The organism is Phosphitispora fastidiosa, from assembly GCF_019008365.1.
Lineage (GTDB): Bacteria > Bacillota > Thermincolia > Thermincolales > UBA2595 > Phosphitispora > Phosphitispora fastidiosa.
Window position 1 is genome coordinate 57,672 of sequence record NZ_JAHHUL010000005.1, and the last position, 115,343, is coordinate 173,014.

The following is a 115,343-nucleotide window of genomic DNA, read 5'->3' on the forward strand; positions in this document are numbered from 1 at the left end:
AATATCAGCAGTCACGTGTTTCCATCCCTTCCAGTCGACACGGGTAAAATCAAGAAGTTTCTCAGTTCCTGCAGAATCAGTGACCCGGGCTCTTAACCAGTGTCCGTTACCAACGTCTCCCTTTACCCATACACCCATACCGAAGGGCTGTCCGGGTAGTTCCAGACCACCGTCAAAACTGCCATATGCTGCCCTAGTCTTGTCTGAAGAGGTAAAATCATAATCCAGCCTGGCGGCCCCGGCGCCCCGGAAAATATCTGAATCCGCACCGGTCAGCCGGAAACTGCCCCGGACCCCTTCGGGATAACCACGAAAACTGATTTTTTTGGCCGCTTCAAAGCCATAAAACTGTTTTTCCGCCCTGCCCACATTTACCCTGACATTTGTTGTGGTGGAATCGACCTTGATTACCAATTCGCCTGATGACATTTTGTCAACTGCGGTGAACTTTGACCCGCTTACAGTCCCGACATCCCCTTTTACCTGGACTTCATATTCACCCGGCTGAAGCGTAAATGACTGACCTTGTCTGGTAATTACTTTAACACCCAGGTCGACACTCTCTCCGGGAGCTGCGGCAATCGCAGCCGGAGTGACCTCAACTTTGGAAATATCAGCGCTACCCAATATCTGAACCGGGAAATCCTGGGTTATATTCAGATAAGAAGCCGTTACAGTAGCCTTACCACTTTGGGCTGCTGTCAGTTCGTTATTATTAAAAGTCCCCAAACCGGGGGATATTGTCCACTGAATTTCCTCCGGGGCTACAGCATACGGATTAATATGCACATCATAACCCTTTGCGGTAAATGTCTTCTTGGTTCCCACCAAGATATGGGAAGGTCCGGTTACCCGCATACCGCCAAAAGCTCCGGCAGGTGCTGTTGAAAATATTCCAATTGCCGTAGGCAGAGACCTTTCAGAACCATAGACAGGCTTATTCACCAGTGATGCCGCCTCATCACCCGGTATCCTGGCGGCCATTGTAGAAGACCCCCCGCCATCCAGGTTCACGGCTGTCCAGGCCCCTATGGAGATCATAAAATCAGCAAGTTCCTCTTGGGTCATGCCCCGGCTGGAATTTTCGGCATCAACAACAACCAGGTATAAAGTGCTGCCATCTTCAGAAGCGCCAATTGATGTTCGGGCCCTTTTGCCGGTAATGTTCTGGGAAAACCAATGCCTTTTCCCATCCTGGACTAGGAGGGCCTGTCCCCCTACCGCAGCATAAAGGTTGTCCGGAAGGGCCTTATAAGCCACCTGAACAGAGTCTCCGGCTTTAAAATTTGCAGTCAGGAACTGCCCGGCTGTACCGTGTCCTGCCAGCACATATCCCCCAGGGGGAATCGGCGTTTTAGGCTGGTCAATTCTGATATCCTTAACCGTATTATTTTCCACAACCATTTCTACCATGCCGGTCAACCCGGAAACCGGTCCCCGGCTCTGATACGACCATTTAGGGGTATACATATTCAGCCTGTTGAGGTCACTGCTCTTACCTTCCAGGGCCAGGTATGCAGGCTTATTTATACCAAATAACTCGTGCTGCAAACCGGTGGGAGCAGTAACCGTCCCGTTGAAGCCAAATATATCAAATACCGGAACCTTGTCATTGGTTATCCCAAACCCATACATATCATTTCTCCGTGCAGGTGAAGCAACCAAATCTCCGCCTTGCACCGCTATGCCAATTGGGGCCTTTTCCGCCATCTGGAAGAAATCGCCGTTGATAGCGGCAACTGCGCCTGCTTCCCGGGCCAGGTTTGTTGTGCTTTTATTTGAAGTAATTACCCCCTGGCTCCCGGCAATGGTATCTACTTTTACGTACTCATTGGTCAGGTCAACTGTCATCACATAGACTCTCAGAGCGCCGTCAGTTGTCTGGATATTCAGCCTCTCAATCTTGACCCCCTCGGCGACAGGTTCACTTGCTGAAGTCCTGGATACCTCGGTATAACCCCAGGCAAAGCCTGAAGGGAGCAGCACTGTCATTACCATTGCCAGAAAAGTTGTCCATGCTGTCATTCTTCTGAATAATCTCTTGCTTCTCAAACTGAATCCTCTCCCCCAATAAAAATTATTTGGACCACTCCACAAACCTAATATTATTTAGACTCTCAGGATACTGTCCGGGTTCCCCCTGCATCCCGAGTTTTTTTCACTTCTTTCATTTTAGCTAAAAGATTATAGCCAACTGCCAATCCCCCCAATCCCCTGCCTAGTTTTATCTCCGGTTTATTGGCACCGTGAAAGTCGCTCCCCCCTGTAACCAACAGACCATTTGTTTTTGCAAGAGCGCAGAAATAGGCGGTTTCTGTTGCCGAATGAGTGCTGTAATAGGCCTCTATGCCCATGAGCCCGCTTCCACAGAGTGCTCTGAGAAGTTCTTCAAACTCCTCCCTGCCGCCTGCCCGCAGGTAATGCGGATGTGCCAGGACCGGAATTCCTCCGGCACCTGTGATCATTTCTATTCCCTGCGCCGGGCTGATCTTGTCCTTCTTCACATATGCAGGCCTGCCGGCTCCCAGGTATCGGTCAAAGGCTTCCTCAACACTGTTGATATACCCCTTCTTTTTTAAAACAGCGGCAAAATGGGGCCGTCCCACTACAGTTCCTCCCGCAGCCCTGGCCACCTCATCCATCGTAATGTCAAAACCAAGTTCCCGCAGTTTGGCGGCCATCCGGGGATTTCTGCGGTCTCTGCTTTCCCGCAGCTGGGCCAGATCCCTGGATAACCGGCTGCTCCGATGGTCCATATAATAACCCAGGATGTGCATCTCACCGGGATAATCGACACCTATTTCCACCCCGGGAACCACTTCTATTCCGGCTTTTTCCCCTGCCTGCAGGGCTTCCGCCAGTCCCTCCACCGTATCATGATCGGTAATGGCAACCGCCTTTAACCCGCACCGGGCAGCAAGAAAAACAATTCTCTCAGGTGTCATTGTCCCATCTGAAGCCGTTGTATGTACATGCAAATCAATGAAATCGGAATCCATGTTAATCTCCTTTTTATTACATTATATCCTGATTCATAGTGGTTTAAAAAGCCGTTATTTTTCTCATCCACTTCCCGGGTGCAGCACATTTTGGGTGAAATAGCTGTTCTGCAGTATATTGCGGCATTACTAATAAGCTGGTGTATTAAAACTAACAAGCTGTGCCCTTTCGGCACAGCTTGTATTCGTTATACCTGTTTCATTGTATTCTCCAATTGATTCAGTACTTCCTGCGGGCTCATGCCTTTGGCAGAAATTACCGGTGAACCTGTTTTGATTGTCGTCATCCCCATCATGTTATCATCCATCCCGGAAATAACAACAGCATCACAGTTCTTCAGTTCAATTCCGGTCTGGGTATGGGGGTCCAGCTGAACAACCTCATAACCATTTTGGTCAAGCAGCTGTTTTACACTTCCCAGTGTATTCTCAATCGCCACCCGCTTTTTGGCCATATAAAACACCTCCCGTAATTTAATTGCCACAAATATTACCCAAATCCTATGGTATTTTTCACAGGTTATTATTAGTAAGTTCCACAGTCTTTATACAGGATTGGGATTGGAAGATCAGCAATATTTTCTTAAATTTTATGACAGGCATAATAGTTTCCCGTAGTGAGAAACTAACACAAAGGAGGGAATTTAGATGCGGGAAGAACTCAAAAGAAATACTGACTACGCCAAAGAAGATGACCGGAGATGGGAAGCCAATACTTATGAAAACGATAAGGGAAGATGGAACGTTTATACCGGACTCTGCAAGGGATGCGGTTTATGTATTGAAAAATGTCCCGTGAAAGTCATAGAATGGTCTAAGGAACTGGGGTTTATGGGAACTCCTGCCGTTAAACCCCGGATTGAAGGCTGTATCGTCTGCGGTATCTGCCAGACAGTCTGTCCCGACGCCGCTATCCATATCGAAAAAAAGGGGAAAGGAGCGCCTCCGGAAGCAGTCCCTGTACAATAGCGCATTAAATTTTGCCGCAGTACTTTATTATAATGACTTCAAGCTATATAATTGTCCCAGAGGTGATAAAAATGAACAGACCAATCAAATTTCTGGGACTGGCAGCAAGCCCCCGGCGTAACGGCAACAGCACTATTCTCCTGAAGGAGGCGCTGCGTGGCGCGGCTGATGCCGGAGCTGATACCGAGCTGCTGCTCCTTAACAGTTACAGGTTTTCCGGCTGTTTGGCCTGTGACGGGTGCTTTAAAGACGGAGAATGTGTCGTAAATGATGATATGCAGGTGATATATAAAAAGATACTGGAAGCAGACCGCTTGGCGCTGGCTGCCCCGATTTTCTCCATGGGTCTGTGTTCTCAGGCAAAAGCTATGATTGACAGGACACAGCGTTTCTGGTCCACCAGGTTCATCCTGAAAAGGGATGTGATTCCCGACAAGGACCGGCGCCCGCCAAGGAAGGGAATCTTTATATCCGTTGCTGGTTCAGGACATAAAAAAGTATTTGACGGAGCTCTTCAGGTCGCCAAATACTTTTTTCTGATGCTTGAAGCTCAATTTGCAGGAGAATATTGTTACCATGAGATTGACAGAAAAGGAGATATTCTGAATCACCCTGCTATACTCAAGGAAGTTTACCAGGCAGGCTATAACCTGGCAGGTTCCACAGCTTCCCTTTCATGATGCTCATATGACGGTAAATATTCCGGAACATCATCCACTTTTACCGCCCGTCCTTCCCGGATGGACCTGATAATATCCAGCACCATCTTGGTATCACCATATTCCATTTCCGGTGGGACCGAAATGGGTTCTTTGCCTACAGCCGCATTGTAGAAATTCAACAGTTCATTATAATAGCCCCGCTGAGGGCGGTAAGGGACCTGTTCCGACCTCCCATCGTCATAAGCCACATTTATAGTGCCACAGTCACGTTCCTCAAGAAATATCATTCCATTGGAGCAGAAAATCCTAAGCCCGGTTAACGGTCTCTGCATTTCCCTGCCTGCACAGTAAAAGGTAAACTGACCGGTAACCCCGCTCCGGAATTTTATATTGGAATTAATCACAGCATAGGGAGCCCACTGGTCATCCTGGGGTACTCCATAGGCATGGACCTCATCGACAGCGCCGAAAAAATGCCTTAGTGCTGCAATATCATGAACCGCAGTGTCTAAAATGATGCCCCCGGGAAATTCCGGATGCTGCCGCCACTCTTTGGCGGCAAATTTATTTTTCAGCATATCCCGGGGGAAATTCATCACCCTGTTCTGAAGGAAATATACCGGACGACCTGCCTTCTCTGTCCTGACCATGTCCCTGATCAAATCAACCTCTTCATTATAGCGATAATTTTCTGCAATCATAATGGGAACCCCATACTTTTTGGGCAGTTCGGCACACGCCCGGGCCTGTGCCATATTGGGCGCCAGGGGCTTTTCACATATAAGGGGCTTTCCTGCCCTGGCAGCTTCCTCTGTTACAACAAAGTTCTGCCCTATTGGCACCATGATATCAAACATATCTACATCAGCGTTTTTAATCATCTCATTGTAATCATTGAAAACCTCCTGCTCAGGGATATTGAGCCTCCTGGCCCATTGCGCCGCCTTGCCGCTGTCAGCATCACAGAGAGCCTTTATTTCATACCTGTCCTGCAATTCCATAAATGCAGGGTAATGGAGCCTTTCAAAGGCCATCCCTGTGCCAATAATTCCAACCCGCAACTTTCGCAAAAAAATTCCTCCTTATTATCATTTCAGAATTATCATTGCAGAAGTTTTTTGGCAACCAACCTGAGCCCCCCCAGAGAAAAAAGGTACTTCCACTGGATAGCTTCCTTAAGCAGCCCCGCTACCCGTCCAGTTGTCCGGTATTCCCTGCCAATTTTCCCCACGGCCACTTTCCGTCCCAGGGAGACAACCCTGCCCATCTCTCTTGGATTAAATTCCCGCAGCCCTTCTCCCCTGATGTCTGCAAGAACATTCAAGGCAGCCAGACGCCCGCTTTGAATAGCAACTTGCGCTGTTGGTCCCATAACCTCACCTGTAGCCTGATTGACTATAAAGGCATTGTCTCCCACCATAAAAACATTAGGATATTCCACCGACTGGAGATAGCTGTTTACTTTGGCCCTTCCCCTGGCGGCAGTGGTAAAGCCTGACAGGGCAATCAGCCTGTTTGCCCTGATCCCGCCTGTCCAGATAAAATTGCGCGTTTTGATGACCTCACCACTACTGAGCTTTACTTCACTTTCACTAACGCCCTCTATGGCTGTTCCGGTAATAATCCGGATTCCCTTTTGCCGGAGTATTTCGTAAGCATTTTCAATCAGCTTCCTGTCATAACCCTTAAGAATTGTATCTGCGGCTTCTATATTAACGATTGAAACCAGTTTTTTCTGGATATCATATTCTTTTGCCAGTTTAGGGAGCCAGTCCGCCATTTCACCGGCCAGCTCTATACCCGTAAACCCGGCGCCCCCGACTACTATAGTAAGCAGTTCACGCCTCAGAGGATTACTTTTAAATGATGCGAAACTGTTTTCAATATGGGCCCTGATCAGTTTTGCGCTATTCAGGCTCCTCAGGGTCAGACTGTGCACCTCGAGACCCGGAATATTAAAGTACTCCGGCTCACTTCCCAAGCCTACAATAAGGTAGTCATAATCAATTGTGCCATCCCCCAGGATTACTCTGTTATCCTTGGGCAGGATACGAAGAATCTCGTCCTTAATCTGTTTAACCCTTGTCTCATTAAAAATATCCTTGAGGGAAATCCTCATATCTTCATTACCGGTGACCCCGGCAGCGGATTCATGGAGCTGGGCCATAAAGTGATGGTAATTATGTTTATTGACAAGAACTATCTCTGGTTCATCCCTATGACCTGCCGTTTCCAGCGTAAGGGCGCTTCTGACCCCGGCATAACCGGCGCCCAGGATAACAACCCGTTTGACCATGACATTTCCTCCTTCTACATATATCTCCCCATTATCTCCGCAAATAACCATGACATATGGTGAGTCGTTGTACAACAACTTACCATATATCTTTTCCAAAAAGGCTGAAAAAATATTACTTCAGGCAAAGTCGAAACTCCACCTGAAGTTAGAAACTTTTGCTTATATATGGCGGACCTCAGGCCCGTTCGGGCCTGCCAGGTGAGTAAGGGTCTCATCCCATACCTGCAGCAGCCTTTGATAGTCTTCGGAGGTAATCCTGGCATCGGTGGTCATCCGGTAATCGGTGATTGCCTTTTCGACAGGAATTACCCTGGATTTAGTCCGGCCGCTTTCTCTGTACCTGTGTACCCATACTGGCACGTATTCTGCGCTGTCCAACTGAATGCCGCCGGTTTCAATTTCTTTTTCTAAGGTAAGGGTTACAATTATACCGGTATCCCTGTATCTGCCCTTTTGCCCTGAGACAAAGTTCCCCAGGGAATAAGCTGCAAACAGGCCTCCCTCCCGTTCTGTATCCCGTACAGCCATAGGCTGGATAACATGGGTATGGCTTCCGGCAACTATGTCAGCACCGGCAGCGAATAATTCCTCAACCATCTGCCTCTCCGTCTCACCGGGAGTGCGGCGGTACTCTACCCCATGATGGGGGCTGATAATTATAACTTCTGCTCCCTTTTCCCGCAGGACTTCGATATCCTGCCTCACCTGCCGCATATCCAGCAGATTCACCAGATATTCCTTGCCCTTCGGAACCGGAAGCCCATTAGTGCCATATGTGTATGACAGGATGCCCAGTTTTACACCCTTAATATCCACTATCAGTGGCGTCTGGCGGCTCTCGGCAGACACACTGGTTCCGGTGTGCAAAATTCCGGCCTCATCCAGGTGTTCAATTGTTTTCAGAACACCATACTCTCCTCTGTCCAGGGAATGGTTGTTAGCCGTTGTCAGCACATCAATACCTGCTTCCCTCAGGGATAAGAGGATTTCTTCCGGACTGTTGAACTTAGGGTAGCCGGTATATCCCTGCTCCCGCCCTGCCAGTGTCGTTTCCAGGTTTGCAATGGTAATGTCTGCTGCCCCCAGATAATCGGCCACTTCATCAAACACACCAGTAAAGGAATACGTTCCTGTTTGCCGGTCATAGGCATAAGCTAATTGGTCAGAATGTACCATGATATCTCCCGCCAGTGCAATACTGATTTTAATTGTTTCAGGCGGCAGATACACTGTTTCGGATACAGCCGAACCGGCAGCCGGAACAGCCTGGTCTGCACCAAGGTTTATTAGTCCACAGCCTGTCGGTATCAAGGCGCTTAGAACCAGCGCTGCTGACAGCAGCAAACAGAAGGCTGAACATGGTCTGATTTTTAAGTATAATGCACGGAAGTAAATTTTTGGCATCCCCTCTCGGAATCGCTGCAAAACGGCGTTAGTTATCAATCAATAATATAATACCATATATTGCCACAAATATGTTTGGTAATGCTGTAAAATACTAGACTTGAAAGTGGCTTTTTACTTACTATAAATTTAAGGAGGTGATAAAATGACTTTTCACCAGCAAATTCAGAGTCAAATGCAGCAACTGCAGCAGGTTGAACGTAATGCAAGCCAGCAGGCCCAGCAAATTCAGCAAATGGCATCACAGCTAAGCCAGCAAATGTCCCAGATGAACAGCCTGATGTCCCAGATGTCAAACCAGGTTAGTTCCCTTTCCATGACTCAGGCCGGGTTTAGCGGTGGAATCCAGGGCTCTTATCAGCCGGCAACTGACTGGTCTCAAAGGACCATTTCCACTCCAAGCTATGGTCAAACCGGTCAGTTCAGTTCAGGCGGACAGTACGGTATGCCCGCACAAACAGGGCAATTCGGCTTTTCGGGACAATCAGGGAACCCTGGGGACATCCCTACAGGCCGTTCCGCATTTAATACTAACAAAGACCTTAATCAATAGCAGGCATTAACTAAAAAGGTATGAAATGAGCCGGGATGAGTTTATTTCTAAGGAAATACTCATCCCTCTTTAATTTGGGGAACAGATTTTCTGAAAAGAACCGGACATTGGTGAGGCTTTTTGGCGTAATTTCTGGTATAATTAAACACAAGATATTAAGCAGATAAATATATTGAGATGAGGAGGTTAATTAATGTCCAAAAAGCATATTGAGTTTGAAGCAAAAATAAAGATCAAAGATAAAGTGGATGCTAAAACCCTGCTGGGACTGCTGAAACAACTTACCAAGGACCTTGGCTTTGCTATTAAAAAAATCGAATCAGATGAAATAACGCTGTTTAGAGCAGGAAAAACTCCGCCGCCAAAGGGTAATAAAACAGAGCCGGCCGCCGAAGTTACCGAAGAGGCCGGAGCTGAAATTGAAATAGAGGTTTCATCTGATGAACTGGAAATTGAAATTGAATCAGAAAATATTGAGACAGTAAAAGACCTGGCGTCCAAAATAGCAGCGCTCTTATAACTGCGCCTCCGGGCTTAGATACATATATTGTTATTACTTCATGGTCTCAAACTGAAAACCCTGGTTCTGCAGCATACCAATAACGGTGGGCAGGGCTCTGGCTGTTGCCATGTGTCCCGTTCCATCATGCATAATTATTATCATTTCCGGCCACAGGTCTTCTTTCAGGCTCTGCTGCCGGATTTTTTCAATTATCTCCGGAGCAGTCAGGTATGGTTTTCTGGAGTCATATGACTCTACGTTCCAGTCCACAAGCCGGTAACCCTCTTCAGCGAGAAATTTCTTCGCAGATCCGCTTTTACGGACTGCTCCTCCGGGGTCTCTTACAATTTGAGGTCTCTTCCCGGTAATCCGAAAAATGGTTTCTTCATTTTTTCTTAAGGATTCCATCAAACTGTTCTTTCCGGAATAAATCCCCTGATACCGGTGATTAAAAGTATGATTTCCTATAGAATGGCCTCTTTCGGCCATATCCCGCAATATCTCAGGATGCTTCTCGATTTCGGTCCCTACAACAAAGAAAGTCGCTCTTATACCGTAACTGTCCAGGGTGTCAAGTATCAATGGCGTAACAACACTGTCAGGACCATCGTCAAAAGTAAGGTACACCTTTTTCGTCCCGCCTGCTGCTTCATCTGAGTTAGGTTCTATTTTTACAGTCATTTCACTGCCGGTTGATTTTGCACTGTCTCCGGATTCTTTCGCACCTGCACTGTAAAAAGTCTGGTCCATTAAAATTTTTGACTCCCTCAGAATATATGGAAATCCTGTGACCCCAACTTGTTTGGATACCACACACCCTTGATTCACAAATGCCAGAAAAAGTATGAAAAAGATTATCAGAGTTTTTTTACCCAACTTCAGGTCCCCCTGGTCTTAATTAATTTTGTTATCTAGATTATTTCGACATTTTTCGCGCATCGCCTTCCTTCAATCAACAATTCACTGTAAAAAAATAACTTCAAATTGAAATTTAGGTAAGAATATATTAAAATAGATGGGAATGATAACCTAAAACCTTTTCATATTTGATTACACTAAGGAGGTTCTACAATTGGCGACAATAATTCCATTCAGGGGTATCAGATATAACTCCGAAAGAGTTGATATTAATGATGTAATCACCCCTCCCTATGACGTCATAGATGCGTCAGGGCAGGATTATTTCTACGAAAAAAATCCCTATAATGTCATCAGACTCGAATTAGGCAAAAACTTTCCCGGGGATTCAGATGATGATAACAGGTATACCAGAGCAGCCAAACACCTGGAGGAATGGCTTAAATCAGGGGTTCTCAAACACGAAGAGAAACCCTCTGTTTATCTGTATGAACAGGAGTTTGATGTTAAGGGAGAGAAGAAAATCCGCAGCGGTTTTATTGCCGGTGTACAAGCCAACGACTATAGTAAAGGCGAGGTCCTGCCTCATGAGGAAACACTGCCAAAACACAAGGCTGACCGCCTTAATCTGATGAAGGCAACAATGGCTAACTTCAGTCCTATTTTCGGTCTCTATGCCGATAGAGATCATGTTATCGAAAATACCCTGGAAAATGCCAGAGGAACCCGTCAGCCGGATGCTGAGGTTACCGACAGCCAGGGTGTAATTAACAGACTCTGGGTCATCTCAGACGAAATAGCTCTGGGATTGATAAAAGAAAAGATGTCTGGTGAAAAAATATTTATTGCCGACGGTCATCACAGATACGAAACTGCCGTTAATTTTGGCAGGGAAATGGCAGCCCAGGGTAAAGAAGGTTATGACTACCTGATGGTCTGCCTGGTGAACCTGTATAATAAAGGACTGGTAGTCTTCCCCACCCACCGGGTAGTTAAAAATATTGCCGACCTTGATGTCACCGGCCTCCTCAACAGACTGAGTACAGATTTTTCGGTTACTGAACTCCCTGCCGGAACATCACCCGAAAAATTTACAGAGCTGCTGGAAGCCAACGGTACGGCTGGGCCTTCCTTTGGTGTTTATGCAGGTGACAGCAAATACTATATTTTAACCCTGACGGAACCCGGGAAAGTAAACCCACTGACTGATAATGAACACTCAGCCGGATGGAAACGGCTTGATGTTACTATACTGCATACACTGATTCTGGAAAAATACCTTGGCATAGGAAGTAAGCAGAGGGCAGATGAAAGCAATCTTGTTTATGTCAGGGATGAAGCAGCAGCCAGGAACTTTGTGGATAGCGGTGAAGCCCAGCTAGTGTTTTACATGAATGCAACCAAGGTGCAGGAAGTTACCGACATTGCCACCGGCGGAGAAAAAATGCCTCAGAAATCAACCTTCTTTTACCCCAAGGTGATCACCGGGCTGGTTATGAACGATTACGAGAGATAGGCAGTATCCCACAAGTTAACGGCAGGTATTCTTTTTAGCTATGAAATATAGGAAGTGGCAGACACATTCCTCCAGAACGGCTACGACTCAGTTTGTTACCGGTTCCCGCATAGCGGGAACCGACAAACGGACGTCAGACTCGTTCTTCCGGAACATATCTGCCACTTCCCTAATTTATGCTCAAAATTAAACCTGCCACTTTTAACTTGTGGAATACTCCTCCTACTCCAGAAACTAATCCGCCTCACATTCATCCACGTGGCAGTCTGCCATACTGTAGACAAAAGTGAACCTGGTGGCATGCTCCATCTCATCTGTCATGGCCACAAACATGATATCCCTTACCTTCATACTTGTTGTTGCCAGAAGCATTTCCCTATACATCTCGGCTGCCTCCAGTTCATCTTTTACAGATTCCATCACCCCGGTGCAAAATGCCGGTGTTTTAATATGTGGTTCTGCAACCACAGGCTGTCTTCCTGTCAGTTCCAGGTAAAGCCGGCAAAACATGCTGTAATGCTTCTTCTCATCATCCCTGGCATGGATGATAAAATCCCTGGCCTCCTCACAGGGCGCAATAGCAGCCAGTTCCGTGTAGAATTTAGCCGCTTCATACTCGTCATTTATAGCAGTTGCCAAGTCGCAGATAAATTTATTGAAATCTGAAAACATCATGTGCCCGCTCCCAGGATAAGCGCCTGCGGGATAACCACCCATTGGGTAACCACCGGAGCCGCCGACCGGCCCGTAAGGATTATTCGCTGCATATGGATTTATTGGCAGTCCTCTGTAAAACATATCAAGCATACCTCCTAATTAACTTCTACTCTTTAATCATTTTATGCACCAAATAAGTGATATGCTAAATACTAAATTTGATGTATCCTAAGCAAAAATCTTAGGCAAAATGAATTGAAACAATACAAAAACAACTTCCTCTTTGTCAAAAGGAGCTGCTTTATGAATATTTCACCATTCAAAAACTCAGTATGGGTTTACCGCATTTTTGACATTACCGATGAAATCGACCTGAGGGGTGTGGAACGAATCCTATCACCGGAAAAGCCCACCTCCCGTATGCGGTTGAGCCGTGTCAGGCCAAAATCCATCCATATAGGCAACCCTCCGGTAACAGTTGAATTAGGGTCCAGTGATATTCACCTAAACGGGGACTCATACGAAGTGATTGTATCGGCCAGGATATATGACCTAGGGGTCGTGAGTCTTGTGCTGAAAATAGGGCTGCCTGAGGATATCAGTTACCAAGAGCTCCGGGGTTTTTCAGTTCCAGCATAAGGTGAAGTTGATACAGGGTAATTATGCCATGCTCAGTGATGAGGTCATCAACCACCGTTCAATGCTGCTGGAAGTCGCTATTGTTGCTCTTTTTGTCTTTGAAGTCCTTCTCACTCTGGGTGAGAAGTTGTTCTGAAAGCAGCTCCATTGGTATAATTGAATTTTTTACCCTGCCAGGTATCCCTTTCTGCCATCACTTCCTCTATCCTTCTTCTGATTTTCCACCAGCTGGTACTCCAGTTGCAGAAATAAAGGCTGCCCTGGGGGCCCTTGCCGACAAGTCTCTGGATAACAATACGGGGATCGAGGTACTCCAGAAAAAGAACTACCCTGTTAATATACTCGTCAAGGGAAATCACCTCAAACTCACCATTCTTGTACATCTGGCCCAATAAGGTATCCCTGATAATATACAGGGAATGAAGCTTGACATAATCGACTCCCAGCGCAGAACACACCTTGGCAGATTCGATAACATCTATTTCATCATCCCAGGGTAGATTCAGGATTAGGTGGATAACTGTGTCGATCGACCTTTTTTTAGTCCTGAGAACCGCATCAATAAACTCTGCCAGCGAATGGCCCCGGTTTATCCTTTGCAGGGTATGATAATTAACCGTCTGCAGCCCGAGCTCGATATTGATATCAAGGCCTTTCTCCTCCTGAATGTCTTGCAGGAAATCAAGATAAGGGTCACTAATGCAGTCCGGTCGTGTGGATATTGAAATTCCGATAATATCAGGGACAGCGGCGGCTGCCAGGACATTTTGCCTGAAGGTTTCCAAATCACAATATGTATTGGTAAATGCCTGAAAATAGGCAAAAAAGCGTCTCGCATTAAACCTTTTTCTAAAAAAAGCCTTGTTTTGCTCAAGCTGGCGGGGAATATCCATACTGCTGGGCAGACATTCAAAACCAGCCCCTTCTTCGTCACAGAAAATACAGCCCCCGGTGCCAAGTGTTCCGTCCCTGTTAGGACAGGTGCCGGGAAGGTTGACAGGCAGCTTGTAGACCTTTTCACCATACTTATTTTTCAGGTAAGATGAATATTCGTTATACCTGATTCTTTCTTCTGACACAGTTTACACCTCCGTTACACCTAGTTTGCAGTCCGGCTTAGTATTGCCAGTTGGACAGGTTCACCATTCCATCTACAACTTACCTCCTATTGTAACACACTTAAAAAGCCATACTATAAAAGGACAATAAGGAGGTGGTCCTTTGTTAGCATGTCTCCCTGAACTGCCTTTCGAACCACATGATTACCAGGTACAGACAGCCAAAAGAGTTCTCCGGGATATGGACTGCCGGGCCCTGATTGCCGATGAGGTCGGACTTGGCAAAACCATTGAAGCAGGGCTCATTATTAAAGAAATGATTGCCACCGGGCAGGCAAAAAAAGTCCTCATTCTGACCCCGGCCTCGCTGGTCCAGCAGTGGTGGTCAGAATTAAACGAAAAATTTGGGCTTAACTTTTGGGTCAGCCGCAAAGGCCCCTGGGCCTGGTCCGGAAACTTTGTCATCGGGTCTCTGGACAAGGCAAAAAGAGAAGAACACAGCACGCTTATCCTGGAAAATAAATACGATCTGGTAGTCATAGATGAGGCCCATAAACTGAAAAACCGAAAAACCGGGAACTGGACCTTTGTATCCAAACTCAACACCAGTGGGCTTGTCCTGCTTACGGCAACACCTCTGCATAACAAGCTTGAGGAAGTATATAACCTGGTGTGCCTTCTGAAACCGGAGCTGTTCCCTGATTACACCAGCTTTCTCAACCACTACCAGTTGAATCCCAAATCACTGATAAGTGAAATGCGGGAGAAACTTCAGGATGTTATGATTCGAAACCTGACCCGGGAACTGGGAGTTAAAAACATCTCCCGCAAAGTGAGCCTGATTCCGGTGGATACGACTGAACTCGACAAACAAATCTACGCCAAAATCAAATTATACCCGGGCACATTCCTTTCACTGCTGCTGCGTAAGGAATTCTGTAGCAGCTACTCAGCACTCTATGATACCCTGCAAAAAAAGGGGGATACCGAGATCCTGGCTCTTTTAGAAGAATGCGACATCTCCGCAAAGCTGAAAAACCTGGAAATGATTCTCAGAAACCACAAGGGAAAAATTTTGGTATTTACAGAATATATTCAGACACAGCACTATATCGCCCGTTACCTAATGATGCATAATATCAGGTTTATTCTCTTCAATGGGAAACTGGGGAGGAACCAAAAAGAATGGGTAAAACACCTCTTTGAAAAAAGGGATATCCCGGTGATGATTTGTACTGATTCCGGTTCCCAGGGTCTAAACTTCCAGTACTGTGATGTTATTGTCAATTTTGACCTGCCCTGGAACCCCATGAAGGTTGAACAGCGAATTGGCCGGATTGACAGGATCGGACAAAAATCCAGCAATGTATATATATATAACTTTATCATGAAGGATACTATTGAAGAAAAAATATTTTCCGTCCTTGGAGAAAAAATCACCCTATTTAATGAGTGTATTGGAGAACTTGACAAGATTCTGGTTGATAATGAAGCAGAGCTTTACAGCATGATGAGCAAAATGTGACCCTTATTTTTCACTTTCCTCCTGACCGAAAAAAGCAGCTCAGCCATACTGGCAAGCTGCTTTTTGTTAATTAAACGCAATTTTTAGCCGGTGTTCTTTTGGATATTCACTCCCGGTCCGCGGGGACCAAAGCAGACAACTCTGTTGCGGCCGCTGCCTTTAGCCATGTAAAGGGCATCATCAGCGATTTGAACAATCTCCTTGACTCCCATGGATGGTTTCCACGCCGCCAGGCCGATACTCAAGGTCATCTTACAGGAATTTCCCTTATATTGAAAAACATGTGCTTCCACAGTACTGCGCAGCCTCTCCATAAGTTGATACGCGCCGGTAAGCTCGGTATGTGGCATAATAACCGCAAATTCCTCTCCACCATACCTGGCTACCAGGTCTGAAGCCCGCACCTTATCCCTGACCAGGACGGCCAGTTCTTTCAGAACCATATCTCCAAAAACATGCCCATACCTGTCATTAACTTTTTTGAAGTAATCCAGGTCCATCATGGCAACAACAAACTTAAGATGATATCTCTCTGTCTTTTTCACCATCTCCCCCAGACGCTGGTAAAAATATGCATTATTAAACAACCCGGTTAACCCGTCAGATGCAGACTGCATCTCCAGTCTTTTGAGGTGGGCAACATTCCGGAAACCTGCGGCAGCGATTTCAGCAACCGTTTTGAGGTATCTTTCGTAATAATCTGCCTGCAGGTAATCCCGCTGCCCGCGGATAATAATGATACCCGATTCCGCCTTGTTACCCAGTGGTAAAATAAAGAACCCGAAATCATAGCCGAGGTTTTTTAGAATTTCAGGTCTGAGTTCTTCCCCGGTCTCAAATCCCAGTTCGACACCCCAGTCAACCTGTTCAGATTCGTAAGAATATATTTCTGAACATATTCCGTTATCACCGGGGCCGAAAAACACTTTTATCCCCTTAACTGGTATAACCGGATCTATTGTCTCAAAGAGCAGGTCACATATTGTCTGAAAGTCCCGGGCCTGATTCAGTTCCTTACTAAACCTGTAGAGGAGTTTACTCTTCCGGTATTCCTGGTCAAGTATGTTTTTTTCCCTTTGGGTATCGCTCTCTGTCTGGATCATAATACCAACATAATGTGAAAAGGCAAAATACAGGGGTAATATAACTGCCGCAAAATTAAACGGTTTCAGCGGGTGGTAGCCTGGGGACGCCATAACAGTGCCGAGATATGTTCCCAAACATATCACTGTCACAATGACCCCATATTTTGCGCCATATACAATCCGGCAGTTAACCAGAGCTAACAGGTACAGCAGCAAAAAGGGACTGACAATGCCACCCGACAGGTAAACACCTGCAGAGCTAAAAACCACATCTGCCACTGCAAAAAACAACACCACCTGGCCATCAAATCGCAAAGCCCTGGAATAAACTGAAAACATGATCCATTCTGCAGCCAGGAGATATACAAAACCCGCTATAATCAATGCACTAAAGGCAGATAAAGAAAAGTCCCGTTCAAAGGACTTCCAAATAAACATCAGTTTGGTCCAGATAACGGCAACAACAAATGAAAGGTATCTGAAATTCTGCAGATACCGCATTAAAATACCGTGAGGACTTCTGTTGTAAGGATAACCGGCCTTAAACAGGCTCAGAACAATCATAAGATACCCTTCTCCCCCCAAAAAGACTACCTTATATAATAAATTCACCCGATAAACCAAATTTCCTTCTTTTTTGATGGATTTACCCTTTTCTGTTGATGGTTACAGGATTTTAGCCGAAAGGTCTATTACAAGCAAAGCAAAACCCATACTCAAAAGAGTAATGACAAAATTAACGGCCAATTGTTTGGGCCCTGTTTCCTTAAACAGTTTTTTCAGAATTATATTTGTTACCACGAGATAAATCGTTGGAGCCAAAATGGCAAAGATGATTGAATTGGCGGTTTTATTTATAGGCATAAATGCATATACCATAAAAACCATAAAGGCAAAAAACCAGAAAACCAGCCCGGCAGTCAGGGACAACAAGACTTTGAGCATAATTGTAAACACCATAATACCACCTCAGTGCCTATTATCCCACAAGAGACCTTGGAAGTATGTGATTTGGCTCACTTTCCGGTCCTAAAAGCAGGGTTTTCCAGGACTTCTTCCCCTTCTGTTATTCCACCTACAATTTCAATATACTCATCACCCTTAAGTCCGATATCCACAGTTCTGGTCTTTGCCTCCTCAGGCCCGGGTATCATTACTACAGACTTGCGACCTTCGAAAATAACCGCCGAAACCGGTAACCTCAGCACTCCTTCTTTTTTTGCGATAATAACATCTGCATCCCCGGTCATTCCTACCTTCAGAGGGCCGGGAGCCTCGATTTGAATCTTCGTTTCAAATACCACACTACTGCCCTCAGCTTCACCCTGGCTGGCGATATATACCACCTGCCCGGGAAAAGACCGGTTACCAAAGGCTCCTGCATAAACCGCTGCCTCCTGCCCTAACCGGAGTACCGGCATATCGACTTCTTCCACCGTTGCTTTTAGTTCCATGCCCCGGGCTGCCGAGATAACTATAGCCGGTCGGTCCTGAAGAGGTTCCTGGCCGGAACTGATGTTAAGTTCAGTGACAATGCCTTCCTGTCCTGCATAAACACGGTATTTCTCGATTTCATTCTGTTTTATCTCCCACGCCAGTTCAGCCTGCCTCAGAGCAAGCCTGCACCGGCCAATTTCCGCCCTGCTTTCACTGGTATCAATTCTGGCAATAACATCATTTTTCACGATATTCTGCCCCTCCCTGACCTCCAGCTGCAGCACAGCCCCGGGAGCAGCAGCTCTGGCGATACCCACATCAGGCTCCTCAACCTCAGCGCTGCTGAAAGAATTGACCGCTCCACCCCCGGCAAGGGCAACCGCGACTGAAGCCTGACTGCCTGCAGCCACTGCACCCGGATTCCTGAAGCGCACGGTAACATCATAGATTTTTCCCCCACCGGAAGCAGCCCTGCCGGCCCTGTCAACATCAACAACAATACCCTCCAGGTAAGACATGAACTCCGAAAGACATACCGTTGCTTTTAATCCATTACTAATTTTTTCAATACCCATAGGCCCAAAGGGCGCCGTTACCTCCAGAAAACCCGGATCGGTAATTTTGGCCACCGGTGTATTCTTTTCAACCCTGTCACCTTCTTTAACGAGTAGCTGTGTTACTCTCCCGGAAGCCTGAGCCGTTACCAAATCAGAAGCGGCGGCCAAGGATGCCTCTTCCAGATCCCGTTTCCTGCTCTCACACTCCAGTTCCGCCTGCTCCAGGGCAAGCCTGGCATCTTCATCTTCCATGGTGAAAAGCAGGTCCCCGGCCTTTACCGTTTGCCCTTCCTGAACCAGAATCCCGGTAACTCTGGCTTTGACCTCCGGGGTTAACTCCTCCCTGGAGGAATCGGAGATGACCCCCTGAGCAAACACCGATTTAATCACACTGCCCCTGGTGACCTTTACAGTTGGAACATTAACGGCTGCCGGCGCGGATTTGGCGGCGGAGTACTTCCACATAGCGATACCGCAAACTATTGCACCTACTAATATAGTTATACCTGTGACCACATACTTCTTTTTCATATGTACCTCCAAAAAAACACGTTAAACTACTCCTGAAACACGTTAAACTATTCCTGCCTGATTGCATTCAGGGGGCTCAACCTGGCTGCCCTGACCGCAGGGTATATCCCTGCCAGCACTCCCACCAGGGTGGCAAAGGAGAGCGCAAACAAAGCCAGCCAAACCGGGATAACTGCAATATTTCCCACCGCTTCCTCAGGAATTTGCAGGAAATTGGTGCTCCTGTATATTAGATTAATGATTCCGGCAATTGCATAAGAAATGGCTAAACCGGCCATACCTCCGAGAAATCCAATCGTACCTGCCTCAATAAGAAACATTTGGCGAATGTTGGGAATTGTCGCCCCCAGAACCTTGAGGATACCGATTTCCCTGGTGCGTTCCAGGATAGACATGACCATTGTGTTAATGATGCCTATTGTAGCTACCATCAGGGAAATGGCGCCGATACCACCCAGAATCATCTGAATTATAATAAAGGCCTTGTTAATTTCCTTCAGTTCAGTAATCGGTGAAAACGCCCGAAACCCCATTTCCCGGATGCGGTCAACCACATACTCAACCCTCTCTCTTTCGGGTACTCTGACAACCAGGTTCATGTAGCTTTCCCGGCCTTCTCTCGGGGAGGTCCCGCCTTGTAATTCTCCGGCCCAGTTACTGAGTTCCCTTACCGTATCCAAAGGTACATAAACCACGCTGGAACCCGGAGAACTCCGGGTCTCTGAAAGCATACCCACCACCTTCACCTTTATGGTCTTAGAAACACTTGCGCCCCCCGGACCTGTTTTGGCTGCGGTCAGGGTTACTGTGCGGTTAACCAGCGGAGTCCTGGGAACATCATCTGACAACCGATCCGCTGGGACTACCGCAGCCGGGGCAGCGGCTGACATTTCCTGCTCCTCCCCGGAGTCCCTGCGGGGACGCCTCTTCTCCCGGAGCATTTCAGGCACATAATAGCCTATTACCGCTTCATTACTGCCTCCTGTGAGGTATTTCCCTTCTGCCATATCATAGTCAAAATTAATGCCTGCCAGGGCATCAACCCCGATCACCTCCGTATCACACGTCTTCCGGTCAACCTGCAGTTCCACCTGACCCGAATTGTACCTTGACTTGGGCATCACTGCCTTGACTCCCGGGATGGACCTTATCTTTTCGGCAGCGCCTTCATCAAGTTCGCTCACCTGCCTGTGGGTATTCACATCATAGTTGGGATATACCTCTATCTCTGTAAGACTGCCAAACATACTGATACTGCGCACTGCATTTTCCTTGAGTCCGATAGCCAGAGACATCATGGCAACTATGGCTGCAGTTCCAATGGTAACTCCTATAGCCGTAAGCAGGGTCCGCCCTTTACGGCGCTTCAGGTTGCGGGTAACAATTTTCAATGTATCACTAAACGTCATTACAAGCCTCCACTACTCTCTTCTTCTCTGTCTATCAGGCCATCTCTCAGATAAATCACCCGGTCGGCGCGCCCAGCAACTGCATGGTCATGGGTTACCACCACAAAGGTCTGGCCCTTATCCCTGTTCATTTCCTGCATCAGGTCCATGATTTCCTGTTCAGTACGGCTGTCAAGGTTTCCGGTTGGTTCATCGGCCAGCACCAGCCGGGGACTGTTTACCAGTGCGCGGGCAATACTGACTCGCTGCTGCTGTCCTCCACTCAGTTCACTTGGTTTATGGTCAGCCCGTCCCGAGAGGCCTACCATTTCGAGGACTTGCCGCGCCATATCTCTTCTCCTGGCTGTCGGGACCTCGGCAAAAATAAGGGGAATTTCTACATTTTCTAATGCCGTGAGGTCAGGCAGCAGATTGTAGGACTGAAAAATAAAGCCTATCTGCTCCCGCCGAAACAGGCTTAACTGGTCTTCACTCATTTCTGTGATCTCACTGCCGCAGCACATTATTTTACCACCGGTCGGTCTGATCAGGCCTCCAACCAGATTAAGCAGAGTTGACTTTCCCGACCCCGAGGTGCCGCAAAGGGCTATAAATTCACCATCCTGGACTTTCATGTCAATTCCGAACAAAACAGGAATTCCAATTTTGCCCAAGTTGAAGGAGTGCTTTAAACCCTTAGTTATAATAAGTTCAGGCATAGTCTCTCTCCCGTTTATTTGTCATTACAGCGCTTACCGGCAAAATACTATTACAAACCCTTTCACAAGCCTTAGACGCACAAAAGAGCAAAAATTCTTCACCTGAATCAAAAAATATTTTGTGCGGTTCTGCCACGACCCAATTTTGACAGGAATCGCCCGGATGCGCCAAGCTGCGTTGTAGGCTGCTGCATCATATGATATAATACTCAGGATAACATATACTACTGGACGGAGGATTCAGAATGCTCTGGTGGAAAGAACGCTCACTGACAGACAGGTTTGTGGTTACCCTGCTTTCCCTGCTGATGCTTTACCCCGGTATAGACTATATACTGCGCAGTGTTTTGCCCATCCCGGTTTTTGGCTCACTATGGGACGAGCTTACCCTGATTACCCTGTTGACACTACTTGGTCTTAAGCTTATTTTCAGTCCCCCGGAAAGGTCAACCGGGACTACCAGAGTGATGGGTCTCGTCATGGCAGCCGGCCTGGCTCTTTTAGCGCTAAATCTGACTGACCTGAAAATCAATATCGAAGGCTACCGGGCTATGTTCCAGTATATGCTGGTGTTTTTCACCGCCTTTTACCTGATACATAAAAACGAAGATGCCAAACTGCTGCTGACAGTTGCTGTCATTTTAGGGACGGTACTCGCTGTCCACGGCATCTGGCAGTACATTGTCGGCGTCCCCATGCCCGGTCGCTGGGTGGATGCCGGTGAAGCCGTGCGTACCAGGGCTTTTTCCATCATCAACAGCCCTAATGCCCTGGCAGGCCAAATGGCATTTCTGGCCCCAATCGCTCTGGGACTGGCAGCATCGGAAAAAACCTGGCCGAAAAGACTGTTGTGGCTGGCTGCTGCCGGTTTACTGGTGCTGTGCCTGCTGTTTACCGGGACCCGGGGGGCTTGGCTGGCTTTTGCCTTTGCACTGGCAGTAATCGGGGTTATTTTCGACCGGCGTCTGCTGGCTGCCGGGGTTGTAGCTGTAATTCTGATAGTTCTGTTCGTACCGGCTGTCAGTAACCGGATTTCTTACCTTTTTACTCCTGAATATATGTCCAAAAGCGCTGCCAGCGGCCGTATCAAAAGGTGGCTGGACGCTTATGACCAGATGACCCTTGAGCCCCTGTTCGGCACAGGCCTGGGACATTACGGCGGCGCTGTGGCTGACCGGGCTTTTGGGACCCCTTCGGTTGACAATTACTATATGAAAACCCTTGCCGAAACAGGGTTGGTCGGCCTGGGGCTGTTTCTCTGGCTGGTAGGCACAGTCCTGCACCAGGGTTATCGCGCCTGGCAGGCACTGGCTGATCCACGCTGGCGTTATGCCGCCGCTGGAATTTTTACCGGTCTCCTGGCAGTACTGTTTCACAGCGGGGTTGAGAACATATTTGAAATACCCTATTTGAGTACATATTTCTGGCTGGCGGCAGGCCTCCTGGCAGGAATGCCTTATAATGATGCCGAGGCAGGAGGTGCCGCCAATGAATAGACCGGCAAAATTTGCAGTCAATACCCTTATATACATAGTCTTTGCCGGTTACCTGTTTCTACTGTATGAATTATTGATTGTCCCGGCCATTCTTGACTGGTCTCTTTATGGTATCCTTCTCTCTCTCAGTATTGCCGGGCTGCTGGTCTACGCCCTGCCCCCTGCGCACCGCAGGAACCTGAGCGTTCTGGGCCTGACATTCCTGCTGATGGTCAGAGCCCTGGACAACATCTCATTCCTGGAATGGTATTTGAGGATACCGGGAGTGCTGGCCGTTTTTATCATCCTGGGTTTTACCAGCCGGGTCCTCGGCAGGATTGCACCCACCCGTTTTCTTATAGTGTTCCTGGTAGCCCTGGTTATCAATTTCAGCATCACCCTGGACGAGGTGCCTCTCTGGAGCGAATTCAGCATCAAGTGGCGCAGCCCTGTACTCTACCTGCAGGGCGGCACTGTCGACTACTTCCCGCTGCAGTCTGCTGACCTGAATGAAGATGGGATGGCAGAAATTATCACCCAGGGAAACCTAAAGGCTGTGGAAAAAGCACGCGAGAACCCCCTGGACAGAGATAAAGAAAACAAACTGCTGTGGAATGAGAATAATGAATATATGGTATTTGGCTGGAACGGGCGGACCTTTGACCAGTTGGAAAGCACCGGTTATTCACCAAAGCTTTTGGTCGGTGCCCTGCAGAGGGACTATATTAATTTCCCTTATTATACCACAGACTGGAGCCGGTCAGAAGAAACCCTGAAACAGAATCTCAATCCCCTCGCTGACCTGGACGACATTGTCAGCAAAACTATGCGTTTTGGAGATGCTCCTTTTTATAACCTGGCCCTCAGTCTGGATAGTACCCGAATGAGACAGGAAAGCTGGAACCGCCTGATAAACGGCATGGTTCAACAGCAGGAGGCGTCCCCAGCGAAGGATGTTCCAGTGTCATCAGTAAAGATCTCGGAACCTTTCGAACTCTCTGCTGAAATCACAAATTCACAATTGCAGGGAACTTTTGCCGGAGAACAATTCTCTGAGACCACAGAAGCTACCGCCATTCTCGGCGCCGGACGCCTGCTAAGTGGCATCTCCGCCCAGTTGGCAGTCCTGGGGACCAAACTCCAGATACTGAATGTCAGCCCTTCAGGTGAAATTAAACTAATTAACGAAATCACCGGGGAACAGATACCTGACATTAGCAGCGCTGAAGCGCTGCTGGCTGATGTGGATGCCGACGGTACAGATGAGCTGATGCTGAATACTGAACAGGCCAGGATCCTGAAACTGGATGATGCAGGCAGCTGGAAAGTACTCTGGGCCAGCACGGATGATAGTTTCCGTTTTGAGGGGTTCGCCTCACTGGGCCCGGATCAGAAGCCACACATTATCGCACTCTCCAAGAGTAATGTCCGCAACAACAGGACCCGTTTCATGACGGGTTATGAATATACTTCACAGGGGCTGCAGCAAAAGTGGCGGGTGTTCTCGGGAATGATTAACCTGACTGCGGCAGATTTTGACGGTGATCAGGAAAATGAGTTGGCAGGTTCCGTCTATAAAAAGCATGTGGTCATGGTGCTGGAGAAACACCGCCTGCCGGTAGTTCCGGCCTTATACGGCCTAACCCTGCTGCTGATACTCACAGGAATTGGCATCAGGCTAAGACAACCTCACACCAGGGAAAGGGGTGGTGCAGATGTATAAGAAAACCATGCTGCCGTTCTTTCTAGTCCTGGTAATACTTATTTTTTCCGGTGGGTGTACCTATAAGTCTGGGCCTAAAACTATGCCCCAGGGTGCAGTAACGGAAAAGGTGAAAACGCTTTTGCCTGACCCTGAAAATACGGCGGAACTCCTGAAAGAGGCTGCCGCCAAAACCGACCGCGAAGGCCGCAGGTTCTGGTTTCAGGGCTGGACTTCCTCAAAAATACAAAAAAGAAAGACCACCAGTATGTTCAACCAGGGTACAGTCGACCGGGATAAAGGCTTTATCATTGATTCCAGTATCCTGCAAAAGAAATACACCTATTACCGGTGGAACGATAAGCTCTATGTAAATAAATACGGAAAGTGGCGGCGTGCCGGATCTGACCAGGTTCCCCCCGACCCCTTTGCCGGATTCGAAAAGCTTACCGCAGCCGCAGAAAAAATGCGCCAGCTTCCCAATGAAATAATAATGGGCCAACAGTGTCTGGTCCTTCAGGCTGAGCTCAAGGATTCCGAAATAGCCCAACTGGCGCCTACAGGTATTGAACTGCCTGAAGACAGCTACTCCCAGGGCCTGTTGGACAGGGCTGCAATGGTCTTAACGGTGTGGATAGGAACAGAGGATAATTTTATCTATCAATATAAAACCAGTCTGGAAATGCCTGTTCCGGGAGCCGGAAGCCTGACCCAGGAGACCTTTTATAAGTTCTGGGACTACAACAGCCCCAGTGTCCAGCTAACCACCCCGGATCGTGTGGAGCGGTATCTGGATGAAGAATCATAAGACAGGCTCGGAAATGGCCGGAATGCATATGGTGAGCCATTGTACCGATTTTCCGCAGTGGCGCCGGAGAAATTTAACCTTATTCCTGGCGAAGTACGGGAACACCGCCAATTCGCCATCCGTGGCTCAATGGCGGCGCGGGCCGTCCGTGGCCCGCGTCCCGTATTTCGCTTAGCGCAATTGCGGTAAAATTTCTCACGGCGTCACTGCCAGGAAAATCTTGTACAACACCTCACCATATTCCACGGTCATTTCCGAAACCAATGATTGAAATTTTTTTTCCTTTAATCGTATGGATTCATCGACCGCACCAAACATTGAAGTTAAAGCCTTTGCAAGATAGTCGCAAAGGCTTTTTTGTAGAAAAACAGAAACCTATGACACAGCGCACTGTTCAAGAAACACATCAGCCACTCCCTCACCTCTTAAATAAAATGAAAGGGTGCCCCATTTACTTAAGGCAAATTCTATTTCCGGGATATCTATTATCAAGATAGGGGTAGATGTGTTCTGAAAGGCGGTGTCTGTCGTCCGCCCGGCCCACGACCCGCGAAGCGGGAGTGGATGCCGGCGGAGACGTTGCCCGCCGGAAGAACATATCTACCCCTTTTTAGATTGTAATTCTCTCAAAATAGAATTTCTCCCGCCCCCTGCGCGTCAGCCTCAAATCCTAAATCCACCGCATTACTCACTACCTGCTCTTTCACCTCATCAGGCATCCAGTCAGGATTCTGTTCCAAAAGCAAGGCAGCGGTTCCTGATACCACCGGAGTTGCCATAGATGTCCCCGAAGCGGTAATATAGTATTCAGATATAGCAGCTTGCGCAGGTTTTACCGGCGTTTTTGCCATTGAGGCGGCTTTGGGTTTACCGCCAGAATTAATATTCTTTTTGGGTAAATATGACGTATCTGCAGCCAGAGACGTGATCCCAACTCCCGGAGCAGCCAAATCAGGTTTGCTTAATCCATCAATGGTTGGCCCGCGGCTGGAAAACTCGGCGATAACATCATCCCCCATATCGATCGTTCCCAGGTCATCTGCTGCTCCCACAGTAATTATCCTTGGGTTGATTCCCGGTGTGCCTATGGTCCCCGGTTCCGGTCCGCTGTTTCCGGCAGCTGCCACTACCACCAGTCCGGCATCCCAGGCTGCTTCAACGGCCTGACTCATTGGGTCTGTAGTGTAAGATTCTTTAGCCACAGCGCCAAGGGACAGGTTAACAACCTTGATATTGTATACCGCCTTGTTCTGTACTACCCACTGAACTCCGGCAATTACGTTGCTAATCGGGCCGCTGCCTTTCGCGTTCAGTACCTTGACACCTACCAAATCAGCTTCCGGCGCCACTCCCTTATATTGCCCGCCAGATTCTGTCCCATTTCCCGCTATAATGCCTGCCACATGAGTACCATGGCCGCAATCATCATAAGGAGAGGTCTTTTTCTTCACAAAATCTTTGAATCCTATTATCCGGTTATTGGGCTCAACCAGGTCCGGATGCGGATAAATCCCGGTGTCGATAACAGCTACGGTAACCCCTTGACCCGTTAACCCTGCTTCCCAGGCAGCAGGTGCATTAATTGCGGGGACTGCAGTATCCAGACAGGTTTGGACTTCAGCGTCATAGGTGATTTTGATGACGTCATTATCCTGAGCCATTTTTTCGATGGCTGCAGCAGGTAAATCAGCAGAGAAACCCTTGATTATGGAGAGGTTATGCCTTATTTGGCCGCCCCTCTGCTGCACCCAGGTTTTATGCTTTTGCTGCAAACCCTGCTGTGTCTGAATTATTACGGGGATTACGGAATCAGGACTTTCGTCAATTTTGCCGGCCAATTCAGCAGAGATTTTTTCATGAGAGTTCTTTTCAGGGGCAGCAAACGATGATGTGGAAATAGAGAAAATTGACAGGAGCAGAAGTATAGTTAGGAGCAATGTTATTGCCTTGGTAAATCGCTTGTTCACTTTTCCACCTCCTTTCACGTTACTTTGCATGCCAATATTTTACTACATAACCCATATGTTTCCATACATTTTGGTTTAAAATACCGCTTTCAGGGCTCAAAAAGCGGCTTTCAAGGGACAACCGGTATTATATGATAAAGCGGTATTTTAAATAGTTCTGCCGCCTTGTCTTTTTTTCCAAAAAAAATCGGGGCAGCTGTAGTTCCGAAAGAAGGAACTAAGCTACCCCTATCTCTGATGTTATTAAATACCAAGGTATTCCAAAGCCCCTTGAGCTGCCTTTTTCCCCACATTGATACAATCCGGGACACCTACTCCCCGGTAGGAGCCGCCGGCCACAAAAAACCCGGGATTGGCTGCAGCCCTGGCTTCAATAGCAGCCACCCTGTCCAGATGGCCTATTGTATATTGAGGCATACCCTTGACCCACCGGAAAATTTTGTGCATTACAGGGGCAGCAGTAAGACCGATAATATCCTTCAATTCATCAAGCACCATCTTTAGCAAGGTTTCATCATCCTGAAACACCAATTCCTGGTTCATGGCCCCGCCAACAAAAGCCCTGATGAGTACATGCTCCTTATCCGGGGTACGGTAGTCCCACTTTGTTGAGCTATAAGTTCCGGCCTTGATTTTCCTTTTCTCCGAGATAGGCACGATAAATCCAAAGGCTTCCAGGGATGAACCTACATCAGAACGCCTAAAGGCTAGGTTCACAGTAGCCGATGTAGCCTGAGGGATTCCTGCCAGATTATCTGACATGGCTTTATCCATATCTTCTACCACTTTGGCTGCCTCATGAGCCGGTGCGGTTACGATTACGGCATCGGCAGCAACCGGTTCCATGCCGTCTATATGAATCATGTACCCACCGCCGGTTTTCTGCTCAATGTGGGTGACGGTTTTTCCGGTAAGAATCTTGTTAGGCTCCAGTTTTGCCGCCATTGTATCGGTCAGCTCCCCCATGCCTCCGACAAAAGTCATGAAAAAGGTTTTTTTCGGCTTTCCGGGCTCCGGCGGCTTGGGTTTTGGCATCTTTCCACGAGCTGCCAGCATTGCCCTGAGAAGGCTTCCGTAGTTCTGTTCCATCTGAATAAACCTGGGGAAGGTTGCCTTGAGGCTCATCTTGTCAGGATCCCCGGCATGAATCCCCCCGATTAGAGGCTCTGCTATTTTATCCAGCGCCTCTTTACCCAGCCGGCGGTTAACAAAACTGCCCAGGGTCTCATCCCCATCTGTCTGTTTTTTGGGGATAAAGAAGTCAAAGGCCATACGTATTTTACCTGGCCAGGAAATTAACGGACTCAGGGCAAAAGGTACCAGTTTGGTGGGGACCAGACCCATCAGCCCATCGGGAAGCCTATTCAGCCTTTTATTGGCAAAAACATAAGTCCGCTTGCTGGCCTCATTACTGCCCATGATGCGGTCTTCTATCCCTGTCTCCCTGGCCATATCGAAACAGCCGGGTTTATCTGCCAGGAAACAGTCCGGCCCGCCTTCCACTGTATATCCGTCAATCTGCTCGGTCCAGATTTTACCGCCCAGGCGATTATCTTTTTCAACAAGGAGATAATCCACCTTTTCTCCGGACTCCAGCGCCTTCTGCAGCATATATGCAGCTGACAGTCCGGTGATTCCGCCACCGATTACAACTACCTTTTTCATGCTCAACCACCCCGTTTTCTTAGTGATGTTCTTTGCTGTCCAACTCCCTCAACACTATATCTGCCATAGCCCTGATGAAGAGTTCTGCGGTGTTCAACGCAGCTGACCTGTGGAAATTAAGCCCAATTGATTGGGCGTGTTTTTTTTGGGCTATGTCAATATCATAAAGGGTCTCAATGTGGTCGGAAACAAACCCGATTGGTACTACCATGACATCTCTGGCCCCATTTTCCCGGAGGCGTTCCATGACATCTTCCACCATGGGGCCCAGCCATTCCCCGCGGCCGCCTCCCTTGCTTTGGTATGCAGTTTGCCAATTGCTGAGATGAAGCTTCTCCACAACCTGCTTCACTGCGGAATCAAACTGAGCGACATAGGGATCGCCGCCTCTGATATATTCTACAGGCAGTGAATGGGCGCTGAAGATGACCGGAATATCTGCCCTTTGCTCTTCGGGGAAGTGTTCCAGACCCTGAATAACCCTCTCGGCAGCTGCATCTATAAACAGCCTGTTGGCGTACAGCGGCCCTGCCACCACGGTCTCCGGAAACCTTGCTCCCTCCGGCAGGCTGCTTTTGATTTCGGAAATTGCCTTGTCCAGTTCATCTTGGTAGGCGCCGGTACTAACTTTTGAGAAAAAAGGTGCAAGGCTGACCGCAATAATCTTCTCTACCCCGCTGTCAATCAATTCTGCAAGGCCTTCCCTGATAAAGGGATGCCAATGACACATACCAACTGTCACCCGGTAATTTCTGTTGCCGGCACAGAGGTATTTCTCCAGTCCCCTGGCCTGTTCCCGGGTTATTTCAGGTAGTGGAGAATGACCACCAATCAACCGGTAACGGGCTTTGACCTTTTCCACCAGCTCAGGCGGAGGCGTCCTGCCTCCCATTAAGTTTTTCATAAACGGCTCGATAGCTTCAGGGGCATCCGGGCCCCCGAAGGCCATGAGCAGCACACCTATGGGACTGACACTCAACCTAATCCCTCCTCATCTGCGTTCCTTAACGGCGGCTGTACTTATGAACTGCCTCCACAAGGGCAATAGCATGTTCAACAGGAGTTTCCTTATTTATTCCATGGCCCAGGTTAAATATATGTCCGGGTCTGTTACCGGCCATATCAAGTATCTTCCTGACCTTTTCTTCAATTACGCTGGGAGGAGCAAACAGTGTAAAGGGGTCAAGATTCCCCTGTACTCCCCGGTCATAACCCACCCGTTTCCAGGCATCATCAAGGTTTATTCTCCAGTCAAGGCCAATCACATCCCCTCCCGCCGCAGCAACCAGCTCCAGCATTGAGGAGGCATTGTTGGCAAAATGAATTACCGGAACTCCCTCATCCCGCAGTCCGTCCAGGACATATTTTGAATGTGGCAGCACATACTGCTCATAATCGTCCGGTGAAAGCGCTCCTACCCATGAATCAAACATTTGTACAGCCTGGGCCCCTGCCTTTATCTGGGCTTTGAGATACTTCAGCAAGACTTCCGAGATTTTTTTCATCAGGGAATCCCATACATCAGGGGCCTGCCACATCATTGACTTGCAATTTTTGTAGTCCTTGGAACCGCCGCCCTCGATGATGTAGCTGGCTATAGTAAACGGCGCCCCCGAAAAACCAATCAGGGGGACCCTTCCCTCAAGTTCCTTACGAATTAAGCGTATGGCATCCAAAACGTATGGAGTCGCCTCTTCAGCTTCAAGAATACGAATCTTATCAACATCGTCTTTGGTCCTGACAGGATTGGAAATCACCGGTCCTTCATTTTTGGCAAAAGCCAGTTCAATTCCCATCCCCTCAAGGGGCAGCAAAATATCCGCAAATAGTATTGCGGCATCTACACCCAGCCTGTTTACCGGCTGCAGGGTAACTTCAGCGGCCAGGTCCGGTGTCTTACACATCGTCAGAAAGTCATATTTCTGTCTGATTTCCATATATTCAGGCAGATAGCGCCCAGCCTGCCTCATCAGCCAAACCGGAGTACAATCAACCTCTTCTCTCCTGCATGCCTTTAAAAATCGGTCATTCTGCATTACTGTGCCTCCTCGTCATTTGTTTGTAAAATTAACTTTATTTTGTCCCAAAAGCAGGGCTTAAACCCCGTTATTCCTCAGCCAGGGATTTAAGCAGCAGTTTTATTCCCCTGACAATGGTTTCCTGTTCTTCCGGAGACAATCTCTCAAACATCTCTTCAATAACCCTGTCCCTGCGCCTGCCAAGTGTTTCCATAAATTTTCTGCCTTCGGAAGTCAGCTCCAGCCAAAAAACCCGCCGGTCTTGTTCATCCTGTCTCTTTACTATCCAGCCTTTAATCTCCATCCTCCGGAGAAGTCTGGCAGCAGCTGACAGCTTACTGTTGATATGGTTTGATATTTCCCCTACAGTCACCGACCCGCGGCCAATTATGCGCAGGACCCGAAACTGCTGTGCGGTAATATCAGCATCCCCGTAAATCTTAGGTCCCATATAAACCATTACCTGGGGGAAGAGTTCGCTGAATTCCTGATATGGATACATTTATTTCACCTGCTTCATCATTTTGGTGACTAAAAAAACCTACCCATGTTAATATGTTACTAATGTAAACACATTACCAATGTAAATATATTACTAATGTAAACATGTTACTAATGTAAACTGTTTACGTCTGTAAATAATTATACCAATCAAACCTGCAGAAATCAATAATAATGTTTTACATATGTAAAGATTTTTTCTGCCATGCATTTTGAGCCTTCTTCATTTCCAGATGCATGCCAATTTCCTTCATAAAACTGAGCAAATGGGTTGACGGGAAACCTTTCAGAGGTATCCTGGAAATTCTCTTAACCACTCTTCTCAAGCTGTAGAGCTCGCGGCGCAGCCGGTGGTATTCCTCTTCCCGTCTGAACGCCGTCATTTTGGGATCAGGATGCTCAAATACAGCATTGATACCGGTGAAAGACTCCCATCCCTGTCCCGGCAGCAGATAATCCCGGTATTCTTCAAAAAGTTCGGTCCCGGGAAGAGGCATCAGCAGAATCGGATGGATGCCCACATTCAGGGAGTCGGCAATCTCCAGAGTTCTTCTAAAGCTTTCAATGTCATCATACCTGCCGCCCACTACTACAAAAAGGACAACATATATGCCATGGCTTTGGATGCGCTTAATAGCTTCGACCCTGTCCGAGCCCTGCTTACCCGCCGCCCCGAAGTATCTCAACCCGGCCTCAGAATTGCTCTCCCACCCGGCCATTACTGAAAAAAGCCCGCTTCTCCCTGCCGCAGCAAGTAAGCGGTCACCATAATCCTGCTGAACGGTTTTCAAATCCCCAAATCCGTACCAGCGCTTCTTCGTACCCTGTGACAATTCCTCAAACAGGTTTAAATTTCTCTTAATGTCCCCACCCCAGATATTGTCATCACCGTTAAACCATATTTTACCCGCACGTGATTCTATCTCTGCAGCAGCTTCATAAACCGGGCGATAGCGCATTGATTTACCGTAAACGCCGGGTACGCTGCAGAACCTGCAGCTATATGGGCAGCCCCTCATGGTAAAAAAAGCCCGGAACCGGTAGTCCCTTTTCAGATCACTGTCATAGGGAATAGGAATACCCTCCAGCGCCATCTTCCGGCCCCGGTAAATGCCTTTGAGTTTTCCTGCTTTGGCATCGCCCAGCAACTCCGGCCAAACAGACTCGGCCTCTCCGATAACCACAGCATCGGCATGACTCGCTGCCTCTCCGGGAAGAATTGTGGGGTGAATCCCTCCCATTACCACGCGAAGCCCCCTCAGGCGGCATTCATCAGCAAAGCGGTATGCCCAGGGGGCGGTGACTGTCATCGTGCTGACAGCTACAAGGTCGGTGTTCAGTTGTGCCGGATTAACCGGGGTCTTATTGGCATCAATCAGCTCAACTTCAGCCGACGGGTCAGCCTGAAGGGTAAGCGCCGCCAGATATTCCAGTATTGGCGGGAGTACCGGAGACCGTTCCGAAAACGGATACCTGGCAAAAATTATAGTTATTTTCATTGCTCTTTCATCCTTATCATCCCGTCTGCCACTGTGGAACAGGGGTGCCCGCCGCCAGTGCCCAGGATCCAGTCTTTCAGGGTTCCTCCGGGCAGCTGGAGATCATAACCCGGGACGTTTACGGAACGCCCCAGTATTTCAAAGCCCCGTTCTGTTTCGTAACCTATATTGTCGGTCTGCACAGCCAAAACGGTTGCCCTGTTGGTCAGGTCATAATGCCTGATAAGGCCCAGTTCCCCTTTGGGCATGCGCTGACCGGTCCTAATTCCCACAACTATCGTCCTGGTCCAGGGCAGGTCACATTTATAGCGCTCCCCTGCGGTTATCCCATCCAGGTAGTCCCGAAGTACATTGTCAAAATAATTTGTCCCACTCTCACCCATGCCCAGAGTATTTACACAGAAGTGTGCAGGGATTCCCAGCAGATCATTGACCACCTGGTAAAACCGTTCCCGGGAACAATCGCCAAAAGTGCCCTGATAGCCGCCGCCGTCACATACCCGGCTTCCGGGTGGCAGTGCAAAACGAATTCCCTGTTCAGAGCATTGGTTGTAAAAAAACACAAATCCTGAAGTAGCCCCCATCACACATATAGGATCGCCCTTTTCCTCTGCCTCCCTGAGGTCTGATATCAGTTCAGATACTTCCAGACCATTTGGCGTTATATAGTACTTACTGTCTGCCGTCCCAAATTCATTCTTTGCCTGTTCCAGACCATAAGCCATGGGCATACCCGGAGCTGCCTTAGGAGACGGCACTAAAAGCATTATTCGCATCCGCTCAACATCAGGAAAAACGAACTCCTTGGTAAGCATATAATTACAGCGTTTAATCATCTCAAGGCTGTTTTTATCCCTGTATATCTTACCTCTGGCATGTGGATCAGTAGTACCGCTGGTCAAAAGGGAAAGCTCGGTCTCAGACAGAGGAAATGATGCAATCACGGCCTCCTTGAATGCATTTGTGGGCAGTGGTGGTATCTCTGACCAGTGAATAACGGCCCCAGGGCTAACCCCCTTGGACCGGCACAGGTTTTGATATATTTGGTTTCCATAATACTGATGATTAAACTCCTTTAATGCCAGATTATTAAACATCTCTTCATCATGATAGCCGATACCCTTTTCTATAAAATCGAGAATCTCTCTGTCCAGATCTTCTCTGGCCACAGGATTTTCTCCCATGCTGCAATCCCCCTTTTAGTCTGACCCCTGCAGGTATATGCTATTGGCATCAACAAACCTGTCGTGAATAGTTGGGTACAGATACGGCGCACCATAAAATGAAAACACCACAACAGCAATTACAGCTATATGCAGCCAGGAAGCCAGCTTCCCTTTGATGCCGGTTAATCTTAAATGCAGGTAAAGTCCATAAACCAGCCAGCTGATCAGAGACCACGTTTCGATAGGATCCCAGCCCCAGTAACGGCCCCATGACTTATAAGCCCATACCGCTCCTGAGGCAATCATAATGCCAATCATCAGAAACGCAAAAAGGGTAATCCGGTGGCCCATGTAGTCCAGCCTGTCCAAATCCGGCAGTTTTTCCAGTAAAGGATTGACTCTGCCTCCTGCTTCCTGCCGCCCCTTAATCAGGTAGGCAATACTCAAACCAGCGGCTACCAGGACTCCGCCAAGAGCCAGAGTGGCAAACAGCATGTGAATTCCCAGCCAGTAGGTGAAATAAGTCTTGGGCAGTTCAGTAAGCTCAGTTGAACTCATCACACCGATCCCGGTCATCAGGGTCACCACAGGCAGGACTACAGTCCCGGCAATGGTAACCTTTGGTTTCCAAAATTGAATAACATTATAAAATAAAAGGACCCCTCCGGCATATATGGTGTACACTTCATAAGCCCCAATACTGGGGACATGTCCGGTTTGTATCCAGCGCAGGACCAAGGCTGCCGCCATCGGCAAAATAGCAATATGGGCACAGGTAACCCCGTAGTTCTGCAGCTGTTCCTTTTTAAAACTCAGGGCGCTGAAAAAACAAACTGTGGCCAAAAAACAAAAGCTGACTGCTAACCATAACAATACCAACTGAGTCTCTACACTACTCATAATATTTCTCCTTTTCCGGTCTTACATACTTCGGCTCTTCACAGCGGGAAATGGCCGGCTTAACATGACGATTGAGAGTCCGGAAATGGCCATAATAATTCCGGCAAATACCGGGTTAGCTCCCGGGTCATAAACCGCCAGCAATTCCGTCCAGGGTTTTACCTGCTCAAAAGTCAGGGTGTAACCGCCAAGTTGGACAGTTCCTCCCAGAGGCACGATTTCCTGTGCCATAATCTCATTATTATTGCTCGCCGTAATAAACAGTCCGGGGTTTTCCAACCGGTTTGACCTGTTAATCGATTTTGCGGCTTTTCCGTCAACAGCTATATCAGTGTAGAAGTTCACGGACAAAAGGTTGGGTAAAGAAGCTATCTGCAGGTTTTTTGCGGAATAAGACCTGATACCATCTGAAAACTCTTTGGTCTGTAATGGTATAGTAATCTTCTCTGTTTTCCCCTCACTGCTCCTGGCGCTAATTATTACCGCATAGCCATAGGCATTGGGAAACATATACAGGCCCCGGTAGGAAAACTGTTCCAAATCAGCCACACCGTAACCCCTGTCAGGACCGGTTTTATCAGATATGGTCAGGTGTGATAATATCTCTTTGATTCCCCCTGAATTATTAAATGTCATCTCTTGTTTGTCCAGAGTAAAGCTGATATCCGGTTCGCCGGCGCGAATGTTGATATCCGCTGCCAGGCCGCGGGTAGACTGCTCCTCAGCAATCAATGCCCGGTAAGGTATCTGTTTGGTGTCACCTTCAATCAGTTTAATCGTACAATATGTCCGGTAAGAACCGCTAACCAGGGTCCCAACAATTATCACTGCCAAGCCGGCGTGAAATACCACCGAACCCCAACGGCTCAAAACTCTGCCTTTTGATCTAAGCTGCCTGATGAACCTGTCTGCTGTACATACTGCAAGATTAACCAACAGGACAGCCGCTAATGCCTTAAACCACCAATAGCGGAATACGTTTCCGGTCTGGGGAACAGTTGAAGGGTCCCAGCGGCCCATCAGTTCAAAGGCATCCACAGTAACTGCAGCAGAGATGATGAAAATTAACACTATTGCCAGAACCTTGGATTTGGCTAAAGTCCATACTTTTACCAGATGCCGCTTTACAGCCATATTCCCCTCCAGTCCACTATTTCTGCAGCCACAGACTACTCCTGTCCCGAACCGGCATAAACATCTTCTGTAACTTCTCCAATAGCCTCGATATCATATCTCGGGGTGTTTTTCGGACCTTTCCTGGCATTGTTTATTTTGACCCACTTATCAAGGACCAGCTCTTTTTTTAGCTGGGTAGCATTACCCAGGTAGTCTACAGGAAAGGAATTTTCCAAAGAGATGAATTCTTTGTGTTTTTTCAGTACTTTTTCATCGGAAGGACGGAAGCCGAACTTGGCAAAGCTATTCTGGGAATCTGCGGTAAACAGAAAATCAATAAACTCGTTGATCAGCGCTTCATATTCCTCATTCTTGATTTTTTTCATCTTATACACTGTCAGGTCTGCCATCACCGTATTTGGCGGGATAACCATTTCCACTGAATCATCTTTTCTGGCTGTAGTAAGGGCCCTGCTCTCAAACCAGAGGAGAACATCACCGACTTCATGTTCCAGAAACTGAATTCCGGCTCCGAGTGAAGTACTCGAATTATATACAGTATTTTGCTCCACCTTCCGGAGTAATTCCAGGGCAGCCTGCTTGTCCCTGCGACCGGTTTCCACCTCAGAACCCTTGAGCGCTGAACCATAGATACCGTAAACAGGCCAGAAACCTGCTGCATTTATTGGATTGGGGTGAACGACCATTACCTCCGGTCGCGTCAGATCCTCATAAGTATAAATTCCCTTGGGATTTCCCTGGCGCACCAGAAAAACAACAGGGGTACTGTATACAACGCCACGGTTGGCTTCCTTCTGCCACCTGGTGGTTTCATAACCTCTTCTGATAGAGTCATGAGCTGAAGTCGAAATAAGTACATGAGCCGATTCCCCATTAACCTTGGTGGCAATCTTATCAAAGTCCAGTGTGGAATAACCGGCCTCAAACCTTACCTGCTCTCCTGTTTTCTGATACCAGTATTCTTTAAAAGCAGGTATGATTTCATTAAAGAGTGGTTTATTGCTGACACAGGTAAAGGCCAGATAAATGGTTTTGACACCGCCGCCTTTAGAGGTGGGGTCAACATAGTCCCCGGCAATTGTATTGCCATCGTCCCCGATGATAATATCCCTCTGTCCAACCCTGTACTTCTCTTTTCCGGGAGAGGCTGCCTGGCCCTCATGCTGCCACGCGTAAACCGCCATTGCGGTCAGCAGGGTGGTTACAAGAATCATTCTAATGATAACAGACCTTTTTTTCATGGATATACCTCCTCACGGAGTTTTTAAAAGGCTTTAACCGGCTGGCCAAGGTAACAGTGGTCACATCCGGAAGTATGTGCCGGATAGGTAGCGCCATGATAATGGCAGCTGGCACACGCCCTGCCAAAATCATCTGCCATCGGCGGATTGCTGTCCCCATGGTCCTCCCGGTGACACCCCAGGCATCCCTGATGGAAATTGTACAGAGTTCCGGCATGGCAGCTCTGGCAAAAACCAAGAAACTCAGTGTTATTGGCCAAGCCGGTACCGGAAATTTTCCCCGGTGTCTGCCCATTGGGATTATCCTTCAGGTGATAGAGACTTTCTGAACCGTGCAGGTCGTGGCAGTCATAGCACTGCAAGGTCGTATTGCCCCGGGTATATGGGTTCTTAATAGTCCCGTTAACACGCCCAATGCCATAATCCGCCTGGTAGGTCTGATAACCGCCGGCGCCGCCATGGATATCACCGGTATAGGTAGAACCAATGTTCCTGGTTATCGGACCCAGGTCCACACCCTGGGGCGCCGCACCATCGTGGCACTTATTACAGTATGGCTTCATATCAACCGTCTTTGGGATACTGATACTGGTTTCTGAACCCATTTTCTGGTTAACAACATCATCCCACCTTGAGTAAACAAAGTTCCATACTCCTAAGTTAACATTGTAGCCATCAGAGTTTTCCCCATAGCCCTTCCAGAAAATGTTGAAGCTATACAGGTTTGCCGGGTCTTCATTGATGGCAAACCTAAACATCTGGTAATTGTATTCCCCATCATCCTGATTGGGGGTCAGATAATAGTCAGTGGTGAAATACTCACTATCATCACTTAGGACTGCAGAGAATTCATCAGATGCCGGGCTGCCAGGCGCTGACGGCGTAGGTTCAGCGCTGCTCTGCCACATGCCAAACCCTGCAGAATTCGCATCATACACGCTGATCGCAGTACCTTTGTCTGCCTGTAACTTAATATAGTTTGTATTTAATGAATAATGGCCTTCAGGAGGCTGCTCCAGGAAATCTTCCGGATAATAATGGGGTTGATATGGTATTTCCTGATATACCGATTCAGCTATCCTGACATCTGACCCGCCGAATAACCTGGCCCACAACCCCTGCAGCCCATCCAGTATCCCGCCCAGGAATCCCTTAAGCCTGGTAAGGATGCCGGATTTGTCCTCATTTGAACGGTATTCAGCGATATCATTGGCATCACCATGAATTCGGGTGTTCCATTCTGCCACGTATTCCTGCAGCTCCCTGGGATATTCCCCTAACGAATCAGGCCATTTAGACATATCCATATCCCGGAAAGGCATAGGATAAGTTTTGGCATACTGATATTCCTTATAATACTGCCACGGCTTTAAGACGAAAGTCCTGGTCATGCCCGGCGCGGGAGGCGGCAGAGCCTTAAAAGTCACGGTAAGCTCATCACCTGTATCCATTGCTACCATCTTGTCATCTATTTTCTTAACCAGTGGTAGCACATCTCCGTAACGGGTGAACCTACCTTCATGAACCAGGGTTTTGTCTGTTACTATATCATAATCGTGATATGGCGATGGAAACTTGGTATACTTTGCCATTCCGCGAAACTGCAGCTGTGCTGTCAATGGTTTCAGGCTGGTTTTTTTGGCAATGGAATCAGGGGTCGTATCGACACCAATAAAATCAAAGTGTGGTCTGTACATGCCTCTGAGCCTGACTATATATTTTGTCGTCCCTTTGGGAAATTTCCCTGTCAGGTCAATAGCTACCGGCTTGGTATAACCGGAAAAGTGCTTAATTTTTTCAGATTTCCAGGTGCCATCAGGCTGCAGAATTTCTAATAATCTCGCGGCTGGTTTAATCCCCTTTTTAATGTTTTCCACCCGCTGCGCCCGTTCCCGGGCATCGGCATACTCAGTCCAGCCAATGGCTACCAACTTAATGTTCCTGGCGCCACTTAAATCTCCCAGGTCAAAGATAAACTCATTATCATCAAGCAGTGTCCCACTGGCGTGCCGGTTGTCAATTTTACTTACCTCTGCAGTAATATCAATAGGTTTGGACCTTGGGCCGCCATTATATGTGGGATTGTTAATATAGGTGGCTCTTTTAACAGGTTTAATATCCTTGGCATAACTATGAATAACCGGCGGGTTGTCCTCCCGCTGAAAATCATTTAAAGCTAATCTGGTATCCTCCGGATGGTCTACAGCCTGCAGGACCAGGTTGTCTATAAAATCGACTTCGTCCCGTTCTGTTTTGATTTTAATTGTATATAGACCGTCTTTTTCCTGCAATTTACCCCACGGAACAATCACCGGCAGGTCCGGAATCGGCACCGAATACTGGCCCGGGGCCTTCTCCAGTCCCACATTGGAACTGGCGAGGTCAGTAATAAACTCAAACCCTTCCCCATTCCAGGTATACAGGACAGGACATGAACTGGGCGGCCCGTAATGAGTAATTGATTTTGCCGTTGACCAGGCAGATTCAGTTCCCCAGTTATCCCGGGATTTTACCCTGAAATAATAAGTAATCACCGCATCATAATCACATGATTGGGCAATATCCCAGCTGGTGGTACTTATCCAGCCGGAATTGCCAATCGTATTGGTAAAGTTACTGGTGGTGCTCACCTGCATATAATACTCAACTGTATCACCCGGATCAGGGTCATAAACCGTACTCCAGACAGAGCCTAATGTAAAATTAAATTCATCAGGTGCCGAATCAGTGACAGTCGAGATAGTCGGTACTCCGGGAGATCTGCTTGTCATTATGGTGAAATTATCACTGGTAGTTGTGTTGCCGCGCAGATCCTGTGATGTCAGCCGGTAAGTATATTCCGTTCCCGCAACCAGTCCGCTCAGGTGAACACTGTGAGAAGTGCCCGGCGTGCTGTTGGTTCCTTCCGAATATGCAAAACCATAAACAGCATAATTAACAGTATCATTATACTCTACCCACCGGGAAGCCTTTTCATTGGTTGTCCAGGTGACATCGAACGAAGCGCCTGTTGAATTAACAATTGACGGCCCGGAATTTATCACCGGAGGGGTGCTGTCGAGTACCCGGTCATCTGAAAGCACATAGTTTCCTGACGGGTCAACAGCATAAACCCGGTAATGATAGTTGGTATATAGCTGCAGTCCCGACATGGCTCCGGTAAAGGAAGTAGCCAGATAATTTTTGTTAACCTTGGTCCCGTAAGCAGTGGTAGGACCATATTCCAAATAACCCGATACCTTTTCATTGGTAGCCCAGATAATGCTGGCAGTGGTTTCATCCATAGCAGATACATAGGGATTTGTGGTAAATGCCGGTTCTTGTCCATCATGCTTGGCTCTAACCCGCAGGTAGACCTTCCCGGAATCATCCACATATTCAGGTATGTTGCTGGTAAGAGAGTAAAGGCTGTACCTGTTATCGGGGTCTACCAGCCGTTCTGTGGCTGTATTCAAATGTGGTTCATGGCAGTTAAAACAATCCAGCTTGGTTCCCTGAGCCGTTTGTTCCGCGGCATCAACACTGTGATGTGACAGCGGATCGGAACTGGCGGTGAACTTTTCATAGATGTTTACGCCATGGACGGAATTATCCGGGTCACTGTGACATCCCAGCCCCCCGCCAAAGCATGTAGTGCTCTGCCCCATCTGGAGCTGCTTGGGGAAGGGAATTCCGGAGGCATCAGCTTTACCGTGAGGAGTATGGCAGTTGCCGCAATAGCCCTCCGAAACCCACGGGTCAACAGCCCGCACTTCCAGTTCCACATAATCGGTATTCAGTGAATAATGATTAACCGGATTAGCAGTAAGTCTCTTTGAATTGGAAGAGATGGCAGAACTCTTATTTGCCGGACGGTCAGTTGTAAAACCGCCTGCAAGGTTGTCCAGCTTGACTGCCACCCAGTCAAATACCCTCGTACCCAGTAACTTAAACCTTTGCAGGATACCGGACTGGCCCCGGTCGTAAGTCCGGATTTCTTTGTTATTTTGAACGGAATTGTCCCCAGCTTTATGGACTCTGGTATTCCACTCTTTAACGTATTCCTTCAGTTCCTGGGGATATTCCCCCAGCGAAACAGGGTACAGTGACATGTCCATGTCCCTGAAAGGCATAGGCTCAACCTTGGCCTCCGATAATTCCTTATAATATCCCCAGGGCTTTAAGACAAAGGACCTGGTCATCCCGGCAGCCGGAGGGGGAAGGGCCTTAAACGATACTGTAAGTTCATCACCTGTGTCCATAACTACCAGCTTATCATCAATCTGCCGGACCAGGGGTAGAACGTCACCATACCTGGTGAAGCTGCCCTCATGAGTCCAGAGGTTGAAGCTCCTGCCATCATAATAATCAAAGTATGGAGACGGAAATTTTATGTAGGATGCAGGGGTGGCATAATTGAGCTCAGCGCTATCCAATCTAAGAGGTGTTACAGTTGTATCTGCCTGCGGGGTAGTGTCAACCCCGATAAAATCCAGATGGGGCCGGTATAATCCCCTGAGCCTGACCACATATTCTTTGGTACCCTCTGCAAATTTTCCGGTAAGATCGATTACAGCGGTCTTGGTATACCCTGGGATGTGCTTTATTTCCTGAGACTTCCATGTACCGTCCGGCTGGAATACTTCAACGTAGCTCTTCGCCGTTTGCAGTCCCTCTCCGGCCGTCTGCACCCTTAGCTCCCTGTCAGCAGCGGTGGCAAACTCGGTCCAGCCAACCACCACAAGCTTGACTTCCTGAGCATCACTCAGGTCCCCAAGTTCGAGAGTAAATTGGTTATCATCAAATAACTTGCCGACAGCGTGTCTATTGTCAATCCTGCTGACAAGCTCTGTCACATCTATGGGAGCGCCGGCGTCGCTGCCGCTCCAGGTAGGATTATTGACATAAGTGACCCTTTTAACCGGCTTAAGATTTTCACTGTAGGTATACAGCTTATATGGTTCCGCTCTCCGGACAAAGTCATTGAGGCCGATACGGGTGTCTACAGGATGGTCTACTGCTTCCAGGACCAGGTTGTCAATAAAGTCTACTTCATTTTGTTCGTTCTTAATTTTAAGGACATAATACCCGTCTTTTTCTTTAAGAAGGTCATCCGAAATTGTGACCTGTTCATCCGGATAAGGGGTCTTGTATTTGCCCGGGGACATCTCAAGCCCAACATCTGACCCTGCCACAATATCAGTAACATATTCAAATTTCTCACCATTCCAGGTATATAAAATTGGGCAGGAGTTGACCCAAGTCGTGAAGCTGTCGGTTGACCAGTCTGATACCGAGCCGTAGCTGTCTTTGGCCCTCACTCTCCAGTACCAGGTATTGGAAGTATTGACCCCCCCCGAATGGGTTACGGTAGTGGACCAGCTGGTGGAACTGAGATTAGGCTCTTCTGAATAAGAACTGAAATCTGCAGACTTGCTGATTTGAATGTCATAGGTTAATGGCTGACTGTCAAGGTCAGGAACACCGTTCCAGTTAAAGGTCACACTGAAATTAAAGACACCGTCCTGTTCCAGATCCCCCTCCGGCGTAAGCACCGGAGAACCACACCGGGCATCAAAAGAACTCGTTTCAACTGTCTCATTGCCCAGCCTGTCCACAGTAGTAATCTTATAATAATATGTTTGGCCGGCCACAAGGTCTGACAGCCTCACTGAATGGGAGGTCCTGTACCCGGCAACAGTAAGCTGTGTCCCATAAGCAGTTGTTGTGCCGTAATCTACTGTGGTTGTAGCCTCCTCATCTGTAGTCCAGACTATATCAGCCCATTTCGATGTCGTATTGAACCGGGGCCCCCAGCTCGATACCGCCGGGCCTGTCCCGTCGTGCTTGGCCCGGGCCAGAATATATATATCATTATCTTCATCAAGATATCTGTCGAAGTCTGATGTCCTCTGCCATGTAAATGTCCCGGGGGAACCAAGTTGCTGTGATGCCAGGGCCTCCCAGCCGGGTGTGTTTTCATTCCAGACAAACAGTTCAGTGGGGTAGCCTGTCGTGGGTTCACCGTAACCCACCCATTTCCCGCTAAGCTGCCTGATGTCATCAATTTCCTGGGTGACATGAAATTTGTAAACCTGATAGTTGTACTCATCCTGAGCCGCAGCAAGGTCAGTAACCCAGAATGCCGAATCTATAACAGAGATGCTGTTTTTGGAACCGACACCGGCCGGAGTACCCGGCTCTTCTGGAACCGGCTGCTCTTCAACAGATCCGGAGGCCTGCCAAATTTCGGTGCCATCTGTACCGGTTGTATAAAGATACTGCATCGCCATGGGGTCAATATTGCCATGAGGAGTATTATTATATATTTCTATCCCACGATAAGAATAATTATCAGGACGAACAACTGACTCGTCATCATGACATGTGGTACAAAGCGCATTTCCCTCAGCTCTTCGATAGTACGAGACACCTGTTTTCCCATGGGGTTCGTGGCAGTTCATGCAGAGTGTGGCCTCATATTCGGTTCCGCTGTATGTAGTCGTGGCCACAGTCGAGGAGGTCTTAGAACCATGGTAGGTCGCATTAAACACCGCACTCCCCGCATAGCCGCCGATACCATCAGTATGGCAGCCAAAACAAACGGAATTGTTATTCCCGGTTACCTGGTACACCACTCCACTGGGACCGGTTATCGTATTCCGTAAAAGCATATCATAAGGCGAACCGTGGGGCTGGTGGCAGCGGGCACATTTAATCCCGGTCCCCGAGGCCGGCGGGTCCATATTTATATCATGTGGAGTATAGACAAAATCTGCCAGAATATCCCCGCCAGGCAGACTGCTCCCGCCGCCGTGACATGCGCCACATACGGAATTCCCTGAGGAATAAGCGGCCTCACCTACCGCTAACAGCCCCGCAGTCCCGCCAGCTGACTTTTCGTTTGCCAGGTGAGGATCATGGCAGTTGCTGCATTTTTGGGTGCCTGTAGGTACAGGGTGCAAAGAACCGGTACCTGAGTATACCGAGGACCCGATGGTTTCCTCACCAAACTCCCCCCTGATATTGGGGCTTGAGTTGCTTCCATCATGGCAGGAATAACAGGTCTCTTTCTGGCTGGACTGAAGCACCAGATACGACCCAAAAGAGCTGTGAGTGGAATGGCATTTATGACACAGTGAGTTAACCTCATAGTTGCCATGTGGATTTACAGCAGGCTCCGCCGCAGCTTCAAACCCGCCTGCTAAAATATAAATCAAACCACATGCTATCAGGGAAAATACGGTTATAATGAGTATCGTTTTTCTTGAAATGCCCATTAGTCTGCACCACCTGTGGTCTCCATTGAGACAGTGTTCTAAACGATTTTTGAGAAGGAATATTTTGGTTATTTAACGCGGGGGTTTTAGCGCCAGTAAGTACTATAGTGCTTAGTATGAAATATTCTACAATATCGCAATAATTCCTCCTGCCATTGGATGAACCGGTAATTTTTTTACAAATTGTTAACTTTTTTGCTAAATTTCGCAGACCAGCAGCAAATCAGGATTGCGGCCTGCCCTGCAGCCCAACTTACACAGCCCTGCTCAAAACCGTCAGCATACCCCTGAAGTATACCCTTTTCAACAAGGGGACGGATAGAACTCTCAGCCCAAAAACCGGCAGGTACGTCAACTGTTTTCAGCTTTTCCTGTTCTGTCCATTGGGGGTGATAACTTAAAATCTCGATTCCATTAGGCCCGGTATAAGTGGCAAGTAAAGGATCACTAAACGGTTCCGCCAAGACATGTTATTTTTTCTACTTTTTGCTGCTTTTTCCTCCAAAGAAACTACTTATTTTACTTTAGCTGTTATGGTAAATAAAGTTAATAGAAAATTGAAACTATCTTTTCCCAAAAAGGAGGAGTCAGCGGCATCAAAGAAGAATTTATATAGACTTTAGATAATTGAGCAGTAAGCATTACGGAGGTATGGTATGATAGATAATAATAATTCTGAATTTATTGACCAGCTCACAGCACTGGCCAAAAAGAACAATAAAATAAGAAGCGAAAATTATGCCCGGTATGATGTCAAAAAAGGGCTCAGGAACAGCAATGGGACAGGTGTGCTGGTTGGCCTGACAGGAATCGGTGAGGTTCACGGCTACATTATAGATGAAGGTGAAAAAATCCCGGTTGAGGGTCGGCTTAATTACCGGGGTATCAACGTAAGTGACCTGGTCAGCGGGTTTCAAAACGAAGCCCGCCACGGTTTCGAAGAGGTGTGTTACCTGCTGCTTTTCGGTGAGCTTCCCAGTGCAGAGCAGCTGGAGAAATTCAGTGATCTTGTTGGCCAGTTCAGGATACTGCCTGAAGGTTTTCTCAGGGATATGATTCTCAAGGCGCCCAGTAAGGACATTATGAATAAACTGGCCCGAAGTATCCTGGCCAGCTATTCTTATGATCCCAACCCCGATGATACCAGGATGAAAAATGTCCTCAGGCAGAGTATTGAGTTAATCGGACAATTCCCGACCATGACGGCATATGGGTATCAGGCAATGGCTCACTACCACAAGAATGAGAGTATGTTTATTCACAAGCCTAACCCGAAGCTGGGGACGGCAGAGAATTTCCTGCTGATGATTCGCCAGGATGGTAAATACAGCAAGACAGAAGCCGACACTCTGGACCTGTCTCTTGTTCTCCACGCCGAACATGGCGGAGGAAATAATTCCGCTTTTACAACACGTGTAGTCTCTTCCTCTGGAACAGACACATACTCGGCCATAGCCGCAGCCGTCGGCTCCCTTAAAGGTCCCCGGCACGGCGGGGCAAATATAAAAGTAATGCAAATGATGACAAATATTAAGGAAAATATCTCGGATTGGAAAGACATGAATGAAATAGAATGGTATCTTGAAAAAATTCTGGCCCGGGAAGCCTTTGATAAATCAGGGCTCATTTATGGTCTGGGACATGCCATCTATACAGTTTCTGATCCAAGGGCTGAACTGCTTAAACAGAAGGCCTTTGAACTGGCCGAAGAGAAAAACAAGGTGGATGAGTACAATCTCTACTTGGCAATTGAAGATTTAGCCCCAAAGGTATTTTCAAGGGTCAGAAAATCAAACAAAAATCTCTGTATTAATGTTGATTTTTACTCAGGTTTCGTATACAGCATGCTAAACATTCCCCTGGAGCTGTGCACACCACTGTTTGCGGTTGCCCGGGTACCGGGGTGGTGTTCTCACAGAATAGAGGAAATGGTAACAGTTAAGACGATAATGCGTCCTGCTTATAAAAGTGTAGTTAACCAAAAAGATTATGTGCCTTTGCACGACAGGTAACATGCAGGGATGCCAGATGGCATCCCTTTTATAATCACTGAATAATACCACCTGCCAATTAGTATAATATCTCATGTGGGGTCCAAATAAAATTTAGGGAAAGGGGTATTATACAATGGTGCAGATTGGTAATATTCATTTTGGAAAAGCCCAGACTGCGGTTGAGCCTACCATCAGTATCATGGAAGCAGGCATGCTGTGGGATTTGACCACAGCCAGATATAAGTGTCTTGAGGAAACAAGGATCTATCACAGTTTCGCCCACGATGAGGAACTAAAGGCAATGTTGGCCTATGGAATCAGATTCCTGGAAGACCAGGTGAATGTACTGGAAAAACAGATGTCCCTATACAGAATTCCGATGCCCTACCAGCCACCTAAAAGTGTCAATAGGGCCGAAAACGACATGGTATTCAATGACAGTTTTATTTTTGCCCAAGTCTTTGACGGCTGTCAGATTTTTATTGACCAAATTGCGCGGGTCAGTCGATGCATTTTGACAAATGACCCACTGCGCCACATAATGGTAGATTTCCTCACCAGTGAACTTTCCCTTTTTGATAAGCTGGTCAAGTTTGCCAAAGTTAAAGGCTGGCTCCAGGTAACTCCGGTATTTAAACCGGAATAAACAAAATGACAATGAACGTCAAAAAAGACGTTCATTGTATCCGCTATCCAATTATTTAATTTTTTAAAACCGGGTTATTGGGCTGCCTTAGTATATGTAACAGTGCCCTCTTTTGCTGTAATATTATAAATAAAGCTTACACTTGAACCATCATCCTTGGTCCCTGCCAGCATTAGGCTTTCCTGGTCAGCTATATTCATGCCGTCCTTATAGCCGAGTTCGGTGAGTGCCGCGATGTATTCCTTGGCATCGTCAGAAACCATCTCAGTAAAGGTAACCGTGCAGGACTCCGCACCGGCTTTGATAACTCCGGTCACCGCGGCCTTCGGTTCAGGCAGGTCTCCCATAGCATCCTGCGGCCAATCCATATCCTGGCCAGCTTCAAATGAACCACCTTCACCTTCCACCTTGACGCTGCCTTTGTCGACATCTACCTGGGCTCCGGTTGCCCCTTCCACAATTTTTTCCGTAGCCTTTTCAGCAATCTTGTCTTCAATGCTGCTACAGCCCAGAAGGCCAAACATGAGAAATGCAAAGAGTAAAAGCGCCAAAATCCTGTTTTCCTTCTTCATCTCGCCCCTCCTTAAACGTTTATTCCCGCCTGCGATGATATCATTGCATCATAATGCAATTATACTGCCGTACCCATATTTTTTCAACAATATATTATTATGGATATTGTTATGGATATTATCACCGCAGAATTTTAAACCGAAGCAATAAAAGCAGCGATTCTCGCAAACCGCTGCCTTAACTGCATTTACCTATGAAATCTTCTTAGATCTTTTGGGCCTCTTATTATTAGACCTGAAGCTTTTATTTCTTTCACCTCTGCCCTGAGGAGCTGTACGACTGCGCTTATCGTAGGACTGCTTCTTTTGCCGCATCGCAACCGGTTCGGTCAAGGTTACCGGTGTGGTGTCGGTTTCTTTAGCCAAAAGTTTCAGCGCCGCTGATAATAAAGAAACCGAATCATTGGTCTCAAGCAGACTTTCCGCCATTTCCTTATATTGGTGAGTACCACCCTCATCAAGTGTTTGCATCAGCTTATTAACTGCTAACTGCTGTTGGCTCTCTATGGCTTCATTCACGGTCGGGATTGGTTTCCGCATAATTTTTCGCTTGGTGATTTGCTCAATTAACCTTAGCTGATTGAGTTCTCTGGGAGTAACTAAGGTTACAGCCATTCCGCTTTTACCTGCCCGCCCTGTTCGTCCAATCCGGTGGACATAACCCTCCGGGTCCTGAGGAATATCGAAATTATAAACATGGGTAACATCAGTGATGTCCAGACCGCGGGCAGCGACATCAGTAGCCACCAATATTTCGGTAACACTTTTCTTGAAATTACGAATGACACTGTCCCGCTTGCTCTGGGTAAGATCCCCATGTATCCCTTCAGCAGAGTATCCCCGTTTGTTGAGCCCTTCAGCAATCTCATCCACCCTCTTTTTAGTCCGGCCAAATATAATGGCCCGGTCGGGTGACTGAATATCAAGTAAACGGCAGAGCACATCGAACTTCTGCTTTTCCTGTACCTCAATGTAAGTCTGCTCTGTATTTGGGACCGTAACCTCTTTAGTCCCCACACTGACAGATTTCGGGTCAATCATAAACCGCCGCGCCAAATTTTGGATGGCCTTGGGCATTGTGGCCGAAAAAAGCAAGGTCTGCCGCTCTGTGGGGACTTCCTCAAGAATTGTTTCAATATCCTCTATAAACCCCATATTCAGCATCTCATCTGCTTCATCAAGGACCACTACAGATACCTGCTGCAGTCTGACAGTTTTCCTTCTCATGTGGTCCATCAAACGCCCCGGTGTCCCCACAATTATCTGAGGCCGGTTTTTCAGCGCCCTGATCTGGCGGGTAATATCCTGCCCTCCGTAAATAGGCAGCGCCCGAACACCCTTATGCTGACCAATCTTGTTTATTTCCTCAGCTACCTGAATAGCCAGTTCCCTGGTTGGTGTAACCACTAATCCGTCGATTTTGTCATTTCCGGTATCCGCCTTTTCCACCAGTGGAATCCCAAAGGCCGCTGTTTTACCGGTCCCGGTTTGAGCCTGACCGATAATATCCCTGCCGCTTAGTGCAGGTATAATTGTTTGTTCCTGAATGGGAGTTGTTGCTTCAAACCCCATATCTGTTATAGCCCGGGCAACCGGTTGGCTTAACCCAAGCTCGTTAAATGTTTGCAATATTTAAAACCCCTTTCTTTTTCTTACTATAATTTGCAATTTTACTTAAAGTTATTTATTCTGCCAAAAAAACAAGGACATTTCCCCTCAACCAGGAAAATGCCCTTCTTTGTTTAATTTGATTTAATCTTACAGACCGATTACATTGGCTGCTTGTAAGCCGCGGTTGCCTTCGACAACATCAAATTCTACATCCTGGCCTTCGTTCAGAGTCTTGAAACCTTCGCTCTGAATCGCTGAGAAGTGAACAAAGATGTCGCCACCCTCATTACTTTCAATAAAGCCAAAACCTTTTTCTGCATTGAACCATTTTACTTTACCTTGCATATTGTATAGCCTCCTTCTAAATAAATTTGAATCAAAAAGCAGATACCCAAACACTTTTTGTCAAACCATTACAGGAGACTCAAAGCTCGTTCAAGTTTTTCACTACTTCTTAACACCAATTGATAGTGTATCATGAATATTTTGGAATTGCAAGTATTTTTTTTAATTTTTTTCTGAATATCACGACAAATGCCTGCTGTAAGTGCAAAAACAGCACAATTAGTCATCCAAAGGTCGTACTTCTTCTGTCAAACTATAAGGAATAAGCTCATTAGGTCTTGTCTTTATATAAGCTGCTTCACTATGCATATACGCCACAACCTCGTCTGTGTTTTTGGTTCTAAAAAAGTTGGCAACTCGTTGTAGAATATTTAACTCATCAAGTGAAAATGACGAAATATTAATTTCCTGATTAGGGTGAATTTTGTAACCAACGTAATCGTTAATATATTCTTCCTCTACTTTAATTGACGGCAATGAGAGAATTTCATTATATCCCAATGGAACGGCTCCCATTGGCAAATGTTGATACACTAGTCCTGTCATAGATTTACCGTGCCCTTTAAAATTCAGGACATCAGAATACCATTCCAATTACCTGCATCTTCGACACAAAATTATATATTATCTTCCACCTTCACTCTACAAACGGTCTACGGCGCTCATCAGCCCATGTATCAGCGCCTGAGGCCTGGGCGGGCAGCCGGGAATATAAACGTCTACCGGCAAAATATTATTCACTCCGCCTGAACTGGCGTAACTCTTGCCGCAAATCCCCCCGCTGCAGGCACACGTACCTACAGCCACCACCAACTTAGGGGCAGGCGCTGCCTTAAAGGTTTTCCGCACAGCAATTTCAAGATTTCTGGTGACCACACCGGTAACCATTAAAATATCGGCATGCCTGGGTGAGGCCGCGAAATTGAAACCAAGGCGCTGGATATCGTAAACAGGTCCGGTCAAAGCCCCCATTTCCCAATCACAGGCGTTGCATGAACCTGAATCAAGGTGGCGGATATGTACAGAGCCGCCAAATATTTTGCTGATTTTTTCCCTGCATACTTTTTCTGTCAGTTCATAGGTTGTTCCTAAGGAGACAGCGCCACCGGCACAGGCATCCTGGCAGTAGCCACAGAAAATACATTTTTTAGGATCAATTGACCAGTAACCTGCCAAGTCGTTTAGCTTAGTTTCGCCGGTGTCATTTAGCTTAATAGCTCCGGTTGGGCACTTTTCAGCACATTTACCACATTTAAGACAGCTGTTCTCCTGCCATTCCGGAAGCCCTCTAAAGCCCTGTGGAGCAAAATCCTTTTCTTCAGGGTATCCGGTGGTGATCACCCCGGTCTGAAAACTTTTTCGAAAAATCCTTAGCATGTATTTCCCCCCTACCTGTCAAAACACGAATAACACAGCTCGAAACTTTTATTAATCAGCGGGAAATCAGGTACAATATTTCCCGGCACTGTAGTGGGTAGAACTGCCCAGTTGCAGTATGATGCCGACCTGACCATATGCCTGAATATAGTGCCGTCCTCGCCCGACATTACAAAATGGACATTTTCGCCCCGGGCAGATTCGGTGATTCCGACGGCACAGCAGAAGGGGCTCATCTCCCCTAATGATTCTCTGATGACGCCCGCCGGCATAGATTCCAGAGCCTGCCTGATAATTCCCATCGAGGCAGCGGTTTCATCGATCCTGATTTTAAACCTGGCTAACACATCCCCCTGTTTATATACCGGGACTCTAAACGATACTCTGTCATAAGCAGCATAAGGGTGATCCCTTCTGACATCCCGGTCTGCTCCCACTGACCTGGCAGCAGGTCCGACAGCATGCAAATCAACAGCAGTCTGCAAGCGAAGAATACCCGTTCCTTCAACACGGTCAAGATAAGACTGCGTACTCAGCAATATATCTGTCAGTTCGATAAAATCCTTTTCAACAGCCTCTAATGTATTAAGTATGACCCCACAGTGATTTTCGTTAATATCCCGCCGAACTCCCCCAGGTATGTTTACACCCCGCAGGAACCTGCTGCCAAAAACCTTCTCATTCAGCCTCATGATTTCTTCCTTGAGCCTGGCGCCGTGCATGGTGCCAAAGGCGAATCCAACCCCGGCACAAATATTTCCGATATCTCCGATATGATTATAGAGCCGCTCTAGTTCCAAACCAATGGTTCTGATAAAATTGGCTCTGTGCGGTACTTTCGTCTGTGTCAGCTTTTCAACAGCCATACAAAAGGCTGTGGAGTGGGACAGAGAGCACGCGCCGCAAATCCGTTCGGCAATTAAAAGCCCCTTGTCCGGGGTGGTTCCTTCGGATAGCTTTTCAACCCCCCTGTGGGTATAGAAAAGCCTGGCTTCCAGGTTAATAACGTTTTCACCGACGGCGCTGAACCTAAAGTGACCTGGTTCAATTATGCCGGCATGGATAGGTCCCACAGGGATCTCAATGACCCCTTCGCCCTCTACCTTATCAAAGAAAAAGTGCCCCTCCTGTCTTGGAACCTCACTCTCCAATTTAAAGTCACGCCGCATCGGGAAAAGATTTTGGGGCCAATCCTTATGCAGGGCCAGCCGGCGGTCATCAGGGTGATCCTTAGGCTTTAGCCCGAATAAATCCTGTATTTCCCGTTCATACCAGTGTGCAGCCGGCACATGTTTTGTAATCGAAGGAAATACCGGGTCATTTTCGGCTATAGCTGATCTGATTACCGCAATAAACTTATCACGGTCACAGGCAAAAGTATAATACAACATAAAATTACCGTTGATTTCTCTCTCATCATTGGCAGTCATTTGAATTAGTGAAAACCCCAAATTATTGGTTAATTTAACCGCCGTAGATCTGATAAAAGTCTTCTGAATTTCAAGATGAACTTCATCCGGATAAGGAATTGAGGCATTTGTTATAATCTGCTCTCCAAGTAATTCCATAAGGGAGGTCACAAATTGTTTGGGTCCGGTAAAATGAGGGATGCCCAATGCTGCCATGATTAAATTCCCCCTGCCATTACTGAGACAACCTGTCCCAGGATGTTATCGAAAAATGAAGGTACATAGATTCCCATTACGGTTACTATAATCAGTGGCAGCAGAACCATTGCCGCTGACCATTTGCCCATTTCTCCCGGCGCTATTCTCTCTGGCGGGGACCCCAGGGCCATGCCGCTGACAGCGTAAACAATTCCGGCAAATACTAAAGTAATGAGGACTAACATTAACCCTGTAACCATGTATCTTCCCTGAGCAAAACCCGAGCTTAAAATACTGAATTCACTTAAGAAGATGCTAAAGGGCGGCGCCCCGGCAATAGCAAGACCCCCAAGAAGCATTGCCGGCCCAGTTATAGGCATTGTCTTGATTACACCTTTGATTTTGCCTATCTTTTTTGAATTATATTTCTGGGTTACATTGCCGGCCACAAAAAACAGCGATGTCTTTGTTAACGCATGGTTAAACATATGGAAGAAGGCCCCGTACAGTCCGATTTTGCCTCCTAACCCTATAGCCGCTGTGATGATTCCTATATGCTCTATGCTGGAATAGGCCAGGAGCCGTTTCAAATCATGCTGCACAATAATAAACGGCAAGGACACAGCGATGGAAAGCAGGCCAAAAATAAGCATTAAATTCGACGAAAAATCCGGCCCCAAGGAACCTGAAACAATTAAATGGAACCTGATTATTCCATACAAAGCACAGTTTAACAATACCCCTGACAGTACCGCACTAACGGGAGAAGGCGCCTGGCTATGGGCATCGGGCAGCCAGGTATGCATGGGGGCCAGACCTGCTTTGGTCCCATACCCGACCAGAATAAAAATAAAGGCAAGTTTGACTATTTTGGGGTTCAATTGGTCTGCTATAAGGATCAGGGATTCCCAATTTAAAGCGCGGCTCCCTTCTCCGAGTACAGGTATCGCGGCGTAGTATAAGAGAATTGTCCCGAACAGAGCAAATACAATACCGACTGTACAAATTATAATGTATTTCCACGCCGCCTCCAGGGAACTCTTTTTATCGTAATATCCTACCAGAAGCGCTGAAGCCAAAGTTGTCCCTTCAATAGCTACCCACATAACACCTAGATTATTCACAACCACTACGAGAAACATTGTAAAGATAAATTCATAAAACCAGAAATAGTACCATCTCAAACGGCTTTCAGGGACTTCTCCATGATCTGTTTCGCGAGAAGTATACCCAAGAGAATATAAGCTTGCAGCCAGTCCTACGATAGCTACAATGCCGATAATGAAAGCCCCTAAAGCATCAATATAAATAAGCTGCCTATAAGCTAAAATTGCCCCTTTGCTAAAAACACTGCGGGCTACCTCAAAAGCTGCCCCAGCAGTCAGGACTCCGCCGGTTATACTGATGACTCCAATAATTTTTCTATTAGTAAAAAAGATACACATTATTGCTGTTATTAAAGGCAAAGTCAGTAAAACTAGCGGCACTATCATCATCCCCGTAAATTTTTTAGATTTTCTGTATCGATGGTGTCAAAGCTCCGGTTTATCCTGAAAGCCAGGATTCCCATGATTAAAACTCCAATCAGGACATCCAGGAATATCCCCAGTTCAACAACCAAAGGCATTCCATGGGTGGTCCCCACTCCGGCTAAAAAAATACCGTTTTCCATTATAATCAAGCCCATTATCTGCATTACAGCCAATTTGCGGGTAATCATAACAAATAATCCTATCAGAATCAAAGATATTGCCGCCGGCAGGGCTTCACTAATAATACCTGCATTTGGGCCCATGATTCTGCCTGTAACCGAATACGCTATAATTATCAAACCGGCACAGATGACAAACGACATTTTTACATTTATGTATGATTTTACTTCCCTGCAGGCCACCACCCTGCCTACCACCTTACGTAAGATATACGGAATGATTACTGCCTTAACAACTACTGTCAACAAAGCGGCTATGTAAATCTCTTTATTACCGGTAGCCCAACCCAGTGTTGCCGTTACCCCTGCCAACAAAACAGCCTGAGCGACGGCAACCTTGATAGCCGTATCCAGCCTCCGCCCTCCAACAACCATAAACGATGTTGCTATGGTAAAGGTAATTAGTAAATTCATTACAACTTGATAAACATTAACATCAGCCATCATCAGCTACCCCCAAACAGGAACTTGGAAATAAGACCTAAAAATGCCAGCAGGAAAGATCCCATGAGAAGCTCAGGAACTTTAAACAGCCTCATTTTAGTAAAGGATGTTTCTATGACCGCAATTGTTAACCCAATTAACAACACTTTGCCTAAATAGGCCAGTAATGCAATTGCCAGCGCACCAATACCGGTTCCGGCAGCAATGCCCCACGGGAAAAAAAGGTTCGCCAAAAGAGTAAATATCAGCAGTTGTTTTACAGAGGCTCCCAAGGTCAGGATAGCCAGCGGCTTACCGGAGTACTCCAGCAGCATTCCTTCATGGATCATGGTCAGCTCAAGATGGGTATCCGGATTATCGACCGGAATACGCCCCGTTTCAGCCAAAGCTACAATATAAATCGCCCCAAAAGTCAGGATGTGGGCCGGCGTAAAAGCTGCAAGTCCGGCATTGTTAACACCGGAGATGATTCCGGTAAGATTTGTGGTGCCTCCATTAATTGCCATGGTAAACAGAGAAAGCATCAGCGCCGGTTCAGCAACCGACGAAACAGCCATTTCCCGGCTGCTGGCCATGCCTCCAAAGGCGCTTCCGGCATCCAGTCCGGCCAGGGTAAGAAAAAAACGTCCCAGAGCGAACAAATAAATTACCAAAATAGCATCACCCGTATAACTTAGCAAACCTGATGTAGATATTGTTGGCATCAGCATAGCCGCTGCCAGCAGTGCGCCAAAGTATATGTAAGGGGTTACCCTGAAAATCCAGGATGCATGTTCCGATATCACCGATTCCTTTTGCATGAACTTGTATAAATCAAGGTACGGCTGAAAAATACCCGGTCCCCTGCGAGTCTGAAAAAACGCCTTGAATTTCATAATTATTCCGGAAACGAGCGGGGCTGCCAGGACAATTATGATCACCTGAAGCAGACTCGCGGCCAAAGCCTCTGTCATTGGATTTCCCCCTATCTGGCAAAAATAAGTAAGGTTACCAGCGTCACAAAAATATACGCCAAATATAAATGGATACTCCCTGATTGCAATACCCTGATTTTATCCGAAACCTTTATTAGAGTTCGGGTTACCGGACTATAAATGGTGTCTTCAAACACAGGTTTAATTGACGCCTTATATTTTATAGCGCTGGTGAAATACGGCTCCTGACTGTATTCTTTCTGAATTTCACGCCTCGGCTGAAATATTTTGCGGAAGATAATCCGAATAGGTTTGGAAAAAGAAGTTGCACTATATTCCATTTTGGAAGAAAGATTCATGCCACAGTTCCAGGTTTCGTCTACCCTTACTGAACCACCCTTGCCGATGGCCCGGAACACTAAGAATATCAATAAGGTCGCCGCAGCCAAAACAATCAGCAAACTCAGGGGAGAAATCCCGGTTTGAGGTTCCAGTACCGGTAATACATTAATCCAGTGATACCCGCCCATGAGAGGCAGTGTTTCGACTCCCAGCAAGGATTTTGTAACAGGACTTAAAAGGCTGATAATTAATATAGGGCCGACCCCAAAAACGAAACAAAGCAGAGCCAAAAGTCCCATCCCCAGCCTCATACTGACAGGAACTTCCCTGGCGTTTTCCGCATTAGCGCTCCTTGGCAGGGCCAAAAACTGAATTCCAAACGCTTTCACAAAACACGTCGCCGCTAATGCTCCCGTTAAGGCAAGGGCGGCCCCGCAAAGCGGTCCTAAAATATTCAAGGAGGGGGACAGGCTTCCTGAACCTAGCATTAACAGTGATTGAAATGTAAGCCATTCACTGACAAAACCGTTAAACGGGGGTATCGCTGATATGGATATGGAGCCAATCAAAAAGAAGAAACCTGTCCAGGGCATCCTCTTCAAGAGACCTCCCAGTTTTTCTATATCTCTGGTGCCTGTTGCAAAATGAATCGAACCGGCGCCAAGAAAAAGCAGCCCTTTAAATATGGCATGATTAAATACGTGAAATAATGCGGCCGTCAAACCTACCATGGCCATTTTATTATCACCATTGCCAATAAAAACAAGGGATGCTCCAAGGCCGATTAATATAATGCCAATGTTTTCAACACTGTGATAAGCAAGTAAACGTTTAATATCGTGTTCCATCAGAGCATACATTACGCCTAACAATGCGGAGATACTGCCTATGACCAGGATAAGCACCCCCCACCAAACAGAACCGCCGCCCAGTATCTCAATGACTACCTTTACAAAACCGTAAATTGCTGTTTTTATCATTACCCCTGACATGATTGCCGACACATTGCTTGGCGCAGCCGGGTGAGCTCTGGGCAGCCATATATGCAGTGGCACTATCCCGGCTTTGGTGCCGAAACCAAGGGTTACCAGGAGAAATATTATTGTTTTAAGCCGCAGCGGAAGAGCACGGCCTGCTTCAGCGTACTGTAAAAAGCTGAAACTGCCGGCCTCCTTATATAGCAGCATAAAGGCCGCAATAATAAACAATGTGCCAATATGGGTCATCACTAAATAAATGAACCCGGCTTTTCTTACACTTAAATTACAGTGATCATAAACCACCAGAAAATAAGATGAAAGTGACATTAACTCCCAGAAAAACACGAACATCAAGGCATTGTCACTGGCCACCAGGGCAATCATGGAAAATATAAACAGATTATATAATAATCCCAAAAAACCGATATTATGTTTTCCAATATATTCGGTAACATAGCCATAAGAAAAGACAGATACTGAGAGACAAATTACAGATATCACAGTAATAAAGAAAGCCGCCAGGGGACCAATCGTAAATCCCAGCCCTACACTTAACAATGACCAGGGCAGCATAAAATGCGCCGGTGTCCCGGTTGATAACACCATTATGCCAAGAGCCAATCCGCTTAGGGCGGCAATATTGGAGCAGGTGAATCCCAGAATAATGCTTAATTTAGGCTTTTTTTGACATGCAAAAGAAAACAGGCCCCCTAGTAACGGGAGGCCCATCGTGATTAAAAACAGGCTTCGGGTTAGACTGGACATCTTATTTACGCCTCTTATTCATTTTGAATTTCAGAAAACATGCTTTTATTTTATCACTTTCGCCACTGTTATCAAAACAGCATACTTGTCTAAATTTTGACAAGTATAGTCATGCTATCCGATATTAGTATATTATGACCGATTTCCTCGGCTTTTTATAAAATATACTCATCATCTCTTGATATCCTATATGTCGATATTAAAACACTAAAAAAACGGCGAGCAATACAGACCGCCGTTCGTCGTATAAGCCGCAGCAAGCGTTGGGGTGCTCCTTAGCGTTGCCCAATTTATGCTACAATAATATTATCGACTACTTTTAGGATGATTATTCCATTTACACTATAGGATATTCACACCTAGTAACCCTGGACTTGAGGTTTCTGTACTCTGCCGGAGGCATTCCGATTTTATTCTTAAATATTCTTCCAAAATATTTTTCATCTGGATATCCCACTTCCCAAGCCACTTGTTTTACCGGTATTGTTATATTAGAAGCCAATAATATTTTAGCTTTTTCTAATCTAAAATCAATCAAATATTGTTTTATACTTTTACCTGTCGTCTTTTTAAAAACCTTACTCAAGTAATACATGTTAAAGTTAACTTCATTAGATATTTCTTCCAAACTAATTTCCTTTGAATAATTCTTTTCAATGTAATTAGTAATAAAATTCACTATTTTTGAATGTTTGCAAATCGGCTCAATCAGTTTAATATAATTTTTAAATATATCACTCCTTATCCAACTACAAAATTCAATTTTATTGTTAAATTCGTGGAATTTACGCAAAAATCTAAAGTCTTCCCTAATAACATCACCACAGTAGGGCAAAATATCTTTAATTTCAGACGAAATCCCCATTATTAATTCTACAGTTCTAATCACCACAGCTTCAGTGTTGCAAACGTTGGAACTTATTTCTGAACAAAAAAGTTCCAATAAATCGTCAGCACCCTCTAGATCTCTAAGACGAATCTTTTCTAAAAGTTGCCGTTCGCTGACTTTAACCAACTCTAGACTCATTGTTGAAGATACCTCCCGTTTATGCCTATTTTGTTTGAAAGTAACTGATTGGAAGAACTTCGGTTTCAAATGGAATATAGCCCCATTCGTCACAGACCAGCAAATTCAGCTTACCTTGAAAGGTCATGAAATTTTCAAAGCCAGCCCCTCTTGGGTACAAATTCCAGCGGCATTTGGCGTTCCGGTTTCGGATATAGGATAATTATTTCTCTTACTACATGATAACCTTTTGGGGCGAAGTTTGAAATATTTTGTCCTTCAATAAACAAAAATGATGCTTTAGCGGTTGTAATGTTTCCTGTATTGCTATCTAAATCGAATTTCCGCTTAGGTGCAATTTTACAGGTAATCTGGCCACCTTGAAGATCTGAAAAGATATATCCTGATCCCATCGCTCATTTCAAGCAGGTTGCAAAACAGCAGCAACTAAACGTTGATTTATAACTTAAATAGTATATTCAGCTTGTTAATTTTTAACCGGTTCTTTTTCCCTTCTGTTGCTGCTAACCCAAGGTGTCCAGCAAAAGACGGCTTATGCTGTCCATAAACTGACGGAAAAAGTGTCCAATCAGGCCCGGAATCGGGAGAGCTAAGAAAGCTCTCTCTCCTTAAATACCCCTAAGCTTTCGGAAGGTATAATCGGCGGGGGTTGAAGAAAAAGAAAAGTCTTTATGAAAAAGCTAAATCGTTATATCGGCTTTTTCATAAAGACTTTTGAGAATTTACCAAAAATATATAGGAATAAGACCGAATCTTTGCTGTTCTATAAGTCGTCACAACCTAAAACAGAAAGCAGGTCTTGTTCCTTATGGTCAGAATAGCAAAAAACAAGCAAAACACGGTGGCAAGCTGACGGAATTTGCGAAAACGATAAACAGAGAACAAACCACCAACCGTCCCCATACGTTAAGGATGATTGTATAAGAATCAGGTTTACTCGTAGAAATGGCAATCAGGGTAGACTTAGTTATCCATGCTCAAATAACTACTAAGAGTCACCTGTTTTTTATTCAAAAAGCTTGCAAAGTCTATTGACAGCACACCTATAAAAGTTTTCGGCCTGCTTTTTTCTGCATATGCAAACGACTTAATACCCCCAATAATTTTGGCAGATTTAATGGCTGATTTAAAACATACGATGCTCCGAGCATTTTGGCCATTCTAAAGAGATTTATGTCCGGAGCGTGACCCCGCACGTTACCTAAGATAATTATTTGGATGCCGGGCCATTTAGACTTAATATCCATAATTACTTCTAGTCCATCTTTTTCAGGCATAAACAAAGCAACAATAACAAAGTCGACGGTTTCTGTACATCTCCGAAGCCCTTCTTTACCATTTTCGGCAACTAGAACTTCATGCCCGCAATTTATTAAGAAGTCCGAAATTAACTTTCTAACTCCGGTATTTGATTCGATTACTACAATTTGAAACATAATAAATTCCTCACTTTTTCAAAAAGGATAGGCCTCTACTTAAAGGCTTGTATCTTTTTTCTTACTGTCATTTTGTGACTTCAAATAATATTTAGATGAATGCATGGATACATTTACCACTAAATTGGCTTTGGTTAGTTCCGTAAGCAATCCTTTAACCAATTCACGAGAAATTCCAAAATGATCTGCTATTTCCTCGCCCGAATGTGGCGCTTTAGAGAGCAACCAGCAGATTGCTTTTTTTGCTCCTCTCTTTTTGAAATTTCCGATCTTAGAAATATCGTGAATATCTATTGGAATATAATTGGTTTTATTTTGTGGCAGTGAAAATAAATTACTAGAAGTTATTATCTCTTGCATTTTTCCCATCTTCCAACCTTCCAAGATTTTATTAAAGAGAGTTGATAGTTTCACCTTTTGCACACTTTCCCAAAGGATTTCTGTAAGGTCCTTGGTCTTAACTGTTTCAACCACATCTTTGCCTTGGTATTGTCTTCAAGGTTTGTTCCTTCCCCTAATCCCAGCTCATTATTTATTGGCATTATATTCTAATATAATAATGTTAGTGGTATAAAAACTTCCTTTTTATACCTTGATACATAGAATTCATCTAGCCACCATTTCAACTATCAATTTCGCTGAAATTAGAAGTAAAATAACCCCATAGATACTTTTTACCCACGCTGGCTTAGCTTTTTTAGCCATAAAATTACCGCCTAACTGGGACCCAATTGCGACCGCTACTACCAGCCACAACATTAGCCAAGTAAACACCTGACCCCCGGCCATGTGGCCCAAGTATCCAGAAAACGAAGAAAAGGTAACTACAAAAGCTGTGGTTGCTGCTGCCTGTTTAGTAGGATACCCCATAGTCATCAGGACCGGAGCAACAATAAATCCGCCCCCTACCCCCAAAAGCCCTCCCAGGAAACCAATACCCGCTCCCAAAGCGCCTCCAAAAAGCATTCTCTTTCTTATTGGCATCAAAATTTCTGTCCCAGTTTCATCCAACGGAGGCCTTTGCTGCAAGGTTTCAACGGCTACATCGGTAGCCACCAAATATTTTTTTTGCCAAAAAGGCCTTAATACATCATTGAGTATCTTAAGCGCAGCAGCTAACACAGCGACAGTGAAGAAAATAATTAAGAACTTATTTGACACAAATTTTGTAACATAAGCACCTACAGGTGCCAGCAGCATTGCCATCAGTCCCATCGGCCAGGAACCCTGATAATCTACCAACCTAGCCCGGTGGTAAGGAATAAGTACTAGTAAGGTGTTCAAGCCGTTCAAAAGTAACCCCAATGGAATCGCCATCTGTTTTAAATCCAGGCCAGCCCACTTCAGCATGGGAACATAAACCATGCCACCACCTAGGCCAAGCATGGCAAACACGAACGATGTCACTAGAACAATTATAAATAGAACGGCGCTCATTCGCTTTGCACCCTTTCCTCCTCTGGTTTTGCGTCAAAATAAGCTTCATTAAGTATACTTATTAATCCTAGCCCTTACTTGCGAGTGGATAGCTGCCGTATTTATGAGTAGCATCAACCCAGGCCTTAAAGTGTTTATTAGATGTATCCGGCAAAATCTGACAGCTTGGAGCCATGAAATAACCCAGTCCCGGCGTACCAATAGTTTCAATGGCTTCCTTTACATGTTGATCAATTTTTTCTACAGGACCAGAAACGATCGGATTAGCGCCATGGACGATAATACCAGCAGGTACTTTCAATTTCTCTATTATATTTTCCTTAATCCATTGGGGGTCATGTTTCTCATCTAGGTGTATTCCCGCTACCCCCGCTTCTTTAACCAGTTTTTCCAGGAGCTGGTACGATTTAGGACCTTTAAAATTGCCATGAATGTGCAGATAAGTTTTCTGTCCAAATTCTTTTTTTACCATCGCTACAGTATCAGCGATGTAAGGCAGAATGAAACGCTCGCCCATCTTAGGAGACATTAGATCGGTTCCAAAATGATCTCCCAGATAGCAAAAACTGTTACAGCCGGCTTCATATTGAGCTCTAATCCAATCCTTGCAAAACTCGGTAGCTACACGGCACATCTCATCTACCAATTCAGGCACTTCCATGGCATCAATGGTCAAATCTTCCAATTTACGAAACAAAATGTTGGCAGCAGTAATTCCTGTGTAATAGCTGGCAAAAATCGGGGTATGGTCGCCTACTTCTTTAGACACGATCTTGATAGACTCAAGCGCTCCCCTGCAGCGTCCATCTTTCAAAGGGTCAAGAGGAAGTTTTTTCTTAACTTCCGACCAGTCCTCTCTTTTCTCAACCGGTGGTTTCTTAATACTCACACTCACCCCAAATTTTTCTGGGATTTCCAGAACTCCTCCCAGCACCGGAACACCAAAGCCATGGTCGGTATAGGTGCCAAATGCCAGGTCATAATCCACTTCTTTCAGAGAAGTTAAGATGGCGTCCGCTACTTTTTCTCCGTCCATGTCGGTTTGAGTTGTTATGTCGCTTAGCTTCCAGCCCTTGGCATAGATGGCCTGGGCCATAATGCGCGGGAATACTGGCATCACATCAGGTTCTTGAAATGAATCCACCGCAGCCAATCGTTCTTTTTTAGTCATCGTTTTCATTATCGTAAAACCCCCTTCGAATTTAAATTAAGACTTTTTTGTTGAATCCGCCTGTTTCTTACACGGAAGCCCAACCTGCGCCCGCAGTCCTTCCGAACACTCATCAATCAACAGTAACAGATTTTCGCCTTTAAGACCTTCCGCTTTCGCCACAAACTCAACCAAGTACTCTCCCAACACGAAAAGTTCGCCGTCTCCCTCCCAAACGGCAATATCTTCCGCAATCGGTTCATCTTGGTATTCCGCTTGTAAAGCTTGTAATACCGGGTCCAGAGCTTTCATAGACCCCATTACCTCAGGAAAGCCATATTCCTCATCCTGCATAAGCATGCCCACCTCCCTTAAGGCAGGTACCAATGCTTCACTCATTATTTCTTCACTAGAAATATCCCCTGCCAGAGCCTCACGAAAAATTTCTGCCGTATTAATGTTCCCTTTAACAACAGCTTCCTTTAATTGCTCTAATATTTCCTTTGTGTTCATGCCAATGCCTCCTTTATTCTAGATTCACCGTCGTTACTGCAAAGCCTTTCTCCTATCCATTTTTCTTACTTTTTCGGTAAGCAGACAACCAGTTCCTTGCATTTTCGTCCGTACCCTTACACAGGTCCGCAGCAAGGATGGTCTTTTTCACTTGTTCTTCAAGTGGATTTGTAATCGGACAAGTCAGTCCGCTGTATATGGCCATTGCCATAAAAGTAGAATTAATTGAAGGACGATCAGGCAGGCCAAACGAAATATTACTGGCACCCAACGTAATATTTACGCCAAACTGCTTGATAATCTCTTCAATAGACTTCATTACTATTAAGCCTGCATCCTCTTCAGTTCCCATTGACAAGGCCAACGGGTCAATTATTATATTCTCAACAGAAATACCTTCTATTTCCGCCCGTTTAATAATTTTTTCGGCTAGAAACAGCCGCTTATCCACAGTTTTGGGAATTCCTTCGTTGTCCAGCGTTAATCCAATTACCGCCGCACCATGTTCGGCAATGAGGGGCAGAATATTGCGCAGCTTGTCTTCCTCTGCATTAACGGAATTAACCAGGGCTTTTCCGTCATAAACTTTCAGGGCCGCCTCTAAAGCTTTAAAACTAGCGGTGTCTATGCAGAGAGGAACATCAGTTACTTCCCTAATGACTTTTATCAAGTCTACTAACAAAACAGCTTCGTCCACACCTGGAACTCCGGCATTAACATCCAGAATTGCTGCACCTGCTTCAACCTGCGCCACTGCGTCCTGCCGAACTGTGTCAAAGTTGCCCTCTTTCAGTTCCGTCTGTAGCCTCTTTCGCCCAGTGGGATTTATCCGTTCGCCTATTATAGTTGTTGGCATGCTCCGTGCAATTGTTACTTCGCGCGATGCCGAACTTATCGTTGTTTTAGCCTCTTGTGCCAAGTTAATTCACTTCCCTTTCTTTTAATTAAATAGTTTCTGAACAGCCATTAAGCTAGTAGCTTTTTGGACAGCGTAACAGCACTTGCCGCGTCTTTTGCAGTACCGTCAGCTCCGATTTCCTCAGCAAATTCTTCTGTTATAGGTGCACCACCAATAATTATTTTGACTCGATCACGAAGTCCCGCTTTTTCAATAGCCTGGATAGTTTTGGGCATTTCATCCAAGACCGGCGTAATCAGCGCAGACATTCCAAGAATCACTGTTCCTTCAGAAGAAGCAACCGCTTCCAAAAACTTATCACTGGTAACGGATATTCCCAAATCTTGCACAGAAAAGCCTGATCCCTTTAACAGCATAGCCACCATGTTTTTGCCAATATCGTGAATATCCGCTTCTACAGTACCTAGGATTACATGCCCCAATGTCTGGCTTTCCTCGGCCGCCAAAAGTGGTTCTAATAACTCCACACCCGCCCTCATTGCTTTGGCAGAAAGTAAAACATCCGGAATAAAATACTCTTCTTCGGCCATCAATTCCCCCACATGGTTCATCCCGGGAATCATTAAATCAGATAAAATCGCCTGTGCACCCATGCCATCGTCCAAGGCCTCTTGCACCAGTTTTACAACTTCAGCTACTTTTCCATCGATTATTGCCTGTGTTAAAGGCTTAAATTCACTCATGATGTCCTCCCTTATTAATTATTCTTGTTGAAGTTTTTATATTTCCAGAAAGCATGATCCGTTTTCAACCGTACGTTTTTTTACTTACGTGAGAATGGTAACTAATTTGTATGCTGTCATTATAACTATTAAAATCCCAAAACCCTTCTTTAGTTTTTGACCAGAAACGTAAACACTGGTAATTCTTGCACCAATAAAGGAGCCTATCGCACCAAGTACTAACAATACCGCCGTTAAACGGAAGTCCCACTGAGCCGTGCTCAAATGAGGAATTAGCGCCGAAAAAGAAGGTGGACATACTGCAAACGCATTTATCCCGGCTGCCATCTTTGGCTCAAAACCCAGGATAATTAGCGTAGGCATTAGTAAAAACCCCGGACCTACTCCCAAAAGACCACTGAGGATAGAAATAGGAATAGCTAACATAAGTGCCAACTTAAAGCTTCTGTTTTCATCGAATTCTTCGCTTTTTTCAAGTACTGGTGAATCAGACGTAGCAGCAATCATTGACTTAGCATCTTTTCTATCTACCTTGCTTTTTACAGGTTTAAAGATCCTATATACCAAAAAGGTTACGGAAGCAAGGTACACAACCCAAATATACGTTGGGGAAATAAATTGAGCCAAATATGACCCAACCGGAGCTGCTATTGTAGCTACAGCAGCCAGTCCAAGTGCTTTTTTCCAAACAATATAACCGCTTTTGGCAAACCCGAATACCGCAAACAACGCCGTTATCCCATTCAACAATAAGCTTAATGGTTGAACCTGGTGTACAAGATCCGGAAGAAAAAACGATAAAAATGGAATTGCGGCAAAGGCTACTCCCAGTCCGAGCATCCCTGAAATAACCGCAAGCACAAACAGTCCAATCGAAATAACGCCCATCAAATTACCTCCTAACAGTATTTTATAAATACCTTACCTTATTTCCTCACCTCCATTTTCATAATTCTTCGCCTTCCTTAATATCAATTTGTAAGCTGATAAAATGACTGGCTTCTTTTATAAATACTGTATTTCTGAACAATTTACCCCCGAACTTTCTGGATGAAAGTAGGATATTCTTGTTTTGTTTTATTCGGCATGCAGTGCAGTTTTTTAAAAACAGATTGGCTGAGGCCTTCCTCCAGCAGCATTTCAAGCCTATTTTTTTCGTAGCCAAAGACTATAATATTACATATTAAAGCAACCTGTTCGTATGATTTGTCAAACCAAGCCGGACCAGATCTAGTGGTAATATCGGGTAAACTGGTCAGGGACATTTGAACGTATTCCCCACCAGCTTCAGCCATAATCTTCAGGTGTCCAATAATTTTGCCCCTGTAATTCAGGTGTTGACCCAAGTGATTTAGAATCTTATTCATCTCGTCAGCAATTATTGTTCCGGTAATTGGTTTATCAAAAATACAGCTTAAGCTTCGGCTGACAACTTTGGCCCCTTCATCACTCATAGCTGTACCAACCCCCTCAGCTTCACTTCGTCTATGCCATTATCAGCGTTTAATTCGAAGATAGCTGCATTTTGATTTATTTGCTCCAAATCATTTTTTAATGCCCGAATAGTATCTTCGCTGGCTAAATCCACCTTATTAATAATAATCACGTCTGCAGCCTCAATTTGTGAAACTACAAGGGGCTCGACTACCTCCATTATTGCCGTCCACCTGGATACATCTGTTAACACAATAGTTTTAAGTGCCTCGAAGCTCCTGCACTGATTCTGCAATAAAGTAACTATTTTCCTGGGAACAGCTAATCCCGTAGTTTCAATAATCAGCCAGTCAGGATTTACAGTTGTATGAATTTCATCAATAGCAGCGACAAGTTCGCCCGTAATCTGGCAGCATACACACCCGGCAAATACACCCTTCACTTTTAAGCCCTGTTGAGCTATAACCTGATCATCAATACCTGTTTGCCCGATTTCATTTTCAATAATGGCAACAGTTTCATTTCTGGTTTCTATCAGGTACTTAGCCAATTGTAGTATCACTGAAGTTTTACCAGAGCCCAGAAATCCTCCAAAAAGCAAAATATCCATAAAACCAACTCCTTAAATACAGCTCAAATTTCCCTGGGTATGACCAAACAGCAAAAAAAGATAGGCCCTGGTAGGGCCAAATTAAAAGAAGATTAGAGTTAGTGCCAAAACTAAACCCTTAAAGTTCTCAAAGCACCCATATAAAGCATTTATTCAATGAATGCTTCTATACTTCTATTACGGTAAAATCATCAGGAACAATTACTTCACCTGCAAAATGTTCTTCTATTAATTTTTTGAAATCATCTTTTCTCTCTTCATATTCGGTAGGCCAGTGTACAACTGCCAAACGTTTTACGCCAGCCGCAGTGGCAGCACGACCTAACTCTGCTGGGGAGATATGAAAATCATGAGGTTCAGTGACTACTACCGTACTGATAAATAAGTCGGCCCCTTGTGCCAGCTTAATAACTTCGTCTGTATATGAGGATTCCCCATTATAAAAAATTGACTTGCCGTTTCTCGTTATTCGGTAAGCGTGAGCTTCCGAGGGATGTTCACCCTTTACCGTTTGAATATCATCAAACGCTTCTGAATTCCCTAATTCCCTGAATATTAACTGATATCCCCTTTGCTCATCGTTTGCCACCGGCAGTTCACACAGACTCATTAACCCTCGTGTTGCCTTTTCAATCCCCTGGGGACCAATGATTTCCAAAGGTTCTTTTCTATTTCTGACGTTCATCATGTCAAAAAGAACATGAACGATACCGATAAAGTGGTCCGAATGTTTATGAGAAATCATAATCCTCTTAATATTATTCAAATCCACTCCAAATGCATTAATATTTCTTAATGCACCATCTCCTGTTTCCAACAAATAATCATCATCAATCAACATTACCAACTGACAACGTTTTGCAGTTACATTTAGACCTAATCCCCCAGGCACAAGTCCTGCCGTTCCCAAAAAATTTATTTTCATTCTTTAACCTCCAATTACAATAAATTACGACTGTTTGAATTGTTTGTAGACACTATCCACTACAGTTTCGATACAACAGGCACAGGTTTCCATCCATTCGCCCAATTCAATTTGCTCCTGAATCTCTTCGGAATACTTTTCATATTGCATCGGATCAAAACCCAGAATCTGTTGACAGTATGTAGTACCAACTTTATCTCTAACATTATCTAATAGCAGTTCAACATGCCCTTCGATATCTTCCATCACTTTGGGCATGTCTTCCGGCAATATGGTTCCACCATGCATTTTTAAAATATATTGAGAAATGATATTAGCCCCTGCAGCTACAGCCTTACAAGTAAACAATTCACAGTTCTCGCTAACATTAATTTGGTATCCTGCCCAATCAATTGGTTTGTCCGGGTCCAAAGATAGCGCTTCCTGCAAAACTTGCAGGCAACTGCTATCTCAGTTACTCCCTCCAAGGTATGTCTTTCTGGCTTTTTCCCGCACTTCTTGCCTAGTGATCTGTTTTTCTTCCCGTTCCTTATTATCGAGCATCAATCTCACTTCCATTCTTGTTAGCGGGCCCGTCTCATCCCATTAAAGACTTCTTCCCCGGTCTGATATCCTACCCGCCAGGTTTTGGCTGAGGAATGAGCCTTACTTAGCTGTTTAAGAATTCAGACAAAATTTCCTTGCATTCTTCAACAGACCGGAAATCTCCCTCATTTAAAATCTGTCCATCAATCTTGATTCCGGGAAAAGCCGAAACCCCATGCTCCTTATGAAGTTTAGGATCATCAATCATTTCTATGGTGGCATCAAGCCCCATCTGATCAACAGCCTTTTTTAAATTTTTCCCCGTAATTTGAGAACGAGGACATCCAGCTGTAAAAAACAGAATTTGAAGTGCCAAGACGAACACCTTCCTTCCCTCAAATGTTTGTTTAATAATTCTGCTCTCCTAGCTAAGCTTCAAGCCAGTTGACTAGCTCTTCTTTAAAAACAGCCTATAAGACCCGTCTTCATCCTCAATCATTCCTAACAGCTCATGGCCTGACTTCTTAGCATAAATTGGAATCGATTTCGTGGCCGTGGGATCTGTTGTTAAAACTTCCAGGATTTGGCCTGGCTGCAATTCTTTCATCGTATTTTGCGTCTTAATGAGTGGCATAGGGCAATTCATATCTCTAACGTCAACCTGCTTATCAGATTTTATTTCATTTACCATTAAAAAATCTCCCTTCTAATATATGGTCCTATAAAAGCCATAAATATAACTTTCTAAATACACCTCCCCATCAAGACTAATTAGCTTAAGCAAGCTCCCGCTCCCCAGCTTCAAAGGCTTTCATGCTCTCTTCACGCACAGCCTCCCATGCCTCACGTTTATAATCCATATATTTCTTACTGGCAAGGGCTTTAATACCTCTTGGCCTGGGAATATCAACATTAATGATTGACTTCAAGGTCCCAGGTCGAGTAGTCATGATACCAACCCGGTCTGCAAGAAAAATAGCCTCATCAAGGTCATGGGTGATAAAGAAAATACTGGTCCTTGTCATCTCAAAAACTTCAAGAAGATATTCGTGAATGTAACTCTTCGTCGTGCTGTCCAAAGCCCTGAATGGTTCGTCCATCAGGAGAACTTTCGGCTTATTAATCAAAGCCCGGATAATCTCAATCTGGCGCAACATACCGGAAGAAAGGTTGCCGGGGTATAAGTCTTCAATATCCCTGGTGATACCCAAGTTAGCCATAATTTCCCTTGCCTCATCCACAGCCTGATCCCTGGACATTTTGTTCTGGATTACAGGACCATAGATTAAATTATTTATCACTGTTTTCCACGGAAATAAAGAACCATTTTGAAAGACCACTGTACGGTCAGCCCCTGGCTTTTGAACAATTTTTGGAGAGGCGATGATCTGACCGTCAAGATAGATGTTTCCGCTGGTAAGATTGCTAAATCCTGCAATGGCGTTAAGGAGTGTTGTCTTGCCACATCCTGAAGGACCTACAATTACCATAAATTCTCCCGCTTTAATCTCCATACTAAAATTTTCAACTGCGACAACATGAATTCCCTCAGGGTCATATATTTTCCCCACGTTATCAATTTTAATATGGCCGTACTCAGGTTGTTTCTGACCATCTTTCGCCATATGAAAAATCTCCTTTCGGGATAATAAGTCTGTCACGCTGGTTTAGCATTATCAACCTTACTGCTCTTACGTGTGGCTTTGACAACCTCTTCATGAAGGAGTTCGAGGGCCTCCTCCTTAATCTGACGGAATTCTTCAGAAATTAACACATCATCCAATCTCGGTCTCGGCAGATTAACTTTAATCACCTTTTTGACTCTTGCAGGCCTATTGGTAATTATGATGAGAGTATCAGCCAAGTAGATGGCCTCCTCCAGCTCAGACGTGGTAAAAAGGTTAGTGATTGGATTTTCTTCAAACAGCTTCAGGTAATAGTCCTGCATAATCTTACGTGTCATAGCATCGAGACCACGGAAAGGTTCGTCCATCAACATTACCTTGGGGCGATTGATCAGCACTCGAGCCAGTTCAGCACGTCGCTGCATACCACCGCTAAGCTGACTGGGATACTTATGCTCGAAACCATTCAAACCAACCTTTTCCAAAAGCTTAAGGGCCTCATTATGGCTCTCTTCCTGCGTGATGAACTTCCGGATTGAAGGACCAAACATAACGTTTTCGTAACAGGTTAACCAGGGAAATAGCGCCGACTCCTGAAACATAACCAAACGCTCCCAGCTAGGTTCGGTGACTAACTTCCCATCAATGGTGACCTTACCGCTGTCGGGACTTGCATATCCTGCAATCAGGTTGTTAATGGTTGTCTTGCCACTTCCCGAAGGACCTAAAAGGGCCGTTAATTTCCCTGGTTCGAGCTCAAAAGAACAGTCTCTTAAAACCGGTATAATCTTATCCTTCGTTTTGGCTGTTTTATGAACCTTTTCAAAGATTACTCTGCTCTGTTGTTTATTCTCAGCCATAAGAGCCTCCTATTCCTCTTCGTTTATAAATCAATTGACCTTTGTTTAACACCCTAAAAGATCTCCCGCCACCGCATGAACCTTTTCCCAATGAAGTCTATGGCGACACTACATAATGCACCGCAAGCCCCAATGATTCCCATTCCTAGAATGACCATTGGATAATTCATCACAGTATGGTTGTACCACACCATATATCCCAGTCCCCCTCGAGCCACAATCATCTCTGATGCCACAACCATCAGCCAGGTAATAGCGATGGCAATTTTAAGACCAGCAAATATCTGGGGCATGGCTGAAGGAAGAATCACTTTCTGCAGAAGCTGTCTCTTGTTAACCCCAAAGGAAATTGCTGCTCTTGCATACCGGATATCAACTGAGGAAATGCCCCCAAGAGTATTATATACAATAGGGAAAAATGCTCCGTAAAAGGTAAGAAAGATAACCCTCGCTTCCGTATTTATGAAAAAAAGTACAGCTAAGGGGATCCATGCAATAGGAGGAATTGGCCGGATTAACTCAACCGCCGGAAAGAGCAGGTTATTAAAAATCCTTGAGTAGCCCATCAAAATCCCAAATGGTAATCCTATCAATATACCGAGGATGAAACCTACACCGATGCGAAAAAAACTCAGGCCGATATCATGAAAAATCGAAAATTTTAAAGTAAAAAACGCCATAAATACCTTATAAGGACTTGGAACTTGAGCAAAACCAGGGGTTAACTGCAGGAAGACGGTCCATACCAGAAGGAAAAGAACGACAGATAGAACCTGTCTCAATCTTGATGCATTAAGTACATTTTTCTCCAGACGCTTTAATAGTGGAGTACTCCCATAAGCCATCGCAACGAAAACTCCTTTCTTTTCTATGCCTATTCAGTAATAAATTCTTCAAGAGATTGAGTGTAGCTCTTTTGCCAAGGAATTAGCCTAGTGGCACCATAACGAAGTAGACCTGATGATAAATAGCCAAGTAGACCAATGACAATCATTCCAACTACAATCAGGGGATAGCGAATCAGGGTATAAGATTCCCAGACACGGTAACCCAGGCCCCATTTCCCGGAAATCATTTCCCCAGCTACAGAAGCCATCCACCCTACACCTACTCCGAGAGCCAATCCCACCGAGATGGAAGGAAGGGCGCCAGGGACAACAACATGCTTGAAGATCTGAAATTCACTTGAACCAAGGCATTTTGCCGCCCGAAAATAATCGTTATCAATCAGTTCAACACCATTGATGGTATTAACGAGGATTGGAAAGAAGGCTCCAACAAAAACAATAAATGCTACAGGCAATTCTTCACCCGGCAGAAACAGAATTGCCATGGGGATGTAGGCAATACCGGGGATGGGCCGGAGAATTTCCAGCACAGGGAAAACAAGATCCCGAAAAACCTTCTTCCAGCCAATCAATAGACCAAGGGGAACGGCAACTACTGCCGCAGCGATCACGCCAAACCAAACCCGGAGAAAAGTATGTTTCATATCGATCCAAAATTCAGGCTGCTGAACCCATTTAACAAACCATTCCTTAACCTCCACGGGATGGGGAATAAAGCCAAAACGATAAATCTTAAATTCTACCAGTAAATACCACAACACAAAGAGGAGCATAATTGAAAGGACTTTAAGCAGGTTTTCAAGTTTAAAAATTCGCTCTAGAAAGGATGCCTTTTTCCGCACCAAGAAGTCTGATGCATTCATCTCTGAAGGATCCTTTTCAACATTTTCTGAGCCATGCATTGATATAGTCACCCCTTTAAAAAAAGTTGCAAAGGAATTCTACTCTCATCAGACTGCTAAAAGGGTATGCAAACTGGTAAAGAGTAGAATTCCTTGCATGTTAACTACTAATTACCGTTAATTGCTTTGACATAGCTGAAATCAGCCCAATCCTGTGCTTTAAAGGGATTCTCAAGCAGGTTCTTGCTAGTGAGAAAGTCAATCGCCTTTTGCATTGTATCGACGTGCTCCTGATCGAAGCTATCTGTGTAACCATAACTAGCCAGGGACTGCTTTACGACATCCAGAGGAATCTTTTGCTCCAGTTCTTTGAAAACGATATCGGCTGCCTCGTCTGGATTTTCCTTCATAAATTTGTGGACATCCTGGTCAGCTTTTACAAGACCTTCAACGATCTTGGGATGCTTAGCCGCAAAATCCTCGCTAACCACAAGAGGCCAAACGCCATTCACTTCAGGCTCGTATGCTGTAGCATCAGCTAGGAGTTCCTTGCCAACACCTTGTTTCCTGGCCATGTCACTGTACGGCGGCCAAAAAATCATAGCGTCTATTCTCCCTGATTCCAGGTTAGGCATCGCCACCTCCGGTGTCTGGTTGACTAAGTTATAAGTTATACCCTCCTTCTTGGCAATAACATCTATAATCCGGTGATGGGAAGACCCCACGCCAGTAGCGATGGTCTTGCCATTCAAGTCCTTCACTGATGTTCCAGGGAAATCTTTCCGAACAAAGATACTTGCTACCTTTCCTTTCTGATAATTTGCATTGGAAACCCAAACAGTATCACCTTTTTTGGCCTGAAGCATAATTGCCGGCATGTCTCCTAAATAGGAGATTTCCATCCCACCGCCAATCCAGTTATTAATCAAATGTACACTGTAAAGGCCAAAGAACCACTCTACTTCAACATTGGGGAGATATTTCTTGTAAAATTCCTTTTGTTTAGCAACTGCCGTGGACATCATCCCAAAGGGGGCGTAACCGATAGTGATTTTCATTTTTTCATCCGAGATAACCTGACCGTCTTGTGAAGCTGTCGGCTCGTCCTTACTAACATCGTTACTCGGTGAATTTGACTGGCATCCTGCCAAAACGGCGACCAGTAACGACAAGATAAGAACACCAATAATAGTTTTTCTTCTCATTTTTTATTCCTCCTTATTAAGCAGCCTTTTAGCTAAGGCTACTGTTTCCCCTGCGTTGGAGGCCGTACCATCGGCGCCTATTGAATCAGCAAACTCCTCGGTAATTGTCGCACCACCGACCATCACTTTGACTCTGTCGCGAAGACCATTCTTTTCCAGAGCTTTGATAACCTTTGGCATCTCCGGCATTACCGGTGTTATCAGGGCTGACATTCCTAGAATGATAGTCCCTTCCGTCTCCTTTACCGCATCAATAAATTTATCGGTGGATACCGCAACTCCTAAATCTCTTACTTCAAAACCGCTCCCCTTTAACATTAAGGAAACTAAGTTTTTCCCAATATCGTGAATGTCACCGGAAACAGATCCAATGAGAACCAGGCCGGCCGAATCTTTAGGTCCAGCCAAGAGCAGGGGCTCTATTATTTCCAAGGCCTTCCCCATCGCCTTTGCAGCGCGGAGAACCTCGGGTACAAAAAACTCGCCCTCTGCCATCATCTCCCCAACCTTATTCATTCCCGGAATCAATTGCTCTGACAATATCTTTTGTGGATCCACATTTTGTTCTAATGCCTCATTTACCATCTCAACAACCTTATTCCGATTTCCCTCAATAAGAGCATTGCTTAAAGGTCCCAAGTTTTCCATTATTCTATTCCTGCCCCTCACAATTATTATTTATCTTAAGAGTAAACCTGTCTACTTACCCTGCAAAGGATATGTCCCATACTTATGGGTGGCATCGACCCAGGCCTTGAAATTTTTATCCGGGGTGGCTGGCAATACCTGACAGCTCGGAGCCATCATCATCCCTAACCCATCACCGATCCCGGATATCTGGTCTTTGACCTCATTATCTATTTCATCTATAGTGCCATTCACTAACTTCGCACCATCTGTAATAATACAGGCGCCAATCCCCAATTTGTCCACTACATTCTCCTTCACCCACTCCGAAGTATGATTTTCGTCAAGATGAAGACCTTCTATACCGGTCTCTTTAGCTAACCTCTCAAGATACCTGTACGACGCAGGCTTTTTCATATCGCCGTGTATATGCAGCCACACACCCTGATTGAATTCCTTATTCACCATTTCCACTAAACGTGCAATATTGGGGAGATTGAAACGCTCTCCCATGCTTGGATTCATCATCAAGGTCCCCATCGTTTCCGCAATCACCGTAACACTGTTTGAACCCGCATCATATTGGGCGCGGACCCAATCCATTGCCCAGTCAGTTGCCACCTTACACATCTCATCAACCCAATCTGGATCCTCATAAAAATCCTCCATAAAAGCTTCGTTGGGGCGGAACAAAAACATCGCTGCAGTCGTTCCAACGTAGTAGGCAGACACCAAAGGTGTATGATCACCGATCTCCCGGGAAACGTTTTTAATTACCTCCAGTGCCCCTTTCATCCGAGGATCTGTAGTCCGATGGTTAAACCTGGCTAGCTTCCTCTGAACTTCCGGCCAATCGTCCTTGGTCATTACCGATTGTTGTTCCGTTGTCCCTGCTGCAATTCCAAATTTATCAGGGACCATTATTTTTCCTCCCAGAGGCGGGACACCAAAAGCATAGTCAATATAGGTAGGTATGGCTAAATCATATCCTATCCCCTCAATATTTTGTAAGACTAGCTCGGTGATTCGATCTGAATCATAACAATCCTCTCCCGTAACTTCAGGTAACAATACACCTTTCCCAAATATCATTTGCGACATCACGCGAGGCCAGACCGGCATATGATCCGGAGCCTGCTTTTTTCGAACAGCTTCAAACCTTTCCTTTTTATTCATTATTTATCTCCTTTCTTTAATTTAGTCCACTTTATTGCAAATATCGGGTAGCAACAAGATTTATTTTTTAATAAGAGAAGAAATTGACAAGTAGTTTGGTCCCAATCAATGCTCCGACAGCCAGGGCTGCGAAAAAGAACCATCCATGCAGCGACAAGGAAGGAATAGCGCTAAAAAAGGCGCCAATATTACACCCCATCGCAATCCGAGCACCATACCCCATGAGTAAACCACCAGTCACAGCTCCGACAACCTGCTTATAAGACTTAATAGGCCGAATCTTGAATTTAGAACCAAGAAGATTAGCAAACAAGGCGCCCAATATTATAGCCGTATTCTGCATAGACAAAGGATCTGCAAAGAAAGAACGATTTAAAGCAGCCGGGTTCTTATAAGCATACCATGTGGATGGATCTCCCCCCAGAGCCCTAAAAATCTTGGTGCCCCAGTCGGAATAGGCCGTCGAAATACCTAATGGTGTTCCGTTGGCTAGGAAGGCAATGATATTAAGGATACCGAGAAGAGAAAAACCGACATAGTAGGGCCATGGGTTAATCACAATTTTCTTAAACATAGGTCTCTCCCAGATTGGTATAGTTCTTGTCTGATCTTGGCTTCCGTTTTTAATTTCAAGTCTCATTTTTCCACCTCCCTTTTTCATATGGTAAAACGACATGGGTCAAATTTACCGGCTGTGAGGTTCAAACTTTCACGGCTTTCAAATACTGTTCCTTTTATCCCACCATGCCGCAAGAAAAAAGAGTCCCCCAAGAGCAAGCAACTGAAGAAGAACACCCGGGATCCAACCAAAAACAGTTGGTAAATGGACCGTCACCGATCTGGAAAAGGAAAACTTAGCCCACCAATTTAAACTTCCTGCTCCCAGAACACTGCCAATGATAAAGAATGGCACGGTTATCCAACTCATTACAAATCCTTCTCCAACTCTCCACAGGGTCCCACTAGCGCATCCGCTGGCAATCACCATGCCAATCCCAAAAATGATTCCCCCGAAAATCGTGTGCAATCCTGCTGGAGCGATAAGCCCAGGTGTAGGCTGCCCCTGTATTACCTTGCTATACTGAATAACTGCAAAAAATACTGTCATAAACATTAAAACAGCAAGCACTGCCCTGGTGTTCTCGGTTCGTCCCGTCAGGATCGGATCCCTCCATAGAGCAGTAAAGCATAGACGGCCCCTCTGCAGCAGAACCCCAAAAACCATTCCGATAAACCAGTACGAAGCAACGTTAGGTGTCTGCTTCAACAGGATAATACCAATAAAAACCATTACGCATATCAGAGCAATTGCATACGGAATTTGATTATTGCGGGTCTTTCCCATTACCTTTTGCATCTATTCCACAACCTTTCTTCCTATATTGTTTGACTTAACCCAAGTTGGAACAAATGAGCCTGGCAGATACTAACTTGAGCCACTAAAGCGGTGATACCTGCCTACAAGGGTTGTTGCACTAAACAATATAGCCACTTTTTGGCAATCAATACACCTTAAAACAGTACTGTTATCTCAATCACCCAAAGGTACAGTGCCTGCAAATGGTGTACGGACTGTCCACCACCTATTCACCTCCCTATTTGCCAGTTTTCTTCCCCCTGCGGGTACGTAAAAAGCCAATTCAGACCATGTTATCACAGCCCTTGCCCCAATCCGTAACTGGTCTGGCTAATTTAAAATTTGTCTGAGTTTGTCTGAGTTTATTGTTTAATTTTAAAAAGCTATTGTACCAATTCTTAATTATTAATGTTGTTTCCTCTGAACTTTTTGGACAATCTTCGGACTTTTTGGATAATGTTTGCTTAGCGTCGCCTGCCCTCAACTAACTTTTACCAGTCACCGGCTGGCGCTTTTTGCCCCCAGTGCGAAGACTTCATTTCTGCAAATACCGTAACACTGTGAAGCCTGTTGATTACTGAATTTCCGACGGATGATTGTCAGGGACACCATGACATAGATTGCAGTTCATTTTTCCCTGTTGATTATCCAGAGTACTTTTTTCACCTTGATGACACTGCATACAGTGATTAAATTCCTCAGGAACCTTATACAGAGGAACAACCTTCCCCTCAAGAGCCTGGTTCAGAAGTTCTGCTGCCCTGGCAGCTGTATCACCCGTAACCTTGGCACAGCGATCCTTCTTAGCTTTTTCGTTAATCCTTTGAATGGAGTCAGCAGCATTGGCCCACGTGCTTACAGATACGTGGCACAGAGGTGATTTGGATATTGTCTGATGCTGTTTGGGGAAATGGGAATAAGCATCCATTTTGTCGGACGGGAATGGAAACTCGGTGTACCATCCGATTAACTCGTTGCCAACTTCGGCATGTTTATCTGAAGCAAGACACATAACGGCCATACTCGTGTTTAAAGCTCCACATAAAGTTCCCCATGAATATGCTCCACCAGCGCCATATATGAACATCTCTATCGGAATATTATTCCACGGCCCCCCGGATGATTCTCTCAGAGTCAGAAGCAACGCTTCTGCGGCTCCATAACCTCAGCCATACTTAAAATAAGCTTCATATCCTCTTTTCCTGACCAGCTCAACATCCAACTTTTGATATTTCCATGGTACTTTACCACCGGAAGATAATGGGGTTGCGCCCGCTTCAGCTGAAGTCCCAGCGGGCTTTTGCTTCGCCCCGCATCCCACCAGACCTGTGGCAGCCAACACACCGGATGTCGCCAAAGCTCCAGCGCCTATCAGGAATTTCCTCCTGCTCAGCAGGGGGTTTCTTTCCTCGTCCAGATTATTTTTCTCTTTAATCACTAGTAGTCTCCTTTCCTAATAACCTAAGCTTTTTCCCATGCCTCATAACCGCCGTTCATGTAATGGAATGATTTTGCCCCGTAATAAAGCGGAGAGCCTTAGCCCCCAGAGGTTCAGCACTGGTAGCCACTGTTTCCGGGCTTGCCGGATGAAGTTTTAGAGCAGCCAAGGCAATAACACACCTCCAACAAAATTATTTTGTTTCAGTCAACCCTCCCTTGCCTCAATCCGTAACTGGTCTGGCTAATTTAAAATTTGTCTGAGTTTATCTGAGTTTATTGTTTAATGTAAAAAAGCTATCGTACCTATTCTTAATTATTAATGTTGTTTCCTCTGAACTTTTTGGACAATCTTCGGACTTTTTGAATAATGTTTGCCTAGCGTCGCCTGCCCTCAACTAACTTTTGCCGGTCACTGGCTGGCGCTTTTTGCCCCCAGTGCGAAGACTTCATTTCTGCAAATACCGTAACACTGTGAAGCCTGTTGTTTAGGTGACGGCTGATTCAGACAACCTCCTGCCAGCTTGTCCAACGTGACCTCACGCCCAAGCTTTGACAAGACTAATTTGGGGCGAGCCAAGTCAATATCATCAGCCATAAGGTGGCATGTACAATGATAATGATGATTGAATTCTGTAGATAGGGGCTTGCTAATGTTGATAGAATAATTGTTAAAAGGGTAGCAATAGCTAACCCAATAGTGATTAGATAGATTGAAAAACCGGCATTAATAATTAGCTCACTTCTCTTTTTAAAACCTCTTGCGAGGCCTTTTTGACGACGCGGCAAGATTCACTTAATGTTACAGTCTGGTAACTCGCTCGCCCTCTTTCTAAGAGGTACTTTGGCCGATGCGCTTCTATGCACAGATTTCTCCTTACGCAGGCATCCTAGCTACGGGACGCCTTGGCGCTTACCCCGACTGGACTTTCACCAGTTAGATAACGCGTGCTTAACTGGGCACGCGGCGAACAAATAAAACGCCAAACACTTTTCGTTTGGCGTTCATAATGAATGAGCAGTATTACAGTATTTTTTTAAGTTTTCTCTCAAAGTTGAATAATTCACAGCAAGCATAAAAACACCTTTCAAGTTTTTTTGATTGCAAATGCTGGCAAAACTTTTGGTGCGCCTAAACTAGCTGCAAATCCGGCGCTATTAACACCGGATATGATTCCGGTAAGATTTGTGATGCCAACATCAATTGCCATGGTAAACAAGGAGAGCAATTGAACCGGCGCCAAGAAAAAGCAGCCCTTTAATAAAAACAAGGGATGCTCCAAGACCGATTAATATAATACCGATATTTTCAACACTGTGATAAGCAAGTGCCAATATGGGTCATCTCTAAATAAATGAAACCGGCTTTTCTTACACTTAAATTACAGTGATCATAAACCACCAGAAAATAAGATGAAAGTGACATTAACTCCCAGAAAAACACGAACATTAAGGACCAATCGTAAATCCCAGCCCTACACTTAACAATGACCAGGGCAGCATAAAATGCGCCGATGTCCCGGTTGATACCACCATTATGCCAACAGCCAATCCGCTTAGGGCGGCAATATTGGAGCAGGTGAATCCCAGAATAATGCTTAATTTAGGCTTTTTTTGACATGCAAAAGAAAACAGGCCCCCTAGTAACGGGAGGCCCATCGTGATTAAAAACAGGCTTCGGGTTAGACTGGACATCTTATTTACGCCTCTTATTCATTTTGAATTTCAGTTAATTTTGACAAGTATAGTCATGCTATCCGATATTAGTATATTATGACCGATTTCCTCGGCTTTTTATAAAATATACTCATATTAAACCAACCTGTATCGTTGAAGGAGACGTCCGGCCTTCCTGATTTTTACCCGGAATTCTTTTTTTATAGTCTGCCTCAGCTTATAGTCAAAAAGCGGCCACACCATCAGAGGGATTGCCGGGACACAGGAAGCTGCCGCAAGAGCCAGCCAATAACTTTTCTGAGTCAGATAATTGATTACACCAGGTGGAAGAAGGGGTAAAAACATGCCTACCCATATTGAAGTCTTATGCTTTCCCACATCTCTGGCAGTTACTGTCATACTTATTTGTATTTTTTCACCGGGGCGGATAGTTGCGTTGTCCTGGCTAAATGTTATTTGGCGGTCATTGGTTGTAATAGACGCAAAAATTGGGAAAAAGCCTTTATTATCTAAATCTGATATGGGTTTATGCACCACTTCGCCTATAGGTAAAACTCCAACCGGGCTGTCCATCATTACTCCCTTCCTATCAGTCGATACTTCATACTCAAAAGAAATATTCTGACTGGTCGCAATCATTGATGCTGCAAGGACAACTGCCAGGGTTATCCCGCTGAAAAAGTAAAGCAGTAAATGGTCGAAACGCTTGTTGCGTTTTTTCTTTTTACCTTTTAGCTCACCTGCGCCCACTATTATGGCCAAAATGACTGCGATTCCAGGTAAAAGAAAGGGGCTTTTCTGAAGTCCTTCAAGCCAAAGAGGCAAGTACCCCAGTAATGGTATCTTAACCGGGGTTTTATCTATGGTGACCACCCGGCTCGCTATCCAGTTACGGCTTATCAATGGGTTGTTACCAGCCTCCTGATCAGTATAATCATTAGCATCACCCTTGGTAACAAATCCGTTCTTCAGATCGCCCTTTACTATCCTGTGAATTATCCACCCCTGGGAGGCTAAATCTCCACTCTCAGTACGAAAAACAATAATATCGCCCTCTGCTGTATTATCTGCTTCACTCACTTTAGCAATCAGCACTATATCCCCACGTTCCAGGACAGGGTACATGCTGCCGGATCTGATGACTGTGAAAACCAGCGGTTCCTGTGTGATAGCGCTTCCTACTACTGCCACCAGCAAAATACCCACTATACTATAAACAATCCACGTAACCCACCGAAAAAATTTGCCTTCCAAACGTCAACCTCCCTTCAGAAGCATATTCTACAAAAGTAGACCATGGAGTTATACTTTTGTTTACTTTTAAACACCACTTTCTGAAAATTTAAATTATTTAATTATTAACCACATTATATACTTCAGCGCAATGTATCTAAGTCACAGCTAACCTACAATTAATATTGAAAGCAATATATTACAAAGGGAGGAAATAAAAGTGAGAAAAAGTTTAATTGTAGTTGTTGCTCTGTTGGCTGTAGCAAGTTTGATGGCTGCCATGGCATATAACTCAGCAACTGTAACCAATGCCGCCCAGTTAAAAGTGGTCAGCACTAACCAGTCGCTGTTGACCCTGGAGCCTAATCCGCCTTGGGATTGGATTGACAAAGTCGGCCGCAAGGACTTTACTACAACAATAAAAGATGGTGAATTGTTCTTCGAGTTCGGAAAAGGCGTTGAGCGTGATGGGACCACCGCCAGATTCTACGGTCTCCAGCCCAACAGCGAATACCAGTGGAATCCTCTGTTTACCATGCGTAACAAGTCAGCAGAAACCATTCAGGTTACCCTTGAAGCCACAGGTGAATACGCAGAATTTATCACCTTCGGCATCTGCGGACAATCTAATTATAATAACCCGACATGGGGAACTCAGGGAGAACCTCTGAATATAGGCAACGTTCCCAAGGAAAGTAATTCGGGAATGCAAAACATCCGTAACATATGTGTAAAAATCAATGTTCCCAGCGGACATGAATTATCACCGGATGCTCTTCTTGGCAGCATTATCGTTAAAGCTGTAGCTGTTCCTTAAAATTAAATAATTCAAACATACAAACCGGCCTGCATTGGCCGGTTTGTTTTTATCTTAATCCTCAGTTCCTGGTTCCTTTCCTCCATCAGTAGTTTCTGCGTATCCACCAATTGCAATTTCCCCGGTCAGGCTATCCCTGATGATTGCACTTCCGCCTTCCCACTTGGCTCTAAGAGTAACATTAATTCCATGGAAAATGTTACTACCAATCATTTGATCTTTAACAGTTACGGGAAATTCTTTAGTTTCATTTGGCATCAAAATAACCGGGCCCGGATCCTCAAGTTCGCAAGCAGACACGTGTTCCAGACCCAGGTCATTGTCACGGCTGCCCTCTTCAAAATCGATAAGAACCTCTACCGGCCTGTACATATTATTCGTAACCTTAAAAAAAGGAGGTTCTCCTTTAAAATCTGATGTTGTGGACGGCTCCCTGCCCTGGCTGAAGCTTGTAGCAATCAACGACTGTTCCGGTTTAGTCACCTTAAATAAAACCAAATTATTAATGCAGGCTTTTGAGTAAGCAAAAGTTCCAGTACCATAAGCAGTTCCTAATCCAAGTCCTATCACCAGCAGAAAGAAAACTTCTTTACGAAATTTCAACACCATCCACCCCCTTTTTCTGTTCTATTCAATGAAGTAGTTAGCTGCGAACAACGCCGCCTGGGTTCGGTCCGCTAAATCCAGCTTGTCTAAAATCTGACTGACATGTTTCTTTACAGTATGTTCGGTAACAAAAATCTTTTCAGCAATTTCCCGGTTGTTCATCCCTTTTCCCAAGTGGTTTAAAACCTCCCGTTCTCTGGGGGTCAGCTCACCTAAAGGGTCTTTCAGGCCATAGGACATAAAAGCCCCCACAATCTCAGGGTCAAAAAACTTACGCCCCTCTCCAACAGCCCTCAAAGCGGCTAAAAATTCCTCCGGTGCGGCATCTTTTGAAATATACCCATCGACTGACATCTCTCCGGCTTTCCGGAAATCTTCAAGATTATTTGAAGACGTTAGTACGACGAACTTGCAATTTACACCTTCCAATTTTATTTTGGTGATGACATCCAACCCATTCTCGTTACCTAGTCTTAGGTCCATAATTATAACTTCAGGCTTCTTTTCAACCGCTAACCGTACTGCCGTTTCACCATTATCAGCCTGCCCCACAACTTCAAAGCCTTCATCTGTTGTGAGGACCGCTGCCAATCCTTTGCGAACTAAAGGATGATCATCAATAAAGATTACTCTCAACAGTAACCCCCCCTGACATCAAAAACACCTTCTCCTCCCAGGGGAATCCTGCAGATTACCTCTGTTCCTCCAGTAAGCCCAGGGCCAACCTGAAAATAGCCATTTATTCCCCTTATCAGCCTTTCCATATTTTTAAGTCCCAACCCTTTATCAAGGGTACTGCCTGCTGCAAAGTCAAAACCAACCCCATCATCAAAAACCGTCAGCTGTGTTAATGACTGCATAATATTCAAATCAACCTTAATCGAGGAGCATTTAGCATGTTTTATCGCATTACCGGTCGCCTCTCGGATTACCCGGTAAAACACCATCCTAATTTCAGAGTTCAATAACTCCTCCTGACCGGTTGCCTCAAAGTAGACCTTTATACTGTTCAGCCGGGCCAATTCGGTTAAATATGTACTAATACTCTTAAAAAAAACTACCTTCCCGTTTTTCCGGGAACTTAGCCGGTATATCGATTCCCTTAGCTCTTTGGATGCTTTACCCGCACTTTTCTGCATAAATTTCAACTGTTCCTTTAAATCTGCAGGAGTCATCCTTTCACATTCGCCGGCCAGAGAATGCAGGGCAAAAGATATGCTGAATAACCGCTGAGAAACAGTATCATGAATCTCATCCGCTATCCGGTTCTGTTCCTCATTAAGGATTAACTTATCCGCTATTTCCTCAAGTCTCATTCGTTCAAAAATTACTGTACTCAGCTTTGCCAGGTATATAAGTCTCTGCTTTAACGATATATTTTCAACACCGTTTGGAACGCTGTCGACCAAAGCTGCCAACACTCCATAATCCTTGGCAGCTGATTTCAAAGAAACACAAATCAATTCCTTTCCGGCGGTCTCTATTTTTATTCGGGCTGCCGGTTCTGGATCAAGTTGGAGCCTGCTCCTTAAATCATAGAGCTTTTCGATGATTTCGTTCTGAACAGCCTTTTCCGATCCCGAAGAAAATTTGGTTGAATTCTGTTTGTCATTACCATCTTTGCCTTCCCATAAACATAAACATGTTGGAATTCCCCCGGTGAGAATTGAGCCGTAACGCACAAAAATTTCCACAAGTTCTTCTCTGTCGTCATGACTGCAGAACGCCTCCACTGACTGGTAGAGAGCATTTACATGCTTCATATACTCTTCATTAATATGATAGGCTTTAGCGAGCTTCCGGTTGGTTTCCAGCAGCTCATGTTTTTGGTCGTTAAGTTTATTAGCCTGGAGTTTAAGGCAGGAAATGAAACGACTGTATAATTGAAAAGTCAAGGTAATCAGCATAAACACCATAATAGTATTTGTATGAACGAGGACCGAATTCCTAACAATTTCAGAGTTAAAGCCCTCTTTATAAGAGTAAATAAAAAATGAAACACCCAGATAAAAAATCGTATTCAGCCAGCAGGCATAAAACGGGAGAAAACTGGCAGCAGCAAGCACCGGGTTGAGGGCATACCAGATAAAAGGACTCTGCAACCCTCCTGTAGGTATAAGAAGAAAGGCAATACCTACAGTCTCAACAACAACCACCGGAATCATGCTTAGTCTTGAATTTCCGGCATTCTCGAAAAGCTTCACCATTGGTGTAATTGATGCTAATAGTGCTAAAACCACGCCGATTTTGAAAATATAGGGGGATTCAGGAGGCCCCATCAGATAAAAAGCCGATGTGATAAACCATGAGCCATAGCGATAGACAAGGAGGATATAATACAAATCACTGCCTTTTATTCTCAGTTTGTCCCTCAACAGAGCCGCATAAGCTGAGCAGGCCTTCTTTTTCATTCTATGTTCCTCCCGAGCTCAATTGGAATGCATTGGCCGGTCATTTAACTCCTACCCTTCATGCCGAACCGGTTCAAAAATATACATGATGTTTGAGTCCATAACACAATATACCGTCGCGGCATAAGCAGTTTCCAGACCTTCCGGTATACATATCAGAGGTTTATCGTGTTCATCGGCAATCTTTAACAAATCGTTTATGCCCCCGACTTTTATTACGGTATCCTTATTTCCCAATATACTGCCTGAATCGGCAAAAACCATTCGGCTGCCATATTTAAGCTTTATCCTTTCATCCTCCCGGATTTCCGTTTGTACTGTGTTGAATACCCGCCGATGATAAATTAATCCGGTAAGAATTACAATAACTAAACAGGAAAACAGATACCGGGCAAATACAACAGGCAGAGTCAGAAAGCCAACGCCAACCCGATTTAATTTTTCCTGTGTTCCTTCAATCGGATTCTCCTGTTCCTGTAATGAATTACTCGTTGTAGTAATCTGAGTCTTTGATAGATTAAATGTATACTCGGGAGAAAAATCAAGGTTAATCTTGCTTTTAGAAGTTCTCGCCATTACCACCGGGATAACAGAAAGAGTATAATTCCCGCCTAATACCTGAGTCTCCTTTTCCACTTGGTCAATAAACGAGATAAATTTATTGACATCTATGGAGTAAATCTCCTCCAGAACAGTAGCTGATGTAATTTTATCAAACTTAAACTTGCGTTCCGGCATCAGAAGGAAATCCTTCGACCACAGTTCATCTGCCCGCAGTCTTAGAATTATCCTGCTCTCTCCCTCAATGGAAATAGGAGTATCTGATGTAATACGTATGGCAGCTTTAGCTTTAATTGAACTAATAATCCTTGTGAAAAGGTTTTTCGGATCTTTAATTTTTTCTCCCTGAGGAAACAAAACAGAGGGTCTGGCCTCAGCAAAACAGCTAAAATCCGCTATATATTTAACCTTATGAGTAATAACTGTTTCTTTACTTTTTACAGGAGTAGAAAAAGCCAGGTATGTAAATATCAAACTAATTAGAAACATTCCTAAAATAATTACAGGAATAATTCTATACTTGCCTATCCGTCCCCATATGCTTTGTTCCATTTCTGTTTGTGTCAAGACAAATTTCCTTCTTCCCATGCGTTTTACAAATTTAATCATGAGGATACCCTGACCCTATTGCAGTTCTTAAACCATTTTAACATTGAATAACACTATTTAACATCACCCCTTAGGGGTGATGTTTGATAAAAAAACACCGGGGCCTCTCCCGGTGTTTTGCCTGCACCGCTCCATTCCGAGTCCATACAAAAGCGGCAAAGGTCTGAATCTTTCTAAATGAAACCAGCTTCTATTAGCATTTTTCTGATCATCACGGCTACTCGCAGATCCCGGATCAGCATGGCTGCCGCCTCTTCGTTGGTAACCTTGGCATTAGGCCGGAACGTGCCGTCGGTGTATCCTGTAATTATCCCGTATTCTTCCGCAGCGGCGACGGCTGCCTCATGCCAAGCGCCTGATGGCACATCACTGAACTTGGCATTTTTTACGTTGGGCTGGAGGGCCAAAGCCCGCACCAGAATCGCGGCAAATTCGGCCCGCGTTATCTCTTTGTCCGGGGCAAAGATGTCTTGGGTCTTTCCACTAATGATCAGCTTGCTGGCCAGGATGTTGATGTCATCCTGAGCCCAGTGTCCGGCAGTATCGGCAAACGATTTTTTGTTTTCGATAACGGTATACAGACTAGCTCTCAGGTTTTGGATTATGGCCATTGCATTTTCGTGTAATTGCTGACTAATCGTGGTTGGTAACGGAATAATAACACCGATGCAAAAGATGTCCGGTTGGTCCAGGTCCGCCCGTCCGGCGAGGTCAGAACTAAACCTTTATTACCCACCGCTGCGAAGATGCCATTGCCGTAAGTTACCCCATAGAGTCTGTAATGGTTGTATACTGGCCTTTCAGTCCATGTAACACCATCAGATGAGGTAAGCATCAGGCTCTGATCACTGCCGCCCACGGCTAAGAATCCATCTAGTACTTGTCGGAGATCCCAAACGCTTACATTCAACATGAAATGGTATTTCGTAATCACTGGCGCAGATAGCAAAAGGGTTAGTGAGTTTACAAGTAAAGGCCATTAAAAAACTCTTCAGCTCCCCAGACCTTGTAATGTGTATATTTATGGGGAACAAAACTAAGAGAACATTCTATTATTTGTCAAATTCAAATCTCAATGCCGTCTGGTAGTTTTTTAGGTAGTGAAGCTCAATATGGCTCATTTCGACAGGCATCGCATAAACCAGACTTCCTTCAAAGCTCTCTCCCGGCGCCATGCTCGCAGCGCCAAAGGTATCCGGATCGGTTTTCACGCCGGTAGTTCTCGCATAGGCTTCCCGTGCTCCGCTATCACCCACCACATATTGAAAATCGTCCGCTCCGATACTTTGTTCTTCCTTGGATATGTTAGTGACCTTAAAGGACACGATCACGTACTCTCGGCCTTCGGGGGGGCTGTTAATCCACTCCGCCGCCTTTTCTGCCTTTGTAACGGCGATTTCCAGCTCGTCCGTACCGCCCGGCTCGCCAATCTGATATGCCCGCTCCTCTGTTTGTACGGCTGCGGGAGACTGGCTTTGGGTATCTGCGCCTTTTTCCGCAGCCTTTTCATCACAACCGGCTAATAGGAAAAGAATAAGAAAAAGGCTTAAAACATAGCTCCATCCTTTTCTGTTGCTTTGTTTCCATAAATTCATCATAAATCAAATCCTTTCTGCGGCGTGTGCCGCCGGTGAGAGCTACTTTTTAAAATACAGGCGCTGTCCCTCTTCGTATAGAAGCTTTTCTCCGTCCAGTTCTCTGAACTTAAAAATCAGATGAATCCCCTGCTCGCCAAGCTTGCCAAGCAAGGTGGATTCCCCCGAATCCGCTATGGTGCTATTATCTATGGTTGCGTAATAATACCAATCGTATGGGTTTTCATATGCAGCCTTGCTGTTTGTAACGTCATATGTGCCCGTAAAGGTGGCATCAATATACCCTCCGTCTTGCCGATAAACTCCGGAAAAGCTGTTTCCAGCGTCAAAGGTAAAGGAATAATCCGCCGATTCGGAATTCGTATAGACCAGGCTGCCATCTTGCTCATATCCGGCGTAAAGACTCCATGTCCCGCTGATGACTTCATCAAGGGTTGGTATAGTTTCGCTTGATGCTGCCTTATCCGCAGGCGCGGAAGCAGGACTTGTCTTATTCCCGTTTTCATTGCATCCGCTTATCAATCCCGTACAAACGAGGACCATTAAAAGAACAATGAATATTTTTTTCATGCCTATCAGCCGCCTTTCAAATGTTTTACTGGGTACAAAACAATGGGCTTTACCTCTGTACCCCTTTAATACGGAAGTACAAAATGCCGATATTGCCATCCGCCTTGGTGGCTTCACCCTTATCCACGTACAGCGGAACATAAAGCAATTCCTCAGGCACGCCGATAAATTCATATTTAAACCCGCCTCCAGCGCTAATGTACTCCATACGAACCGTTTTATTTTTAACAACGTGATCTCCATACTCTCGAACATATATGCCGTCTTTATATAATGTTGGATTGCCGTAAGTGCTGGTATCGGCGTGGAACAGATCTTCGCCCTTCTTCCCATCATATTTGAGGGTAATATTGGATTTGATGTTGCATTTTTCGCCCGTTTCGGGGACCAACTCCAGGTCAAGCGATATATTCGCACTTTTGCCTCTTTCCAGGGTAATATCGCCGCTTTGCGGTATCGGTTCATAGTAGGTCCTGTAATAAAACACCGGTTGAAGATGGATGGCAGCCGGCTGCTTCTCCATCATCGCATTCATCAAAGTATTTCCTTCGTTGTAGCTCTTTTCCCTTTCCAGGCCGTAGGCTGCATAAGGATCTTGCATCGAGCCGCTGCCGCTTGTTTCCTTATTATCATCGCCGCAGCCCGTAAATGCACCCATCATCAGCACAGCCAGCAATAGGCACAAAACCTTTTTCATCATACTCTCTGCCTTTTTCATGCTTATCCCTCTTTCACCCTATTTTAATTTTGTCCCGCAGTTGCCGCAAAAGCCTGCTTCGGCAAGGATCTTCGAGCCGCAGTTAGCGCAAAATTTTCTGACCGGAGGCGCGGGGGCAGTCGACGGTGAAGGCGGCACGGGTGAAGGCGCGGCGCCGGGTTCTACTCTATCGGGATCTGCATCTTTGGCGAAAGCCCTTCCGAGCAATTCGTCAAGCTTGAAGGTAAGCTGCTCCATGGTATAAACCTGGTGGTTGACCATTGCTTTGGCTTTGTCGGTATTTTCCAGACGTGTAAAATGGTTGCCCAGGATTGTGGGGGTAATGAAAAGCCTTTCGGCTGTCTTAAAGCCTTCCGGCCCCGCCACGTTGATTTCCATGCCGCAAGAGGTAAACCAGGAGCGGAAGAATTCCACCCCCATGATTTGCCCGGCTTCCCCGAAGACCAGCACATTCTCACCTGAAGCCAGCTTTCCTTCCGTAAAGAAGTCGTGTTGCAGCAAAACAGCAATGTTCTGGGGATCAATATCTGTTTGATACTGTTCCACCCCCGGCGTCACCGCCAGAAAAGCCGGCAGCAGCCAGCGGACATCCATGCTTTTCAGGGAATCGGCCATGCTCTGGAGAAACTCCGGGACTTTTACATAGGCCCTATCCGTAAAGACGTGACTCAGCATATTCTGATAAGAGGTCCGCCGGAAGGAATCAACGGCATGGAGTACGAACAGAAACTCCTCCAGACTGACCTTGGGAGGAATATAGTTCGCGGCAGGCGCGTCGCTATCACCGGCAAAACCTTTCACCCACTCATTCAGCCATGCCCCGGCATTCTCGAATACGGAAAGAGTAAGGCTGCCTTCCGCTCTTTGCTCTGTGGTGACAACAGATTCTCCTTCGCTTTTCCTTCGATGCAGTCTGATTTCTGTGAGGCCCTGGGCACCGGCGACTCGGACTACTATGTATAAATCCGGCTGAGTGGCGATACGCATTGCCCGCAGGAATTCCCGGTCGGTCAAAAGCTCACCGTACAGAGCTGTTAAATCCCTGTTGGACTCCACGGACGGGGCAGCCTTATAGAAGGCAGACCCGCTATTGGGCACAAGCCCTGTATCCCCGGCCAGGATAGAGCCTATATCGTCTTGCTCTATGTTAAAACGCATTGGTTCTCTAACTTTATCCATTTATTCCTCACCCCTCTCAATTTCCTCAACCAGCTTTTGGAAGTGTATCGGATCAAAATCCGGATCATCCGGCTCAAGGGTTTCATAGTCCTCCTCATCCTCCCAGACCTTACCGTCCCGGATAAATTTCAGCCTGCGGCTGCCCGGCAGGTCCAGGTACGGGCAGCTGGAGATATGACCGTGGAGGGTCAGACTTGCATCACCGGGGGCGATCCAAAGGAGCTTGCCTGCTTTAATCCAGGACGCCAGGTCAAAGTCATATTCACTTGCATCGGGAGTGAGGGTGACATACTGCCCGGGGGTCCAAAGCTCCGGGATAATGCTCCCCGTTTCCCAATAACGCTTGGTGCCCCAGTCGTTGACCCTCTTCTCTCCATAGAGCATGGGGTCGGCGTAGTAAACAATGGGATAGGCGGTATGGGGGCCAATTTTAAAGGAGGAGAGCACCGCCTTGACCTGGACAAATTCCAATAGCCTGGGCAAGACAAAGGGCACGTCAGGCCCCGGACTGCATAGGAAGGGAGCCCTTTCCGGCTCGCCGCCAAGCTTCAGCGCCCCGTCCAGGGCGAAATAGGTGGCGAGCAGCTGATTTTCCGGCCGCTTGGGTGCGTCAAAATTCCACCACAGGCCGTCCAGGCCCAAATCGTCGATAGCCAAAGAGAACTTCTCTCCCGTAAAGGGGCAGCGTGACAGGTCCCGCACCGGCAGCCCCTCCAGGTAACGCCGGAGCAGTTCCTGAATCTCTTTTGCCATACCAGCTAATTGAGCCTCCATGTCCTTTTGCTCTGGGCTTTGCTTCCCTGCTTCCACAAATGTTTCCAGCTCTCCGGCCAGTTCATCGTAACTCTGGGCCTGGGGCAGCAAGAGTCCCAGAATTTCCGCTTTTTCCTGTTTATTCAATATTTTAGGCATAACTCGCTTTCCACCTCCTATCTCACATATTTTTCCGCAGTTGGTTCTGCCATAGGATTATAAGACGTAACCCCTTTATTTTCATTCATCGCAGCTTCAATCAGTTTTTCCTTGGCCTTCTCAGAGTACTCTATGCCATCCTTGGTCCAGGAGATGACATCCTCGTGCATGACATTGGAGCCGCCCTTTTTCACGGCAAAACCTTTGTTCTGGGTGAGGTGGTCCAACACTTGCTTTTTGAGCTTGGGGCTGACCGGCGTGCCGTCGAAATTAACGACATCATAGATATCAACGTCCCCGGTGATGAATTTGCCGTCTTTGTTAAGGACACGTCCCTTTACCACCTTATATTCGCCGCTGGCTTCCAGCTTTTTCATCTTGTCAGCCAGATTATTAAACTCTCTCCTTCTATCAACATACTTTTCAACCAATTTCTGCTGAGTTTCCGGGGAGAGGTTTTTCATAACCTCCTTAGGCGGCAGCTTGGGCTTATAATAACCTACCAGACCATCACTATCTTTCGGTCCTCCCAACAATTCATCCAGTTTATCAAGGGTTTTGGCCTTCATATCCATTCTTTTAGGAACCGCTTTTCCCGAATTAATCCACTTGTCTGCGGTGGCCGTGGTAGGTCTGGCCTTGATCTGGACCCCGAAATCATCTGCTGTGTTCTGGATGATCTTTCGGGAGGTTTGGGTGACCCCTGCCACATTGGGCGGTCTTTTTACAGTGGCATAGCTGGGACCTGTTTTGACGGCCAGCGAGGGTTTGATGCCTTTGGGAAGGGGTACCTTAACCGCCAGCCTTTTGCCGCCCGCACCCAGTACATCGTCCACCATTCCGGCCAGCTTGCCGGCGCTGCCCTTTATGGCTGTTCCCGCCTGCCCCGCCGTACCTATGGTGACCCCCAGCTTCATAGTACCCGCAAAGGTATGTTTGAGCCGGTCAATCAGGGAAAGGTTGGGATCCAGGGATTTTTCAAAATCTGAGATGCCCACTGTATCTTTAGCCCATTCCCAGGCTTTTTTCGGGTCGGTTACGATATCAACCACGGCTTTGCCTGTTTCCATCACTCCCTTAACCACAATCCAGGGTTTGTTATAGATCTCCTTAGCTGTGCCAACCACCTTTTCTTTGGCAGCGCCAAGGGTATCTTTTACTCCTTCATAAGATTCGCGTACATTAGCGAGCGCTTTCTTCTGGTCTATAAACAGATCTCTTACCGTCATTTTCGCGGCTTCACCGGCAATAGCCAACCCTTCTTTGGCCTCTTTGCCCAAGACTTTGGCCGTATCCACGACTTCGTCGCCGGCATTTCTTACCGAATCGCCTATAATCCGCCCCCAGCCGGATAGCTTTTGGGCGTGCTCCTGTTGCCACTCTAGGGATTCCTGCTCCCTGGCCAGTTGCTCACGCCGGCGCTGGTCAATTTCTTTTTGAATGGCCTCGAATTCGGACTGGTGTTTCTTCTCAATCTCGTCCAAGGCCTGTTGCATAGCGGTTTGGCCGGTTTTCTCCAATTCCTCGTTGTGTTTTATATAATTATCAAAATCTTTGGTCTGCTTTGGTAAGTTCTTCTGATGGGCCTCCAGGTCAAAGGGATTACCCGTTTCGGCATTGACCCACCCGCCGGTGGCGGGATCCCTGACAATCAGGGTCTGGGCGCCCCGGGCTGAAGTCTGCACCACCATGGATTCAGGCTCTGCCGGCGCCGCGGGTTCAGGCGCAGTTTGCGGCTGCTCCGGCTGCCCATAAGAAGTCTGATCCGGCGTCTCTTCCGGAACATCAGGCTTACCGAAGGATAAATCTTCTTCCGTTCCGTAATCCTGGCCATCATAGCCTTCATCGCCGTCAAAGGCACTTTCTTTAGGCGCAGCATAATCAGCCCCGCCGGGGCGCTCGTTGTCACCGACGGAAAAAGCGTCTTCCGGATCACCGCCGCTGGCCCCCAGCGCATCAGCCACGGTTTTCCAGGCCCGTTTTTCTTCCTCGCTGACAAGTCCCTGACCAAATGACTGGTTGGCTTCTTTCATTGCCTGCTCACCTACGGAGAGAGTGGACACAAGCTCCTTGGGCCGCAAAAGCCCCTGTAATACACTCACCACCAGGCCAACCAGCGGTGGAAAGAGCATCCCCGCCGCAGCCTGGGCCGGACTGTCCGGACCAGGAATATTCCCCGCGCCAAAATTATTGGCGATAGCCGCCATTACAAAAGGCGGCAGGTCCTTTTTGACCCTGTTGCCCCTTAGAGACAGGGAATAGGTATTTTCATCCGCGCCTTTATCCTTGGTGGCCGCCCGGGAATAAAAGCCCTGGCCGGCCATGCTGATGGCAATTCTGCCGTTAGGCTCTTTTTTAAGCGTGACTTCCGCTTTGGCCGCAATATTGGCGTTGTAGGGAAGCTTGGTCAGATCCGCCGCAAAGTTGAAAACCGCCACAGCCTGATTCTCTTCCCGTTCCAACACTGTGCAGTTTTGTGAAAAGGGCATACCCTCGTATTGGCCGATGAGTTCGATCACGCTGCCCTTGTCAAGGACAGTCAGTTCATAGTCCTCCAGGGAAAAACTGCTCTCCTTTCCACTGACCGGACCCATTAAGGTGTGGGTTTTATAGAGGTCCAGCCAAATCTTATAGGTTCCCGTAAAACTTGCAGGCGGAACCGCGGGGACAGATATGCCCACATAAAAAACCGACTCTCCCTTTTCGTCAAAATCCAGGGCTTCCGGAGCGCCCATATCAATGGTGTAAGCTCCTGCAGGCAGGGTGATTCCGGGTTTTGCCACCCACAGGGTATTAGCTGCGCCGCCTTGACTGGCACCCTGAGCGCTATAGGAGGCCACAGCCTTTTTATTTTTATCCATTATCCTGATAATGCCTGGTTCGGCGCCCTCCCCGTTATTCCAGGTGCTGAGAATAATCTCATCGATCATATATTCTCCGTCCAGGTTAAACGCAGGCGTCACATACTTCCGAGGGGCTTTCTGCCATGCGGGCTCCCCTTCTTCGCCGTCACCCTCTAAATACTGCTCGTATATGGAATAAATTTCCTCATTCCCCAAGCCGGCAAAAGCTTCTTCAGCCTCCCCAGGTTCATCACTTTGCCAGGCCCATTCCTGCAACTCTTTCAGGTATCTTTGATAAGCCGCGTAGTTGTATCCCTTAACGAGAAAAGCGTCCACCGGCAGCTTTTCTCCGTCCAGATAAAGAGTATACTCGCCTTTTGGCAGGACAGTGTTATCAAGGGGGGTAAAGGCATAAGAGGTATTCCTTCCCCGGGCAGCAGCTTGCTGGGCCTTAATATCGACGTCACCCTCCACGATTCCTCCGGTAAATTCCTGATTGGCTGCAAAGCCCTGATACACATTACCCCGGCTGTCCCGGATCGTCAGCGTTACCTCGCCGGCTTCCATACCCGCGTAGGGAATATAAATGCCGGTAAGCAGAAGCTTTTGGGACAGGGCAAAGGCCAGTTCCGGTTTTTCCGCCTCGCTTATGTAACTGCCTTTATAACCAACCACCAGATGGGCCTCATCATCATAGGAGATATGTGTCGCATACCAGTTCCCTTTTTTAGCAGCCACCTTTTCATAGGGCTCCGCCGGCGGCGGACTGTCCCCGGCAGCCAGTGCGGTCAAGGGCAGCAGGTATATAAAGATGAGGCACAGCAGCAATATTTCAACCCACAGCTTTCTCATAATCCGCCACCTCCCGCGATTGAGCGCACCAGGTTGACTCCGCCCTCCAGATAAGAGGGAACTATGTTCAGGTAGGAAAAAGATAGGGTCCAAAGTAAGGAAAAAACAAAGGAGACCCCTGCTGTGGCAATGGTGTTTTTAATCCCCGGCTTGCCCAGCATTTTGCCCATTTCGATGCTCGAAGCCGTTCCCACGGCCATGATCCCCGCGGAGATGAAGGGGATGGTCATGGACCATCCGAGGTAAAAGACGGCGATTAATAATATTAGGGTGAAAGGAGTCAAGAACAGCATCCCGTTGTCCACGGCATAACGAATGGCTTCTTTCCCGTTTTCTTTTTTGAATTGGCCGTTAAACATGCCCAGGAAGCCTTTCAGAAACACCCGGAATAACCCTCCGAAGATAAGCCCCCAAAGAATGCCGAATCCAATGTTGATAGGATTGAAGAGATCCAGGGGGTTGGCCAGGGCGCCTATTCCTATGGCCATGAAGCACAATCTTCTGACCAAACTCCTGAATGCTCTCCCTTTTTGCAGATCCATTTCCACTTGCCTCGCCTCCTATAGATTGCCAAAAATAGACCAGGATATTAAGACCGCCGCGCCCACTGCCGTGGCCAAGGGGACGCTTAAGGCATTTTTCCCGCCGGTGAGCTCCCGGATGGTAAACATCATCGGGCCGATGGCCCACAACACGCCGGTAACGCCAAAGGCCACCGAGGTCTTCCAGCCCAGCGCAAGAGAAAAAACAATGCCCAGCAGGCCATATATTAAGGCTCCGCTGTAGCTCAGGCAAAAGGCCGAAATAGCCTGCATCAGGCTTTTGTCCGTTCTTGCGGCTTTCAGGATCAGCCACATGACCGCCCCGAGCAGCGGAATCATCACAAGGCCGTAAGCGACGCCCGCCCCGGCGGAGATAAGGACAAAGTCCATCTCTTTCTGACCTGTTTTATACAGGTCCAGCCCCGTCTGTACAAAGAACAGACAGAAGGCCAGAGCCGACACCCCGGCGGATAAATACCACTTATTCGAAAACGCGCCCCGCAGCGCCCCGGCGGGATTGATCATCATACCGACTATGGTCCTAAACAGCGAGGGTTTTGTTTGTTCCATGGTGACACCTACCTTTCGTTACAGCTTTACGCCGGTAATTTGGCAGAGAATCAGGCCCGAATTGCCCGCTTTGCCTTTTTGCCCCAGCACGAAGACTAAGTAAGGTTCGTCGGGAATGCCGGGCACACTCACTTTGGCGATCTGGTAAATACTCTCGCCTTTAAAGCTGGTTTCTCCCTGGACATTATCCGGAGCACCCGCCCGCTGGTGGACCATTTTAGAAGCCACTTCGTTGTAAACCTGAAAAATCGTCCCGTCTTCAGCTAGGTTAAAGGTAATATCCACCCTGGCGGTAACATAGCCCGTGCTCTTCCGGCGATTATCCTGCGAATACACGATCGCTTCATCAATAGTAATCGTCTCTTTATCACCTTTGGCCATGGTAATTTCCGGCATTTCCAACGGTACGCCTTCGGGCTTAACGGCCTTCAACAGGAAGGGTTGGAAAGCGATGGCCTTTGGCGGCTTATTATACATGGCCTCACTCAGGCCCCCCTCGCCTTTCTTCAGCCCGTATGCCTCATAGGGGTCCTTAAAATCACCGGTTGCCGCTGCATTGTCAGCATCTTTGCAGCCGCTCATCCCGAACGCCAGCAGTAAAGCCAGCAACAAAACAAAAAACCTCTTCATCAAATATCAGCCTCCTCTTTATTGAACGGGACTCCATTCAGTTGGAAATTATGATGTCTATTTCAGCAGCGGGCATTTGCAACGGAAGCAATAGTCGTCGCTTATGTCGCAAAGTGTACCGCAGGCGTTGCACGGAATGAATCTGTCTCCGCTTTTGTCATGCTTTTCGTAGGATTTTAGTCCGGCGTGGTGCCGTATACGGTCGCCGATACGGTAATAGTTATACAGGGTATCGTTGTCGCGGGATCTGATGGTGTACCGCTTTCCCTGGTCGCTGCGTATTATGACCGAATATTCCAGATAGTCCTCGTAGCGGACGTCGTCGTCCCCAAAGGTTTGCCTTTCGGTCTTCTTTTTGATCTTTTTATCCTCCACCGTTCCGTCCCATGTCTTGCTCCGGTTTCTGCCCAATATCTGAAACAGCGCAATCAGCAAAAACATGCCGCCAATCCCGAACCCGATATAGAGCGATTCAGGGTTATCCATTTCCGAACCGACCTCGCCGGCGATATAAAAACCGGCGACGGCACCAACAGCCAGAATAATGGAGAATATGGCTGACCAGCGGTTGGTGTTTTTGATGTATTTGCCAAAGGCCGGATCGTTGATCCGTGGCGAGAATCCGCGTAGATTGGCTGGCTGTGGCGTGCTTTGAGGCGTCTGGCTCTGCTTGCTGCCGAATTTCATCATTGCTTCCTCCCTGATACAAATGTCGGTGTGATTCCGGTTTCATAGCGGAATCTTTCGGAGATTTCATCCATCGTCGCAGGATCAATCGGCGCTCGCAGAAGTCGAGTATTTTGCATCCATTTTTCCGTGCCATAGGTGAAGGAGATGAAATCATCTCCTATCTCCACGGCCTTCAGCCGAATGCCGTCCTGGTTGAATTTGATGATTTTCGTATCAAGCAGAATACCGAAATAAGAGACAAAAACCTCAATATTTTCGATATCCTCATTTTCGATATCCTCCGGTTGCGCCGCTTCACCGGGTATGTCGCTGACGACGGCGGTGCGTATGTGCAGGATTGGATTTTCCGCGATGAGCCGCGCTATCTTCATTTTCCTGCACTCACGTATCCAGAAGCCTGCCGAAATTGCACTGGCAATCATTACGCTTGTCAAGAATATCTGCGCCTGCAATTCAGATGTTGCTCCCCCGAAAACGAGAAGCATAACACCTAGCAATATGCCAAAGCCGGTGAAAGCTGCGAAAGCAATGTTTCTTCGTCTGATTGCTTTCAAACTTACTCCTCCTTTTCCGGCAGCATTTAATCCATTAAAAAGGCTTAGCTTCGCTAAACGCCTTTAACCTGCTATCGGCGAAGCTTAGCCTTTTTTATGCAGATAGGATAAAATTTATACTTTCCTATCTGCCAAGAACAGCATAGCAGCGCACAAACAAAAAAACATCACCCGAACCGGGTAGTTTGCACGAAAAAGCCCCTACCTTTTTCGGGTAGGGGCTGAATTAATATGATTTTCAGGGGTGTTATTGCAACGGAGCCGTGTCCTCTTTTTTCAGTACGATATCAATAAGCTCCGCGCGGCTTTTTATACCGAATTTGGAATAGATGTTTTTCACATAATACTTGACGGTATTTTCGCTGATAAAAAGCTCGCCGGCAATTGTCCTGTAGGTTTTTCCCTGCAGCAGCAGGGAGGCGACCTGGCTTTCGCGTTCCGATAAATTTCCGAACCTTGCGGCGCTGTCGACCTGATTGGTTTGTTCTTGCGCGGACATTTCGGAAAACACCGAGAGATACGCATGGTCTTTGAGCAGGAAGGAAAGCTGCTTATGCAGAGGAGGCAGAAGGGTCAGCGTCACACAAACCACTGCCAGCGCCAGAAGGGTGGGATTCAGACTATGTATATTCACAGATGTGACAGCATTGCCGATCAGCCCGCCCAGCAGCACGCCCAGTACATTGGCGGAGAGGCCTATACCAAGAATTTTTGCGGGGTTTTTATGGAAGTCCAGCATTTCGCCGAGTATGCTCCACCAAAACAGGTCATACACCCCGAAGGCACCGAGCATCAGCGTATTCACCACAAGATAGCTGACCGTCGAGCGGTCAAGACTCACGAAGCCGATAAAAGAAATCCCAATCATTGCTATGGCTACATAAAGGATATAAGCCCGGTTTATTCGCCGGGGCAGATTCCTCATGACAAAAAGCGCAGCGATATAAGGAATAGCCCAATACCAACTTGTCAGCACTTCAAGATGCGCAAAGGCAGGATTGATCACCTGATACATCAAGCCTGAGTTGATGGTGATAATTACAATAAAAAGGCATAAAAAAACGAGAAGCTTCGCAATGCTCATAGGGCTTTCCTTCTGCTCGGAGGCAGCGGAGGAAGCGGCGTCATGATCCACCGGAAGCTTCAAGGCGAACGCGAACGCGCCCAATAACATAATCATGGAAAATGCCAGTCCCACATGCGGCGATATATGAATGGCCGTCATATTGAGCAATATCATGAGGACATTGGATAAGATCAGCAAATCCGCAACCGTTTTGATTCGCTCGTTTTTCGGCGTACCGCTTTTCAGGTAAAACGCCCAAGCTGCCACGCAGCCTCCGGCCAGAAACGAGCCCGCGATGATTCCAGCAGTCCAAAAAATAGACGGAGGAAAGAAAAAAGCCACAGAAACAAGGATAAAAAATAGATAGGAACATAAAAACAATCGTTTCGCGGCTCTCTTTGTTTTTATAAACAACCCGCACAGTAATAATCCGGCAAAAATAGCTGCAACTCCACAGAAAACCATACCGACAGGGTCAATTTTAAAGGCATTAGTAAGGGAATATAATATTTGGCCTTCGAAAAGAAATGCCAGCATCCATGACGAAAACAACGAATGGAAAACGATGGACAGACTACGTTCGTTCATCTTTTTTATATATAAAGCACTGCGCTGCCCGCGGTCATTTGCCATATATTTGCCTCCATTTCGACCTCTATTGCACTTTTTTCTAATTATACTTCCTGTTTAAAAAAATTTCAATGATAAGAAATGACCCCATCTATCGAGTAAATCAATCGATGTTCGTCGGTAATCCTCCTGCTCCAGAACCCAGATAGTTGTGGAGCTGTGCCGCAAACGTTACCGGGTGTAACTTATCTCTTTCGGTTACAATCCAATGAAATAGTCCATCCATTTCTGCCTTTATCCGTTTTGTTTCTGTTACATATGGTTCTCACTAGGTATCAAGGACTGTAATTATTTCATAAAATAAATATAGAGTAAATTGCACTTGAAAAATATATTCTTCATAATGTTTTAATCTATTCGTTTATATTCTTCTGATGCGTGAGAGGATTATAAGTTGCAAAAAAATGTGTCGACACGCAGCGACAGAATGGAGCTTAGTTTGAATAAATATAAAATATGTGTTTATGCAATATGCAAAAACGAAGAACAATTTGTTGACCGTTGGATGGCTGCTGTTAATGAAGCTGATATGGTTATTGTCACCGATACCGGATCTACCGATTCCACTGTTGAAAAGCTTCGAGCCAGAGGTGCAGTAGTATATACAGAAAAAATACAGCCTTGGAGGTTTGATGTTGCCAGAAACATTGCCATGAACCATATTCCAGAAGACGTGGATATTTGTGTGTCCAATGACCTTGACGAAGTTTTCGAAGCTGGTTGGCGGCAAAAAATTGAAGCGGTGTGGGAACCAAATTGCACACGTGCCAGATACCTTTTTACATGGAGTTATCATGAAGATGGCACGCCAAACAAGCAATTTCCGATGGAGAAAATTCATTGCCGCAAGGGATTCAGTTGGGTACATCCTGTACACGAGGTCCTTGAATACAATGGAACTGATAAGGACCATACGGTTTGGGTTCCGGGTATGGTTTTAAATCACTATCCCGATTTATCAAAATCAAGAAGCCAATACCTACCGTTGTTGAAGTTATCCGTCCAGGAAAACCCTGATGATGATAGGAGTATGTTTTGGCTCGGAAGAGAATACATGTACTATGAGAAATATGATGAGAGTATTTCTACTCTAAAAAGATACTTAAATATGCCAACTGCTACATGGAATGAAGAAAGATGCGCAGCAATGAGATTTATTGCTAAAGGCTATGAAAAAAAAGGCGATTTACACAAGTCTCGAATGTGGCTTTATAAGGCCATTGCTGAATGCCCACATGTTCGTGAGCCATATCTCAATATGGCTCAGCTTGGATATTTGGAAAACGATTGGCCACTTGTAAACCTTATGACAAATGAGGCGCTAAAAATCAATACCAAAACAGGAAGCTATCTTCTAGAGCTGAAGTCTTGGGATTATACCCTATATGACCTTGCCGCAATTAGCAATTATAGACTTGGATTGTACGAAAAGTCATATGAGTATGCAAAAAAAGCTTGTAAAATGGCGCCAGACGATGAGCGTTTAAAAAACAATCTCTATTTAATAAGTCTTAAAGCGAAAGAAGCTTTGGGGTGATAATTTGAATAAGTATAAAGTATGTGTCTATGCCATCTGCAAAAACGAGGCACAGTTTGTTGATAGATGGATAAACTCTATGAATGAGGCAGATCTTATTGTAGTGACTGATACCGGTTCTGATGATGACACTGTGGAAAGACTTCGCGCAAAAGGTGCTATTGTATATGTAAATGAAGTAAAACCTTGGCGGTTTGATGTTGCAAGAAATATTTCGCTGGATCATGTGCCTAAAGATATTGATATTTGTGTATGTACTGACTTAGATGAGCTTTTTGAAAAGGGATGGAGAAAATGTCTTGAGAACGTCTGGACGCCAGACACAAAAATGGCTAATTATTTATACAACTGGAGCTTAAAAGAGGATGGAACACCCGAAGTACAATTCAACTATTTTAAGGTTCATTCGAGGTATGATTACAAATGGAATTATCCGATACATGAATGTCTAAAATATTTAGGAAAACCTCCTGAAAAAAAAGTATTTGCTACAGGCATGGTACTCAATCATTATCCAGACAATACCAAGTCAAGAGGTTCATATCTGCCGTTGTTAGAAATGGCTGTGGAGGAATCCCCCGAAGATGACCGTGTTACTTATTATCTGGGTCGTGAGTACATGTATAAGGGAATGTGGACAAAATGTATTGAAACTCTAAAAAGGCATTTATCCCTGAAATCATCTGTATGGAAAGAGGAACGCTGTGCTTCAATGAGATGGATTGCAAAATCATACTTTGAGCTCTCAAATTATACTGAGGCATATAGCTGGTATTTCAGGGCTGTCGCAGAGTGCCCGCATATGAGAGAACCATATATAGAATGCGCGAAAATGGCGTATAACTTAAAAAATTGGGAAATGGTGTTTTATATGGTGGAGCAAGCCTTAAAAATAAAGCAAAAATCTTCGACATATATTAATATGGGTTATTGTTGGGATCATACGCCAGATGATTTGAAAGCTATAAGTTGTTATTGGCTTGGCATGTATGAAAGATCTCTTAATCACGCAAAAGCAGCACTTTCATTTAGCCCCAAAGATAAGCGACTAATTAATAATTTATTAATAATAGAGAAAAAATGTAAGAATTTGTTCATACATCCACTTTGCACTAGAACCGATTTAAATTTAACACCCTCACTCCACTCTTCATAGTGGAATGAGGGTGTTTTAAGCATCGCTATTATTAGCAGCTAACGTTTATGATTTGTTCCAGCAAGTTGAATAAACTCAGCGGCATACGGATTGTTAGGTTCAACCATACCTGTTGGACCAGTATCTCCAGGCTCTTTCTAAGATACCTCTGTTATAACGATATTAGCTTGAATGAGCGTTGTTGCAAAACCAACAGTATCAGTAGTGTTGTTAACAAGTGTAATAGTTGATGATACGGTACTTACTGTAATTAGGGCACTTCCAACAACCTGCCCTGTAACTAATGGTGATGAACCCGTTACACTTCCTCCGCCATTTAAGTTTATCGCAAAGTTAACGGTTGCAGGTCCTGCTGTACCATCTGTGGCAACCCACCATGATACATAATAGTTTCCCAAAGCGGTTACAGTAAACTCTCCTGTTCCTGTATTGTAGCTTATAGCAGCACTTTGATTATTTATTACTGTATCAAATATTACATTTTCTCCATTAACAATAGTTCCTCCACTACTGCCAACGAGTTGTGCTTGAATACCCCCTAATAGGACTGCTGGGCCTGTAGCTCCAGCTGGGCCGGTATCACCTGTGGCTCCGGTTGGACCAGTGGGTTCTCTTGAATATTTATGGATATTTATGGACATTTATGGATATTTATGGACATATATCTATAGTTCCTTGTTCAAACCTTTTATATCAGCGGCAGCCAAAAACAGCTTTCTAAAGGCAAGACAGGTGCCGGTGTTATTGTTGTCCTATATCCTACTATAAAACTGATTGGATTTGTTGCTGATGCCCAGCCTACATCAAAAAACTCGTTGACAATGGTATTGTTGGAGCTAAAAACAGAGGTACTTCCAACAGAACTTGAATCAATTCCAATCAGCCCTTTGCCGTCCGTATTTTGAACACTGTTTCCTATAACCTCAATAAACTTGAATATATCAAGGTCTGCATTAAACAGCAAGACTGGTGCGTTATCATCATTTATAGTGGTATTGTTATTGATATACAATTCAAAATCCATTCCGACAAATTCTTCGATTAACAAAAGGTGCCTTAAAGTAAATGGAGAAGTCAATTGAGTATTATTGCTAATTATCAGCTTGCCTTGAAGGGTGCCCAAATTGACAGTAATATTGGTAATAATTATAAAACTGCATCTTACTGCTCCTGAGTCGGATACAAAGGTATTATTATCGATAATACTTACTCCTGATGTGGAAGATATCAGGATATAACGGTAATTGTTATTGGATGCAGCTAGAGGTGCGTAGTTGAATGTGCAATTGGTTATTTGAAACTCAGTTGCCTTAATTCCTATTCCGAACTCGCATACTGAAATTTCACAGTTATTAATATAGATACCTGCAGCCGCCAGATTATTAATATTAATTACAGTTTCTGTCGATAGTACGGATGGAAAGTTCTGAACTATCTTCATATCCTGAATAACAACATCAGAAACTGTTATATTGAACATGTTGACTACTGCGGGTGTTGTAGTAATAACTGTAGTAGCTGCTGAACCTTGACCTTCAATTGTAACAGATTTATTAACATTGATTGTTGATGTAATTATAAAAGTTTCTGCATCGAGCAACAATCTGTCTCCATTGTTCGCAGCTATAATGGCATCCTGTATAGTAGTGAAGGGCTGGGTGGAACCTACAAGCAGTGTGTTTCCTGTTGGAGGCGGAACTGGCCTTATATCTGGCGGAACTGGTTGTTCAAGCTTTAAGAAGGTTTCTCCAGTAGTTAGATCAATATAGATATCTCCAGTTTCTCCTACAGCACAAGTAGGGGCACCAACTCCAGTTAAAACAATAGTACCTGTGGCTCCGGTTGGGCCAGTATCACCTGTAGCTCCGGTTGGTCCGGTATCACCTGTGGCTCCAGTTGGTCCGGTATCACCGGTGGCTCCAGCTGGGCCAGCAGGACCAGTATCGCCAGTCGGGCCTGTTGGGCCAGTCGGACCTGTTGGGCCAGTCGGACCTGTTGGGCCAGTCGGACCAGTATGACATTTCTTGTCGTCATCATCGTAAAAATAGTCTACATCATCAATCTCTTCTCCGTAGTAACCATGCTCTTTGAAGTAATCATTATCGTCGTCATTGTGGAAATCTTTTCTAAAATGTTTTTTTTCTCTTCATTCAAGGGCATTCGTTCCCCCTTTACGAGTTTGTTTTATAGTGTTCCTTCTATATACATGATACATGGGTTATTCTATACCCTATGCCTAAAAAAGGAGTTCACATTTGTCAACTCCTTTTAGGATTGAAGGGAGGGATATTACTGAACTCATTCAGCGGTTTTTCGTACCCGAAACGCGGTTCAAGTATGCCATTCTACTTTCTTCTATGCGATTTGCATGATAACAAGGTGCGCTGAAACAGGCTCTGTTCCTCCAGCGAGAGGAGTGATGGTTAGTGCTGTGGATTCGCTAACCGGATTTCGTACAGTGAGGATTGAATTGATGACTGTCGTTTGCACAAGAGCCATTCCTACTAACTGAGAAGTACCTGTTGCTCGCCCGACCACAGTATAGGCTAATTCAACGGCTCCCCCTCCAGAATCGAGAGTTAACACCAGTTGACCTGCTTCGTCGACACTCACCTGAAATAATACCTGATAAGTGCCAATTGCAGACAAGTTAAATGTGCTGGGACCAGTACGGACAATAGCAGCCCCACTAGTAGGTCCATCCTGCGGAAAGTCTACGTCTGTACCAGGAGCAACTGTTGCTGCATTATCAGGTGGCATCAACGCATAAAAATCTGCAAAGTTTAATACTCCTCCAGTTGGGCCGGTATCACCGGTGGCTCCGGTTGGGCCGGTATCACCTGTAGGTCCGATTGGTCCAGTATCGCCTGTGGCTCCGGTTGGGCCAGTATCGCCTGTTACTCCAGCTGGACCAATATCGCCTGTGTCGCCAGTCGGGCCAGCAGGACCTGTGTCGCCAGTCGGGCCTGTTGGGCCAGTGTCGCCTGTAGCTCCGGTTGGGCCGGTATCGCCTGTGGCTCCAACTGGGCCTATATCACCTGTAGGTCCGATTGGGCCGGTATCACCGGTGGCTCCGGTTGGGCCAGTATCGCCTGTGGCTCCGGTTGGGCCAGTATCGCCTGTTACTCCAGCTGGACCGATATCGCCTGTGTCGCCAGTCGGGCCAGCAGGACCTGTGTCGCCAGTCGGGCCTGTTGGGCCAGTATCGCCAGTCGGGCAAGTTGGGCAAGTTGGACACTTCTTATCGTCATCATCGCAAAAATCGTCTACATCATCAATCTCTTCCTCGTAGTAACTATGCTCTTTGAAGTAATCATTATCGTCGTCATTGGGGAAATCTTCTCTAAAATATTTTTTTCCCTCTTCATGCATAGGGCATTCGTTACCTCCTTTACTAGTTTCTTAATGTAGTGTTCCTTCTATAATACTATGTTTCGTAAACATAAACTGATACAACTTATACCCACAGATTCACTGTTTCCTTCTTCGGATAAGTCCCTTCCCATGCTTGGGCGCACAAAAACGGCAAGAGTCGTTCGACTCTTGCCCGTTCTAATAATCATTTTGGTGGAGACAAGCGGGATCGAACCGCTGACCTCTTGGATGCCATTCAAGCGCTCTCGCGACATGTGCAATTTACGCACCCTTAAATTCCTCGATTAGGTTCATTAAAACAGAGTTCAGAGCCTCCAGACTTTTATCCACCTCATCCAGTGAAATAAAATCATTCGAGTTAAAAACATAAATGTTCTGCATCTTAATAAATTCTCGCCTGAAATCTTCATTATCCATTGCCTGTGAAAGATAAGTAAATTCTACAAATGACTTGTTGGCCTTTTATAAGATATCATCTGTAACAACAACTTTGGGTTGTTGAGCATTGCCTGTACGCGCTTCTGCTGTAAAAGAACGGCAATATCATAGAGATGTTTGGCCACATCAAAGTACTCCTGCCGCTGGTAATAGAACTCAGCAGCAAAGACCTTGTCAACAAATATTCGCTCCAATTTAATGGTTATAATCGAAAAGCTACATACATCGTAAACTGAGCCTAATATTTGTTTCTGTTCTTCTGTTGCCTGCTCATAAATGAGTGGAGAATTTGCCAGTCAATGCTTGCATAAAGCTGGTGGAAAGATGCAGCGATATTATGGTACAATATCGTTAAACAGGAATTTATTGAGCAGATAGCCATAATAAAAAGCACAAAAAATTAATCTTAGGTAAATTGTCGGAGGTTTATAAATGAACAAAATGATTAAGATTAGGAATGAAGAAGAAACAGATTATGAGAGAGTAGAAGAAATCACAAGGAAAGCTTTTTGGAATTTATATATTCCGGGGTGCATTGAACACTATTTAGTTCATGTTATGCGATCCCACAAAGACTTTCTTCCGGAGTTGGATCTGGTGATTGAAGTTGATAATCGCATCATCGGGAATATCATGTATACGAAAACAAAACTAATTGATGAGTCTGGGGAAGAAAAAGACATCCTTACTTTCGGTCCAGTTTGCATTTTGCCAGAATATCAGAGAAAGGGGTATGGAAAAAAACTAATGGAGTATTCCTTTGAACAGGCGGCCGCACTTGATTATGATGTGATTGTAATATTTGGAAATCCGAATAATTATGTAAGCCACGGTTTTAAGAGTTGCAAAAAGTACAATGTCCGTCTTGAAAATGGGACATATCCGGCGGCAATGATGGTAAAAGAACTCAAACCAGATGTCTTGGACGGAAGAAAATGGGTTTACTATCAAAGTCCTGTATTTGAGATAGACGAACAAGAAGCTGGGCGCTTTGACGAGCGTTTGGAAAGCCTGGAGAAAAAATACCAGCCAAGTCAGGAAGAATTTTATATTAACAGCCATTCTATTATACAGTGAGTGTCCTTTAGTGTTATAAGGATAAGCTACAGCTTTCAATTTGTTGAGCAGGCCGACTCCATAAAAAGGGATTCGGCAACGGTATCCCCTGTTCAGTCTGCTATCAAATAAATTGAGGAAGGAAAATATTATGCTTACTTTAGATGATTTAATAAACTCCGACCGGTGCCCGGCACCGTATGAGCCAGGAGAGGAGCTTTGGAACGATCCTCATATTTCAAAAAAGATGCTTGAGGCACATCTCTCACCCGATACCGATGCCGCAAGCTATAAGCCGGAAAAAATTCAGGCAATCTGTGGATATCTAATTCGGGCAATGGGTCTTAAAAACGAAGAATCGATTGTAGACCTTGGATGCGGCCCTGGGCTTTACTGTTCGCGACTTGTTCAAAAGGGCTTTTACCTGACCGGAATAGATAGGTCGGAAACCTCAATCTGTTATGCCAGAAATTATAACCACGACGAACATGCAAATTATATTCTGGCAAGTTACCTGAATCCGTTTGGGTTAAATCAATTTGACGCAGCTTTGATGATTTCACAGGACTATGGCGTTCTCAGCCCGGAAAACAGGAAAATGTTGCTTGGCAACATCCGCAATGCCCTTAAACCGAACGGATATTTTGCTTTTGACGTTTCCAGTATGACTGCTTTTCAGAATAGGATAAATGGTGCCGCTTCCAAATGGTATGCGTCCGGGCCGGGATTCTGGAGACCCCATAAGCACTTTGTTCTGGAGAAAACGATTATTTATCCGGATATTCCCACACTGTGCGACTTTGTAGTTGTAGTCGACTCCGGTATAAAGACATATCATATCTATCAGTCTTTCTTTTCACCTGAGTCCATCCATTCAGAACTCAAAGAAAACGGTTTTCGAGCAGAAGCAATTCTATCAAATCTACGCGGTGATAAATACAATGCAGTTTCACCAGAGATAGGCGTTATTTGTAAAAAAACCTAAAATATTTGCTTGTTCAGCATACCGGGGCAGCCTTACACGAAAGAAAAAACAGCGATTGTCTCGCGAATCATGCAGCTTTACGCACCCTCAAAACATTTGTCCGATGGCACATACTACCTTCTCTATTAACACTACACACTCCACATGCCTTAAGTGTACAATAATAATGCCGTTTAAACCTTGTAGCCCCTTGTTCCAGAGTTATACAGTGAGTTCTATCTATTTAAGGATGGAAGTATCCATTTGGGCTACTCCAGGGCTACTTAATCACATATTTCTACAGGGTTCTACATACCCTTCTGTTCCGTTTACCCGAATTCGCTGCCCATCCTGGATCAGCTTGGTGGCATCATTAACTCCAACAACAGCGGGGAGACCGTATTCTCTAGCAATAACAGCTCCGTGGGTCATCATACCGCCCACTTCCGTCACCAGGCCTTTGACGGATACAAACAACGGTGTCCAGCCAGGGTCAGTGAATTTGGTGACCAAAATATCATCTTCCTCTATAATGGCGTCCTCCAGTTTTAAAACGACCCGTGCCCGGCCCTCTATGATACCTGTTGAAACAGGAATACCCGCCAAAGCGCCCTGGGGGATATTTTCGGTGTTGTATTCACCTGATATAACCTCTCCCTCGGATGTCATCAAGCGCGGCGGTGTCAGTTTCTCATAGAACTCATATTCCGCTTTTCGCTTGGTTATAATGCCGTAATCCAACCGGTTTGTTTTAACTGCCTCCCGAAGTTCCTCAAAGGTCAGGTAATAGATGTCCTCCTTCTTCCGGATAACCCCATTTTGCGCGAGCTTTCCAGCGTCTCTCAACAGTGCCTGCTTATAAATGTAGTTACGTTGCATAATGGTATATTTGGGATATTCCCGGTAGCCAATCAAATTGCGCAAAATTCTGACCATCTTCTTAGTCTTTTTTGACTTTCTTCTGCCGCCGGGCAATTGCTCCAGGCGGCTTAAGAGCTCCTGTTCCTTATGCTTCGCTTCCTTAAGCCCCTGCTCAACTTTAATACTGTGGGAATTGGGCTCAAAGTTTCTGATGTTGCTGAGGATCATGGGAATGAGCGCGGTCGGCTGTTCGCTCCAACGGGGCCTGGTGATATCGATCTCGCCGGAACAACGCATGCCGTATTTTTCAAGGTACGGCTGTATGGATTTGCTGACAGTCTCGCCGCCTTCCAACCTGGCCAGGTCCTCAAAAAATGTCTCGTCACTGGCATGATGCAAATATTCAATTACGGCTGGATATTTCCGGACAGCATCGGCTACATCCAAAAGTTCAAGCCCCATTTCGGATGTAACGTTGTTGTCTACAGATTGAGAGAGTACGGTGACTGCACCTTTTTCGCCCAGCCATTTTTCCATTTTCTTTTTGGTCCAATTTGCTGCCAGCATCCCGACCAGCCATGCTGCCATGCTTTTGGGATCAACCATGATTTTCATTAATTGCTTATAGTCCTGTAAAATAAAATCAAACAGTTCATCTCCTGATACATTCGCGATCCTTTGCTGCAGATCCCTGATAGACTCCTCGTTGCGGGACATGATATTTTTAATAAGCGAAGGGTCGTTTTTAAGGTAGACCTTTATGGCCTCAATGGGTAGTCGCCAGGTTAGTCCCTCTTGACCGCCCAAGCGGAGTACTCTCTTCCCCCGCGGCAAAGTCTTTATAAATTGTTTTCGCTTAAACAAATTTAACATGGCGTTTTTTATCAAAAGATCGAATCCACCAAACATTTTCAATGCAAATCTTCTCCCCGCCCGTGAGGCAAGATCATGAGTGAAATCGTAAAATAACCTTCCACCGGCTTGGCGCAGTGTATGATCTTTGAGAAAAATCTGATACATGGACATTCCCAATGGTTTGATGGGTTCGGTCATCATCTGCTGGTGGCCGAAGGATATATAAACACGGTTTTTTCCATCGTTTACATCCGGTACGGGGTATAAGGTGGTGATGGGGCGGCTCTGGACGATATAGAAGGTATGTTCATCAAGACACCATTCAATGTCCTGAGGCGAGCCAAAGTAGGCTTCGATCTTTCTGCCCAGGCCTTCCAGCTGTATAATCTGCTCGTCTGTCAGGGTCTGCTCATTCTGCTGCTGTGGCTCAATCTCCCGTTTCTGGGTGCCTCCATTTTCCAGGGCATAGATAACCAGCTTTTTGGTGGATATCTTTTTGTCAATAATCCTGCCTTCCCGCAATTTATAAATATCAGCATTGACCAGGCCGGAGACCAGTGCCTCACCAAGACCGAAGCCGGCGTCGATGGACAGCACTTTGCGGTTGTATGTGACGGGATCGGCTGTAAACATAATCCCCGCTGCTTGGGGAAAAACCATCCTCTGTACGACCACAGACAGATAGACCTTGCTGTGGTCGAAACCGTTTTGCATGCGGTAGGTTACGGCACGGTCGCTAAACAGCGACGCCCAGCACTTGCTGATATGCTTAAGAATGGTATCTTTTCCTATAATGTTCAAATATGTATCCTGCTGACCGGCAAATGAGGCGGTAGGTAGGTCTTCTGCGGTGGCGCTGGAACGCACTGCATAGGCATTCTTTTCGCCGAGTAAAGTGATGTACTGATTGATTTGCTCTTCGATTTCTTTAGCAATAGCGGTCTCTTCAATAACCGCGCGGATCTTAGCGCTGATCTGCCTAATCTTTTCCAGCTCGCCTTGTTGGAGAAGAGATAACTGATCCAGAAGCCGGTTAAGTTCTTGATTGCCCTCTATTATTCTTTTATAGGCTTCAGTAGAAACGCAAAAACCCTCTGGTACACCAATCCCTTCAATCTTGGACAGTTCCCCCAGGTTGGTGCCCTTACCGCCGACGATGGAAAGCTTAGTTTTATCAATCTCGTTAAAACCAAGTACATATGAACTCATATTTTACCCCCCTTAAATTTAATGTCCCTACCAATGAATTAGCAATGTTCAATTAATCCTGATGGACAACAATACCTTGCTTGATTATTTGAACTGCACTCTCCACTTTCTTTAAATATAGGTTCTCGTCAAACCCGGAGTACAAATATTCATTATAAACGTAGATGTGAATCAATTTGATAAGCACTCCGGAGTCGATTTCCGGCTTGATAAGGCCGCGCTGTTTGTCACGCTCGATCATTTCGATGTGTTTTTGGGAGGATGCTTTTAGGAGCTGGAAGGTGAATGCGCTGTTATCAACCACCATCAATACGCCTATTTTGGTATAGTCCGGTCTTTGTTTGCCCAATTTAAGGGTATCTTTGGCTCTTTGGATAATGGTTTCCAGAAAGCCGGCATCGGGGTTTAAGGCTTCTCTGTCTCCTAGAATTTCATGTGACTCCTTTGAGATTTTTTCCACCATATAAAGATAGATATCTTCCTTGTCGGCAAAATATTGATAGAAACTTCCCTTAGGTATACCTGCATTCTTGATGATCTGGTTGATGGATGCATCGCTGAAACGCCGTTTTGAAAATTCCTGTACGGCAGCATCAAATATTCTTTCTTTTTTATCATCACTCAAATTAAAGAAAGTACTTTTAGGCAAGTTGTTTTCCTCCTTTAGCGACTGGAAAGTCATATGTAAAATAATATCTTATTCCAGTATCGCATGACCAGGTGGTCATATGTTAATTATAGTAGATGACCACCTGGTCATAACGTCAAGCATTATTTCCAAGAAAATTCTATTCTATGTTTAATTCACAATATATAACTGAGTGCCTCCACTTGGTTACGGGTAGTCAATATATAGAGAAGACTGAATTCTGGATTCTATGCACATTCTGAGTGGTATATCAGCTATCTGGACCGTACTCCGAGGATTGGGCCGGGCCGCGCAACGCACTAAAATCCAATTTTTCTCCGCATGTACAAATGCAAATTAAAAAACCATCAGCGCCAAAGCTGATGGTTTTAATTTGCATTTGGTGGAGACAAGCGGGATCGAACCGCTGACCTCTTGACTGCCATTCAAGCGCTCTCGCGAATCATGCAGCTTACGCACCCTTTTTTAAAATGGCAATTCTTCGTCCTTTTCATCATCTTCATTTTTGTTTTGATGATTTACCAATGTTTTCAGGGGCAAAAATATTTTTCAAGCTCTTATTCTGTCACAAATTCTACAATAATGCCCCATTATTAGACTCCCTATAACTGCATCCCCATCTCACTGTCCAGCTTTGGTATTGGTATGTGCAAGAGTCGCATGATTTCCTTTTGTGACTCGATTACCCGCTCTGCGATAAACTGTTCAAAAGATTTTTCATCTCTATGGGCCTTTTCAAGAAGTTCAATGTATTCATGCCTAAGCACCGGAGGAATTACAGCCAATAAGTATCCGTCCTGTATCAGAGACGTATTCATAATGAGTCTGGCAATTCTTCCATTTCCATCTTTAAACGGATGGATAAATACAAATCTTTTGTGGAGCTGGGCCGCAAACGTTACCGGGTGTAACTTATCTCTATCGGTCACTATCCAATGAAATAATCCATCCATTTCTGCCTTTATCCCTTTTGTTTCTGTTACAGGATATTTAGAACCACTGATAAACACATCCATATCACGGTATTCTCCTGCATATTCCTTTTCTATACTCTCATAGAACATTTGATGCATCGTAAGGACATCTTTTTCTGTGATAGTTCTATTTTTAAGCAGTGTAAACATGAAATCATAGGCTTTGGCGTGACCAATTGCCTCAAAGGTATAACGCAAGGGTTTGCCTCCAACAGTCAAACCATCCTCAAGCAGCACTTTGGTTTCACTTTCCGTAAGAGTATTCCCTTCTAGAGCATTGGATGACCAAGTGAGGCCAATACGATAGTAATCTTTGAGTTGTGTCAGCATCTGACCCTCGAAGGGTCTGCGCTGATCTATGGTAATTTTATATAAGTCAAGTAATCTGTATAAATCCATTTTTTCACCTTTTTTATTCTATATTCTTGAGTAAACATGGGCGTTACCGCCCATGCTCCTCGACGGAACCGTACGTGCCCTATTAAGGCATACGGCTCTTCACATCATATTCATTCATCTATAGAATAAGCTTACTTTTATCGTCGGTTCTAATAACGGAAAAGTTTTCAGCAGTCCATTGAAGAATGTATCAAGCGTGTAACTTCTTCTTTGACTTCTTCTATTAAGCCATTTAAACAACAGCCACTTGACTACATTTTGATAACTTTTCACACCTCTTGTATTATCAGTTACCCCATAATACTGATAGTGCCCCCTAATTTCTGGTTAATCTTCTTAATCAGTTCACCTACAGGCATTACTCGATTATTCCTAATCCATTCTTTCATTGTCTTGACTTTGCTTCGAAATTTCTTCTTACTCGTCTTAACCTTACAGCGAAAGAATCCTTTCTTACCATCTTCACTACAGTAAAATGTAAATCCTAGAAAGTCAAAAGTTTCGGGTTTCCCTAATCCTCGCTTTGCTCTGTTTTGCTTGGCAAATCTCCCGAATTCCAATATCTTGGTTTTCTCTAGGGCTAATTCTAGACCAAATTTCTTAAATCTCTCGATTAACCTTTGATAAAATTCTTCTGCTTCCCATTTGTTTTGAAAACAACATACAAAGTCATCGCAGTACCTGATTAAATACGCTTCGCCTTGACACTACCAATTTATCTTCATAGCACGATATCCCTAATGGCCTCATATTGTTGCTTCCGTCTTTTGGAATATACACTCTTCTTATAGGTTCTGGCTTATAGCTTCCGTTTTTCATTCGTTTTACCAAATGTTCTACGTTGGCTTTTAGGTTGACAGAATAATCTTCCTTTGCCACTCCATCAATTCCCTTGGCTTTCTTCCCATCAATTCCTTTATGGCTGGCAATCAGCGTCGTTTCATTGATGTATGCGGCGAGGTTTTGAACCTTTCCATCCAACCTAGCCTTTTCTATGTTGAATTGTATTCCAAGTAACTCGTTAATAATGTTCTTCAGCTCTCCTGTCTGCACCATCTCACGTTTACTTGAAGCTATGTTGTGCTAACCCCTTCCCTCCATCTGCTTTCACAGACTTCTGCGGTACTATGGGTTAGTCGGATTTCCTATAATGCTTTTGCTTATCTTGCTCGTTTCCTTACTTGACTTCGCATACTGCTTCTCAGACATTATAGGACCTCAGCTGTTCTATTAGCATACTTATCATCAAACTCGCCAAGCCCTCAGACCCCGGAAGAGTCATGCAATTCTCACCATTACGATTTGCATAATCTTGTCTGCTACCACGATAATGGCATCGACCTCTTCGTTTAGATAATAATTTCGTGGCTCAATAGCTTCACTTTCGTTTCGGCTCGTTTGCTCCCCGCCCTACGCTTAAACCTAATGTTACCATTTCGGCTCCAAGGACTAGGTACAGGCTACTGGTTAGGTATTACCTGATAGGATTTCCCTACTATATGTTAATAACTTACTAATGAAAACAGAATTACTTCCATTTTCAAGAGAAAACATCACGCCTTAGCGTGCTGCTTCGCAGCTCGCACTATCGGCTAATTATACTATAAAATTTTCCATTTAACTACCTAAGATTGACTATTCTTGCCACCGAACTTAATTCTTTGTCCTCAATAAGTTCACTGACAATAGCAAAACTTTCTTCAATTACTCCTGCGACTATACCGACACCCTATATGTTAGGATAGTTGTTGTGTAGATGATTGCTCATGAAATCTATGTTTGTCTGCAAAGAGAGCATTTTTTACATCCTAAATCATATACTCTAATTCTTTCAGATATGATAATTATACCATATTTTTTGAAAAAACGGCAAAGATATATAATACCTGGTATACAGCAAAAAAACCTGTAATCACGTAGATTACAAGGTTTGTTTTCTTTGGTGGAGACAAGCGGGATCGAACC

At 45.5% G+C, this 115,343-nt stretch carries 108 protein-coding genes, 1 tRNA gene and 1 pseudogene (1 of these 110 only partly in view); 17 read left to right on the forward strand and 93 right to left on the reverse strand.

Going from position 1 to position 115,343, the window contains the following annotated elements; genetic code table 11:
• The 3 genes from Ga0451573_RS06910 to Ga0451573_RS06920 form a co-directional block, all read right to left on the reverse strand.
• Window positions 1-2,052: the 5' portion of a phosphodiester glycosidase family protein gene (locus tag Ga0451573_RS06910; RefSeq protein WP_231683155.1), read on the reverse strand. 1,092 nt of this gene lie to the left of the window's left edge; only the first 2,052 of its 3,144 coding nucleotides appear in the window; the start codon lies at window positions 2,050-2,052; its stop codon lies off the left edge, out of view.
• 65 nt (window positions 2,053-2,117) lie between these two features.
• Window positions 2,118-2,999, reverse strand: a complete 882-nt coding sequence (locus tag Ga0451573_RS06915; protein ID WP_231683156.1) for a PHP domain-containing protein — start codon at window positions 2,997-2,999, stop codon at window positions 2,118-2,120.
• A 188-nt stretch (window positions 3,000-3,187) separates the two neighbouring features.
• Entirely contained in the window at window positions 3,188-3,454 is a 267-nt protein-coding gene (locus Ga0451573_RS06920; protein WP_231683157.1) for a YkuS family protein, read from the reverse strand.
• Between the two features lie 193 nt (window positions 3,455-3,647).
• On the opposite strand from Ga0451573_RS06920, the gene Ga0451573_RS06925 reads away from it, so the two are divergent.
• Both Ga0451573_RS06925 and Ga0451573_RS06930 read left to right on the forward strand, forming a co-directional pair.
• Window positions 3,648-3,968, forward strand: coding sequence for a 4Fe-4S dicluster domain-containing protein (locus Ga0451573_RS06925; protein WP_231683158.1), 321 nt, complete (start codon window positions 3,648-3,650; stop codon window positions 3,966-3,968).
• Window positions 3,969-4,039: 71 nt separating this feature from the next.
• A complete protein-coding gene (locus Ga0451573_RS06930) occupies window positions 4,040-4,648 on the forward strand; it encodes a flavodoxin family protein (RefSeq protein ID WP_231683159.1) in 609 nt (202 codons plus the stop codon).
• On the opposite strand, the gene Ga0451573_RS06935 is transcribed toward Ga0451573_RS06930, so the two are convergent.
• From Ga0451573_RS06935 to Ga0451573_RS06945, 3 genes are all read right to left on the reverse strand, one after another.
• Window positions 4,612-5,700 (reverse strand): Gfo/Idh/MocA family protein, encoded by a 1,089-nt coding sequence (locus Ga0451573_RS06935; RefSeq protein ID WP_231683160.1) that lies wholly within the window; start codon window positions 5,698-5,700, stop codon window positions 4,612-4,614. The genes Ga0451573_RS06930 and Ga0451573_RS06935 overlap by 37 nt on opposite strands.
• Window positions 5,701-5,732: 32 nt before the next feature.
• Window positions 5,733-6,926, reverse strand: a complete 1,194-nt coding sequence (locus Ga0451573_RS06940; RefSeq protein WP_231683161.1) for an NAD(P)/FAD-dependent oxidoreductase — start codon at window positions 6,924-6,926, stop codon at window positions 5,733-5,735.
• 162 nt (window positions 6,927-7,088) lie between these two features.
• Window positions 7,089-8,333 carry a CapA family protein gene (locus tag Ga0451573_RS06945; protein ID WP_231683162.1) on the reverse strand — a complete coding sequence of 415 codons (1,245 nt, stop codon included), beginning with the start codon at window positions 8,331-8,333 and terminating at the stop codon, window positions 7,089-7,091.
• A gap of 145 nt (window positions 8,334-8,478) precedes the next feature.
• Between Ga0451573_RS06945 and Ga0451573_RS06950 the strand changes: the two genes are divergently transcribed.
• Complete coding sequence (locus Ga0451573_RS06950) at window positions 8,479-8,886, forward strand: hypothetical protein (RefSeq protein ID WP_231683163.1); 408 nt, start codon at window positions 8,479-8,481, stop codon at window positions 8,884-8,886.
• Window positions 8,887-9,079: 193 nt separating this feature from the next.
• Window positions 9,080-9,406 (forward strand): hypothetical protein, encoded by a 327-nt coding sequence (locus Ga0451573_RS06955; protein ID WP_231683164.1) that lies wholly within the window; start codon window positions 9,080-9,082, stop codon window positions 9,404-9,406.
• A gap of 33 nt (window positions 9,407-9,439) precedes the next feature.
• Here Ga0451573_RS06955 and Ga0451573_RS06960 read toward each other — a convergent pair whose 3' ends face one another.
• A complete protein-coding gene (locus Ga0451573_RS06960; protein ID WP_231683165.1) occupies window positions 9,440-10,264 on the reverse strand; it encodes a polysaccharide deacetylase family protein in 825 nt (274 codons plus the stop codon).
• Window positions 10,265-10,460: 196 nt separating this feature from the next.
• Here Ga0451573_RS06960 and Ga0451573_RS06965 point away from each other — a divergent pair, with 196 nt between their 5' ends.
• A complete protein-coding gene (locus tag Ga0451573_RS06965) occupies window positions 10,461-11,762 on the forward strand; it encodes a DUF1015 domain-containing protein (RefSeq protein ID WP_231683166.1) in 1,302 nt (433 codons plus the stop codon).
• Window positions 11,763-11,996: 234 nt separating this feature from the next.
• On the opposite strand, the gene Ga0451573_RS06970 is transcribed toward Ga0451573_RS06965, so the two are convergent.
• Complete coding sequence (locus Ga0451573_RS06970; RefSeq protein ID WP_231683167.1) at window positions 11,997-12,560, reverse strand: ferritin-like domain-containing protein; 564 nt, start codon at window positions 12,558-12,560, stop codon at window positions 11,997-11,999.
• Window positions 12,561-12,722: 162 nt separating this feature from the next.
• Here Ga0451573_RS06970 and Ga0451573_RS06975 point away from each other — a divergent pair, with 162 nt between their 5' ends.
• Entirely contained in the window at window positions 12,723-13,058 is a 336-nt protein-coding gene (locus Ga0451573_RS06975; protein WP_231683168.1) for a hypothetical protein, read from the forward strand.
• 110 nt (window positions 13,059-13,168) lie between these two features.
• Here the strand turns inward: Ga0451573_RS06975 and mnmL are convergent, their stop codons facing one another.
• The gene (gene mnmL / locus Ga0451573_RS06980) at window positions 13,169-14,137 is read right to left on the reverse strand and encodes a tRNA modification radical SAM protein MnmL/YtqA (protein WP_231683169.1); all 969 of its coding nucleotides are present in this window, start codon (window positions 14,135-14,137) and stop codon (window positions 13,169-13,171) included.
• A gap of 142 nt (window positions 14,138-14,279) precedes the next feature.
• Between mnmL and Ga0451573_RS06985 the strand changes: the two genes are divergently transcribed.
• Window positions 14,280-15,641, forward strand: coding sequence for a DEAD/DEAH box helicase (locus tag Ga0451573_RS06985; protein ID WP_231683170.1), 1,362 nt, complete (start codon window positions 14,280-14,282; stop codon window positions 15,639-15,641).
• 83 nt (window positions 15,642-15,724) lie between these two features.
• Here the strand turns inward: Ga0451573_RS06985 and Ga0451573_RS06990 are convergent, their stop codons facing one another.
• The 5 genes from Ga0451573_RS06990 to Ga0451573_RS07010 form a co-directional block, all read right to left on the reverse strand.
• Complete coding sequence (locus Ga0451573_RS06990; protein WP_231683171.1) at window positions 15,725-17,290, reverse strand: GGDEF domain-containing protein; 1,566 nt, start codon at window positions 17,288-17,290, stop codon at window positions 15,725-15,727.
• 102 nt (window positions 17,291-17,392) lie between these two features.
• Window positions 17,393-17,686 carry a hypothetical protein gene (locus Ga0451573_RS06995; RefSeq protein ID WP_231683172.1) on the reverse strand — a complete coding sequence of 98 codons (294 nt, stop codon included), beginning with the start codon at window positions 17,684-17,686 and terminating at the stop codon, window positions 17,393-17,395.
• Between the two features lie 56 nt (window positions 17,687-17,742).
• Window positions 17,743-19,251 (reverse strand): efflux RND transporter periplasmic adaptor subunit, encoded by a 1,509-nt coding sequence (locus tag Ga0451573_RS07000; protein ID WP_231683173.1) that lies wholly within the window; start codon window positions 19,249-19,251, stop codon window positions 17,743-17,745.
• 47 nt (window positions 19,252-19,298) lie between these two features.
• A complete protein-coding gene (locus Ga0451573_RS07005) occupies window positions 19,299-20,660 on the reverse strand; it encodes an ABC transporter permease (protein WP_231683174.1) in 1,362 nt (453 codons plus the stop codon).
• Window positions 20,660-21,358 (reverse strand): ABC transporter ATP-binding protein, encoded by a 699-nt coding sequence (locus tag Ga0451573_RS07010; protein WP_231683175.1) that lies wholly within the window; start codon window positions 21,356-21,358, stop codon window positions 20,660-20,662. Before Ga0451573_RS07010 ends, Ga0451573_RS07005 begins: the two co-directional genes overlap by 1 nt.
• A 245-nt stretch (window positions 21,359-21,603) precedes the next feature.
• On the opposite strand from Ga0451573_RS07010, the gene Ga0451573_RS07015 reads away from it, so the two are divergent.
• From Ga0451573_RS07015 to Ga0451573_RS07025, 3 genes are read left to right on the forward strand one after another with little or no spacing between them, the layout of a single operon-like run.
• Window positions 21,604-22,854, forward strand: a complete 1,251-nt coding sequence (locus Ga0451573_RS07015; RefSeq protein WP_231683176.1) for an O-antigen ligase family protein — start codon at window positions 21,604-21,606, stop codon at window positions 22,852-22,854.
• Window positions 22,847-24,556, forward strand: a complete 1,710-nt coding sequence (locus tag Ga0451573_RS07020; protein WP_231683177.1) for a hypothetical protein — start codon at window positions 22,847-22,849, stop codon at window positions 24,554-24,556. Before Ga0451573_RS07015 ends, Ga0451573_RS07020 begins: the two co-directional genes overlap by 8 nt.
• Window positions 24,549-25,343 (forward strand): hypothetical protein, encoded by a 795-nt coding sequence (locus Ga0451573_RS07025; protein WP_231683178.1) that lies wholly within the window; start codon window positions 24,549-24,551, stop codon window positions 25,341-25,343. The genes Ga0451573_RS07020 and Ga0451573_RS07025 overlap by 8 nt, the downstream gene beginning before the upstream one ends.
• Before the next feature lie 626 nt (window positions 25,344-25,969).
• On the opposite strand, the gene Ga0451573_RS07030 is transcribed toward Ga0451573_RS07025, so the two are convergent.
• The 12 genes from Ga0451573_RS07030 to Ga0451573_RS07085 form a co-directional block, all read right to left on the reverse strand.
• On the reverse strand, window positions 25,970-27,310 hold the full coding sequence (locus tag Ga0451573_RS07030; RefSeq protein ID WP_231683179.1) for a S8 family peptidase: 1,341 nt from the start codon (window positions 27,308-27,310) through the stop codon (window positions 25,970-25,972).
• 243 nt (window positions 27,311-27,553) lie between these two features.
• The gene (hemG, locus tag Ga0451573_RS07035) at window positions 27,554-28,975 is read right to left on the reverse strand and encodes a protoporphyrinogen oxidase (RefSeq protein ID WP_231683180.1); all 1,422 of its coding nucleotides are present in this window, start codon (window positions 28,973-28,975) and stop codon (window positions 27,554-27,556) included.
• 19 nt (window positions 28,976-28,994) lie between these two features.
• Window positions 28,995-29,954, reverse strand: coding sequence for a ferrochelatase (gene hemH, locus Ga0451573_RS07040; RefSeq protein WP_231683181.1), 960 nt, complete (start codon window positions 29,952-29,954; stop codon window positions 28,995-28,997).
• 25 nt (window positions 29,955-29,979) lie between these two features.
• The gene (hemE, locus tag Ga0451573_RS07045) at window positions 29,980-31,011 is read right to left on the reverse strand and encodes a uroporphyrinogen decarboxylase (protein WP_231683182.1); all 1,032 of its coding nucleotides are present in this window, start codon (window positions 31,009-31,011) and stop codon (window positions 29,980-29,982) included.
• Window positions 31,012-31,081: 70 nt separating this feature from the next.
• Window positions 31,082-31,495 carry a MarR family winged helix-turn-helix transcriptional regulator gene (locus Ga0451573_RS07050; protein ID WP_231683183.1) on the reverse strand — a complete coding sequence of 138 codons (414 nt, stop codon included), beginning with the start codon at window positions 31,493-31,495 and terminating at the stop codon, window positions 31,082-31,084.
• 178 nt (window positions 31,496-31,673) lie between these two features.
• The gene (locus Ga0451573_RS07055) at window positions 31,674-32,993 is read right to left on the reverse strand and encodes a B12-binding domain-containing radical SAM protein (protein ID WP_231683184.1); all 1,320 of its coding nucleotides are present in this window, start codon (window positions 32,991-32,993) and stop codon (window positions 31,674-31,676) included.
• A complete protein-coding gene (locus Ga0451573_RS07060) occupies window positions 32,990-34,177 on the reverse strand; it encodes a LuxE/PaaK family acyltransferase (RefSeq protein WP_231683185.1) in 1,188 nt (395 codons plus the stop codon). The genes Ga0451573_RS07055 and Ga0451573_RS07060 overlap by 4 nt, the downstream gene beginning before the upstream one ends.
• 15 nt (window positions 34,178-34,192) lie before the next feature.
• The gene (locus Ga0451573_RS07065) at window positions 34,193-35,059 is read right to left on the reverse strand and encodes a cytochrome c biogenesis protein (protein ID WP_231683186.1); all 867 of its coding nucleotides are present in this window, start codon (window positions 35,057-35,059) and stop codon (window positions 34,193-34,195) included.
• 21 nt (window positions 35,060-35,080) lie between these two features.
• The gene (locus Ga0451573_RS07070) at window positions 35,081-36,193 is read right to left on the reverse strand and encodes a cytochrome c biogenesis protein ResB (RefSeq protein ID WP_231683187.1); all 1,113 of its coding nucleotides are present in this window, start codon (window positions 36,191-36,193) and stop codon (window positions 35,081-35,083) included.
• A 35-nt stretch (window positions 36,194-36,228) separates the two neighbouring features.
• Entirely contained in the window at window positions 36,229-37,437 is a 1,209-nt protein-coding gene (locus tag Ga0451573_RS07075; protein ID WP_231683188.1) for a substrate-binding domain-containing protein, read from the reverse strand.
• A gap of 23 nt (window positions 37,438-37,460) precedes the next feature.
• Window positions 37,461-44,696, reverse strand: coding sequence for a cytochrome c3 family protein (locus tag Ga0451573_RS07080; RefSeq protein WP_231683189.1), 7,236 nt, complete (start codon window positions 44,694-44,696; stop codon window positions 37,461-37,463).
• Between the two features lie 176 nt (window positions 44,697-44,872).
• On the reverse strand, window positions 44,873-45,160 hold the full coding sequence (locus Ga0451573_RS07085) for a hypothetical protein (RefSeq protein WP_231683190.1): 288 nt from the start codon (window positions 45,158-45,160) through the stop codon (window positions 44,873-44,875).
• Window positions 45,161-45,352: 192 nt separating this feature from the next.
• Here Ga0451573_RS07085 and Ga0451573_RS07090 point away from each other — a divergent pair, with 192 nt between their 5' ends.
• Window positions 45,353-46,708, forward strand: coding sequence for a citrate/2-methylcitrate synthase (locus tag Ga0451573_RS07090; protein ID WP_231683191.1), 1,356 nt, complete (start codon window positions 45,353-45,355; stop codon window positions 46,706-46,708).
• Window positions 46,709-46,823: 115 nt separating this feature from the next.
• On the forward strand, window positions 46,824-47,336 hold the full coding sequence (locus Ga0451573_RS07095; RefSeq protein ID WP_231683192.1) for a DUF3231 family protein: 513 nt from the start codon (window positions 46,824-46,826) through the stop codon (window positions 47,334-47,336).
• 74 nt (window positions 47,337-47,410) lie between these two features.
• Here the strand turns inward: Ga0451573_RS07095 and Ga0451573_RS07100 are convergent, their stop codons facing one another.
• From Ga0451573_RS07100 to Ga0451573_RS07285, 38 genes and pseudogenes are all read right to left on the reverse strand, one after another.
• Window positions 47,411-47,908, reverse strand: a complete 498-nt coding sequence (locus Ga0451573_RS07100; RefSeq protein ID WP_231683193.1) for a hypothetical protein — start codon at window positions 47,906-47,908, stop codon at window positions 47,411-47,413.
• 192 nt (window positions 47,909-48,100) lie between these two features.
• Entirely contained in the window at window positions 48,101-49,537 is a 1,437-nt protein-coding gene (gene cshA, locus Ga0451573_RS07105; RefSeq protein WP_269438146.1) for a degradosome RNA helicase CshA, read from the reverse strand.
• 129 nt (window positions 49,538-49,666) lie between these two features.
• Window positions 49,667-49,864 (reverse strand): cold-shock protein, encoded by a 198-nt coding sequence (locus Ga0451573_RS07110; RefSeq protein ID WP_231683194.1) that lies wholly within the window; start codon window positions 49,862-49,864, stop codon window positions 49,667-49,669.
• 219 nt (window positions 49,865-50,083) lie between these two features.
• Window positions 50,084-50,458 (reverse strand): Panacea domain-containing protein, encoded by a 375-nt coding sequence (locus tag Ga0451573_RS07115; RefSeq protein WP_231683195.1) that lies wholly within the window; start codon window positions 50,456-50,458, stop codon window positions 50,084-50,086.
• A 48-nt stretch (window positions 50,459-50,506) separates the two neighbouring features.
• Window positions 50,507-51,241, reverse strand: a complete 735-nt coding sequence (locus Ga0451573_RS07120; RefSeq protein ID WP_231683196.1) for an NADH-quinone oxidoreductase subunit B family protein — start codon at window positions 51,239-51,241, stop codon at window positions 50,507-50,509.
• Between the two features lie 11 nt (window positions 51,242-51,252).
• A complete protein-coding gene (locus tag Ga0451573_RS07125; protein ID WP_231683197.1) occupies window positions 51,253-52,866 on the reverse strand; it encodes a hydrogenase large subunit in 1,614 nt (537 codons plus the stop codon).
• A 2-nt stretch (window positions 52,867-52,868) separates the two neighbouring features.
• Window positions 52,869-54,335, reverse strand: coding sequence for a hydrogenase 4 subunit F (locus Ga0451573_RS07130; protein ID WP_231683198.1), 1,467 nt, complete (start codon window positions 54,333-54,335; stop codon window positions 52,869-52,871).
• A gap of 5 nt (window positions 54,336-54,340) precedes the next feature.
• Window positions 54,341-55,006 (reverse strand): NADH-quinone oxidoreductase subunit K, encoded by a 666-nt coding sequence (locus tag Ga0451573_RS07135; protein WP_231683199.1) that lies wholly within the window; start codon window positions 55,004-55,006, stop codon window positions 54,341-54,343.
• The gene (locus tag Ga0451573_RS07140; RefSeq protein WP_231683200.1) at window positions 55,006-55,956 is read right to left on the reverse strand and encodes a respiratory chain complex I subunit 1 family protein; all 951 of its coding nucleotides are present in this window, start codon (window positions 55,954-55,956) and stop codon (window positions 55,006-55,008) included. The genes Ga0451573_RS07135 and Ga0451573_RS07140 overlap by 1 nt, the downstream gene beginning before the upstream one ends.
• Before the next feature lie 11 nt (window positions 55,957-55,967).
• Complete coding sequence (gene hyfB, locus Ga0451573_RS07145; protein ID WP_231683201.1) at window positions 55,968-58,004, reverse strand: hydrogenase 4 subunit B; 2,037 nt, start codon at window positions 58,002-58,004, stop codon at window positions 55,968-55,970.
• A gap of 337 nt (window positions 58,005-58,341) precedes the next feature.
• Entirely contained in the window at window positions 58,342-59,031 is a 690-nt protein-coding gene (locus Ga0451573_RS07150) for a helix-turn-helix domain-containing protein (protein WP_231683202.1), read from the reverse strand.
• 1,043 nt (window positions 59,032-60,074) lie between these two features.
• A complete protein-coding gene (locus Ga0451573_RS07155; protein WP_231683203.1) occupies window positions 60,075-60,467 on the reverse strand; it encodes a response regulator transcription factor in 393 nt (130 codons plus the stop codon).
• Window positions 60,468-60,506: 39 nt separating this feature from the next.
• Entirely contained in the window at window positions 60,507-60,836 is a 330-nt protein-coding gene (locus Ga0451573_RS07160; protein WP_231683204.1) for a hypothetical protein, read from the reverse strand.
• Between the two features lie 237 nt (window positions 60,837-61,073).
• Window positions 61,074-61,904, reverse strand: coding sequence for a sulfite exporter TauE/SafE family protein (locus tag Ga0451573_RS07165; RefSeq protein WP_231683205.1), 831 nt, complete (start codon window positions 61,902-61,904; stop codon window positions 61,074-61,076).
• A gap of 67 nt (window positions 61,905-61,971) precedes the next feature.
• Complete coding sequence (locus Ga0451573_RS07170) at window positions 61,972-63,084, reverse strand: uroporphyrinogen decarboxylase family protein (protein WP_231683206.1); 1,113 nt, start codon at window positions 63,082-63,084, stop codon at window positions 61,972-61,974.
• A gap of 27 nt (window positions 63,085-63,111) precedes the next feature.
• Entirely contained in the window at window positions 63,112-63,567 is a 456-nt protein-coding gene (locus Ga0451573_RS07175) for a B12-binding domain-containing protein (RefSeq protein ID WP_231683207.1), read from the reverse strand.
• Window positions 63,568-63,619: 52 nt separating this feature from the next.
• Window positions 63,620-64,423 carry a dihydropteroate synthase gene (locus tag Ga0451573_RS07180; RefSeq protein WP_231683271.1) on the reverse strand — a complete coding sequence of 268 codons (804 nt, stop codon included), beginning with the start codon at window positions 64,421-64,423 and terminating at the stop codon, window positions 63,620-63,622.
• 110 nt (window positions 64,424-64,533) lie between these two features.
• Window positions 64,534-65,169: a cobalamin B12-binding domain-containing protein gene (locus Ga0451573_RS07185; protein ID WP_231683208.1), complete on the reverse strand. Its 636-nt coding sequence runs from the start codon at window positions 65,167-65,169 to the stop codon at window positions 64,534-64,536.
• Between the two features lie 84 nt (window positions 65,170-65,253).
• On the reverse strand, window positions 65,254-66,057 hold the full coding sequence (locus Ga0451573_RS07190) for a sulfite exporter TauE/SafE family protein (RefSeq protein ID WP_231683209.1): 804 nt from the start codon (window positions 66,055-66,057) through the stop codon (window positions 65,254-65,256).
• 143 nt (window positions 66,058-66,200) lie between these two features.
• Entirely contained in the window at window positions 66,201-66,623 is a 423-nt protein-coding gene (locus Ga0451573_RS07195; RefSeq protein ID WP_231683210.1) for a hypothetical protein, read from the reverse strand.
• On the reverse strand, window positions 66,620-67,213 hold the full coding sequence (locus tag Ga0451573_RS07200; RefSeq protein WP_231683211.1) for a GTP-binding protein: 594 nt from the start codon (window positions 67,211-67,213) through the stop codon (window positions 66,620-66,622). Before Ga0451573_RS07200 ends, Ga0451573_RS07195 begins: the two co-directional genes overlap by 4 nt.
• A 166-nt stretch (window positions 67,214-67,379) precedes the next feature.
• On the reverse strand, window positions 67,380-68,138 hold the full coding sequence (locus Ga0451573_RS07205) for an MBL fold metallo-hydrolase (RefSeq protein ID WP_231683212.1): 759 nt from the start codon (window positions 68,136-68,138) through the stop codon (window positions 67,380-67,382).
• 24 nt (window positions 68,139-68,162) lie between these two features.
• Window positions 68,163-68,549: a hypothetical protein gene (locus Ga0451573_RS07210; RefSeq protein WP_231683213.1), complete on the reverse strand. Its 387-nt coding sequence runs from the start codon at window positions 68,547-68,549 to the stop codon at window positions 68,163-68,165.
• A gap of 238 nt (window positions 68,550-68,787) precedes the next feature.
• Window positions 68,788-69,039 (reverse strand): thioredoxin family protein, encoded by a 252-nt coding sequence (locus tag Ga0451573_RS07215; protein ID WP_231683214.1) that lies wholly within the window; start codon window positions 69,037-69,039, stop codon window positions 68,788-68,790.
• Between the two features lie 72 nt (window positions 69,040-69,111).
• Complete coding sequence (locus Ga0451573_RS07220) at window positions 69,112-69,354, reverse strand: sulfurtransferase TusA family protein (RefSeq protein WP_231683215.1); 243 nt, start codon at window positions 69,352-69,354, stop codon at window positions 69,112-69,114.
• Between the two features lie 85 nt (window positions 69,355-69,439).
• Entirely contained in the window at window positions 69,440-70,288 is an 849-nt protein-coding gene (locus tag Ga0451573_RS07225) for an ABC transporter ATP-binding protein (RefSeq protein WP_231683216.1), read from the reverse strand.
• Between the two features lie 32 nt (window positions 70,289-70,320).
• Window positions 70,321-71,148, reverse strand: coding sequence for an ABC transporter ATP-binding protein (locus Ga0451573_RS07230; RefSeq protein ID WP_231683217.1), 828 nt, complete (start codon window positions 71,146-71,148; stop codon window positions 70,321-70,323).
• A gap of 53 nt (window positions 71,149-71,201) precedes the next feature.
• Window positions 71,202-71,993 (reverse strand): ABC transporter permease, encoded by a 792-nt coding sequence (locus tag Ga0451573_RS07235; protein ID WP_231683218.1) that lies wholly within the window; start codon window positions 71,991-71,993, stop codon window positions 71,202-71,204.
• 29 nt (window positions 71,994-72,022) lie between these two features.
• On the reverse strand, window positions 72,023-72,898 hold the full coding sequence (locus Ga0451573_RS07240) for an ABC transporter permease (protein WP_231683219.1): 876 nt from the start codon (window positions 72,896-72,898) through the stop codon (window positions 72,023-72,025).
• Window positions 72,899-73,005: 107 nt separating this feature from the next.
• Window positions 73,006-74,043: an ABC transporter substrate-binding protein gene (locus Ga0451573_RS07245; protein ID WP_231683220.1), complete on the reverse strand. Its 1,038-nt coding sequence runs from the start codon at window positions 74,041-74,043 to the stop codon at window positions 73,006-73,008.
• A gap of 3 nt (window positions 74,044-74,046) precedes the next feature.
• Window positions 74,047-74,691: a corrinoid protein gene (locus Ga0451573_RS07250; RefSeq protein WP_231683221.1), complete on the reverse strand. Its 645-nt coding sequence runs from the start codon at window positions 74,689-74,691 to the stop codon at window positions 74,047-74,049.
• Between the two features lie 51 nt (window positions 74,692-74,742).
• Entirely contained in the window at window positions 74,743-75,846 is a 1,104-nt protein-coding gene (locus Ga0451573_RS07255) for a uroporphyrinogen decarboxylase family protein (protein WP_231683222.1), read from the reverse strand.
• 67 nt (window positions 75,847-75,913) lie between these two features.
• Window positions 75,914-77,203: pseudogene (locus tag Ga0451573_RS19740) on the reverse strand (YeeE/YedE family protein).
• Window positions 77,204-77,777: 574 nt separating this feature from the next.
• Window positions 77,778-78,347 (reverse strand): C-GCAxxG-C-C family protein, encoded by a 570-nt coding sequence (locus Ga0451573_RS07270; RefSeq protein ID WP_231683225.1) that lies wholly within the window; start codon window positions 78,345-78,347, stop codon window positions 77,778-77,780.
• A 21-nt stretch (window positions 78,348-78,368) separates the two neighbouring features.
• A complete protein-coding gene (locus Ga0451573_RS07275; protein ID WP_231683226.1) occupies window positions 78,369-78,641 on the reverse strand; it encodes a hypothetical protein in 273 nt (90 codons plus the stop codon).
• Window positions 78,642-79,840: 1,199 nt separating this feature from the next.
• The gene (locus Ga0451573_RS19745) at window positions 79,841-79,975 is read right to left on the reverse strand and encodes a hypothetical protein (RefSeq protein ID WP_269438147.1); all 135 of its coding nucleotides are present in this window, start codon (window positions 79,973-79,975) and stop codon (window positions 79,841-79,843) included.
• A 114-nt stretch (window positions 79,976-80,089) separates the two neighbouring features.
• Window positions 80,090-80,335: a hypothetical protein gene (locus tag Ga0451573_RS07280; RefSeq protein ID WP_231683227.1), complete on the reverse strand. Its 246-nt coding sequence runs from the start codon at window positions 80,333-80,335 to the stop codon at window positions 80,090-80,092.
• A gap of 117 nt (window positions 80,336-80,452) precedes the next feature.
• Window positions 80,453-81,571 carry a signal peptidase I gene (locus Ga0451573_RS07285; protein WP_231683228.1) on the reverse strand — a complete coding sequence of 373 codons (1,119 nt, stop codon included), beginning with the start codon at window positions 81,569-81,571 and terminating at the stop codon, window positions 80,453-80,455.
• Window positions 81,572-81,770: 199 nt separating this feature from the next.
• Here Ga0451573_RS07285 and Ga0451573_RS07290 point away from each other — a divergent pair, with 199 nt between their 5' ends.
• A complete protein-coding gene (locus Ga0451573_RS07290; RefSeq protein ID WP_231683229.1) occupies window positions 81,771-82,367 on the forward strand; it encodes a hypothetical protein in 597 nt (198 codons plus the stop codon).
• Between the two features lie 54 nt (window positions 82,368-82,421).
• On the opposite strand, the gene Ga0451573_RS07295 is transcribed toward Ga0451573_RS07290, so the two are convergent.
• The 18 genes from Ga0451573_RS07295 to Ga0451573_RS20240 all read right to left on the reverse strand — a co-directional run bounded on the left by Ga0451573_RS07295 (window position 82,422) and on the right by Ga0451573_RS20240 (window position 100,030).
• Window positions 82,422-82,970: a hypothetical protein gene (locus tag Ga0451573_RS07295; RefSeq protein WP_231683230.1), complete on the reverse strand. Its 549-nt coding sequence runs from the start codon at window positions 82,968-82,970 to the stop codon at window positions 82,422-82,424.
• Between the two features lie 24 nt (window positions 82,971-82,994).
• On the reverse strand, window positions 82,995-83,609 hold the full coding sequence (locus Ga0451573_RS07300; protein ID WP_231683231.1) for a response regulator: 615 nt from the start codon (window positions 83,607-83,609) through the stop codon (window positions 82,995-82,997).
• Window positions 83,606-85,384: a sensor histidine kinase gene (locus tag Ga0451573_RS07305; RefSeq protein WP_231683232.1), complete on the reverse strand. Its 1,779-nt coding sequence runs from the start codon at window positions 85,382-85,384 to the stop codon at window positions 83,606-83,608. Before Ga0451573_RS07305 ends, Ga0451573_RS07300 begins: the two co-directional genes overlap by 4 nt.
• A 51-nt stretch (window positions 85,385-85,435) precedes the next feature.
• On the reverse strand, window positions 85,436-86,512 hold the full coding sequence (locus tag Ga0451573_RS07310; protein WP_231683233.1) for a DUF5305 family protein: 1,077 nt from the start codon (window positions 86,510-86,512) through the stop codon (window positions 85,436-85,438).
• A 215-nt stretch (window positions 86,513-86,727) separates the two neighbouring features.
• Complete coding sequence (locus Ga0451573_RS07315; protein ID WP_231683234.1) at window positions 86,728-87,165, reverse strand: S-layer homology domain-containing protein; 438 nt, start codon at window positions 87,163-87,165, stop codon at window positions 86,728-86,730.
• Window positions 87,166-87,606: 441 nt separating this feature from the next.
• A complete protein-coding gene (locus tag Ga0451573_RS07320) occupies window positions 87,607-88,152 on the reverse strand; it encodes a DUF4352 domain-containing protein (protein ID WP_231683235.1) in 546 nt (181 codons plus the stop codon).
• 39 nt (window positions 88,153-88,191) lie between these two features.
• Complete coding sequence (locus Ga0451573_RS07325) at window positions 88,192-88,719, reverse strand: hypothetical protein (protein ID WP_231683236.1); 528 nt, start codon at window positions 88,717-88,719, stop codon at window positions 88,192-88,194.
• A 49-nt stretch (window positions 88,720-88,768) separates the two neighbouring features.
• On the reverse strand, window positions 88,769-89,437 hold the full coding sequence (locus Ga0451573_RS07330; RefSeq protein WP_231683237.1) for a hypothetical protein: 669 nt from the start codon (window positions 89,435-89,437) through the stop codon (window positions 88,769-88,771).
• Window positions 89,438-89,455: 18 nt separating this feature from the next.
• Complete coding sequence (locus Ga0451573_RS07335; RefSeq protein ID WP_231683238.1) at window positions 89,456-90,616, reverse strand: zinc ribbon domain-containing protein; 1,161 nt, start codon at window positions 90,614-90,616, stop codon at window positions 89,456-89,458.
• Window positions 90,617-91,528, reverse strand: coding sequence for a hypothetical protein (locus tag Ga0451573_RS07340; protein ID WP_231683239.1), 912 nt, complete (start codon window positions 91,526-91,528; stop codon window positions 90,617-90,619).
• A gap of 17 nt (window positions 91,529-91,545) precedes the next feature.
• Window positions 91,546-95,223: a hypothetical protein gene (locus Ga0451573_RS07345; RefSeq protein WP_231683240.1), complete on the reverse strand. Its 3,678-nt coding sequence runs from the start codon at window positions 95,221-95,223 to the stop codon at window positions 91,546-91,548.
• On the reverse strand, window positions 95,220-95,771 hold the full coding sequence (locus Ga0451573_RS07350; protein ID WP_231683241.1) for a hypothetical protein: 552 nt from the start codon (window positions 95,769-95,771) through the stop codon (window positions 95,220-95,222). The genes Ga0451573_RS07345 and Ga0451573_RS07350 overlap by 4 nt, the downstream gene beginning before the upstream one ends.
• Before the next feature lie 12 nt (window positions 95,772-95,783).
• Window positions 95,784-96,335, reverse strand: a complete 552-nt coding sequence (locus Ga0451573_RS07355; RefSeq protein WP_231683242.1) for a hypothetical protein — start codon at window positions 96,333-96,335, stop codon at window positions 95,784-95,786.
• Between the two features lie 18 nt (window positions 96,336-96,353).
• Window positions 96,354-96,968 (reverse strand): hypothetical protein, encoded by a 615-nt coding sequence (locus Ga0451573_RS07360; protein ID WP_231683243.1) that lies wholly within the window; start codon window positions 96,966-96,968, stop codon window positions 96,354-96,356.
• A 54-nt stretch (window positions 96,969-97,022) separates the two neighbouring features.
• On the reverse strand, window positions 97,023-97,655 hold the full coding sequence (locus Ga0451573_RS07365) for a hypothetical protein (protein ID WP_231683244.1): 633 nt from the start codon (window positions 97,653-97,655) through the stop codon (window positions 97,023-97,025).
• Complete coding sequence (locus Ga0451573_RS07370) at window positions 97,652-98,209, reverse strand: hypothetical protein (RefSeq protein WP_231683245.1); 558 nt, start codon at window positions 98,207-98,209, stop codon at window positions 97,652-97,654. The genes Ga0451573_RS07365 and Ga0451573_RS07370 overlap by 4 nt, the downstream gene beginning before the upstream one ends.
• 247 nt (window positions 98,210-98,456) lie before the next feature.
• Entirely contained in the window at window positions 98,457-99,908 is a 1,452-nt protein-coding gene (locus Ga0451573_RS07375) for a LuxR C-terminal-related transcriptional regulator (protein WP_231683246.1), read from the reverse strand.
• 65 nt (window positions 99,909-99,973) lie between these two features.
• Window positions 99,974-100,030 (reverse strand): hypothetical protein, encoded by a 57-nt coding sequence (locus tag Ga0451573_RS20240; RefSeq protein WP_353740066.1) that lies wholly within the window; start codon window positions 100,028-100,030, stop codon window positions 99,974-99,976.
• A 269-nt stretch (window positions 100,031-100,299) separates the two neighbouring features.
• On the opposite strand from Ga0451573_RS20240, the gene Ga0451573_RS07380 reads away from it, so the two are divergent.
• Together Ga0451573_RS07380 and Ga0451573_RS07385 are read left to right on the forward strand one after the other, a co-directional pair.
• Window positions 100,300-101,442, forward strand: a complete 1,143-nt coding sequence (locus tag Ga0451573_RS07380) for a tetratricopeptide repeat-containing glycosyltransferase (protein WP_331459392.1) — start codon at window positions 100,300-100,302, stop codon at window positions 101,440-101,442.
• A gap of 4 nt (window positions 101,443-101,446) precedes the next feature.
• Window positions 101,447-102,598 (forward strand): tetratricopeptide repeat-containing glycosyltransferase, encoded by a 1,152-nt coding sequence (locus tag Ga0451573_RS07385; RefSeq protein ID WP_231683247.1) that lies wholly within the window; start codon window positions 101,447-101,449, stop codon window positions 102,596-102,598.
• A 137-nt stretch (window positions 102,599-102,735) separates the two neighbouring features.
• On the opposite strand, the gene Ga0451573_RS07390 is transcribed toward Ga0451573_RS07385, so the two are convergent.
• The 5 genes from Ga0451573_RS07390 to Ga0451573_RS20245 form a co-directional block, all read right to left on the reverse strand.
• Complete coding sequence (locus Ga0451573_RS07390) at window positions 102,736-103,239, reverse strand: complement C1q domain-containing protein (protein ID WP_231683248.1); 504 nt, start codon at window positions 103,237-103,239, stop codon at window positions 102,736-102,738.
• 47 nt (window positions 103,240-103,286) lie between these two features.
• Window positions 103,287-104,198: a hypothetical protein gene (locus Ga0451573_RS07395; protein ID WP_231683249.1), complete on the reverse strand. Its 912-nt coding sequence runs from the start codon at window positions 104,196-104,198 to the stop codon at window positions 103,287-103,289.
• A gap of 215 nt (window positions 104,199-104,413) precedes the next feature.
• Entirely contained in the window at window positions 104,414-104,635 is a 222-nt protein-coding gene (locus tag Ga0451573_RS07400; protein ID WP_269438148.1) for a hypothetical protein, read from the reverse strand.
• Between the two features lie 318 nt (window positions 104,636-104,953).
• Window positions 104,954-105,970 (reverse strand): collagen-like domain-containing protein, encoded by a 1,017-nt coding sequence (locus tag Ga0451573_RS07405; protein ID WP_231683250.1) that lies wholly within the window; start codon window positions 105,968-105,970, stop codon window positions 104,954-104,956.
• Between the two features lie 443 nt (window positions 105,971-106,413).
• Window positions 106,414-106,707 (reverse strand): nucleotidyl transferase AbiEii/AbiGii toxin family protein, encoded by a 294-nt coding sequence (locus Ga0451573_RS20245; RefSeq protein ID WP_353740067.1) that lies wholly within the window; start codon window positions 106,705-106,707, stop codon window positions 106,414-106,416.
• Window positions 106,708-106,843: 136 nt separating this feature from the next.
• Between Ga0451573_RS20245 and Ga0451573_RS07410 the strand changes: the two genes are divergently transcribed.
• Both Ga0451573_RS07410 and Ga0451573_RS07415 read left to right on the forward strand, forming a co-directional pair.
• Entirely contained in the window at window positions 106,844-107,488 is a 645-nt protein-coding gene (locus Ga0451573_RS07410) for a GNAT family N-acetyltransferase (RefSeq protein WP_337833074.1), read from the forward strand.
• Between the two features lie 130 nt (window positions 107,489-107,618).
• Window positions 107,619-108,452 carry a class I SAM-dependent methyltransferase gene (locus Ga0451573_RS07415; protein ID WP_231683251.1) on the forward strand — a complete coding sequence of 278 codons (834 nt, stop codon included), beginning with the start codon at window positions 107,619-107,621 and terminating at the stop codon, window positions 108,450-108,452.
• A 267-nt stretch (window positions 108,453-108,719) separates the two neighbouring features.
• Here Ga0451573_RS07415 and ppsA read toward each other — a convergent pair whose 3' ends face one another.
• The 6 genes from ppsA to Ga0451573_RS07445 form a co-directional block, all read right to left on the reverse strand.
• Window positions 108,720-111,356 (reverse strand): phosphoenolpyruvate synthase, encoded by a 2,637-nt coding sequence (gene ppsA / locus Ga0451573_RS07420; protein WP_231683252.1) that lies wholly within the window; start codon window positions 111,354-111,356, stop codon window positions 108,720-108,722.
• A gap of 52 nt (window positions 111,357-111,408) precedes the next feature.
• On the reverse strand, window positions 111,409-112,005 hold the full coding sequence (locus Ga0451573_RS07425; protein WP_231683253.1) for a TetR/AcrR family transcriptional regulator: 597 nt from the start codon (window positions 112,003-112,005) through the stop codon (window positions 111,409-111,411).
• Window positions 112,006-112,385: 380 nt separating this feature from the next.
• Window positions 112,386-112,466 (reverse strand) — tRNA-Ala (locus Ga0451573_RS07430).
• Between the two features lie 141 nt (window positions 112,467-112,607).
• Window positions 112,608-113,378 (reverse strand): Fic family protein, encoded by a 771-nt coding sequence (locus tag Ga0451573_RS07435; protein ID WP_231683254.1) that lies wholly within the window; start codon window positions 113,376-113,378, stop codon window positions 112,608-112,610.
• Window positions 113,379-113,668: 290 nt separating this feature from the next.
• Window positions 113,669-114,064 (reverse strand): reverse transcriptase domain-containing protein, encoded by a 396-nt coding sequence (locus tag Ga0451573_RS20250; protein ID WP_231683274.1) that lies wholly within the window; start codon window positions 114,062-114,064, stop codon window positions 113,669-113,671.
• Window positions 114,048-114,434, reverse strand: a complete 387-nt coding sequence (locus Ga0451573_RS07445; RefSeq protein ID WP_231683255.1) for an RNA-directed DNA polymerase — start codon at window positions 114,432-114,434, stop codon at window positions 114,048-114,050. Before Ga0451573_RS07445 ends, Ga0451573_RS20250 begins: the two co-directional genes overlap by 17 nt.
• Window positions 114,435-115,343 lie beyond the last annotated feature (909 nt).

Excerpts from the sequence above, each read along its gene's own strand:
- Ga0451573_RS07100 (WP_231683193.1), bottom strand. The coding sequence starts at position 47,908 with ATGAAGAAGGAAAACAGGATTTTGGCGCTTTTACTCTTTGCATTTCTC.
- Ga0451573_RS07230 (WP_231683217.1), bottom strand. The coding sequence starts at position 71,148 with ATGGCTGAGAATAAACAACAGAGCAGAGTAATCTTTGAAAAGGTTCAT.
- Ga0451573_RS07225 (WP_231683216.1), bottom strand. The coding sequence starts at position 70,288 with ATGGCGAAAGATGGTCAGAAACAACCTGAGTACGGCCATATTAAAATT.
- Ga0451573_RS06950 (WP_231683163.1), top strand. The coding sequence starts at position 8,479 with ATGACTTTTCACCAGCAAATTCAGAGTCAAATGCAGCAACTGCAGCAG.
- Ga0451573_RS07405 (WP_231683250.1), bottom strand. The coding sequence starts at position 105,970 with ATGCATGAAGAGGGAAAAAAATATTTTAGAGAAGATTTCCCCAATGAC.
- Ga0451573_RS07445 (WP_231683255.1), bottom strand. The coding sequence starts at position 114,434 with ATGGTGCAGACAGGAGAGCTGAAGAACATTATTAACGAGTTACTTGGA.
- Ga0451573_RS07135 (WP_231683199.1), bottom strand. The coding sequence starts at position 55,006 with ATGATGGCTGATGTTAATGTTTATCAAGTTGTAATGAATTTACTAATT.
- Ga0451573_RS07330 (WP_231683237.1), bottom strand. The coding sequence starts at position 89,437 with ATGAAAAAGGCAGAGAGTATGATGAAAAAGGTTTTGTGCCTATTGCTG.
- Ga0451573_RS07390 (WP_231683248.1), bottom strand. The coding sequence starts at position 103,239 with ATGTCCATAAATATCCATAAATATTCAAGAGAACCCACTGGTCCAACC.
- Ga0451573_RS07165 (WP_231683205.1), bottom strand. The coding sequence starts at position 61,904 with ATGAGCGCCGTTCTATTTATAATTGTTCTAGTGACATCGTTCGTGTTT.
- Ga0451573_RS06970 (WP_231683167.1), bottom strand. The coding sequence starts at position 12,560 with ATGTTTTACAGAGGACTGCCAATAAATCCATATGCAGCGAATAATCCT.
- ppsA (WP_231683252.1), bottom strand. The coding sequence starts at position 111,356 with ATGAGTTCATATGTACTTGGTTTTAACGAGATTGATAAAACTAAGCTT.
- Ga0451573_RS07345 (WP_231683240.1), bottom strand. The coding sequence starts at position 95,223 with ATGAGAAAGCTGTGGGTTGAAATATTGCTGCTGTGCCTCATCTTTATA.
- Ga0451573_RS07255 (WP_231683222.1), bottom strand. The coding sequence starts at position 75,846 with ATGAATAAAAAGGAAAGGTTTGAAGCTGTTCGAAAAAAGCAGGCTCCG.
- Ga0451573_RS07240 (WP_231683219.1), bottom strand. The coding sequence starts at position 72,898 with ATGCATGGCTCAGAAAATGTTGAAAAGGATCCTTCAGAGATGAATGCA.
- Ga0451573_RS07250 (WP_231683221.1), bottom strand. The coding sequence starts at position 74,691 with ATGGAAAACTTGGGACCTTTAAGCAATGCTCTTATTGAGGGAAATCGG.
- Ga0451573_RS07325 (WP_231683236.1), bottom strand. The coding sequence starts at position 88,719 with ATGAAAAAAATATTCATTGTTCTTTTAATGGTCCTCGTTTGTACGGGA.
- Ga0451573_RS07090 (WP_231683191.1), top strand. The coding sequence starts at position 45,353 with ATGATAGATAATAATAATTCTGAATTTATTGACCAGCTCACAGCACTG.
- Ga0451573_RS07055 (WP_231683184.1), bottom strand. The coding sequence starts at position 32,993 with ATGAAAATAACTATAATTTTTGCCAGGTATCCGTTTTCGGAACGGTCT.
- Ga0451573_RS07185 (WP_231683208.1), bottom strand. The coding sequence starts at position 65,169 with ATGAGTGAATTTAAGCCTTTAACACAGGCAATAATCGATGGAAAAGTA.
- Ga0451573_RS07175 (WP_231683207.1), bottom strand. The coding sequence starts at position 63,567 with ATGAACACAAAGGAAATATTAGAGCAATTAAAGGAAGCTGTTGTTAAA.
- Ga0451573_RS07060 (WP_231683185.1), bottom strand. The coding sequence starts at position 34,177 with ATGGGAGAAAATCCTGTGGCCAGAGAAGATCTGGACAGAGAGATTCTC.
- hemG (WP_231683180.1), bottom strand. The coding sequence starts at position 28,975 with ATGAAAAAGGTAGTTGTAATCGGTGGCGGAATCACCGGACTGTCAGCT.
- Ga0451573_RS06940 (WP_231683161.1), bottom strand. The coding sequence starts at position 6,926 with ATGGTCAAACGGGTTGTTATCCTGGGCGCCGGTTATGCCGGGGTCAGA.
- Ga0451573_RS07005 (WP_231683174.1), bottom strand. The coding sequence starts at position 20,660 with ATGACGTTTAGTGATACATTGAAAATTGTTACCCGCAACCTGAAGCGC.
- Ga0451573_RS06915 (WP_231683156.1), bottom strand. The coding sequence starts at position 2,999 with ATGGATTCCGATTTCATTGATTTGCATGTACATACAACGGCTTCAGAT.
- Ga0451573_RS07305 (WP_231683232.1), bottom strand. The coding sequence starts at position 85,384 with ATGAAAAAGAAGGCCTGCTCAGCTTATGCGGCTCTGTTGAGGGACAAA.
- Ga0451573_RS07340 (WP_231683239.1), bottom strand. The coding sequence starts at position 91,528 with ATGCCTAAAATATTGAATAAACAGGAAAAAGCGGAAATTCTGGGACTC.
- Ga0451573_RS07190 (WP_231683209.1), bottom strand. The coding sequence starts at position 66,057 with ATGGGCGTTATTTCGATTGGACTGTTTGTGCTTGCGGTTATTTCAGGG.
- Ga0451573_RS06995 (WP_231683172.1), bottom strand. The coding sequence starts at position 17,686 with ATGGTGTTTACAATTATGCTCAAAGTCTTGTTGTCCCTGACTGCCGGG.
- Ga0451573_RS07315 (WP_231683234.1), bottom strand. The coding sequence starts at position 87,165 with ATGGCCATAATCCAAAACCTGAGAGCTAGTCTGTATACCGTTATCGAA.
- Ga0451573_RS07160 (WP_231683204.1), bottom strand. The coding sequence starts at position 60,836 with ATGGGAAAAATGCAAGAGATAATAACTTCTAGTAATTTATTTTCACTG.
- Ga0451573_RS07235 (WP_231683218.1), bottom strand. The coding sequence starts at position 71,993 with ATGGCTTATGGGAGTACTCCACTATTAAAGCGTCTGGAGAAAAATGTA.
- Ga0451573_RS07375 (WP_231683246.1), bottom strand. The coding sequence starts at position 99,908 with ATGGCAAATGACCGCGGGCAGCGCAGTGCTTTATATATAAAAAAGATG.
- Ga0451573_RS07320 (WP_231683235.1), bottom strand. The coding sequence starts at position 88,152 with ATGATGAATTTATGGAAACAAAGCAACAGAAAAGGATGGAGCTATGTT.
- Ga0451573_RS07025 (WP_231683178.1), top strand. The coding sequence starts at position 24,549 with ATGTATAAGAAAACCATGCTGCCGTTCTTTCTAGTCCTGGTAATACTT.
- Ga0451573_RS07410 (WP_337833074.1), top strand. The coding sequence starts at position 106,844 with ATGAACAAAATGATTAAGATTAGGAATGAAGAAGAAACAGATTATGAG.
- Ga0451573_RS07180 (WP_231683271.1), bottom strand. The coding sequence starts at position 64,423 with ATGCCAACAACTATAATAGGCGAACGGATAAATCCCACTGGGCGAAAG.
- Ga0451573_RS07015 (WP_231683176.1), top strand. The coding sequence starts at position 21,604 with ATGCTCTGGTGGAAAGAACGCTCACTGACAGACAGGTTTGTGGTTACC.
- Ga0451573_RS07020 (WP_231683177.1), top strand. The coding sequence starts at position 22,847 with ATGAATAGACCGGCAAAATTTGCAGTCAATACCCTTATATACATAGTC.
- Ga0451573_RS07365 (WP_231683244.1), bottom strand. The coding sequence starts at position 97,655 with ATGATGAAATTCGGCAGCAAGCAGAGCCAGACGCCTCAAAGCACGCCA.
- Ga0451573_RS07065 (WP_231683186.1), bottom strand. The coding sequence starts at position 35,059 with ATGAGTAGTGTAGAGACTCAGTTGGTATTGTTATGGTTAGCAGTCAGC.
- Ga0451573_RS07415 (WP_231683251.1), top strand. The coding sequence starts at position 107,619 with ATGCTTACTTTAGATGATTTAATAAACTCCGACCGGTGCCCGGCACCG.
- Ga0451573_RS07280 (WP_231683227.1), bottom strand. The coding sequence starts at position 80,335 with ATGTCCAGTCTAACCCGAAGCCTGTTTTTAATCACGATGGGCCTCCCG.
- hemE (WP_231683182.1), bottom strand. The coding sequence starts at position 31,011 with ATGCAGAATGACCGATTTTTAAAGGCATGCAGGAGAGAAGAGGTTGAT.
- Ga0451573_RS07170 (WP_231683206.1), bottom strand. The coding sequence starts at position 63,084 with ATGAAAACGATGACTAAAAAAGAACGATTGGCTGCGGTGGATTCATTT.
- Ga0451573_RS07400 (WP_269438148.1), bottom strand. The coding sequence starts at position 104,635 with ATGATGACGACAAGAAATGTCATACTGGTCCGACTGGCCCAACAGGTC.
- hyfB (WP_231683201.1), bottom strand. The coding sequence starts at position 58,004 with ATGTCCAGTCTAACCCGAAGCCTGTTTTTAATCACGATGGGCCTCCCG.
- Ga0451573_RS07080 (WP_231683189.1), bottom strand. The coding sequence starts at position 44,696 with ATGGGCATTTCAAGAAAAACGATACTCATTATAACCGTATTTTCCCTG.
- Ga0451573_RS07075 (WP_231683188.1), bottom strand. The coding sequence starts at position 37,437 with ATGAAAAAAAGGTCTGTTATCATTAGAATGATTCTTGTAACCACCCTG.
- Ga0451573_RS07245 (WP_231683220.1), bottom strand. The coding sequence starts at position 74,043 with ATGAGAAGAAAAACTATTATTGGTGTTCTTATCTTGTCGTTACTGGTC.
- Ga0451573_RS06920 (WP_231683157.1), bottom strand. The coding sequence starts at position 3,454 with ATGGCCAAAAAGCGGGTGGCGATTGAGAATACACTGGGAAGTGTAAAA.
- Ga0451573_RS07195 (WP_231683210.1), bottom strand. The coding sequence starts at position 66,623 with ATGAGTGATGAAGGGGCCAAAGTTGTCAGCCGAAGCTTAAGCTGTATT.
- Ga0451573_RS07150 (WP_231683202.1), bottom strand. The coding sequence starts at position 59,031 with ATGAGTCTAGAGTTGGTTAAAGTCAGCGAACGGCAACTTTTAGAAAAG.
- Ga0451573_RS06945 (WP_231683162.1), bottom strand. The coding sequence starts at position 8,333 with ATGCCAAAAATTTACTTCCGTGCATTATACTTAAAAATCAGACCATGT.
- Ga0451573_RS07070 (WP_231683187.1), bottom strand. The coding sequence starts at position 36,193 with ATGGCTGTAAAGCGGCATCTGGTAAAAGTATGGACTTTAGCCAAATCC.
- Ga0451573_RS07155 (WP_231683203.1), bottom strand. The coding sequence starts at position 60,467 with ATGTTTCAAATTGTAGTAATCGAATCAAATACCGGAGTTAGAAAGTTA.
- Ga0451573_RS06990 (WP_231683171.1), bottom strand. The coding sequence starts at position 17,290 with ATGATTGTTCTGAGCCTGTTTAAGGCCGGTTATCCTTACAACAGAAGT.
- Ga0451573_RS07000 (WP_231683173.1), bottom strand. The coding sequence starts at position 19,251 with ATGAAAAAGAAGTATGTGGTCACAGGTATAACTATATTAGTAGGTGCA.
- Ga0451573_RS07120 (WP_231683196.1), bottom strand. The coding sequence starts at position 51,241 with ATGCTAAGGATTTTTCGAAAAAGTTTTCAGACCGGGGTGATCACCACC.
- Ga0451573_RS06925 (WP_231683158.1), top strand. The coding sequence starts at position 3,648 with ATGCGGGAAGAACTCAAAAGAAATACTGACTACGCCAAAGAAGATGAC.
- Ga0451573_RS07140 (WP_231683200.1), bottom strand. The coding sequence starts at position 55,956 with ATGACAGAGGCTTTGGCCGCGAGTCTGCTTCAGGTGATCATAATTGTC.
- Ga0451573_RS06930 (WP_231683159.1), top strand. The coding sequence starts at position 4,040 with ATGAACAGACCAATCAAATTTCTGGGACTGGCAGCAAGCCCCCGGCGT.
- Ga0451573_RS07220 (WP_231683215.1), bottom strand. The coding sequence starts at position 69,354 with ATGGTAAATGAAATAAAATCTGATAAGCAGGTTGACGTTAGAGATATG.
- Ga0451573_RS07125 (WP_231683197.1), bottom strand. The coding sequence starts at position 52,866 with ATGGCAGCATTGGGCATCCCTCATTTTACCGGACCCAAACAATTTGTG.
- Ga0451573_RS07435 (WP_231683254.1), bottom strand. The coding sequence starts at position 113,378 with ATGGATTTATACAGATTACTTGACTTATATAAAATTACCATAGATCAG.
- Ga0451573_RS07205 (WP_231683212.1), bottom strand. The coding sequence starts at position 68,138 with ATGAAAATAAATTTTTTGGGAACGGCAGGACTTGTGCCTGGGGGATTA.
- Ga0451573_RS07010 (WP_231683175.1), bottom strand. The coding sequence starts at position 21,358 with ATGCCTGAACTTATTATAACTAAGGGTTTAAAGCACTCCTTCAACTTG.
- Ga0451573_RS07200 (WP_231683211.1), bottom strand. The coding sequence starts at position 67,213 with ATGGATATTTTGCTTTTTGGAGGATTTCTGGGCTCTGGTAAAACTTCA.
- Ga0451573_RS06975 (WP_231683168.1), top strand. The coding sequence starts at position 12,723 with ATGAATATTTCACCATTCAAAAACTCAGTATGGGTTTACCGCATTTTT.
- Ga0451573_RS07050 (WP_231683183.1), bottom strand. The coding sequence starts at position 31,495 with ATGTATCCATATCAGGAATTCAGCGAACTCTTCCCCCAGGTAATGGTT.
- Ga0451573_RS07110 (WP_231683194.1), bottom strand. The coding sequence starts at position 49,864 with ATGCAAGGTAAAGTAAAATGGTTCAATGCAGAAAAAGGTTTTGGCTTT.
- Ga0451573_RS07095 (WP_231683192.1), top strand. The coding sequence starts at position 46,824 with ATGGTGCAGATTGGTAATATTCATTTTGGAAAAGCCCAGACTGCGGTT.
- Ga0451573_RS06955 (WP_231683164.1), top strand. The coding sequence starts at position 9,080 with ATGTCCAAAAAGCATATTGAGTTTGAAGCAAAAATAAAGATCAAAGAT.
- Ga0451573_RS07335 (WP_231683238.1), bottom strand. The coding sequence starts at position 90,616 with ATGGATAAAGTTAGAGAACCAATGCGTTTTAACATAGAGCAAGACGAT.
- Ga0451573_RS07355 (WP_231683242.1), bottom strand. The coding sequence starts at position 96,335 with ATGGAACAAACAAAACCCTCGCTGTTTAGGACCATAGTCGGTATGATG.